This window comes from Leclercia sp. Colony189 (genome assembly GCF_009740165.1).
In the GTDB taxonomy this organism is placed as follows: domain Bacteria; phylum Pseudomonadota; class Gammaproteobacteria; order Enterobacterales; family Enterobacteriaceae; genus Enterobacter.
The window spans coordinates 1091025-1206367 of record NZ_CP046557.1 but is presented as its reverse complement, the minus strand read 5'-3'; the positions used below and the strand labels follow the sequence as shown (position 1 = coordinate 1206367).

105 protein-coding genes, 1 tRNA gene, 1 other RNA gene and 1 other annotated feature (2 of these 108 cut by a window edge) are annotated in these 115343 nt (G+C 56.7%); of the genes, 52 read left to right on the top strand and 55 right to left on the bottom strand.

Translation table 11 applies throughout. The features are described from left to right. From GNG29_RS05670 to GNG29_RS05660, 3 genes are all read right to left on the bottom strand, one after another. Positions 1–129 carry the 5' portion of a helix-turn-helix transcriptional regulator gene (locus GNG29_RS05670; protein WP_103178559.1) on the bottom strand. 159 nt of this gene lie to the left of the window's left edge, so the window shows 129 of its 288 coding nt (coding positions 1–129); it begins with the start codon at positions 127–129; the stop codon falls past the left edge of the window. Continuing rightward, positions 110–439, bottom strand: coding sequence for a type II toxin-antitoxin system RelE/ParE family toxin (locus GNG29_RS05665; RefSeq protein ID WP_114315711.1), 330 nt, complete (start codon positions 437–439; stop codon positions 110–112). Before GNG29_RS05665 ends, GNG29_RS05670 begins: the two co-directional genes overlap by 20 nt. 137 nt (positions 440–576) lie before the next feature. Further along, entirely contained in the window at positions 577–1443 is an 867-nt protein-coding gene (locus tag GNG29_RS05660; protein ID WP_156654029.1) for a helix-turn-helix transcriptional regulator, read from the bottom strand. A 107-nt stretch (positions 1444–1550) separates the two neighbouring features. On the opposite strand from GNG29_RS05660, the gene GNG29_RS05655 reads away from it, so the two are divergent. Then, on the top strand, positions 1551–2987 hold the full coding sequence (locus tag GNG29_RS05655) for an MFS transporter (protein ID WP_156654028.1): 1437 nt from the start codon (positions 1551–1553) through the stop codon (positions 2985–2987). A gap of 66 nt (positions 2988–3053) precedes the next feature. Continuing rightward, positions 3054–4298, top strand: coding sequence for a mechanosensitive ion channel family protein (locus GNG29_RS05650; RefSeq protein WP_156654027.1), 1245 nt, complete (start codon positions 3054–3056; stop codon positions 4296–4298). Here GNG29_RS05650 and GNG29_RS05645 read toward each other — a convergent pair whose 3' ends face one another. The 4 genes from GNG29_RS05645 to GNG29_RS05630 all read right to left on the bottom strand — a co-directional run bounded on the left by GNG29_RS05645 (position 4299) and on the right by GNG29_RS05630 (position 8762). Then, on the bottom strand, positions 4299–5273 hold the full coding sequence (locus GNG29_RS05645) for a LacI family DNA-binding transcriptional regulator (protein ID WP_103178554.1): 975 nt from the start codon (positions 5271–5273) through the stop codon (positions 4299–4301). It abuts the gene before it with no gap. A 75-nt stretch (positions 5274–5348) separates the two neighbouring features. After that, entirely contained in the window at positions 5349–6491 is a 1143-nt protein-coding gene (locus GNG29_RS05640; protein WP_103178553.1) for a Gfo/Idh/MocA family protein, read from the bottom strand. Continuing rightward, complete coding sequence (locus GNG29_RS05635) at positions 6484–7509, bottom strand: sugar phosphate isomerase/epimerase (RefSeq protein WP_156654026.1); 1026 nt, start codon at positions 7507–7509, stop codon at positions 6484–6486. Before GNG29_RS05635 ends, GNG29_RS05640 begins: the two co-directional genes overlap by 8 nt. A 14-nt stretch (positions 7510–7523) precedes the next feature. Next, positions 7524–8762: an MFS transporter gene (locus GNG29_RS05630; protein ID WP_103181038.1), complete on the bottom strand. Its 1239-nt coding sequence runs from the start codon at positions 8760–8762 to the stop codon at positions 7524–7526. A gap of 253 nt (positions 8763–9015) precedes the next feature. On the opposite strand from GNG29_RS05630, the gene GNG29_RS05625 reads away from it, so the two are divergent. Together GNG29_RS05625 and GNG29_RS05620 are read left to right on the top strand one after the other, a co-directional pair. Continuing rightward, on the top strand, positions 9016–9378 hold the full coding sequence (locus GNG29_RS05625) for a type II toxin-antitoxin system RelE/ParE family toxin (RefSeq protein WP_156654025.1): 363 nt from the start codon (positions 9016–9018) through the stop codon (positions 9376–9378). Next, positions 9366–9665 carry a helix-turn-helix domain-containing protein gene (locus GNG29_RS05620; protein WP_103178550.1) on the top strand — a complete coding sequence of 100 codons (300 nt, stop codon included), beginning with the start codon at positions 9366–9368 and terminating at the stop codon, positions 9663–9665. The genes GNG29_RS05625 and GNG29_RS05620 overlap by 13 nt, the downstream gene beginning before the upstream one ends. 44 nt (positions 9666–9709) lie before the next feature. Here the strand turns inward: GNG29_RS05620 and pheP are convergent, their stop codons facing one another. The 7 genes from pheP to GNG29_RS05585 all read right to left on the bottom strand — a co-directional run bounded on the left by pheP (position 9710) and on the right by GNG29_RS05585 (position 18738). Continuing rightward, positions 9710–11098 carry a phenylalanine transporter gene (gene pheP, locus GNG29_RS05615; RefSeq protein ID WP_103178549.1) on the bottom strand — a complete coding sequence of 463 codons (1389 nt, stop codon included), beginning with the start codon at positions 11096–11098 and terminating at the stop codon, positions 9710–9712. Between the two features lie 103 nt (positions 11099–11201). Continuing rightward, positions 11202–13175, bottom strand: a complete 1974-nt coding sequence (locus tag GNG29_RS05610; RefSeq protein WP_156654024.1) for a PhoX family phosphatase — start codon at positions 13173–13175, stop codon at positions 11202–11204. A gap of 119 nt (positions 13176–13294) precedes the next feature. Next, the gene (locus GNG29_RS05605; RefSeq protein ID WP_156654023.1) at positions 13295–15481 is read right to left on the bottom strand and encodes a TonB-dependent siderophore receptor; all 2187 of its coding nucleotides are present in this window, start codon (positions 15479–15481) and stop codon (positions 13295–13297) included. Between the two features lie 440 nt (positions 15482–15921). Further along, positions 15922–16716 (bottom strand): hypothetical protein, encoded by a 795-nt coding sequence (locus GNG29_RS23510; protein ID WP_156654022.1) that lies wholly within the window; start codon positions 16714–16716, stop codon positions 15922–15924. A gap of 120 nt (positions 16717–16836) precedes the next feature. Continuing rightward, a complete protein-coding gene (gene yajD / locus GNG29_RS05595; protein WP_156654021.1) occupies positions 16837–17181 on the bottom strand; it encodes an HNH nuclease YajD in 345 nt (114 codons plus the stop codon). A gap of 67 nt (positions 17182–17248) precedes the next feature. Beyond that, positions 17249–18547, bottom strand: coding sequence for a Fic family protein (locus tag GNG29_RS05590; RefSeq protein ID WP_103178544.1), 1299 nt, complete (start codon positions 18545–18547; stop codon positions 17249–17251). A 114-nt stretch (positions 18548–18661) separates the two neighbouring features. Next, positions 18662–18738, bottom strand: a tRNA-Arg gene (locus GNG29_RS05585). A 220-nt stretch (positions 18739–18958) separates the two neighbouring features. Here GNG29_RS05585 and folD point away from each other — a divergent pair. The 5 genes from folD (at position 18959) to GNG29_RS05560 (ending at position 23506) form a co-directional block, all read left to right on the top strand. Next, positions 18959–19825 (top strand): bifunctional methylenetetrahydrofolate dehydrogenase/methenyltetrahydrofolate cyclohydrolase FolD, encoded by an 867-nt coding sequence (folD, locus tag GNG29_RS05580; protein ID WP_103178543.1) that lies wholly within the window; start codon positions 18959–18961, stop codon positions 19823–19825. A 1-nt stretch (position 19826) separates the two neighbouring features. Next, entirely contained in the window at positions 19827–20039 is a 213-nt protein-coding gene (gene ybcJ / locus GNG29_RS05575; RefSeq protein WP_023334767.1) for a ribosome-associated protein YbcJ, read from the top strand. A gap of 282 nt (positions 20040–20321) precedes the next feature. Continuing rightward, positions 20322–21821 (top strand): PTS transporter subunit EIIC, encoded by a 1500-nt coding sequence (locus GNG29_RS05570; protein WP_103178542.1) that lies wholly within the window; start codon positions 20322–20324, stop codon positions 21819–21821. A gap of 74 nt (positions 21822–21895) precedes the next feature. Next, the gene (malI, locus tag GNG29_RS05565; protein ID WP_103178541.1) at positions 21896–22912 is read left to right on the top strand and encodes a Mal regulon transcriptional regulator MalI; all 1017 of its coding nucleotides are present in this window, start codon (positions 21896–21898) and stop codon (positions 22910–22912) included. Positions 22913–22984: 72 nt separating this feature from the next. Then, a complete protein-coding gene (locus GNG29_RS05560; RefSeq protein ID WP_156654020.1) occupies positions 22985–23506 on the top strand; it encodes a metal-dependent hydrolase in 522 nt (173 codons plus the stop codon). Positions 23507–23587: 81 nt separating this feature from the next. Here GNG29_RS05560 and cysS read toward each other — a convergent pair whose 3' ends face one another. Further along, complete coding sequence (cysS, locus tag GNG29_RS05555; protein ID WP_103178539.1) at positions 23588–24973, bottom strand: cysteine--tRNA ligase; 1386 nt, start codon at positions 24971–24973, stop codon at positions 23588–23590. 172 nt (positions 24974–25145) lie between these two features. On the opposite strand from cysS, the gene ppiB reads away from it, so the two are divergent. The 7 genes from ppiB to mnmH all read left to right on the top strand — a co-directional run bounded on the left by ppiB (position 25146) and on the right by mnmH (position 29869). Then, entirely contained in the window at positions 25146–25640 is a 495-nt protein-coding gene (ppiB, locus tag GNG29_RS05550; RefSeq protein ID WP_020685026.1) for a peptidylprolyl isomerase B, read from the top strand. A gap of 3 nt (positions 25641–25643) precedes the next feature. Next, positions 25644–26366, top strand: coding sequence for a UDP-2,3-diacylglucosamine diphosphatase (lpxH, locus tag GNG29_RS05545; RefSeq protein WP_103178538.1), 723 nt, complete (start codon positions 25644–25646; stop codon positions 26364–26366). A 144-nt stretch (positions 26367–26510) separates the two neighbouring features. Further along, positions 26511–26720 carry a YdgH/BhsA/McbA-like domain containing protein gene (locus tag GNG29_RS05540; RefSeq protein ID WP_103178537.1) on the top strand — a complete coding sequence of 70 codons (210 nt, stop codon included), beginning with the start codon at positions 26511–26513 and terminating at the stop codon, positions 26718–26720. Positions 26721–26790: 70 nt separating this feature from the next. Then, entirely contained in the window at positions 26791–26979 is a 189-nt protein-coding gene (locus tag GNG29_RS05535; protein ID WP_156654019.1) for a hypothetical protein, read from the top strand. A 171-nt stretch (positions 26980–27150) separates the two neighbouring features. After that, positions 27151–27660 carry a 5-(carboxyamino)imidazole ribonucleotide mutase gene (purE, locus tag GNG29_RS05530; RefSeq protein ID WP_032616904.1) on the top strand — a complete coding sequence of 170 codons (510 nt, stop codon included), beginning with the start codon at positions 27151–27153 and terminating at the stop codon, positions 27658–27660. Beyond that, a complete protein-coding gene (gene purK, locus GNG29_RS05525) occupies positions 27657–28724 on the top strand; it encodes a 5-(carboxyamino)imidazole ribonucleotide synthase (protein ID WP_156654018.1) in 1068 nt (355 codons plus the stop codon). Before purE ends, purK begins: the two co-directional genes overlap by 4 nt. A 74-nt stretch (positions 28725–28798) precedes the next feature. Beyond that, positions 28799–29869, top strand: coding sequence for a tRNA 2-selenouridine(34) synthase MnmH (gene mnmH / locus GNG29_RS05520; protein ID WP_103178534.1), 1071 nt, complete (start codon positions 28799–28801; stop codon positions 29867–29869). Positions 29870–30084: 215 nt separating this feature from the next. On the opposite strand, the gene GNG29_RS05515 is transcribed toward mnmH, so the two are convergent. The 3 genes from GNG29_RS05515 to ybbA form a co-directional block, all read right to left on the bottom strand. After that, complete coding sequence (locus GNG29_RS05515) at positions 30085–31230, bottom strand: porin (protein WP_156654017.1); 1146 nt, start codon at positions 31228–31230, stop codon at positions 30085–30087. Between the two features lie 182 nt (positions 31231–31412). After that, a complete protein-coding gene (gene ybbP / locus GNG29_RS05510; protein ID WP_156654016.1) occupies positions 31413–33827 on the bottom strand; it encodes a putative ABC transporter permease subunit YbbP in 2415 nt (804 codons plus the stop codon). Beyond that, on the bottom strand, positions 33824–34510 hold the full coding sequence (gene ybbA, locus GNG29_RS05505) for a putative ABC transporter ATP-binding protein YbbA (RefSeq protein ID WP_103178531.1): 687 nt from the start codon (positions 34508–34510) through the stop codon (positions 33824–33826). The genes ybbP and ybbA overlap by 4 nt, the downstream gene beginning before the upstream one ends. Here ybbA and tesA point away from each other — a divergent pair. The 8 genes from tesA to GNG29_RS05465 all read left to right on the top strand — a co-directional run bounded on the left by tesA (position 34481) and on the right by GNG29_RS05465 (position 42387). After that, entirely contained in the window at positions 34481–35104 is a 624-nt protein-coding gene (tesA, locus tag GNG29_RS05500) for a multifunctional acyl-CoA thioesterase I/protease I/lysophospholipase L1 (protein WP_197431844.1), read from the top strand. The genes ybbA and tesA overlap by 30 nt on opposite strands. After that, positions 35094–35903, top strand: coding sequence for an SDR family oxidoreductase (locus tag GNG29_RS05495; protein ID WP_103178529.1), 810 nt, complete (start codon positions 35094–35096; stop codon positions 35901–35903). Before tesA ends, GNG29_RS05495 begins: the two co-directional genes overlap by 11 nt. 57 nt (positions 35904–35960) lie before the next feature. After that, positions 35961–36815 (top strand): co-chaperone YbbN, encoded by an 855-nt coding sequence (locus GNG29_RS05490; protein WP_156654014.1) that lies wholly within the window; start codon positions 35961–35963, stop codon positions 36813–36815. Positions 36816–37138: 323 nt separating this feature from the next. Next, positions 37139–37993 carry a hypothetical protein gene (locus tag GNG29_RS05485; RefSeq protein ID WP_156654013.1) on the top strand — a complete coding sequence of 285 codons (855 nt, stop codon included), beginning with the start codon at positions 37139–37141 and terminating at the stop codon, positions 37991–37993. A 177-nt stretch (positions 37994–38170) separates the two neighbouring features. After that, positions 38171–39082: an SPFH domain-containing protein gene (locus GNG29_RS05480; protein ID WP_103178526.1), complete on the top strand. Its 912-nt coding sequence runs from the start codon at positions 38171–38173 to the stop codon at positions 39080–39082. Beyond that, positions 39082–39540, top strand: a complete 459-nt coding sequence (locus GNG29_RS05475; protein ID WP_103181037.1) for an NfeD family protein — start codon at positions 39082–39084, stop codon at positions 39538–39540. Before GNG29_RS05480 ends, GNG29_RS05475 begins: the two co-directional genes overlap by 1 nt. 16 nt (positions 39541–39556) lie before the next feature. Next, entirely contained in the window at positions 39557–41701 is a 2145-nt protein-coding gene (locus GNG29_RS05470; RefSeq protein ID WP_156655436.1) for a hypothetical protein, read from the top strand. Next, entirely contained in the window at positions 41671–42387 is a 717-nt protein-coding gene (locus tag GNG29_RS05465; RefSeq protein ID WP_156654012.1) for a DUF3142 domain-containing protein, read from the top strand. The genes GNG29_RS05470 and GNG29_RS05465 overlap by 31 nt, the downstream gene beginning before the upstream one ends. Here the strand turns inward: GNG29_RS05465 and cueR are convergent. Further along, positions 42384–42794, bottom strand: a complete 411-nt coding sequence (gene cueR, locus GNG29_RS05460; protein ID WP_103824084.1) for a Cu(I)-responsive transcriptional regulator — start codon at positions 42792–42794, stop codon at positions 42384–42386. The two genes, GNG29_RS05465 and cueR, sit on opposite strands and share 4 nt — an antisense overlap. A gap of 106 nt (positions 42795–42900) precedes the next feature. Here cueR and copA point away from each other — a divergent pair, with 106 nt between their 5' ends. The 3 genes from copA (at position 42901) to ybaK (ending at position 46948) form a co-directional block, all read left to right on the top strand. Beyond that, positions 42901–45399 carry a copper-exporting P-type ATPase CopA gene (gene copA / locus GNG29_RS05455; protein ID WP_156654011.1) on the top strand — a complete coding sequence of 833 codons (2499 nt, stop codon included), beginning with the start codon at positions 42901–42903 and terminating at the stop codon, positions 45397–45399. 75 nt (positions 45400–45474) lie between these two features. Then, positions 45475–46269 carry a TraB/GumN family protein gene (locus GNG29_RS05450; RefSeq protein ID WP_103178521.1) on the top strand — a complete coding sequence of 265 codons (795 nt, stop codon included), beginning with the start codon at positions 45475–45477 and terminating at the stop codon, positions 46267–46269. Positions 46270–46468: 199 nt separating this feature from the next. Continuing rightward, a complete protein-coding gene (gene ybaK, locus GNG29_RS05445) occupies positions 46469–46948 on the top strand; it encodes a Cys-tRNA(Pro)/Cys-tRNA(Cys) deacylase YbaK (RefSeq protein WP_103178520.1) in 480 nt (159 codons plus the stop codon). A gap of 120 nt (positions 46949–47068) precedes the next feature. Here ybaK and ushA read toward each other — a convergent pair whose 3' ends face one another. Next, the gene (ushA, locus tag GNG29_RS05440) at positions 47069–48721 is read right to left on the bottom strand and encodes a bifunctional UDP-sugar hydrolase/5'-nucleotidase UshA (RefSeq protein WP_103178519.1); all 1653 of its coding nucleotides are present in this window, start codon (positions 48719–48721) and stop codon (positions 47069–47071) included. Between the two features lie 163 nt (positions 48722–48884). On the opposite strand from ushA, the gene GNG29_RS05435 reads away from it, so the two are divergent. Together GNG29_RS05435 and ybaL are read left to right on the top strand one after the other, a co-directional pair. Next, on the top strand, positions 48885–50090 hold the full coding sequence (locus tag GNG29_RS05435; protein WP_156654010.1) for an MFS transporter: 1206 nt from the start codon (positions 48885–48887) through the stop codon (positions 50088–50090). Between the two features lie 233 nt (positions 50091–50323). Beyond that, a complete protein-coding gene (gene ybaL, locus GNG29_RS05430) occupies positions 50324–51988 on the top strand; it encodes a YbaL family putative K(+) efflux transporter (protein WP_156654009.1) in 1665 nt (554 codons plus the stop codon). Between the two features lie 76 nt (positions 51989–52064). Here the strand turns inward: ybaL and GNG29_RS05425 are convergent, their stop codons facing one another. The 9 genes from GNG29_RS05425 to GNG29_RS05385 form a co-directional block, all read right to left on the bottom strand. Continuing rightward, entirely contained in the window at positions 52065–53369 is a 1305-nt protein-coding gene (locus tag GNG29_RS05425) for an inosine/guanosine kinase (RefSeq protein WP_103178516.1), read from the bottom strand. 62 nt (positions 53370–53431) lie between these two features. Beyond that, positions 53432–54394, bottom strand: coding sequence for a ferrochelatase (gene hemH, locus GNG29_RS05420; protein WP_103178515.1), 963 nt, complete (start codon positions 54392–54394; stop codon positions 53432–53434). A 137-nt stretch (positions 54395–54531) separates the two neighbouring features. Then, on the bottom strand, positions 54532–55176 hold the full coding sequence (gene adk / locus GNG29_RS05415; RefSeq protein ID WP_103178514.1) for an adenylate kinase: 645 nt from the start codon (positions 55174–55176) through the stop codon (positions 54532–54534). Between the two features lie 179 nt (positions 55177–55355). Then, entirely contained in the window at positions 55356–57230 is a 1875-nt protein-coding gene (gene htpG, locus GNG29_RS05410; RefSeq protein WP_103178513.1) for a molecular chaperone HtpG, read from the bottom strand. A 111-nt stretch (positions 57231–57341) separates the two neighbouring features. Continuing rightward, complete coding sequence (gene recR, locus GNG29_RS05405) at positions 57342–57947, bottom strand: recombination mediator RecR (RefSeq protein ID WP_103178512.1); 606 nt, start codon at positions 57945–57947, stop codon at positions 57342–57344. Next, positions 57947–58279 carry a YbaB/EbfC family nucleoid-associated protein gene (locus tag GNG29_RS05400; protein ID WP_014882811.1) on the bottom strand — a complete coding sequence of 111 codons (333 nt, stop codon included), beginning with the start codon at positions 58277–58279 and terminating at the stop codon, positions 57947–57949. The genes recR and GNG29_RS05400 overlap by 1 nt, the downstream gene beginning before the upstream one ends. A 53-nt stretch (positions 58280–58332) precedes the next feature. Beyond that, entirely contained in the window at positions 58333–60261 is a 1929-nt protein-coding gene (gene dnaX, locus GNG29_RS05395) for a DNA polymerase III subunit gamma/tau (RefSeq protein WP_103178511.1), read from the bottom strand. Next, positions 58939–59003: a sequence feature (DnaX frameshifting element), on the bottom strand. Its footprint overlaps the gene before it by 65 nt. Positions 60262–60350: 89 nt before the next feature. Next, a complete protein-coding gene (gene apt, locus GNG29_RS05390) occupies positions 60351–60902 on the bottom strand; it encodes an adenine phosphoribosyltransferase (RefSeq protein WP_010428187.1) in 552 nt (183 codons plus the stop codon). Between the two features lie 152 nt (positions 60903–61054). Then, positions 61055–61423 carry a DUF454 family protein gene (locus tag GNG29_RS05385; protein ID WP_103178510.1) on the bottom strand — a complete coding sequence of 123 codons (369 nt, stop codon included), beginning with the start codon at positions 61421–61423 and terminating at the stop codon, positions 61055–61057. Positions 61424–61473: 50 nt separating this feature from the next. On the opposite strand from GNG29_RS05385, the gene priC reads away from it, so the two are divergent. Both priC and rsmS read left to right on the top strand, forming a co-directional pair. After that, complete coding sequence (gene priC / locus GNG29_RS05380; RefSeq protein ID WP_156654008.1) at positions 61474–62001, top strand: primosomal replication protein N''; 528 nt, start codon at positions 61474–61476, stop codon at positions 61999–62001. A gap of 12 nt (positions 62002–62013) precedes the next feature. Further along, positions 62014–62172, top strand: coding sequence for a pleiotropic regulatory protein RsmS (gene rsmS, locus GNG29_RS05375; protein WP_103178508.1), 159 nt, complete (start codon positions 62014–62016; stop codon positions 62170–62172). 29 nt (positions 62173–62201) lie between these two features. Here rsmS and mscK read toward each other — a convergent pair whose 3' ends face one another. Together mscK and acrR are read right to left on the bottom strand one after the other, a co-directional pair. Then, complete coding sequence (mscK, locus tag GNG29_RS05370) at positions 62202–65549, bottom strand: mechanosensitive channel MscK (protein WP_103178507.1); 3348 nt, start codon at positions 65547–65549, stop codon at positions 62202–62204. A gap of 110 nt (positions 65550–65659) precedes the next feature. Beyond that, positions 65660–66313, bottom strand: coding sequence for a multidrug efflux transporter transcriptional repressor AcrR (acrR, locus tag GNG29_RS05365; RefSeq protein ID WP_103178506.1), 654 nt, complete (start codon positions 66311–66313; stop codon positions 65660–65662). A 142-nt stretch (positions 66314–66455) separates the two neighbouring features. Here acrR and acrA point away from each other — a divergent pair, with 142 nt between their 5' ends. The 5 genes from acrA (at position 66456) to GNG29_RS05340 (ending at position 72649) form a co-directional block, all read left to right on the top strand. After that, positions 66456–67649 carry a multidrug efflux RND transporter periplasmic adaptor subunit AcrA gene (gene acrA, locus GNG29_RS05360; RefSeq protein WP_156654007.1) on the top strand — a complete coding sequence of 398 codons (1194 nt, stop codon included), beginning with the start codon at positions 66456–66458 and terminating at the stop codon, positions 67647–67649. 22 nt (positions 67650–67671) lie between these two features. Continuing rightward, positions 67672–70812: a multidrug efflux RND transporter permease subunit AcrB gene (acrB, locus tag GNG29_RS05355; protein ID WP_103178504.1), complete on the top strand. Its 3141-nt coding sequence runs from the start codon at positions 67672–67674 to the stop codon at positions 70810–70812. 489 nt (positions 70813–71301) lie between these two features. After that, complete coding sequence (tomB, locus tag GNG29_RS05350; protein ID WP_103178503.1) at positions 71302–71694, top strand: Hha toxicity modulator TomB; 393 nt, start codon at positions 71302–71304, stop codon at positions 71692–71694. An 8-nt stretch (positions 71695–71702) separates the two neighbouring features. Beyond that, a complete protein-coding gene (locus tag GNG29_RS05345) occupies positions 71703–71921 on the top strand; it encodes an HHA domain-containing protein (RefSeq protein ID WP_032616864.1) in 219 nt (72 codons plus the stop codon). A 263-nt stretch (positions 71922–72184) separates the two neighbouring features. After that, a complete protein-coding gene (locus GNG29_RS05340; RefSeq protein WP_156654006.1) occupies positions 72185–72649 on the top strand; it encodes a YlaC family protein in 465 nt (154 codons plus the stop codon). Between the two features lie 49 nt (positions 72650–72698). Here the strand turns inward: GNG29_RS05340 and ykgO are convergent, their stop codons facing one another. Further along, complete coding sequence (ykgO, locus tag GNG29_RS05335) at positions 72699–72839, bottom strand: type B 50S ribosomal protein L36 (protein WP_003859006.1); 141 nt, start codon at positions 72837–72839, stop codon at positions 72699–72701. Between the two features lie 257 nt (positions 72840–73096). Between ykgO and GNG29_RS05330 the strand changes: the two genes are divergently transcribed. Next, complete coding sequence (locus tag GNG29_RS05330; RefSeq protein ID WP_103178501.1) at positions 73097–74665, top strand: EAL domain-containing protein; 1569 nt, start codon at positions 73097–73099, stop codon at positions 74663–74665. Positions 74666–74697: 32 nt separating this feature from the next. Here the strand turns inward: GNG29_RS05330 and GNG29_RS05325 are convergent, their stop codons facing one another. From GNG29_RS05325 to GNG29_RS05310, 4 genes are all read right to left on the bottom strand, one after another. Then, the gene (locus GNG29_RS05325; RefSeq protein ID WP_103178500.1) at positions 74698–75051 is read right to left on the bottom strand and encodes a DUF1428 domain-containing protein; all 354 of its coding nucleotides are present in this window, start codon (positions 75049–75051) and stop codon (positions 74698–74700) included. A 59-nt stretch (positions 75052–75110) separates the two neighbouring features. Continuing rightward, complete coding sequence (locus GNG29_RS05320; protein WP_156654005.1) at positions 75111–78197, bottom strand: beta-galactosidase; 3087 nt, start codon at positions 78195–78197, stop codon at positions 75111–75113. Positions 78198–78301: 104 nt separating this feature from the next. Further along, entirely contained in the window at positions 78302–79375 is a 1074-nt protein-coding gene (locus GNG29_RS05315) for a LacI family DNA-binding transcriptional regulator (protein ID WP_103178498.1), read from the bottom strand. 76 nt (positions 79376–79451) lie between these two features. Then, complete coding sequence (locus tag GNG29_RS05310) at positions 79452–80060, bottom strand: YitT family protein (protein ID WP_156654004.1); 609 nt, start codon at positions 80058–80060, stop codon at positions 79452–79454. An 84-nt stretch (positions 80061–80144) separates the two neighbouring features. On the opposite strand from GNG29_RS05310, the gene GNG29_RS05305 reads away from it, so the two are divergent. Next, a complete protein-coding gene (locus tag GNG29_RS05305) occupies positions 80145–81566 on the top strand; it encodes a PLP-dependent aminotransferase family protein (protein WP_156654003.1) in 1422 nt (473 codons plus the stop codon). Positions 81567–81708: 142 nt separating this feature from the next. Here the strand turns inward: GNG29_RS05305 and GNG29_RS05300 are convergent, their stop codons facing one another. From GNG29_RS05300 to ffs, 3 genes are all read right to left on the bottom strand, one after another. Next, positions 81709–81927: a hypothetical protein gene (locus GNG29_RS05300; RefSeq protein ID WP_032616855.1), complete on the bottom strand. Its 219-nt coding sequence runs from the start codon at positions 81925–81927 to the stop codon at positions 81709–81711. Continuing rightward, positions 81924–82175 carry a hypothetical protein gene (locus GNG29_RS05295; protein WP_039032396.1) on the bottom strand — a complete coding sequence of 84 codons (252 nt, stop codon included), beginning with the start codon at positions 82173–82175 and terminating at the stop codon, positions 81924–81926. The genes GNG29_RS05300 and GNG29_RS05295 overlap by 4 nt, the downstream gene beginning before the upstream one ends. Before the next feature lie 270 nt (positions 82176–82445). Then, positions 82446–82542, bottom strand: an RNA gene (gene ffs, locus GNG29_RS05290) — signal recognition particle sRNA small type. A gap of 154 nt (positions 82543–82696) precedes the next feature. Here ffs and GNG29_RS05285 point away from each other — a divergent pair. Beyond that, on the top strand, positions 82697–83032 hold the full coding sequence (locus GNG29_RS05285) for an MGMT family protein (protein ID WP_168194659.1): 336 nt from the start codon (positions 82697–82699) through the stop codon (positions 83030–83032). Positions 83033–83065: 33 nt separating this feature from the next. On the opposite strand, the gene GNG29_RS05280 is transcribed toward GNG29_RS05285, so the two are convergent. Next, complete coding sequence (locus tag GNG29_RS05280) at positions 83066–83635, bottom strand: YbaY family lipoprotein (RefSeq protein ID WP_103178495.1); 570 nt, start codon at positions 83633–83635, stop codon at positions 83066–83068. Between the two features lie 208 nt (positions 83636–83843). Here GNG29_RS05280 and tesB point away from each other — a divergent pair, with 208 nt between their 5' ends. Further along, complete coding sequence (tesB, locus tag GNG29_RS05275; protein ID WP_103178494.1) at positions 83844–84704, top strand: acyl-CoA thioesterase II; 861 nt, start codon at positions 83844–83846, stop codon at positions 84702–84704. Positions 84705–84800: 96 nt separating this feature from the next. Here tesB and amtB read toward each other — a convergent pair whose 3' ends face one another. From amtB to GNG29_RS05250, 5 genes are all read right to left on the bottom strand, one after another. After that, a complete protein-coding gene (amtB, locus tag GNG29_RS05270; RefSeq protein WP_032616850.1) occupies positions 84801–86087 on the bottom strand; it encodes an ammonium transporter AmtB in 1287 nt (428 codons plus the stop codon). A 33-nt stretch (positions 86088–86120) separates the two neighbouring features. Continuing rightward, a complete protein-coding gene (glnK, locus tag GNG29_RS05265) occupies positions 86121–86459 on the bottom strand; it encodes a P-II family nitrogen regulator (RefSeq protein ID WP_103178493.1) in 339 nt (112 codons plus the stop codon). Positions 86460–86656: 197 nt separating this feature from the next. Further along, positions 86657–88435 (bottom strand): SmdB family multidrug efflux ABC transporter permease/ATP-binding protein, encoded by a 1779-nt coding sequence (locus GNG29_RS05260; RefSeq protein ID WP_103178492.1) that lies wholly within the window; start codon positions 88433–88435, stop codon positions 86657–86659. Continuing rightward, on the bottom strand, positions 88428–90200 hold the full coding sequence (locus GNG29_RS05255) for a SmdA family multidrug ABC transporter permease/ATP-binding protein (protein ID WP_103178491.1): 1773 nt from the start codon (positions 90198–90200) through the stop codon (positions 88428–88430). The genes GNG29_RS05260 and GNG29_RS05255 overlap by 8 nt, the downstream gene beginning before the upstream one ends. Before the next feature lie 30 nt (positions 90201–90230). Next, entirely contained in the window at positions 90231–90689 is a 459-nt protein-coding gene (locus GNG29_RS05250; protein ID WP_168192003.1) for an Lrp/AsnC family transcriptional regulator, read from the bottom strand. Positions 90690–90804: 115 nt separating this feature from the next. Between GNG29_RS05250 and GNG29_RS05245 the strand changes: the two genes are divergently transcribed. Further along, a complete protein-coding gene (locus GNG29_RS05245; RefSeq protein WP_103178490.1) occupies positions 90805–91851 on the top strand; it encodes a PLP-dependent cysteine synthase family protein in 1047 nt (348 codons plus the stop codon). Between the two features lie 40 nt (positions 91852–91891). On the opposite strand, the gene cof is transcribed toward GNG29_RS05245, so the two are convergent. Then, positions 91892–92710 carry an HMP-PP phosphatase gene (gene cof, locus GNG29_RS05240; protein ID WP_156654002.1) on the bottom strand — a complete coding sequence of 273 codons (819 nt, stop codon included), beginning with the start codon at positions 92708–92710 and terminating at the stop codon, positions 91892–91894. A gap of 100 nt (positions 92711–92810) precedes the next feature. Between cof and GNG29_RS05235 the strand changes: the two genes are divergently transcribed. Further along, positions 92811–94511 carry an SgrR family transcriptional regulator gene (locus GNG29_RS05235; protein WP_156654001.1) on the top strand — a complete coding sequence of 567 codons (1701 nt, stop codon included), beginning with the start codon at positions 92811–92813 and terminating at the stop codon, positions 94509–94511. A 66-nt stretch (positions 94512–94577) separates the two neighbouring features. Further along, complete coding sequence (gene queC, locus GNG29_RS05230; protein ID WP_103178487.1) at positions 94578–95273, top strand: 7-cyano-7-deazaguanine synthase QueC; 696 nt, start codon at positions 94578–94580, stop codon at positions 95271–95273. A gap of 52 nt (positions 95274–95325) precedes the next feature. On the opposite strand, the gene fadM is transcribed toward queC, so the two are convergent. From fadM to bolA, 9 genes are all read right to left on the bottom strand, one after another. Then, positions 95326–95724: a long-chain acyl-CoA thioesterase FadM gene (gene fadM, locus GNG29_RS05225; RefSeq protein ID WP_103178486.1), complete on the bottom strand. Its 399-nt coding sequence runs from the start codon at positions 95722–95724 to the stop codon at positions 95326–95328. A 96-nt stretch (positions 95725–95820) separates the two neighbouring features. Continuing rightward, positions 95821–96207: a helix-hairpin-helix domain-containing protein gene (locus GNG29_RS05220; RefSeq protein ID WP_103178485.1), complete on the bottom strand. Its 387-nt coding sequence runs from the start codon at positions 96205–96207 to the stop codon at positions 95821–95823. A gap of 148 nt (positions 96208–96355) precedes the next feature. Further along, complete coding sequence (gene ppiD, locus GNG29_RS05215; protein WP_156654000.1) at positions 96356–98227, bottom strand: peptidylprolyl isomerase; 1872 nt, start codon at positions 98225–98227, stop codon at positions 96356–96358. 210 nt (positions 98228–98437) lie between these two features. Then, a complete protein-coding gene (hupB, locus tag GNG29_RS05210; RefSeq protein WP_002444653.1) occupies positions 98438–98710 on the bottom strand; it encodes a nucleoid-associated protein HU-beta in 273 nt (90 codons plus the stop codon). A gap of 210 nt (positions 98711–98920) precedes the next feature. Next, positions 98921–101275, bottom strand: a complete 2355-nt coding sequence (gene lon, locus GNG29_RS05205) for an endopeptidase La (RefSeq protein WP_103178483.1) — start codon at positions 101273–101275, stop codon at positions 98921–98923. Between the two features lie 184 nt (positions 101276–101459). Next, positions 101460–102734: an ATP-dependent protease ATP-binding subunit ClpX gene (gene clpX, locus GNG29_RS05200; RefSeq protein ID WP_103178482.1), complete on the bottom strand. Its 1275-nt coding sequence runs from the start codon at positions 102732–102734 to the stop codon at positions 101460–101462. 127 nt (positions 102735–102861) lie between these two features. Beyond that, on the bottom strand, positions 102862–103485 hold the full coding sequence (clpP, locus tag GNG29_RS05195; protein WP_032616835.1) for an ATP-dependent Clp endopeptidase proteolytic subunit ClpP: 624 nt from the start codon (positions 103483–103485) through the stop codon (positions 102862–102864). A gap of 260 nt (positions 103486–103745) precedes the next feature. After that, positions 103746–105044: a trigger factor gene (gene tig / locus GNG29_RS05190; RefSeq protein ID WP_103178481.1), complete on the bottom strand. Its 1299-nt coding sequence runs from the start codon at positions 105042–105044 to the stop codon at positions 103746–103748. Between the two features lie 331 nt (positions 105045–105375). Then, the gene (gene bolA / locus GNG29_RS05185) at positions 105376–105693 is read right to left on the bottom strand and encodes a transcriptional regulator BolA (RefSeq protein ID WP_039032378.1); all 318 of its coding nucleotides are present in this window, start codon (positions 105691–105693) and stop codon (positions 105376–105378) included. A 304-nt stretch (positions 105694–105997) separates the two neighbouring features. Between bolA and GNG29_RS05180 the strand changes: the two genes are divergently transcribed. The 9 genes from GNG29_RS05180 to GNG29_RS05140 form a co-directional block, all read left to right on the top strand. Further along, positions 105998–106576 (top strand): lipoprotein, encoded by a 579-nt coding sequence (locus GNG29_RS05180; protein WP_103178480.1) that lies wholly within the window; start codon positions 105998–106000, stop codon positions 106574–106576. Positions 106577–106619: 43 nt separating this feature from the next. Next, positions 106620–108095, top strand: a complete 1476-nt coding sequence (gene ampG, locus GNG29_RS05175) for a muropeptide MFS transporter AmpG (RefSeq protein ID WP_156653999.1) — start codon at positions 106620–106622, stop codon at positions 108093–108095. 477 nt (positions 108096–108572) lie between these two features. After that, positions 108573–109520: a cytochrome o ubiquinol oxidase subunit II gene (cyoA, locus tag GNG29_RS05170; RefSeq protein WP_103178478.1), complete on the top strand. Its 948-nt coding sequence runs from the start codon at positions 108573–108575 to the stop codon at positions 109518–109520. A 16-nt stretch (positions 109521–109536) separates the two neighbouring features. Then, positions 109537–111528: a cytochrome o ubiquinol oxidase subunit I gene (cyoB, locus tag GNG29_RS05165; protein ID WP_156653998.1), complete on the top strand. Its 1992-nt coding sequence runs from the start codon at positions 109537–109539 to the stop codon at positions 111526–111528. Beyond that, on the top strand, positions 111518–112132 hold the full coding sequence (locus GNG29_RS05160; RefSeq protein ID WP_103178476.1) for a cytochrome o ubiquinol oxidase subunit III: 615 nt from the start codon (positions 111518–111520) through the stop codon (positions 112130–112132). The genes cyoB and GNG29_RS05160 overlap by 11 nt, the downstream gene beginning before the upstream one ends. Then, positions 112132–112458 (top strand): cytochrome o ubiquinol oxidase subunit IV, encoded by a 327-nt coding sequence (locus GNG29_RS05155; protein WP_103178475.1) that lies wholly within the window; start codon positions 112132–112134, stop codon positions 112456–112458. The genes GNG29_RS05160 and GNG29_RS05155 overlap by 1 nt, the downstream gene beginning before the upstream one ends. An 11-nt stretch (positions 112459–112469) precedes the next feature. Further along, positions 112470–113357, top strand: a complete 888-nt coding sequence (gene cyoE / locus GNG29_RS05150) for a heme o synthase (RefSeq protein ID WP_103178474.1) — start codon at positions 112470–112472, stop codon at positions 113355–113357. Between the two features lie 241 nt (positions 113358–113598). Next, positions 113599–113931, top strand: a complete 333-nt coding sequence (locus tag GNG29_RS05145) for a hypothetical protein (protein WP_156653997.1) — start codon at positions 113599–113601, stop codon at positions 113929–113931. A 226-nt stretch (positions 113932–114157) separates the two neighbouring features. Continuing rightward, positions 114158–115343 carry the 5' portion of an MFS transporter gene (locus GNG29_RS05140; protein ID WP_103178472.1) on the top strand. The gene runs 176 nt beyond the window's last position, so only the first 1186 of its 1362 coding nucleotides appear in the window; its start codon is at positions 114158–114160; its stop codon lies beyond the right edge, outside the window.

The window sequence follows — 115343 nt, the reverse complement described above, 5'->3', positions numbered from 1 at the left end:
TTTGCGCCACTGTGCCAGCATCTCCTGCAGCCGCGCCTTACGCTCTTCGGCGTCAAAGGCAGCCTGCACATCTGAATCGCTTAACAGCTCCGCTCTTAACGTATCCCAGTCAATGATCTTCTTGCTCATCCAACATCTCCTGTTGTCTTTTCAGTGCCAGACGGATTTCAGCAGAAGGCGTTTTCTTCGTCTTCTTGATAAATACACGCAACAGATAAATTGTTTTTTCCCGCTGATACACATAGATCCCGCGACTATGAATCAGACCGACGGTTCTTATTTCAAACAAACCATGGGGTAATGGCTTGCTGTCGGGCTCCCGAAGTGCCGTTGGGTTAGCACGCAATTTATCAAGCTGACGAATCAGCTTCGCCTGTACGCCTGCAGGCAACGAGAGGATCTCTTCTCTGACTGCCTGATGAACGATAAGTCTGAACACGATTTTTCATCCCTGAAGATATTAGCATGTAAGGCAATTTGCATTAAAGGCTAATTTTGCCTTTCGTGATTTACCTTACCCCCTTTATCCAGGTCAGACCGGAGTGACTTCTATTCCCTGAAAGCCCCTCGCAGAAATTATTTCTGTGCAGCCAGCCACGCCATTGCCCTCTCTCCCGCCTCATCCACCGGCAGATAGACCAGCAGCCGCGAGCCGTTGCGCGGAGCAGAGTACCAGTACATCTGCTGGAGATGAAAATCGCCCAGTGCGGGATGGGTAAAGAGCTTGAGCTGGTTTTCCACGCCGCGCACGTCGTTGCGCTGGTGCCACAGGGTTTCAAACTCTTCAGATACTGCAAAGAAGCGTGCCAGTTTGGCCTCCCACTGCGGGTCGCCCCGGTGCTCGGCCATCGCTGCGCGAAAATAGGAGACAAAAATGGGCAACACGTCATCACGCTTGCCCAGCCGGGCGCGCCACGCGGGATGGGTGAGGAAGAGATAGATACAGTTGCGATCTTCCGGCGGAATGGCGTTAAAGTCGACGCCCATCAGGTGGCCGAAGCTGTCATTCCACGCCACGATATCGAAATTCGGTTTCTGGATGCTGGCGGGTTTTGGCATCAGGGTATCGAGCAGACGGCGGGTGCCTTCGCTGATCCCCTCACAGCAGACCGCCTGCGGCGCTTCGCCCGGCGGCAGGCCGGCCAGCAGAAAGAGGTGGCGGGCTTCGGTCGGGGTACATTGCAGCGCTTTCGCCACCGCCGCCATCACCGCGCTGGACGGGTTCACATTCCTGCCCTGCTCGAGCCAGGTGTACCAGGTGACGCCCACATCCGCCAGCATGGCCACCTCTTCACGCCGCAGGCCCGGCGTGCGGCGGCGACCGCTGCGCGGCAGGCCAAGACGCTGCGGATCGAGGCTTTCGCGTCGGGCGCGTAGAAAAGCCCCCAACTGTTTTCGGGTGTCATCCTGCAGTGCGGTGACCGGTTCAGACATCAGCGCCATAGTGCCCCCTGCGTGGTAGTGCCAGTACCAGTATAAGCAAGAACTGGTACCCGTTTATCAGATGGTTGATGCTACGACGCTACGCTGTTTGACGCAATGGAGTCACCATGAATAGGTCAGTTGTTTCACCGGGCCGGGCAGGCCTGATATTGCTGTTAACCGGCCAGATGCTGCCGCTGATCGATACCTCGATCACCAACGTGGCGCTGGATTCCATCACCCACTCGCTGCATGCCACCGCCACCGAGCTGGAGCTGATTGTGGCGCTCTACGGGGTGGCCTTCGCCGTCTGTCTGGCGCTCGGGAGCAAGCTGGGGGATAACCTCGGGCGCCGCCGTCTGTTTATGTGGGGCGTGGCGAGCTTCGGCCTGGCCTCATTGCTGTGCGGGATGGCGGGCAATATCGAGCAACTGCTGGCCGCGCGCATCGTGCAGGGCGCGGGCGCAGCGCTGATCGTGCCGCAAATTCTTGCCACCCTTCACGTGACCCTGAAAGGCACCGCCCACGCCAGAGCCATCAGCCTGTTTGGCGGCATCGGCGGGATCGCCTTTATTGTCGGGCAGATGGGCGGCGGCTGGCTGGTGTCGGCGGATATCGCCGGGCTGGGCTGGCGCAACGCCTTCTTTATCAACGTGCCGATCTGCCTGCTGGTGCTGGCCCTGAGCCGTCACTACGTGCCGGAAACCCGCCGCGACACGCCGTCGCGCATTGACTGGCCGGGCACCGCGCTGCTGGCGGCGATCCTCTGTTGCCTGCTGTTCCCGATGGCGCTCGGCCCGCAGTGGCACTGGTCCTGGCCGCTGAAGGCGATGCTGGTCGTTATTGTCCCTCTGGCCTGGCTGATGGCGCTGAACGCGCGTAAAAAAGAGCGCGAAGGGGCCCACCCGCTGATCCCGCCACGCTTAATGCAGCTCGGCAGCATCCGCTTTGGCGTGCTGATTGCGCTGCTCTTTTTCAGCGTCTGGTCCGGGTTTATGTTCTGCATGGCGCTGACCATGCAGACCGGTCTGGGGATGGCGCCGTGGCAGTCCGGCAACAGCTTTATCGCCCTGGGCGTGACCTATTTTGTCTCGGCGTGGTTTGCCCCGCGCCTGATTGCCCGCTACAGCACCAGCACCCTTCTGCTTACCGGCCTGGCAATCCAGATAACCGGCCTGCTGGCGCTGATCGCCACCTTCCGCATCTGGGGACTGGAGAACACCGCCCTGACCCTCGCCCCGGCCACCGGGCTGGTGGGCTACGGCCAGGCACTGATTGTGAACAGTTTCTACCGCATCGGCATGCGCGATATTCAGCCCGATGACGCCGGGGCCGCCAGCGCCATTCTCAGCACCCTGCAACAGGCGGCGCTCGGCCTGGGGCCTGCAATATTTGGCGCGATTTTGCTCCACGCCCTGCAAAACCATCACGGGGATTACGCGGAGGCGATTAACCTCTTCCTGGCGGTAGAAACGGGCATGATGGTGGTGCTGGCGCTGGCGACCCTGCGGCTGCGCCATCGCCTTAGCCTGCCGGTCACGAAAGCCTGCCACGCGTCCCGATAAACCCCTGGGTTTGCATAATCGATCCGCAGCCGCCATTATGGCGGCTGCTTTAATACAGGAGATGTTATGCAGGAGTTTATTTCCCTGGTCGAAGAGTCAGGAATTGAAATTAATCACACCACTTCCCTCGTGATTATCTTTGGAATTATTTTTCTTACTTCGCTGATTATTCACTTTATTCTGCACAAAGTGGTATTGCGGGCCTTCGAGAAACGGGCCCGGGCCAGCAGCCATTTATGGCTGCAAATCATTACCGAGAATAAGTTATTTCACCGCCTGGCCTTTACCCTGCAGGGGATCATCGTCAACGTTCAGGCGGTATTGTGGCTGCAAAAAGGCAGCGACGCGGCAGAGATATTAACCACCTGCGCGAAGCTGTGGGTGATGGTATATGCCCTGCTGGCGTTCTTCTCGCTGCTGGACGTGATATTCAACCTGTCGCAAAAAATGGCGACCGCCTCCCAGCTGCCGCTGAAAGGCATCTTCCAGGGGATCAAGCTGGTGAGCGCCATTCTGGTGGGGATCCTGATTATCTCTCTGCTGATCGGTCAGTCTCCCGCCATTCTGATTAGCGGCCTGGGCGCGATGGCAGCCGTATTAATGCTGGTGTTTAAAGATCCCATTCTCGGGCTGGTGGCGGGTATTCAGCTCTCGGCCAACGATATGCTCAAGCTCGGCGACTGGCTGGAGATGCCGAAATATGGCGCGAACGGCACGGTGACCGATATCGGCCTGACCACCGTCAAGGTGCGCAATTTTGATAACACGATTACGACCATCCCGACCTGGGCGCTGGTCTCCGACGCTTTTATCAACTGGAGCGGCATGTCAGCCTCCGGCGGACGACGGATTAAGCGCAGCCTGAATATTGATACCACCAGCATTCATTTTCTCGACGAACAGGAACAGCAGCGGCTGATTCAGGCGAAGCTGCTCAAGCCCTATATGGCCACGCGCCATGAGGAAATCACCCTGTGGAATCAGCAAAACGGGGAAGGCGAATCGGTGCTGAACCTGCGTAAGATGACCAATATTGGTACCTTCCGCGCCTATCTGAATGAATATCTGCGCAACCATCCGCGTATTCGCCAGGATATGACCCTGATGGTGCGCCAGTTAGCCCCCGACGCCAACGGCCTGCCGATTGAAATCTATGCCTTCACCAACACCGTCATCTGGGCGGAATATGAGGCGATTCAGGCCGATATTTTCGACCATATTTTTGCGGTGATCGATGAATTTGGCCTGCGTATTCACCAGTCGCCCACCGGGAACGATATTCGCTCCCTGGCCGGCGTGCTGGCGAAATAATCAGGTACTGGCGCGGGAAATAAAGCGCCAGTTCATCATCACCCGCTCCGTGGGCGCATCGGGGTTGTCGATTTTGTTCAGCAGCAGATCGACCGCCTTGCGCCCGATATCCCGCGATGGCTGTTCAATGGTGGTCAGCGAGACCATCTCCGACAGCTCGGTGCCATCGAAACCCACCACCGCGATATCTTCCGGCACGCGCAGCCCGGCCTTTTCGATAGCGCGTAACGCTCCCGCGGCCAGGGTATCGGAGACCGCAAATACCGCATCCGGGCGCGGCTCTGTTGCCAGCAGTTTGCTCATCGCCGTCATCCCGGCCGCCGCGCTCAGATCGCTCGCATACTCTACCGCCTGATACGCCAGATCGCGCAGATGCAGCACGCTTTTATAGCCCCGCTCGCGCAGGCGGGCATATTTGTAGCTCAGATCGTGGTTGATAAGCGCAATCCGCTGTCGCCCGCCGTCGGCCAGACGGCTGACCACATGCTGGGAGGCGTCGACATCGTTGATCCCCACACAGGAGACCGCACCCGCATCGGCGTATTCGGCGCACTGTACCCAGGGGGCATCGCCGATGAGTGCCGCCAGTTCGGGGAGGCGGGTGAAGGCATCCATCGTGATAATGCCGTCGACCATTTTGCCGGAGAGCAGGCTGAGCCCCGAGCGGGAGCGTTCAATATCGGAGCCGGAGTTGCACAGCAGAATGCGGTAGCCGTTTTTCTCCGCCTGCTCCTCAATGCCCTTCACCACCTCGGCGCAGAACGGGTTGGCAATGTTGGAAACCATCACCAGCACCATATAGCTGCGCGCCGTGCGCAGCTGGCGGGCCAGAAGATTGGGCTGATAGTTCGCCTCTTTAATCGCCTGCAAGACGCGATCGCGGTTTTTGGCTTTGACGGTATCGCTGTTATTCAGCACGCGCGATACCGTCGCCACCGAGACGCCCGCCAGTTGGGCGATTTTCTGAATTGACATAGCGACGAGTGATCCTGCGGTTTGCGTTTGCAGCAGGCTACCATAAATGGGCTGCCCGGCGCACCGGGCAACGTGTTACTGCGCGACTGCGACCCAGCGCTGCTGCTGATGGCTTTTGACTATCGCATCAATGATATACATGACGCTCGCTCCGTCATGGAAGGTGGCGAACACCGGCTTCTCCGGCATCCTGCCCGTCTGTACTGCCTGATAAAAGTGCGCCATCATATTTTTAAAGGCGTCCGGCCAGCCTTCGATATGGCCGCCCGGGAAGTGGGCGCTGTCGGCCACGTCGCGGTTCATCAGACCCGGATCGTCCGTCAGTACCTGATTGGCCCGGGCGCGATGCCCTACCCATAGCTGCTGGGGCACCTCCTGATCCCAGGCCACGGAGCCCTCGCTGCCGTTCACCTCCAGGCTGAGGCGATTTTTACGTCCGGCACTCACCTGCGAGACGGTAAAGCTGCCCTTACTGCCATCGTCGAAGCGGAACAGCACCGAGCCGAAATCCTCGGTGGTGACGGGTTTGTCTTCATATACCGCCTCGCCCGCCTGGCTGAAGGTCTGATTCCCGGCCAGATTCGCCTTGCGGGTCGGCCAGACGATGGAGAGGTCGGCCATCACGTCGGTGATGCGCCGTCCGGTCAGAAACTGAATGGTGTCGCACCAGTGAGAACCGATATCGGCCACCGCCCGCGATGCGCCCCCGAGCGCCGCATCAACTCGCCAGTTGTAATCGGTTTCCAGCAGCATCCAGTCCTGCAGATAGCTGCCGTGGGCGGCAAAGAGCCGTCCGAGGGAGCCCTGCGCCACCATGCTCGCCGCCTGGCGCACCATCGCAAACTGACGGTAGACAAAGCTCACGCCGTGTATCACCCCCGCCTGTTCCGCCAGCGTGACCAGCTCCCGCGCCTCGTCTGGGGTCATGCACAGCGGCTTTTCGGAGAAAACATGTTTACCGGCACGCAGGATCTGGCGGTTGATCGCCGCATGCAGATGGTTAGGGGTGCAGTTGTGCACCACGTGCAGCTCCGGGTGCGCCAGCAGTGCATCCACGCTGCCGTAGGCGTGAGGAATGTTCAGCGCCCGGGCTTTCTCTTGCGCCTGTTCCAGCGAGCCATCGCAGAGGGCGACCACCTGCACATACCCCAGGCGGCGCAGGGCTTCGATATGCGCCGGGCCGATAAAGCCGCTGCCGATAATGCCGACGTTAATCATGAAGTTCTCCTGCGGCGAAATCGTCGAACGCCCGATCGGATACCGGGATAATGTGGCGGGAGATAAACTCGCGCCCTTCCCGCGCCCCGGTTTCGCCCTCCTTCAGGCAGCACTCCCACTCCAGCACCGCCCAGCCGTCGTAGTCGTACTGGGTCAGCTTGCTGAAGATGCCCTTAAAGTCGATCTGCCCGTCCCCCGGCGACCGGAAGCGTCCGGCGCGGTTGATCCAGCTCTGATAGCCGCCATACACCCCGCTGCGCCCGTTGGGACGGAATTCGGCATCCTTAACGTGAAACGCCTTGATGCGGGTGTGGTAGTGATCGATCCAGGTCAGATAATCGATCTGCTGCAACAGCAGGTGGCTTGGGTCGTAAAGCATGTTGCAGCGCGGATGGTTGTCTACCAGCGCCAGAAAACGCTCGAAGGTGACGCCGTCGTGCAGATCTTCTCCGGGATGAATTTCATAGCAGACGTTAACCCCCTGCTCATCGAACGCATCCAGAATGGGTCGCCAGCGGCGGGCCAGCTCGTTGAACGCCTCCGCAAAACGCGTCTCGTTATGTGGCGGCCAGGGATAGATAAACGGCCAGGCCAGCGATCCTGAGAAGGTGGCGTGGGCGGTTAAACCGAGCCGTGCCGAGGCGACCGCCGCCTTTTTCACGATATCGGTCGCCCAGGCCTGGCGGGCGCTGGCGTTACCGCGCACCGCCGGAGGAGCGAAGTTATCGAACGCCTCGTCGTAGACCGGATTGACCGCAATAAGCTGCCCCTCCAGATGAGTGGAGAGCTCGCTGATGACCAGCCCCTTCTCCGCCAGCCTGCCGCCTATCTCGTCGCAGTAGGTCTGGCTCTCTGCCGCCTGCTCGACGTCAAAAATCGCTTTATGGTTGCAGGGCATTTGCAGCGCTTTGTAGCCCTTTTCCGCCGCCCAACCGGCCAGCCCGTCGAGGGTGTTGAACGGGGGTTGTGCCCCGATAAACTGCGACAGAAAAATACCCGGGCCTTTAATCGTCCTCATACCACCTCCAGAAATTACGCCTTGTCATCGTCATATTTGAACGAGACAAGGAAAACGAGTGCAATCACAGCAGCAGCCACCGCCGGGATCCACCAGAATGTTACCCACGCCTGTGGCACGGCCTGCCCCGCCACCAGGCGGTTGTAGAGCGCGCCGGAAATCTGCGAGCCCAGCAGCATCCCGATACCATAAGTGAACATCACGATCATGCTCTGCGCCTGGCCTTTGACCTTTTCGCCCGCCACGCGGTCGGTATAGATAAAGCCCACCACAAAGAAGAAGTCATAGCAGACGCCATGCAGCAGGATGCCGAGATAGAGCAGGATGCGCCCCTCTTCACTTACCCCCAGAGCAAACATCGCGTAGCGGACAAACCACGCCAGCATGCCGATCAGCAGCATGTATTTAACGCCCAGACGGCGGAACAGCAGCGGGATCACCAGCATAAAGAAGATTTCGGACATCTGGCCGAAGGACATGGCGGTACTGACATCCGCGATCCCGGCATCCGCCAGGTAAGAGGCGGTATAAGCGTAGTAGGTGCCGAGCGGGACGGAGATCAGCATCGCGCACAGGCAGAAGATAAAGAAGTGACGGGTTTTCAGCAGGGCGAAGGCGTCGGCGCAGAAGAGATCGCGCACCTTCACCGGCATCCCTTTGGCCGGGGCAGGCGTGTGCGGCAGCGTCAGGCTGTAGAGCGCCAGCAGGACGGAGCTGGCCGCCGCCACGTGGAAGATGGTGATGCTTGCGGCCACGCCGGTAACGCCGATAAAGATCCCCGCGACAATCCAGCCGATGGTGCCAAATACGCGGACCACCGGGAAGGTTTTGTCGACGTTCGCCAGGCTGTGGAAAGCGATATTATTGGTCAGCGCCAGGGTCGGCATATAGCAAAGCGTGTAGCCAAACAGCAAGCCGATCAGCAGCGCGCCGTTCTCCGCGATCAGCGCCCCCGGCACGAACCACAGGATAGCCGCCCCGGCCAGGTGCATCACCGCCATCACCTTCTGCGAGGCGAAGAAGCGGTCCACCAGCATTCCGAGCACAAACGGCGATAAAATAGAGGCGATCGGCCCGGCGGAGAAAGCGTCGCCAATCAGCAATGACATGTTGTGCTGGGTCATCACCAGACCGAGCGTTACCGACCAACTACCCCAGATAAAAAATTGCAGGAACATCATCAGGGAGAGGCGCGGTACCAGCAGCCGGTACTCCCCTGTCACCTTTCCACTACTTTCAGTTGTCGACACCATGATAAGCCCCACCCGTAAAAAGTAATCGATTACAAATCGAATCAAGTGAAAAGTAATCGATTACAAAACAAAGATCCTGGAGATCGGTTAAGAAGTGCGAGAGGGGTCACGATAAAGGTGAAGTGGGGCGTGCGGGGGTGCCGGGTGGCGGCTTCGCCTTACCCGGCCTACGGTTTTTATGGAGGCTGGGCAGTTGCAGGTATAGCCTTTTGGCTATACTATTTTATAGCCAGAAGGCTATAAGGAAATCACTATGTGGGAAGTCGAAACAACGGATATGTTTGACGAATGGTTTCACCATCAGAAACAAGACCTGAAAGAAGATGTCCTGGCAGCGTTGCATATTCTTTCTGAGTATGGCCCTCAACTGGGGCGACCATGGGTTGATACCGTTAAGGCATCGCAATACACCAATATGAAAGAGCTACGCATTCAGCATGCAGGCGATCCGATTCGCGCTTTTTTTGCCTTTGATCCCGGGCGTCAGGCCATTACTTTATGCGCTGGCAACAAGACAGTCGCGGGTGATAAGCGTTTCTATAAACGTATGATTAACATAGCTGACGCTGAGTTCAGCAAATATCTGGCGAGTAAGGAGGCCAAATGGCAACGTTAAAAGAACTGATGGCCCAGCAGAGTGAAGAAAGCCAGGAGCGGATAGCCGCTAAGGTTGAAGAATTACGCATTATTGTTGCGCTCAACCAACTGCGTGAAGAGCTCAATATGTCGCAAACAGAGCTTGCCGCCGCGATGGGCGTTAAACAACCTACTGTTGCGAAAATAGAGCAGCCGGATAATGATCCACGCCTTTCTACCCTGAAACGCTACGTTACAGCTTTAGGTGGCGAAGTGAGTATTGATGTCATATTGCCTACCGGCAAGCGGGTCGCATTCCACATTTGATTATTTCTGCCCGGCAAGCGCAGCGCCGCCGGGCAGAAACCGCACTACTTTTTGCGGGAGAGTTTAAACGCCGCAAACAGGAAGACAATCCACACCGGGAGCAGGATCGCCGAGGTGCGCATGCCGTCCATAGTGCACATCAGCACCAGGATCATCGCCAGGAAAGCGATACAGAGGTAGTTACCCGCCGGGTAGAGCAGCGCTTTGAACTGCGTCTCGCGCCCTTTGCGGCGCATCGCCGCGCGAAAACGCAGGTGGGCAAGACAGATCATAATCCAGTTCAGCAGCAGCGTTGCCACCACCAGCGCCATCAGCAGGCCAAAGGCTTCGTGCGGCAGCAGATAGTTGATCAGCACCACCAGGGAGGTAATGCCCCCGGAGAGCAGCAGCGAGTTAACCGGCACGCCGCGACGGCTGACGCGGGTTAAAAATTTCGGGGCGTTGCCCTGCACGGAGAGGCCAAACAGCATCCGGCTGTTGGAGTAAACGCCGCTGTTATAGACCGACAGCGAGGCCACCAGAATCACGAAGTTAAGTGCCGATGCCACCAGGTTGCTGTTCAGATCGTGGAAAATCATCACGAACGGGCTGCTGTCCGACTTCACCTCCACCCACGGGTAGAGCGCCAGCAGGACGACCAGCGAGCCAATATAGAACAGCAGAATACGGTAGACCACCTGGTTGACCGCTTTCGGGATGCTCTTGTGCGGATCGCGGGCTTCGGCGGCGGTAATGCCGATAAGCTCCAGTCCGCCAAAGGAGAACATGATCACCGCCAGGGACAGTATCAGTCCTTTCCAGCCGGTGGCGAGGAAGCCGCCGTGCTGCCACAGGTTGTCGATAGTCGCCCGCTCGCCGCCGTGCCCGGAGAAGAGCATCCACAGACCAAAGCCGATCATGCCGATAATCGCCAGCACCTTGATCAGGGCAAACCAGAACTCCGTCTCACCGTACAGGCGCACGTTCACGAGGTTGACGGCGTTAATGATGATGAAGAACGCCGCGGCCCAGACCCAGGTGGGTATGTCCGGGAGCCAGTACTGCATATAGATGCCCGCGGCGGTCAGCTCCGCCATGCCCACCAGCACAAACATCACCCAGTAGTTCCAGCCCGACAGGAAGCCCGCAAAAGGGCCCCAGTATTTGTAGGCGAAATGGGCAAAGGAGCCGGAGACCGGCTCTTCAACCACCATCTCACCGAGCTGGCGCATGATCAGAAAGGCGATCATGCCCGCAATGGCATAGCCCAGCAGCACGGCGGGGCCGGCCATCTGAATCGCGGGCCCGATACCGAGGAACAGTCCGGTGCCGATAGCGCCACCGAGAGCGATAAGTTGAATATGTCGATTTTGTAAACCACGATGGAGCGTCGGTGTCTGTTCCGACGCGGCTTCAGCAGCACTTTTGTCTGAAGCGGATGAGGCGTTTCTCACGGCCTGGCCCTGTCTCTTTTTGAGGAAGGGGCACCTTTTAACACTTCAGGCAGACGGGAGCAAGTTAAACGCCGGGCAACGGTTGCTGCCCGGCGGGAGAGGATCACGAACCGATCAGGCCGCCGTCCGCTTTGGTGATGACGACCGTTGACGCCCGGGGACGTCCGTTCGGGTTGTTGTCCGGCCAGTTGGAGACGGCGCGCGGGTTTGCCGGGTCGGTAATGTCGTCCCCGCCCTCACCCGGATGCTGAATATTGATAAACAGCGTGCGGTTATCCGGCGTAAAGGCGATGCCGGTAATTTCGCAGCCGCGCGGGCCCGTCAGGAAGCGGCGATACTCGTTGGTGCCCGGAATGGTCGCCACCATCTGGTTATTGCCCATCCCCTCGTAGGCTTTCTTGTTAATGGTGCTGGAGGAGACGTCGGTCTGGATCCAGAGCACGCCCTGATGGTCAAACGACAGGCCGTCCGGGCTGCCGAATTCGGCCCCCTTCATGCTGCCCTTCGCCTTTTCATCCGTCGTCTCCGTGCGTCCGGCCAGCACCAGAATATCCCATTTGAAACGCAGGGCCGCGGGATCGCTCCCCTCTTCGAGCCAGTGCATGATGTGACCGAAGGTGTTATTGGCCCGCGGGTTGGCCGCGTCCACCGGCGCTTTGCCCTCTTTACCGCGATCGCTGTTATTGGTCAGGGTGCAGTAGACGCTGCCGCTGCTGTGGGGATCGACTGCGATCCACTCCGGCCTGTCCATTTTGGTCGCGCCCACCGCGTCGGCCGCCAGACGGGTTTTGATCAGCAGATCGCCCTGGCTTTCGAAGCCTTTGCTCTTATCCAGCCCGTTCTGGCCGAAGACCAGCGGCAGCCATTCGCCGGAGCCGTCGTCGTTGAAGCGGGCGACGTAGAGCGTGCCGGTGGTGAGCAGTTGCATGTTGGCGTCGCGATCCGCCGGGTTATATTTATTGTCGGAGACAAATTTGTAGATGTACTCAAACTTCTGGTCGTCGCCCATGTAGGTGACCACGCGCTTATCTGCGGCCAGGGTGACAGCGGCGCCTTCATGTTTGAAGCGCCCCAGGGCGGTGTGCTTGCGCGGCGTCGAGTCCGGGTTGTAGGGGTCGATCTCGACTACCCAGCCAAAGCGGTTCGGCTCGTTAGGGGTTTTATCCACGTTGAAGCGGTCGTCCACTTCGCTCCAGCGGTAGGACTCATCGCTGTCGCTGATGCCGTAGCGCTTCTCCAGCGCGTTCCGCTCGCCTTTCTTAACAAAAATATCTGACCAGTTCTCTTCGCAGGTGAGATAAGTTCCCCACGGCGTGTGGCCGTTGGCGCAGTTCTGCATGGTGCCGAGTACCCGCTCGCCCTGCGGATCGGCGGCGGTTTTCATTAACTCCTGCTGACGCGCCGGGCCGGTGATCTGCATCGGGGTGTTGACCGTGATGCGGCGGGCGAAGCTGGAAGGGCGCACCACTTCCCAGTCATTGCCGTTCTTTTTCACTTCGATAACCGACACGCCCATCGCGTTCTGGCCTTTACGCGCTTTGTCCAGGCTCCAGTTGGCGGTGCCGTCGGTAAAGAGCATGCCGTTGTCGATATACTCATGGTTCATCGCCAGCAGGCCGTGGCCGGGGTTCTCCTCCCCCTGCGGCAGGCTAAACCACGCCATACCGTCATGGTGCATGCCCGCCTGGGCCGCCTGCTCGTCGGTGGTGTTACTGGCGTCAAATTTGAACGCCGGCATGGCGCCCTTGATGCCGGTGGCGTCGCCCCAGCGGTAGAAAGGCCGGGCGATGTAGCCCTCGGGCACCCTCACCGTGTCGTCGGTGGAGACCGGAATGCTGGTAAAGCCGAGCGAAACCGCCTTGCTCAGAGCGGAAGGCTGTGAAACCGCCGCAAGGGCGCTTTCAGGCTTGAGCAGGAACGGGAAAGAGGCGGCGGCACCGGCTACGGCGCCCATCTGCAAGAAGCGACGGCGGGAGAGGAACATCTCCGCCACGCTGGAAAATACCGGGTTAGCGCTGGGATTGCTGACATCGTCACGATGTTCTTTTTTGAATACGGACTTAAGAGGTTTACCCACGATGGCTTCCTTTCTTTTGGCTAAGAAACGATAAAGTGGGAACACTATAAGAACAATTGATTACATTTTTATAACAGTCGGACAGTGGGGCATCCCTGCCCCACTAATAAAAAACGAACTCAGAATTCGTAGCCGACAGAGACCTTAAAGGTGCGCGGCTCACCCTGGAAGAGGTAGGTGCCGCTGTCATCCACGCTTGCCCAGTAGTTCTCATCGGTGACGTTTTCGATCCCGGCGCGAACGGTCATCTGGTTCTGGTCATTGTTCACCGCGAAGCGGTAACGCACACCCAGATCCAGCGTGGTGTAGCTATCCAGCTTCTTGCTGTTGGCGAGATCCGCATACTGCGAACCGGAGTGGTTCACCCGGGCGGTGGCGGTCAGGCCATCGACGGGTTTGATGTCATACTCGGCCCCCAGCACGCCGTAGAAGTTCGGCACGCCAATCGCGTCGTTGCCCTGGTTTACGCCGTTGTTGGTTTTGGTCAGCTCCGCCTGCAGCCAGGTGGCGCTGGCGTTCAGACGCAGGCCCAGCATCGGCTCGCCAAAGATGTTCAGCTCCACACCGCGGTTACGCTGTTCGGCATCCAGACCGTAGTATTTGGTCTGGCTGTCGAGAATGGCGGACGGCATTTTGATCTCAAACAACGCCAGCGAGCCGCCAACGCGACCGAAATCGGCCTTCACACCCACTTCGTTCTGTTTCGAGTGGACGATACCGGTGCTCTGACCGTAGTTGATGGCGGTGTTTGGCGCGGTTTTACCCGGCTGCAGCGCCTCGGTGTGGTTGGCATAGAGCGAGACCGTCTCCCACGGCTTATAGACCACGCCGTAGGTAGGCATCCAGCGGTCGCCATCGAAGCTGTCAGCCGCATTTTCCATCCCGGTGATTTTGTTATAGCCGCGGATCACCACCTTCTGATGACGGGCCCCGACGGTAAACAGCAGTTTATCGTCCAGCACGCCGAGGGTGTCGCTCAGCAGCCAGCCCTGAGTGCGGGTGCGGCCGCTGGTCAGCGGATCGCTGTATTTGCCGCCTGAGCCGTTGAAGTTGGTGCTCGGCGGCGCATCCACGCCGGTGTTGTGGTAGATGTTGGTGACCGGGTTATCTTTCGCGGCGGACATCTTCCAGGCGATTTTTTCATTTTTGGTCATCGCCGAGTAGCCGACGTTCACCTTGTGCGACACAAAGCCGGTATCGAAGTTACCGCGAATGCCCGCCATGCCGCTCACGCTGTCGCTGAGGCGGTTGGTATCCAGGCGGGTTGCGGTGGCTTTGCCGCTCCTGTCCACCAGCTTCGCACCGCTGTAAAGCCCCTCTTCATGGGCGTGCTGTGCCCCCAGACCGGTATAGGCGGTCCAGTTATCGGTGATGTCATACTCGCTGCGCCACATGCCGAATTCGTTTTCGATATTGCTGTAGGCCCACTTCTGGGAGTAGTTACGATCGTTTTTCGGCGGCTCCGGCACGAAATCCACGCCGGAGACGTTGACCCCGGTCTCCGAGCCGTGGAAGGTTTTTTTCTGATAACCCAGATCCACGGAACTGCGGAAGTTATCGCCCGCATAGTCGAGGCCGGTGGAGAGCAGCGTGGTGCGGCGGCGGTCGTTGGCGACCGGGGCTTCCCCTTCCCGGTGGACCACGTTGACGCGGGCACCAAACTGGTCGTTGTCACCGAAGCGACGTCCGGCATCCAGGGTAGTACCAATCTGAGAATCGGAGGTGTAGTCCACGCCCACTTTCGCCTGCGGCGTGGCGCCTGCATGTTTCGGCTCAAGGTTGATCATCCCGCCCACGCCGGAGCTGGCCGCACCGTTCATCAGGGAGTTGGCCCCTTTAAAGATCTCTATCCGCTCTACCATCTGCGCGTCCACCACCTGACGCGGCAGCACGCCGGAGAGTCCGCCGAAGGTCATATCATCCCCGTCGAACTTCAGGCCGCGAATGCGGTAGCTCTCCGCGCTGTTGCCGTAGCCCTGCACGGACTGGACGCCCGCATCGTTAGCCACCACGTCGGCTATGGTGCGCGCCTGCTGATCTTCCACCAGCTTCGAGGTGTAGCTGATGATGTTAAACGGTACGTCCATGGCATTTTGCTGCCCGAGCATCCCCATGCGCCCGCCGTTTGCCACCTGCCCGTCAAGGAAGGCCGGCACCAGCTGGTCGCCGCCGGGTTTAAAATCGCTGGGTGCGGCCTGCACCACGAGGGTCTCTTCTTTTTTGCTCTCCGCCGCGACGGCGGAATGGGCGATGGCGCCGATGGCGAGAGCCAGCAGCGTTTTGTTCATTTTTCTGGTGTTGTTCATGATTAACTCTTTCAACGTGCGCGCAAAATGACCCGTCGCCGGGCCTTCGTTGTTATAAAAAGACTATTTCAGAGCGATACGGGCCACGCTGTCGGGCTCGTTAGCCAGACAGCGTTTGACGACGCTGGTCTGCGTGGGGGCTAAAGCAGGTGTTGGGGCGGACAATTTTTGGCTCATCAGGAACATCCTTTACCGTGCAAAAGTATGAAGAGGACGCCTGCATCGCATCGGTTTGCGATTTGGATTTTGGTGTCAGGCCGTCAGGCCAGGGCAGCGTCTCCCGTTAACGCTCAGTGTTCCGTGTGAGAGATGCCTCACTGTTGCTGCGGGAAGGTCCATACGTGCCCACAAACACTAAAGAGAATGAGAACTATACTCATTATCTTTATATGATCAAGTGTAAACAGGAGCAACAAAGTAAAAAGGGAGATGAGCGCGGGTTACTCTTTGCGGGCTTGCAACACAAAGGGGGAGTCAACCGGCATTGTTTTCAACACCGCAGGCTGGGCACCAGACAGCTCCGCCATCCCCAGCGCCGAAAAGACGCCGCTGTTGATGACCTCATCCGAAAACGGCACATTGCCGTTTTCCTGACGAATAATCGCCTTACTGAGGGCGCGTAATATCTCAGGCGAGGTTACATCCAGCCGGGTGGTGGGCGAGACGCCGAGCGCCTGGCTGACATTCTGGATATAGGCGGTGGTATCGTTATTATCCTGCGGTGGCGCCCAGCGGGAGATAATTTTGCTGATGGTATCCAGCCCGCGTCGCTGGTAGGAGAGCAGGTTGACCCCCAGCGCGCGTATCCCGTGTTCGGGGGTGGCAAAGGTGGCGAAACGCCCGTCAGTGCCATTCTGCCCCAGCCAGCTAAATGCCCAGCTGGCTTCCAGATTGCCGGGGTTGTTATTGCGAATCCCGCGAACACCTGCGCCTGGCGCCCGCCAGGCGGGACCGGAGCGGCTGTTTTTGTACGCTGACAGGCGATTCATCAACGCGATTTGCTTCTCACTCCAGCCCTGGATACGGGCGTACTGATCCAGCTGACCAAACGAGGCGGGCGTCGCGGCAACGGCGGTCTGGCGGGTATCAGCGGAATTGAGCGTCGGGATAGCGGGCTGCGAAACGATCGGTTGCGATGCGTGGGATACCTGCTGAAAAGAGGCCGGGACGCTGGTCTGCGACGCCCCTGAAGAGGCGGTCTGAGCCGATAGCGTCGCCACTTGCTGCGTGTTCATGCTCTGCTGCTGGACATAGTAATGCGCAATACCGGACATCATTCCCTCTGAAGACTCACCCGTTATCTGTTCGGGCGTTGCCGGGGTCGCGTCGCTTGCCCGGCCTGGAAAACTCAATGATTATTTTTTGTTGAGCATCGATTTCAGATCGGCAAAGGGGTTGTAGGTGGCTGCCCCCACATCCTTTTGCGCATCATCGCCCGCCACCACGGTAGTTCCGTACATGTCGGCTTCGGTGTACTTCGAATGCTCGTGGTCATGGCAGAACAGGCACAGCAGCTCCCAGTTACTGCCATCCTCCGGGTTATTGGTGTGGTCATGATCGATATGGTGAACCGTCAGTTCACGCAGGTTTGAATAGACAAACTCCCGCGAGCAGCGTCCGCATACCCAGGGATAGATTTTGAGGGCTTTCTCACGGTAGCCGCTTTCCAGCCGCGCGTAGTTTTTGGGGATCAGAGCCATTGCCGGTGTTACCTGTCAGAAGGTGAGACGAGAATGCCCCTACTATATCGCAGAATGGAACCGAAGGTTAAACGAGGTTTCGCGCGATTTTGTAAACCGTTTTCTGGTCATTCGCCGCGGTTTCTTCAGCCAGCCCCTCGCGTACCAGCGCACGTAGATCCTTACGGGCAGTGTTATCGGAAATCCCGAGAGCCTCACTCACGTCAGCGGCGGTATAATCTGTTGTCGACGTTGCCAGCATGATATTCAGCAGCGTGACCTGGCGGGAGGTGAGGCGCGATAATGCACGCGACTCGAACAGGACCCGCTCAATGTTTGCCGCTCTGGTGACCAAATCGTCAACATGCCGCAATAGCTGGTCCAGGGCGCGGCGGATGATGCCGGACTGGTATTCCAGAAAATAGGTCAGGTCCATGCCGTCCGTTTCCGTGTACTGATAGCTTTGCGCATATTTCACCGGAGCGGCATAAAGCAGGCTGCTGATAGAGATGTATTTAAAGGCCTCGTACCCCGATTTCAGCATAAACCAGTAGAACAGCGCCCGGCTGGTGCGCCCGTTCCCGTCCCGGAAGGGATGCTCATGGGCAATCATAAAATGCAAAATGCACGCCTTTACCAGCGGATGAACATATTCCGCGGTACTGTTCACCCAGTCACAAATTCCCTGCAGGCGGGCAGGAAGGCGATCTGCCGCGGGCGGCTGGTGAATCACATTGCCGTCGTAGTCGGCGATCACGATATCGTTTGTCGTACGGAACTCGCCCGGCTGATATTTCGCGTTATTAATCCCTTCCATACCTGTCGCATGAAAACGGCGGATAAGATCGGGTGTCAGCGGTTCATTCAGCAGGTCGGGGATCTCTGCCATCAGCCGCGCATTTCCGGCGATCATATGCTCACCTTCGGTTCGCGGTGCCCGACCGGAACCCAACATCTTCCTGGCCACCAGCGTGGTGGTATTAGCCCCTTCCAGCTGCGAGCTGGTGATCGGTTCATCGAGTTGAAGCTGGATCAGAGCCGCTCCCGCGCCACGTAACCGGTATATCAGGTTATCCAGCGCCAGACGGGTGGCGTGTTTATCCACCCGTTCACAGGTGGCGGAGATGGCAGAAGTCAGCATGAATCCGGCCTGCTCTCCAGCCTCGTTACGGTAAGCGATCCGCTGTAGCGCAGCATCCCTGGCGCGGCGGGTCAATGTCCAGGCAAGCGCGACGTTATCGCGATAGGATAAACGGTGTCTGAATTCATCGAAGGGCAGATAGCGGCCTTTGTCGTCCGTAGTACGCGCGTAGTGCTGGTGGGCAACAATATCTGCGCCCGTCAGGGATTCTAACGGTATCAGTCTGGGAGGACGTTTTATGGACATACTTAAACTATCTCAAAATATCTCATATTTGAGCTAGTTTAACGTAGTTGCGTGAAAAAGCGTGCGCGGAGAGATCAATAAAAAGAGACGTTGGGGAACTAAAAGGTGCTTGAATGGCACGCCCTAAAGGATTCGAACCTTTGACCTACGGCTTAGAAGGCCGTTGCTCTATCCAACTGAGCTAAGGGCGCACAGAGAAGAAACTTCGCAGTGGTGAAGCGCGTGGAATTATACGGTCAACGCCGGTTGAGTCAATTGATTTTAGTACAATCCTCTTTCAGTTCATACCCCTGCCCCTCCTCAGCGCCGCTTAACAGGAAAATCCGCAAAGTGTGACTGACAGCAGCGCGCGCTTCTGACAAAATATGCTCATCCCCCCTTTCACTCCTTACAGACGGAATCTTCTCTCTGATGGCAGCAAAGATTATTGACGGTAAAACGATTGCGCAGCAGGTGCGCTCTGAGGTTGCGGAAAAAGTGGCAGCACGTCTGGCCGCGGGAAAACGCGCCCCCGGGCTGGCGGTTGTGCTGGTCGGCAGCAACCCGGCTTCACAAATTTATGTCGGCAGCAAACGTAAAGCGTGCGAGGAGGTTGGCTTTCTCTCCCGCTCTTATGATCTGCCGGAAACCACCACGGAAGCAGAGCTGCTTGAGCTGATCGATACCCTGAACGCCGATAAAGCGATCGACGGCATTCTGGTTCAGCTGCCGCTGCCTGCGGGCATCGACAATGTGAAAGTGCTGGAACGTATCGCGCCAGACAAAGATGTGGACGGCTTCCACCCGTACAACGTGGGCCGCCTGTGCCAGCGCGCGCCTCGCCTGCGTCCCTGTACGCCGCGCGGCATTGTGACCCTGCTGGAGCGCTATAACATCGACACCTACGGCCTGAACGCCGTGGTGATTGGTGCGTCCAATATCGTCGGTCGCCCGATGAGCATGGAGCTGCTGCTGGCCGGCTGCACCACCACCGTCACCCACCGCTTTACTAAAAATCTGCGCCAGCACGTCGAAAATGCTGACCTGCTGATCGTGGCGGTCGGCAAGCCGGGCTTTATCCCGGGCGAGTGGATCAAGGAAGGCGCCATTGTGGTGGACGTGGGGATTAACCGTCTGGAGAGCGGCAAAGTGGTCGGCGATGTGGTGTTTGACGATGCCGCCGCCCGTGCCTCTTATATCACCCCGGTTCCGGGCGGCGTAGGCCCGATGACCGTTGCAACACTGATTCAGAATACTTTACAAGCATGCGTTGAGTATCACGACGTAGAGGAAGCGTAAGATGGCGACATTTTCATTAGGTAAACACCCGCATGTTGAGCTGTGCGATCTGCTGAAGCTCGAAGGCTGGAGCGAGAGCGGCGCCCAGGCGAAGATCGTTATTGCTGACGGTCTGGTCAAAGTTGATGGCGTGGTAGAAACCCGCAAGCGCTGCAAGATCGTAGCCGGACAGACTGTGAGTTTTGAAGGCCAGAGCGTCACCGTAACGGCCTGAGCCGTCTGATGCCCGGCGGCGCTGCGCTTGTCGGGCCTACATACGGGCTCTGTCTGTAGGCCGGGTAAGGCGCCAGCCGCCACCCGGCAATTCTCTTCACGATTCCCCCACGACCATCACGGTTAATTATCGATCAACTTCAAATAATCACTATTTCATCTGTTAAAAGGTGAGAATTCAGTTGCGCGGATTTCAGCCTTTCATCACGATAAGTAGAACGTTCTACTAAAACGTTCTACTCACTATAACAGCGCTCACAGAGCGCACTCGGGGGAAATCAGCATGAGTCTGATATCAGGGTTTGTTAAATCGCTGTCAAAATTGTCGATGATTGGTCGCGCATTAATGCTGCCGATCTCGCTGCTTCCCGCTGCGGGCCTGCTGCTGGCTTTCGGCGATAAATTCCACCTGCCGTTGATGATGAACGCGGGCGGCGTCATTTTTGATAACCTGCCGATGCTGTTTGCCATCGGCTCTGCCGTCGGCCTGGCGTCAGAATCGGGTATCGCCGCGCTGTCGGCAGCGGTGGCGGTATTTGTCACCAACATCACCATTGGCACCGTGCTCGGCATTACGCCGGAGATGGCCTCCCAGGGCGGGAAATACGCCATGGTGGTGGGCATCCCGACCCTGCAGATGGGCGTCTTTGGCGGCCTGCTGTGCGGGATCCTCGCCGCGTGGTGTTATAACCGCTTCCACACCATGCAGCTGCCGGAGTTCCTCGGCTTCTTCTCCGGAAAGCGTTTTGTGGCGATCGCCACGGCGTTCCTCTCATTCGTGATGGGGCTGCTGCTGCCGTACGTCTGGCAGCATATCCAGGCCGGTATCGACGCGCTGTCGGTGATCGTTAACGGTGATAACCAGGCGGCCTCGACCTTTATCTTTGGTCTGGTGGAGCGTGCGCTGATCCCGCTGGGTCTGCACCATATCTGGTATCCGTCGTTCTGGTACTCGTTCGGGGATTACACTACCCAGGCGGGCCAGGTGATCCACGGCGACCAGACCATCTGGTTCAAGATGCTGGAAGAAGGGGTGAAATCCTTCAGCAGCGATACCTACCAGAACGCCGGTAAATTCATGCAGGGCGAGTTCCCGCTGATGCTGTTCGCGCTGCCTGCGGCCTGTCTGGCGATGTACCACGAAGCGCACACCAAAAACAAAAAGATTGCCGCCGGTATTCTCTTCTCTGCGGCACTGACCTGCTTCCTGACCGGGATTACCGAGCCGGTGGAGTTCACCTTTATCTTTGTGGCGCCGATCCTCTACGTCTTTAACGCCATCATGGCGGGCCTGGCCTACATGACCATGTACCTGCTGCATGCGCATATCGCCAAGTCCTTCTCCGCAGGCTTTATCGACTACCTGTCGTTCGGGATCCTGCCGTCGTTCAACGGGTACCAGACCAACTTCCTCAACGCCATTATCATCGGTGTCCCGATGGCGCTGATTTACTACTTCACCTTCCGCTTCGTGATCCGTCGTTTCGACGTGAAAACGCCGGGCCGCACTGAAGTGACAGCCAATGCGGACGATAAAACCGATACCGAAATCGCCAACGAAATCATCGGCCTGCTCGGTGGCGCGCAGAACATCAACTCTGTCGGCTCCTGCATCACCCGCCTGCGTCTGGAAGTGGCGAAGAGCGATGTGGTGGACAAAGACGGTCTGAACGGCCTCGGTGCACGCGGCGTGGTCTTCGTCGGTGATTCCGGCATACAGGTTATCTTTGGCGCCCGGGCGCAGTTTATCGCCCAGACGATGTCCACCCTAATCGGTAAATAATAAGCTGCCTGTCCGACACGTCTCCTGTACTCTTACGGGAGGCGTTGTCTTATCAGGCATTTCAGGGAGAAGATGTGAAGAAGGTCAGCATCATTGATGTCGCCAGAGAGGCAGGGGTTTCGGTCTCTACCGTCTCGCTGGTTCTGCGTCAGAAAGGAAAGATCTCAGAGGCGACGATCGAAAAAGTCCACGCCGCCATCACCGCCCTGGGCTACGTGCATAACGTAGCCGCCGCCAATCTTCGCGCCAACACCTCCAACCTTATCGGCCTGATCCTGCGTGATTTCAGCGACAGCTTTTCCATTAAGGTAATGGCAAGCATCGTCCAGGAGCTGGAAAAGCAGGGATATATGGTCTTTCTCGGCCAGCCGCTGAACGACGGTGAGCATCTTGAGCGCTGCCTGCTCTCCTTTAAGCAGCAGGGCGTGGCCGGGGTGATCTATCTGGCTTCCGATACGCGCCATGCTACCTTACCTGACATGATCCGTGAGTGTCCGCTGCCGCTGGTGGCGGTCTCCCAGTCGCTGCTCAACGAAACCTGTAATCTGGTGATGCGCGATAACCGCCAGGCGGCGCATCTGGCGACCCGCTATCTGATTGAGCGGGGCCATCGCAATATCGCCTATATCGGCGGCCAGGAAGGCGACCTCATCCGCGAGCAGCGGCTGCTCGGTTTTCGCAGCGCGATGACACAAAACGGGCTGGTGTTCCGCGACGAATCCGCCCCCGCCTGCAGCGACGATACCCAGGCGGTTAGCTTCGCCACCCGTCAGCTGCTGGAGAAGAACAACACTATCACCGCCCTGCTCTGCCACTCCCCGGATGCGATGATCGGCTCTATCTCCGGGATCCATCACGTTGGCCGCACCGTGGGGAAAGATGTCTTCCTCACCCAGCAGGTGGCGCTGGTGGGGTTTGAAGATATGCTGCACGTCAACCTCACCTCCCCGTCGTTTACCTATGTCTCCTCCGCCAGCGAAGAGACGGGGCGTCAGGCGGCGGGGTTAATGATCCGCCAGCTAAAAGAGCCTGAGCTGCAAACCCAGCGCATTACTCTCTCCGGGCAACTCGTCGCCCGGGAATCGGCATAATTCAGATTTACGCCCGGCTCTGCGTTAAGCCGCGCTCTGCTATATTTCCATGATTTGCCATGGATAATCCTTATGCCAACCATTATTACCCACGCTGCTGTGCCGGTTTGCCTCGGCTTAGGGCTGGGCAGCCGGGTGATCCCCCCTCCCCTGCTGTTCGCCGGGATCGTTCTCGCCATGCTGCCGGATGCCGACGTACTCGCGTTTAAGTTTGGCGTCGCCTACGGCAATATTTTTGGTCATCGCGGGTTTACCCACTCGCTGCTGTTTGCCTTTGTGGTGCCATTACTCTGCTTACTGGTCGGGCGACGAGGGTTCCGGGCGGGGCTGGTGCGCTGCTGGCTGTTTTTAACCGTGTCGCTGCTGTCGCACAGCCTGCTGGATTCGGTGACGACGGGCGGGAAAGGGGTCGGCTGGCTGTGGCCGTGGTCGGATGAACGTTTCTTTGCGCCGTGGCAGGTGATTAAGGTCGCGCCTTTTGCGCTCTCTCGCTACACCACGCCGTACGGGCATCAGGTGATTATCTCGGAACTGCTGTGGGTGTGGCTGCCGGGGGTTATCGTGATGGGTTTGTTGTGGTGGAAGCGGCGTTAAAAAAGCCGGGTGGCGGCTGCGCCTTACCCGGCCTACATAATCCCATGCCCGGCAAGCGATGCGCCGCCGGGCCTGATGGACTTACTTACGGCGCCAGGTGGTGCCCTGCGGACCATCTTCCAGGATGATGCCCATCTCGGTGAGACGGTTACGCGCGGCATCGGCCGCGGCCCAGTCTTTCGCCTGACGCGCTTCCAGACGCGCCTTGATTAACGCTTCAATCTCCGCCACTTCGCCGTCATCCGTCTGCGCACCGCTCTGCAGGAACGCTTCCGGCGCCTGCTCCAGCAGACCCAGTACGCCAGACAGTTTACGCATATGAGAGGCCAGCGCATTAGCCGCATGCACATCTTCACCTTTCAGACGGTTCACTTCACGGGCCATATCGAACAGCACAGAGTAGGCTTCCGGGGTGTTGAAGTCGTCGTTCATCGCCTCAACAAAACGGGCTTCAAACGCCTCGCCGCCCGCAGCCGCCACGGAGGTGTCGGTCCCGCGCAGGGCGGTGTAGAGACGCTCGAGAGCAGAACGCGCCTGCTTGAGGTTCTCTTCGCTGTAGTTAAGCTGGCTGCGATAGTGGCCGGACATCAGGAAGTAACGGATGGTTTCAGCATCGTAATACTTCAGCACGTCACGCACGGTAAAGAAGTTGCCCAGCGATTTGGACATCTTCTCCCGGTCAATCATCACCATCCCGGAGTGCATCCAGTAGTTCACATATTCGCCGTCATGGGCGCAGGTTGACTGGGCAATTTCGTTTTCATGGTGCGGGAACATCAGGTCTGAACCGCCGCCGTGAATATCGAAATGGTTACCCAGCTGTTTGCAGTTCATGGCCGAACACTCAATGTGCCAGCCCGGACGGCCCGCGCCCCACGGGGATGGCCAGCTTGGCTCACCCTCTTTCGACATCTTCCACAGCACGAAGTCCATCGGGTTGCGTTTAACCTCAACCACATCCACACGCGCCCCGGCCTGGAGCTGATCCAGATCCTGGCGGGAGAGCTGACCGTAATGCGGATCGGTCGGCACGTCGAACATCACGTCGCCATTGTCCGCCACGTAGGCGTGACCTTTGGCAATCAGCTGTTCGGTGATCTCAATGATCTCAGGAATATGGTGCGTCGCACGCGGCTCCATGTCCGGGCGCAGAATATTCAGGGCGTCGAAATCCTTGTGCATTTCGCCAATCATACGATCGACTAAATCGACAAAGTTTTCCCCATTTTCGTTCGCGCGTTTGATAATTTTGTCGTCGATATCGGTGATATTGCGTACATACTTAAGGTTGTACCCAAGGAAGCGCAGATAGCGCGACACCACGTCGAAGGCAACAAAAGTACGGCCATGGCCGATATGACAGAGATCGTAAACAGTAATACCACACACGTACATGCCGACTTCCCCGGCATGAATAGGTTTGAATTCCTCTTTTTGGCGCGTCAGTGTGTTGAAGATTTTTAACATCGAAGATTCCATGTGAGACGTGTGTGGGTGAAAACAGCATATTCTAATGGTAATTCAAACCCGAAGCAGCACGCAATGCAAGGTGATCGCGTCGTGAGGTTATGCTATAACAAGCGCTTATTGTGGCCCCTGGCGGGGTCGAAGCACCACTATAACGGAACAGGATGCAAAAATGGTTACTTTCCACACTAATCATGGCGATATCGTAATCAAAACCTTTGATGACAAAGCGCCTGAAACAGTTAAAAACTTCCTGGACTACTGCCGCGAAGGTTTCTACAACAACACCATTTTCCACCGTGTCATTAACGGCTTTATGATCCAGGGCGGCGGTTTTGAACCTGGCATGAAACAGAAAGAGACCAAAGAGGCTATCAAAAACGAAGCTAATAACGGTCTGAAAAACACCCGCGGTACCCTGGCAATGGCCCGTACTCAGGCGCCACACTCTGCCACCGCGCAGTTCTTCATTAACGTAGCAGACAACGACTTCCTGAACTTCTCTGGCGAAAGCCTGCAGGGTTGGGGCTACTGCGTGTTTGCAGAAGTGGTTGAAGGTATGGACGTGGTTGACAAGATCAAAGCCGTTTCTACTGGCCGCAGCGGCATGCACCAGGACGTTCCAAAAGAAGACGTTGTAATCACAAGCGTGACCGTCAGCGAATAATTCGTGGCGACACTCTTTATTGCAGATCTGCATCTGCAAACAGAAGAACCGGCGATCACCGCCGGTTTTCTGCGTTTTTTACAGGGTGAAGCCCGCCACGCCGATGCGCTTTACATCCTGGGGGATCTGTTCGAAGCCTGGATTGGCGACGACGATCCGAACCCGCTGCACCGCGAGATAGCGAGTGCGCTTAAAGCGCTGGTCGACTCTGGCGTCCCCTGCTTCTTTATCCACGGCAACCGCGACTTTCTGCTGGGCAAACGCTTCGCCCGTGAAAGCGGCATGATCCTGCTGGCGGAAGAGACCGTCCTCGACCTGTATGGCCGCCGCGTGCTGATAATGCATGGCGACACGCTCTGCACCGACGATACCGGCTATCTGGCGTTTCGTGCCAAAGTGCATACCCCCTGGATCCAGACGCTCTTTCTCGCCCTGCCGCTGTTTATTCGCAGCCGTATCGCCGCGAAAATGCGCGCCGGCAGTAAAGCCGCCAACAGCAGCAAATCGATGACCATCATGGACGTGAACCCGCAGGCGGTGGTCAGCGTGATGGAAAAACACCAGGTCCAGTGGCTGATCCACGGCCATACCCATCGCCCGGCCATGCATGACCTGACCGCCAACGGAGAGCAAGCCCACCGCGTGGTGTTAGGCGCCTGGCATAGCGAAGGATCGATGATTAAGGTCACGCCCGAAGGCGTGGAGCTGATCGCTTTCCCTTTCTGAAATCCCCCGACTGAAAATCATTCAATTTTTTTGAATTCTTCCCGCAAATTGTTTTGATTTTAATCACACTCTGGTCGGCCTATGATTACTCACATCAGGGCAACAACGCCCTACTCCAGACAAATCAGCTTAAGGAATACGACCATGAAATCCATCAAAACTTTCGTTGCAGTTGCCGCACTTTCTCTGATCTCTTTCGGTTCTTTTGCCCAGAGCGTGAGCGCCACCGCCTCTACCATTGACCGCGCCGAAGCCAAAATCGCCGCGCAGGCCGCTAAAGAGGGTGCAGCCTACAAAATCACCAGCGCCCAGTTCGACAACCGCGTGTATATGACCGCTGAACTGACTAAATAATTTAACGCATTGCCGTGCCGCCAGATAAGAGACAAGCGACAGCGACAACAGGATGAAGAAGGAAAAAAGAATGAAAAATATCACTATCGTCAGCGCCCTGCTGCTGGCCGCTTCCCTCACCTCTGGCGCGATGGCCGCCGAGAACGCCTTCTCCACCCCGGAGGCGGGTTCGAATATCGACACAGCAGTACATCAAAATCATATTGATGTGAGCCATGCCTTTGATAAAGAGAGCCTGACCGCAGGTAATCTCCTGTAAAATGTCAAAGCAACCTGTGAAAAGACCGCCTTTCGGCGGTTTTTTTGTGGCAGAAAGCGCGGGATTTTGCCGGAAGTTTTAGCCGCGCAACCGTTTTCCTTGCCTGTGTATCGTGCTATTCTCTGTGGCCTCAAAAGCCGAGAGTTGTGCACCACAGGAGTTTTAAGACGCATGTCTTCCAGCAATAATCCGGCGCGTGTCGCCATCGTGATGGGGTCCAAAAGCGACTGGGCTACCATGCAGTTCGCCGCCGAAATCTTTGACATCCTGAACGTTCCTCACCACGTTGAAGTGGTCTCCGCGCACCGCACTCCCGATAAGCTGTTCAGCTTCGCCGAAGGCGCGGAAGAGAATGGCTATCAGGTGATTATTGCCGGTGCAGGTGGCGCCGCGCATCTGCCCGGTATGATTGCCGCCAAAACCCTGGTGCCGGTGCTCGGCGTCCCGGTTCAGAGCGCAGCCCTGAGCGGTGTCGACAGCCTCTACTCCATCGTGCAGATGCCGCGCGGCATTCCGGTAGGGACGCTGGCGATTGGCAAAGCAGGCGCAGCTAACGCCGCGCTGCTGGCCGCTCAGATCCTGGCCACTCATGATAAAGAACTGCATCAGCGCCTGGTCGCGTGGCGTACCGCCCAGACCGACGAGGTCCTGGAGAACCCGGACCCGCGAGGTGCGGCATGAAGCAGGTTTGCGTCCTTGGTAACGGCCAGTTAGGCCGTATGCTGCGCCAGGCTGGTGAACCGCTGGGGATCGCCGTCTGGCCGGTCGGGCTGGACGATGAGCCTGAAGCCGTGCCGTTTCAGCAGAGCGTCATCACCGCAGAAATCGAACGCTGGCCGGAAACGCCGTTAACCCGCGAGCTGGCTCGTCACAACGCCTTCGTTAACCGCGACGTCTTCCCGATCATTGCTGACCGTCTTACGCAAAAGCAGCTGTTCGACGATCTGCATCTCGCTACCGCGCCGTGGCAGCTGCTGAGTGAAAAAAGCCAGTGGCCGGGTGTGTTTGACGCGCTGGGTGAACTGGCGATCGTCAAGCGTCGCGTGGGCGGCTACGATGGCCGCGGCCAGTGGCGTCTGCGCGCCGGGGAAACCGACCAGCTGCCGGACGAGTGCTACGGCGAATGCATCGTTGAGCAGGGCATTAATTTCAGCGGTGAAGTGTCGCTGGTGGGTGCCCGCGCCCACGACGGCAGCACGGTCTTTTATCCCCTGACCCATAACCTGCATCAGGACGGGATCCTGCGCACCAGCGTGGTCTTCCCGCAGGCCAACGCAGCGCAACAAGCGCAGGCAGAAAGCATGCTCTCTGCCATCATGCAGGCGCTGGGCTACGTGGGCGTAATGGCGATGGAGTGCTTCGTCACGCCAGAAGGTCTGCTGATCAACGAGCTGGCGCCCCGCGTCCACAACAGCGGCCACTGGACGCAAAACGGCGCCTCCATTAGCCAGTTTGAGCTGCATCTGCGCGCCATTACCCGGTTGCCGATGCCGCAGCCGGTGGTCAATAGCCCGTCGGTGATGATCAACCTGATCGGTACCGATCTGAACGATGACTGGCTGAAGCTGCCGCTGGTGCATCTGCACTGGTACGACAAAGAGGTGCGCCCGGGTCGTAAGGTCGGCCATCTCAACCTGAATGACAGCGATATCCCTCGCCTTTGCGCAACGCTTGAAGCAATTGTCCCTCTGCTGCCGCCGGAGTACGCCAGCGGGATTGCCTGGGCGCAGTCAACGCTCAGCTAAGCCTCACCGCCGGGGAGTTGACCTTCCCCTTCCCCGGCGTAAAATCCTGCCCATTGTTGTTTTGAGGGATCCTTATGAACGATGGGACGGACTACCGCGCCATACTTGCTACCGACACGCCATTAATTGACGTGCGTGCCCCCGTGGAATTTGCTCAGGGTGCCATGCCTGCGGCACACAACCTGCCTCTAATGAACGACGACGAACGCGCCGCCGTGGGCACCTGCTATAAACGCCAGGGTCCGGAGGCGGCACTGGCGCTCGGCCACCGTCTGGTAAGCGGTGAGACGCGTGAAGAGCGACTGGAGGCCTGGCGCGCCGCCTGCCTTGCTCACCCGCAGGGCTATCTCTGCTGCGCCCGGGGCGGACAGCGCTCGCATATCGCGCAGGCGTGGCTGAAAGAAGCCGGGGTGGATTACCCGCTGATCGTCGGCGGCTACAAGGCGCTACGCCAGGCGGCTATCCAGGCGACCGTTGAGCAGGCGCAAAAACCCAGCGTGCTGATTGGCGGCTGCACCGGGAGCGGCAAAACGCTGCTGGTGAAGGCGCATCCTGAGGGCGTCGATCTCGAAGGACTGGCGCACCACCGCGGCTCCTCCTTTGGCCGCACGCTGGCCCCGCAGCTTTCCCAGGCCAGTTTTGAAAACCATCTCGCCGTCGAGTTGCTGAAAAAAAACGCTGCGCGCTGGGTGCTGGAAGATGAGGGGCGGATGATTGGCTCCAACCACCTGCCAGAGTGCCTGCGCGACCGCATGGCGCAGTCGCCCATTGTGGTGGTTGAGGACCCGTTTGAGGTGCGCCTTGAGCGCCTGCGCGAAGAGTATTTCGAGCAGATGTGGCAGGCCTTTCACGAAGCGCGGGGGGAAGAGGCGGGCTGGCTGGAGTATCGCGATTACCTGTACCACGGCCTGTTTGCCATTCGCCGCCGCCTGGGGTTACAGCGTTATGCCGAATTGACCGCCCTGCTGGACAGCGCTCTGGATGAACAGCAGCGTACCGGCAGTACCGAGGCGCATCTCAGCTGGCTGGCGCCGCTGCTCAATGACTATTACGACCCGATGTATCGCTATCAGCTGGAGAAGAAGGCGGAGAAGATTGTCTATCGCGGGACGTATGGGGACGTGGCGGAGTGGCTGAGCCGCTGACAGAACGCCGGGTGGCGCTGCGCTTACCCGGCCTACACCGTTCCAGTACGCGCAGTGCCACCGGAAACAAACCGCACCACACGTAGCCCCGGTAAGCGCAGCGCCACCGGAAACAAACCGCACCACACGTAGCCCCGGTAAGCGCAGCGCTACCGGGGAACAAACCGCACCGCACGTAGCCCCGGATCGCTGCGCGCTACCGGGGAACAGACGACTCAGAAGTCGTAACGCAAACGTACCAGGTTCATATCGCCCAGATCGTCGGTGCTGGAGGTGAACACGTGCTCGTAATCGACGCGGAAGCCGTAGTCCAGCTGGAAGCTGACACCCACGCCGTTGTCGATGCGCTGGTAGTTGCGGCCATTCATGGTCTCAATACGGTCACCCATGAAGTAAGGCTGGATCGATTTCACCGCATACTGACCAATCGGGAATTTATAGCCGGCGAAGTACTCAATACCCCACGCATCACCCGCGAAGTAGTCATTTACCGACACTTTTTTGCTGGTCATAAAGTTCTGATACCAGCCGCCGCCTGCGGAGAAGGTCCAGTTGTCCGGCGTCCAGCTCAGCGCGGTACCGAGGATGTTCTGATCCCAGGTTTTACTGTCGCCATTATCCGGGTTACGCATGTCGGCGCGGGTGTAGTTCCAGGCCGCGCCCCAGGTCAGATCGGTGGTCAGACGATAATCCAGACCCAGTGAACCGCCGCCTTTACGCTTGTAACGGAGGCCGTTGCCCGGCAGATATTCGCTATCTTCGAACAGGTAAGAGGCGTAGAGATCGGCATCGCCGAGGGTTTTCTTGTATTTCAGCATCTGGCGTGAACGGTAAGAGCCGTCGTAGTCACCGTTGATGCCATTACCCGGCGCCTGGCCGATCATGTCGTAGTCCCAGATATCGGTTTTCGCGCCGACCACATCGTAATAGACGCTGTTCTGCTGACCAAAGGTCAGGGTGCCCCAGGTGTCGCTCTTCAGGCCGGTGTAGAGCATGCGGCGGGAGGTGTCGTGCGCGCCGTCGGCGTGGTGGTTGTCCCAGTTAAACTGCGCCGGAATGTTCACCCCCAGCTCGTAGTAGCTGACCCAGCTGATGTCATCAAACAGGTAGTAATCCGCCGCGAAACGGAAGCGGGTACCGCCGTCAAAGCCATTACGCTTATAGCTGTTTTTGCCGTCGTCGCCGGTCATGTTCTGGAACTGAGGACGAATACTGCCGCCAACGGTGAAGTTCAGACGGCTCAGCGGGTTGCCCGCCTGCGGATCTTGTTTAAGAACGGTGATTTCAGCCTGGGATGCAAAAGAGGTCAATGCCACTGCTGCGCCAATAGCCACTGCCAGCGCTTTTTTATTTATAGTCACTGTTTTTCCTTGTTAAACACACTGCCATTTATTTAGCAGGTGAATATTAACCAGGATTTATCTGTCCGTGTTGCCCGGTTTTTAATGTTTTGTGCCGCTAAAATTCAATGATTTATCTTTTTATGCTACTTAGTCATCACGTGCCAGTATAAAAACTGGCACGTGATAGTTCAGGAAAGGAATTAACCGGAGAACTGGCGGAACAGGGCTTTGCCTTTCAGTAAACGCGCCCCCAGCCAGCCGCCGCACAGCGAAAGCAGCACCGCACCGCTCAGGGGCAGGATCGCCCACAGCCGCCAGTCTGGCTCCCACGGGAAGTCAAATACCCGGGTTTGCAGCACCGCCAGCGCAGTTTCGGCACCAATGGCCGCCACCAGGCCAGCCACCAGCCCCAGCAGGGCGAACTCGCTCCACAGCGTGGTGCGCAGCAGCTTTTTACCTGCCCCCAGAGTACGGTAGACCACCAGCTCCTGATGACGCTGGCGCATCCCGACCTGCACCTGAGCCAGCAGCAGCAGCACGCCGCAGATGGTCACCAGCACCACCATCACCTCCAGCGCCCGGCTCACCTGCTCCAGCACCTGCCCGACCTGTTTGAGGATCGCGCCGATATCCAGCAGGCTGATGGTGGGGAACTCGCGGTTAAGCTGGGTGAGCATGCCGTTGCCATTCTCCCAGCGGAAGCTGGTCAGCCAGCTCTGGGGCTGCCCGTCCAGCGCCCCGGGGGGGAAGATAAAGAAGAAGTTAGGCCGCAGACTCTCCCAGTCGACCTTGCGCAGGCTGGTCACTTTCGCGCTGAAATCCTGGGTATCGCCGGTAAAGGTCACCGTATCGCCCAGCGCGACGTTGAGGCGTTTCGCCAGCCCCTCCTCCATCGATACCTCCCCCGCTTTCGGCGGCCAGCTGCCGGCGGTGATCGGATTATGATCCGGGCGCTTATCCTGCCAGGTGAGGTTCAGCTCCCGGTTGAGGGATTCATCTTTATTGCCCTCGGTGGACTGCCCGTTAATCTGGGTCAGGCGCGCCCGCACAATGGGGTAGTAAGACTCCGGGATAATCTGGTGTTCAGCGAGAAACGCTTTCAGGGGCGTTACCTGCTCCGGGGCAATGTTGATCAAAAAGTAGTTCGGGCTTTCTGGTGGAAGCTGCTGTTGCCAGCGATCCAGCAGATCGCCGCGCAGCACCAGCAACAATGCCAGCAGCATGAACGAGAGCGAAAATGCCGACAGCTGGCTGAGGGTCGACCACGGCTGGCGCAGCAGGCGATTCACCGCCAGACGCACCGGCAGCGATTTTACCGTGAGCCCTTTCAGCACACTGAGCAGCATCCAGCCCAGCACACCGCAGAGCAACGCCAGCACGACGGCGCCAGCCAGCACGGCCCACAGCAGCATGCTCCCGCCCATCAGCCAGGCGAGGAGCATCACCACCACCGCCACGATAGCCGGAATGTAATATTTCAGCGGCCAGACGCTGGCCACCACGTCGCGACGCAGAACGCGCAGGGGCTGTGTCGCGAGCAGCAGGCGGTAAGGACGCAGCCCCACCAGCAGCGAAATGACGGTCATCGCCCCGATCGCCCAGAGCCACGGCCAGAGGCTGGCAGGGGGCAGCGCGACGGGCAGCACCGGCTTGAGGAGTACCATCAGCACTTTTTCAAACAGTAGCCCCATCATCCCGCCGGTGACAGCCGAGAGCGTCAGCACCATCAGCCACTGACCGATAATCAGTTTGCGCAGCTGCGCCCTGCCCGCCCCCAACGTTTTGAGGATCGCCACCAGATCGTAGCGGCTGCGGCAGTAGTGGCCCATGGCGACTGCCACCGCCGCCACCGCCAGCAGCAGCGTGAGCAGCGCCGAGAGCAGCAGGAATTGCTGGGAACGCTCCAGCGATTTGCCGAGTGCGCCCTCCTCCTGCTCCATCCCGGACCAGCGGTGCTCCGGCTTCAGCTGCGGCAGGAGCCATTTTTCGTAACGTTCCAGTTGCGCGGGCGTGCCGCCAAACTTAAAGCGCCAGGTGACGCGGCTGCCGGGCTGTACCGCCGCGGTTTTGGCGACATCTGCGGTGTTCATCAGCAGACGCGGCGCCATCTGAAACGGATTGAATCCGGCGTCCGGCTCCTGCATCACCTCCCCGGCGATTTTCAGGGTGGCATCGCCGACATCAATGCTGTCGCCGGTTTTTAAATTCAGCAGCGCCATCAGACGCGACGCCAGCAGCACCGTGCCCGGCGCAGGCTTCAGCCCCGGCGGGTTGGTCTGAAGCTCGCCGTAGAGCGGATAGATATCATCGACCGCCTTCACGCTCGCCAGCTGCGGCGTCCCGGCGGCAAAGGTCATGGTCTGGAAACCGATCTGCTCGCTGACCTTCAGCCCCTGCTTTCTCGCCTCCTCAATCCACGCCTGCGGCACTTCGCGGGAGCTGCGCAGCGTCCGGTCGCCGGCCATAAACTCACGGCTTTGCTGGCTGAGTCCCTTTTCCATCCGATCGCTGACGCTGCCGAGCGCCAGTACGCAGGCCACCGCCAGGCTTAGCGCCAGCCAGACAATCAGCAGCGAAGGGGAGCGCCATTCGCGCCAGAACCAGCGGGCAATCATGCTTCCTCCTGCAGTTCGCCATTGACCAGGCGCAGGCGGCGATCGCAGCGGGCGGCCAGCTGCGGATCGTGGGTGACGAGGATCAGCGTCGTGCCGTGTTCACGGTTCAGCGAAAAGAGCAGATCGGCAATTTTGTCTCCGGTCTGGCGATCGAGGTTACCGGTGGGTTCGTCGGCAAACAGCACATCCGGGCGACCGTTAAACGCCCTGGCCAGCGCTACGCGCTGCTGCTCGCCGCCGGAGAGCTGCGCCGGAAGGTGATCGAGGCGTTTCCCCAGCCCCAGCTGTTGCAGCAGCGCGCTGGCGCTCTCCCGGCTCTGGGTGGTGTTCTCACCGCGCAGCAGCCCCGGCAGCTCGACGTTCTCCAGCGCGTTAAGGGTTGGAATCAACATAAATGACTGGAACACAAAGCCAATGTGCTTTGCCCGCAGGGCGGCGCGCGCCTCTTCATCGAGCTTATGCAAGGGTTGCCCGACCAGGTTGACCTCACCGCTGCTGCCGTCATCCAGACCGGCGAGGATCGCCAGCAGCGTGGATTTGCCGGAGCCCGATTCTCCAATCAGGGCGATGCTCTGCCCGCGTTTGACAATGAGTTCAACTCCGGTGAGGATGGAAAGCTCGTGCTCACCCTGACCCACGGACTTCTTAAGATGATGAACTTCAACAATGTTTTCCGCTGGCATTTGCCCTTCCTGTTTTTGATGCTGTTCTCATTTCGCGCCGCGGCTACGGACACGCTATTAATTCTGGGTGACAGTCTGAGCGCTGGCTACCGGATGGCGGCCAGTGCCGCCTGGCCTGCGCTGCTGAATGATAAATGGCAGAGCAAAACGTCGGTTGTTAACGGCAGCATTAGCGGGGACACCTCCCAGCAAGGTCTCTCCCGTCTGCCGGCCCTGCTGAAACAGCACCAGCCGCGCTGGGTGCTGGTGGAGCTTGGCGGCAATGACGGCCTGCGCGGTTTCCAGCCACAGCAGACCGAGCAAACCCTGCGCAAAATTCTGCAGGATATCCGCGCCGCGAACGCCCAGCCGTTGCTGATGCAAATTCGACTGCCTGCCAACTATGGTCGTCGGTATAATGAAGCCTTTAGCGCGATATATCCGAAGCTTGCTAAAGAGTTCGATATTCCGCTGCTGCCCTTTTTTATGGAAGAGGTTTACCTGAAACCGCAGTGGATGCAGGACGACGGTATTCACCCCAATCGGGACGCCCAACCGTTTATCGCCGACTGGATGGCAACCCGGTTGGCTCCATTAGTTAAACATGACTCGTAATTCAACGGAGATCCTGACAGGTAAAGTTATGCAAAAATCGGTCTTAATTACAGGATGTTCCAGTGGCATTGGCCTGGAAAGCGCCCTTGAGCTGAAGCGTCAGGGGTTCTGGGTGCTGGCCGCCTGCCGTAAACCGGAAGATGTTGAACGGATGAACGGCATGGGCTTAACCGGCGTACAGCTGGATCTGGATTGTACCGACAGCATTGAGCGCGCCGCCGATGAGGTGATCGCCCTGACCGGCAATCGTCTGTATGGCCTGTTTAATAATGCCGGTTTCGGCGTTTACGGCCCGCTGCAGAGCGTTACCCGCCAGCAGCTTGAAGCGCAATTCTCCGCCAACTTTTTTGGCGTTCATCAGCTGACCATGCGCCTGCTGCCGGCCATGCTGCCACACGGCGAAGGCCGGATTGTGATGACCTCCTCGGTGATGGGACTTATCTCTACTCCGGGCCGCGGGGCTTACGCCGCCAGCAAATATGCGCTGGAAGCCTGGTCTGATGCCCTGCGCATGGAGCTTCGCCACAGCGGCATTAAGGTGAGCCTGATTGAACCGGGCCCTATCCGCACCCGCTTTACCGACAATGTCAATCAAACCCAGGCCGACAAGCCGGTGGAAAACCCCGGTATCGCCGCCCGTTTTACCCTGGGGCCGGAGGCGGTGGTCGCCAAAGTGCGCCATGCTTTTGAGAGCAAAAACCCCAAGCTGCGTTATCCGGTCACGCTGGTGACCCATGCCGTCGGCCTGCTGAAGCGCCTGCTGCCTGGCCGGATGATGGACAAATTTTTACAGGGTTGAGTTGAAGCCTCGCGCCACGCCCCCATGTAAACAGAAACTCATAATTGGGATAGCCGCATGTCCGTACAGAATATTGTCAACATTACCGAAGCCAACCTGCACCAGACCCTTGAACAGTCGATGACCAAACCGGTGCTGTTCTACTTCTGGTCTGAACGTAGTCAGCACTGTCTGGAGCTGACGCCGGTGCTCGAGAAGCTGGCAGCCCAGTACAACGGTCAGTTTATCCTGGCGAAGCTGGACTGCGACGCCGAGCAGATGATTGCCTCCCAGTTTGGCCTGCGCGCCATTCCTACGGTTTATCTGTTCCAGAACGGTCAGCCGGTGGATGGCTTCCAGGGCCCGCAGCCGGAAGAGGCGATCCGCGCCCTGCTGGATAAAGTGCTGCCGCGCGAAGAGGAGCTGAAAGCGCAGCAGGCGGCAGCGTTGATGGCCGAAGGCAAACATGACGAAGCCCTGCCGCTGTTGAAAGAGGCGTGGCAGCTCTCCGGTCAAAATAGTGAAATCGGCCTGCTGCTGGCGGAAACGCAAATTATCTTAAAGCGTTCTGAAGAGGCCGAAGTGGTGCTCAAAACGATCCCATTGCAGGATCAGGATACCCGCTACCAGGGGCTGGTGGCGCAAATTGAACTGCTGAAGCAGGCGGCGGATACGCCGGAAATCCAGCAGCTGCAACAGCAGGTTGCCGACAACCCTGACGACGCGGTACTGGCGAGCCAGCTGGCGCTGCAGCTGCATCAGGTAGGTCGTAACGAAGAGGCGCTGGAACTGCTGTTCAGCCATCTTAAAAAGGATCTGGCTGCGGCAGACGGCCAGGCGCGCAAAATGTTCCAGGAAATTCTGGCCGCCCTCGGGACGGGTGATTCACTGGCTTCGACCTATCGCCGTAAACTTTACGCTCTGCTGTACTGATTCTGCCAGCTGGCCGGTCAGTGCCGCCACGAACACTCTGTCAGCCGCCGTTATGGCGGCTTTTTTATCTCTGCCGATAGCGTTTGTTTAGTCTTCCTGATGTTTAATTTTGAGAAAATGTTAACCAGACTTTAACGATGTAAAATATAGCCTTCCCTATGTCCACGTTTCTGAACGAATAGCCCGTCTGGAGTAACGTTTATCTTCCATTTGTGATCGTGGCAAAACGCCCACACACGCTGCCATTAGCCAGCTTTATCAGGATGATGTTAAACTTTTTCGTTATGAAAAGGGCACGCTAATAACTATAGGAAGTATGCGGCATGGCACATATCTTTTATGAGTTCACCTCTCTCAAGCCGGGTGTTCCTGATGTAGAAACATTAATGCAAGTCATCCACTCATCGGCAGAGACCAGCTTCGTTATTGGACCGGAAGTCGTTGATTTCGTCAAAAAAGCGCTGATCGTCAACACCACCATCGTCAGCTTTAAAAACTGCAAATTTGCTTTCGACAACGGCACGCATTTCATTGAATTTGATGGCAAAGGTAAGTCGAAGCGTTACAACGAGGTTCCGCACTGGTTTGTCTCCCCGGCCGATTTCTCTCGCTCGCAGTGGCTGATCAACCATAAGCTGTCGGATGTGATGGCGACGACGTTTATCGATGTGCTGATGTCTTACCCGCTGAAAGAGCGCCGTGCCCACTGCAATCTGCTGTTTGGTTTAGACTTGCATAAGACAGGTATCGTGCCGTCCAGCACGCCTGCGGCAAGCAAAATCGGCAATAAAAACGGTAAAACCACAAAACCGAAAATTATCGAACTGGGCTCCTTTGAACTGTTCAGCCAGTTCTTTGACCGCCTGAAAAGCGCCGTGGCGGAAGATCGCTTCCCGACCCTGCAGGTGCTGACGGGGATCGACGATCTGTCGAAAGCGCCAAATAACCTTAAACAGGGTATCCGCACCTGGTTTAAAGCGATCACCGGCGATCTGCCACCGAATAATAAGCGCGTCGAAGCGGGTAACGCCGGTCTGTTCTGTGCCCCGGTGCGCGAGCAGCTGCAGCAGATAGAAGCGATGGGCCTGGAAAAATATTATGCGGGACTGTCGCGGGCGATCGTTGACGCGGGCGAACAGTATATCGCTGACTTCTTTTACACTCCCTCCAGCGCCTGATCTTCTCTGATAACGGAAAACACGCGTTGCCCTGCTATTTTTAGCGGGGCTTTTTTCTGTCTGAATCCAGCCCGGCTCGTTGATTTGGCGGGAATTTACCCCTGTTTGCCGGTATACTTATGCGCAACAAACGAACAGTTTTAATCGCAACATGGAATACAAAACAGGAGGTTTTACATGTTCATCGTCATCCCTATTTTAATCTTCGTGGCGCTGGTGATCGTCGCCGCCGGCGTCAAAATCGTTCCGCAGGGCTACCAGTGGACGGTGGAACGTTTTGGTCGATATACCACGACGCTGCAGCCGGGCTTAAGCCTGGTCGTGCCGTTTATGGACCGCATTGGCCGCAAAATCAATATGATGGAGCAGGTCCTCGATATTCCGTCTCAGGAGGTTATCTCCCGGGATAACGCCAATGTCACCATCGATGCGGTCTGCTTTATTCAGGTGATTGACGCGCCGAAAGCGGCTTACGAGGTCAGCAACCTTGAGTTAGCCATCATAAACCTCACGATGACGAATATTCGAACCGTGCTGGGTTCAATGGAGCTGGACGAAATGCTCTCCCAGCGCGACAGCATCAATACCCGCCTGCTGCACATCGTCGATGAAGCCACCAACCCCTGGGGTATTAAAGTTACGCGTATTGAGATCCGCGACGTGCGCCCGCCAGCAGAGTTGATCACCTCCATGAACGCCCAGATGAAGGCCGAGCGAACCAAGCGCGCCTACATTCTGGAGGCCGAGGGGGTACGTCAGGCGGAGATCCTGAAGGCTGAAGGGGAAAAACAGTCGCAGATCCTGAAAGCTGAAGGCGAACGCCAGTCGGCCTTCTTACAGGCTGAAGCCCGTGAACGTTCGGCGGAAGCTGAAGCCCGCGCCACGAAAATGGTTTCGGAAGCTATCGCAGCCGGGGATATCCAGGCGGTTAACTACTTTGTGGCGCAGAAGTACACCGAGGCGCTGCAGGCTATAGGCTCGGCGGATAACAGCAAGGTGGTGATGATGCCGCTGGATGCCAGCAGCCTGATGGGTTCGATCGGCGGGATCGCGGAACTGATTAAAAACAGCGGCAACGAGCGCAAATGATGATCGAGATGATTGCTGCACATCCGCACGTTTTCTGGCTTAGCCTCGGCGGCCTGCTGCTGGCGGCAGAGATGCTCGGCGGCAACGGCTATCTGCTGTGGAGCGGCGTGGCGGCCGTTATCACCGGGCTGCTGGTGTGGATCTTACCGTTCGACTGGGCATGGCAGGGGGTGCTGTTTGCCCTGCTGACCCTGATTGCCGCCTGGCTCTGGTGGCGCTGGCTCTCAAGGCAGGTGCGCGCCCAGAAGCCCGCCGATGCCCGGCTCAACCAGCGAGGAAAACAGCTGGTGGGGATGCAGTTTACCCTGGACACCGCCCTGGTTAACGGGCGCGGTCATATGCGTGTCGGCGACAGTTCGTGGCCAGTTGTGGCCGACGAGGATTTAAGCGTCGGCACCAAAGTTGAGGTGGTGGCCGTAGAGGGTATTACCCTTCGCGTCCGGGCCCTTTCCCGATAAGAACAGGAATAGCATGATGGTCAGGAAGACAACGCTGGCACTCAGCGTTAGCGCCTTACTGGCAAGCGCCGCTCCAGCATTTGCCTCATTTGATATGGAAGACTGCAACTGGAGCGATGAGCATTGTCTGCTGAAAGGCGACCCGGTGCTGACGCCCGGTAACGACTCCCGCGATAACCTGCTGCGCCTGCTGAGCGAAGCCAAATCCTTTGCCCTGCCCGTGCAGTCGATGCCTGTGGATATCACCCGCTCCCGGGATTTCTATTTTGCTTACCACCCGGAGTGGGATGACCCGGAAGATCCGGTCACCCCAGCCGCGGACAAACCCGCTGAAGAGAGCCTTCTCAATCAGCAGCTGGCCGCATTGCAGCTCGGGGCCGTCGACACCCGGCAGGACAGCGAGCAGGAAAACCGCTTCGTCTCGAACAGTGCCGAGAGCCTCAGCCAGTTTTTTGCCGCGCTGCTGGCCGACGACGCGCTGACGGCGGAACAGCGCCATGTCCTGGGGCAGGCGCGTCTGGGGCTTTACTCCGGCGCAACCGATGAGCAGATCTCCGCCTCCCTGACGACCCTTCCTGCCCACTCTTCTGCCCTGCTGTATCAAACTTATCTGACCGGGGCAGCCCGTTTTTATGCCGGAGATTACGAGGAGGCGGAACGGGCGTTTACCTCGCTTGTCGACAGCGATCGTCCGTGGCTGGCAGAGACCGCGGGCTATATGCTGATGCGCACGGCGCTGAACAAAAGCAGCCAGAACAGCACCGGAGAGTATGGCGATTTTGATATCGACCGCATCGACCGTCCGGCCGCTGAACAGGCGCAGAAAGCGGCCCAGGCTTACCTCCAGCGCTGGCCGGAGGGGCGTTACGCCGATTCGGCGCGCGGTATGCTGCGCCGCATCAACTGGTATCTGCAGGCGTGGCCGCAGCTGGCAGGGCTATACGAGCAGCGGTTCCAGCAGGCTGAGAATGCTGAGGCGCTGCGCGGCCTGGTGACCGAATACGATAATGTCTACGGCATGCAGTTCTACGGTCGTGCCGTGCGGGAAGCCTTCCCCGACGCGCCGCAGGTCAGCTATATCGAACTGCTGCGCGCCCTTCGCCTGAACAGCGACGAGAAACCGACCCTGACGCAGGACGATCTCAACAGCAGCAAACCGGCGTTTGAACAGAGCGGCAAGCTGGCGCTGTGGCGCAATTTACAGTTGAACCTGTGGCAGGCGACGAATAACCCTGCCGCCATCCTTCAGGCCGTTAAACCGGCAGAAAGACTCCCGGCGCACGACATTGTCGCCTTCAGCGAGCAGGTACTGTACGGCGACGCGCTGATGGCGCAAATGCAGTGGCCTGAGGCGCGTGATTTCTGGCTTAAGCTGCTGAAACTCAGCCAGGATGCTGAACAGCAGCAGTACGTGCAGTCCAGACTGGCGGCCACCCTGGTCTATAGCGGTAATCCAGAGGCGATCTTTGCCGCGGATAGCGCCATCACCAGCCTGCGTTATCGCTCCCGGGTGCTGAAAGCGGTAGCCTCGCCTGAGCGGTTACGTCAGCAGGCCAGTCAGGGACCCAACAATGAAGAGCGGACCATTGCGCTGCATACCCTGCTGGTGCGCGATTTAACGGAGAACCGCTTTAGCGACTGGTTAAATGACAGAAAGCTCGCCAGCGCGATAACCTCGCCAGTCATTGGCAAAGCGTTTGACGATGTTAACCTGAGCGTATTTGACTGGAACGGCGATGCCGCCGAAGCCGGTTACGTCTGTCGAAGCCTGGACCAAACGGTGCAGGTGCTCAGCCAGAACGCCGCAGATGCCCATGCCCTGAACTGTCTGGGCGAGTTTTTCCGCACAACCAATACCCATGTCGATCTGTGGAAAGAGAGTGCGGGCAACGGTCTGCTGGAGGCGGCCATCCACCGCAAAGAACCCTACGGGCAGTTCGACAGACAGGCTTACTACCAGCAGGTCATCACCTCACCAAAGGCAGAACATGAAGATAAGAGCTATGCGCTCTATCGGGCCATCATGTGCTACGCCCCGTCCGGCTATAACGAATGTGGCGGAACCGATGTGGACAAAGCCCAGCGCAAAGGCTGGTTCTCGCAGTTAAAAACGCAGTATCCGGGCAGTCCGTGGGCGCAAAAACTCAAATACTACTGGTAGCCGCGCTGCTGGCCGGAGAGGCGCAGGCGGCAGAAATCGTTACCGCCCACGAGCATCCGGCCTTCTGGCTCTGGTCAGGGGTGAAGGCCAGCGACGCACTGAAAGAGGCGCAAACGGTCTATCTCCATCAGGGCGAAGTGCTGGCCCAGCCCGATGAGGTGGTGTTTCAGCGCCTCGGCCTGCCGGTCAGTCGCCTGGCCTTTCCCTCCATCTGGCTGACCGTGCGCTTTACCACCCTGGAGGTGCCGCCGACCATCGTGCCGAGAATTGTCCGCCTGATGCAGCGCTGGCAGGCCGCAGGGAATCAGGTCGTGGGGTTACAGATCGATTTTGATGCCGCTACCCACCAGCTGGCAGACTACGCGCGCTTTTTGCGTACACTTCGCCAGCAGCTGCCGCCGGAGTTTGCGCTGGGGGTGACCGGGCTACTGGACTGGGCGAAAACCGGCGATGTCGCCACGCTGAATAGCCTGGCAGTGGATGAGCTGGTGATCCAGAGCTATCAGGGCCGCCACACGGTAGACAATTATCAGGCCTATCTACCCGCGCTTGCCCGGTTAAGCATTCCCTTCAAGCTCGGGCTGGTACAAAACGGCCAGCGGGATGTGCAGGCCGAAGCGCAACTGCAAAAATCTCCCTGGTATCGCGGGACGGTGGTGTTTATGCTCAACCCGGCCCGGCGTTAAGCCTTCACCTTACGGTGACAGCAGCCGGAGAGATTATCGATGATCGGGCAGTCGGCGCTCTCATCCCCCGGGCAGCTCTCGGCCAGGGCCAGCAGCCGATCGCGCATCGCCTGTAGCTCTACAATATGCCGCTCAATTTCAGCCACCTTATCCAGCGTCCGGCTTTTTACATCGGCGCTGTGGCGGGCAGGATCGTTAAACAGCGTCACCAGATCCCCGCACTCATCCAGATTGAACCCTACCTGACGCGCCTGGCGCAGCAGCGTGAGTTCATCAAGGTGCTTTTGCGTATAGCTCCGGTAGCCGTTCTCACTGCGCAGCGGCGGTGTCACCAGCCCTTTCTCTTCGTAAAAACGAATCGCTTTGCTGGTTAAGCCAGTTTTTTTGGCAACATCACTGATATTCACGTTTCCCCCTTGACCTTCCCCTTGATGGAAGGTTTAACCTTGATAACAGTTAGATGAAAGTGTCTCTCCGGTCAATATCTGGCTGGAGATTTATAAGGAGCTAATTATGTCTCAAACCATCGATCTGACACTGGACGGCCTCTCCTGCGGCCACTGTGTCAAACGCGTTAAAGAGAGTCTGGAGCAACGCCCGGACGTTGAGCATGCAGAAGTGACCATTGAGCACGCGGTCGTTACCGGCAGCGCCAGCGCCGATGCCCTGATCGACACCATCAAACAGGCCGGGTACGGTGCGGCGTTAAGCCACCCAAAGGCTGATCCGCTGACAGCGTCAACAACTCCGTCGGAAGCACTGACAGCGGACCCCTCTGAGCTTCCGGCAGCTCACGACAGTGATGACAGCCAACAGCTGTTGATCAACGGCATGAGCTGCGCCAGCTGCGTCACCCGGGTGCAGGATGCCCTGCAGGCGGTTCCGGGTGTGGCACAGGCACGGGTCAATCTGGCGGAACGCACTGCGCTGGTGATGGGCAGTGCTTCCGCCGCTGATTTAGTGCAGGCCGTTGAGAAAGCGGGCTACGGCGCCGAAGCGATTGAGGATGACATCGAACGGCGGGCGCGCCAGCAGGAGACGGCCATCGCCACCATGAAACGTTTTCGCTGGCAGGCGATTGTCGCCCTGCTGGTAGGTATCCCGGTGATGGGCTGGGGTATGCTCGGCGACAACATGATGGTCACCGACGATAACCGCACGCTGTGGCTGGCGATCGGCGTGCTCACCCTCGGGGTGATGATCGTCGCCGGCGGCCACTTTTATACCAGCGCCTGGAAGAGCCTGAAAAACCGCACCGCCACCATGGACACGCTGGTGGCGCTGGGTACCGGCGCGGCGTGGCTCTACTCGATGAGCGTAAACCTCTGGCCACAGTGGTTCCCGATGGAAGCGCGCCATCTCTACTATGAAGCCAGCGCCATGATCATCGGCCTGATCAACTTAGGCCATATGCTGGAGGCGCGGGCCCGGCAGCGTTCGTCGAAAGCGCTGGAAAGATTACTCGATTTAACACCGCCCACCGCCCGGGTGGTAACGGAGAGCGGCGAACAAAGCGTGCCGCTGGCAGAGGTTGAAGCAGGCATGATCCTGCGCCTGACCACCGGGGATCGCGTCCCGGTGGACGGGGAGATCACCCAGGGCGAAGCCTGGTTTGACGAGGCGATGCTCACCGGCGAGCCGGTACCGCAGCAGAAAAGCGACGGGGAGAGCATTCATGCCGGTACTGTCGTGCAGGATGGCAGCGTGCTGTTCCGCGCCAGCGCCGTCGGCAGTCACACCACGCTGTCGCGCATTATTCGGATGGTGCGCCAGGCCCAGAGCAGCAAACCGGAGATCGGCAAGCTGGCGGATAAAATCTCTGCCATTTTCGTGCCGGTGGTGGTGGGTACCGCCCTGTTCAGCGCCGCTATCTGGTACTTTTTTGGCCCCGCGCCGCAGATTGTTTACACCCTGGTGATCGCCACCACGGTGCTGATTATCGCCTGCCCTTGCGCCCTGGGGCTGGCGACGCCGATGTCGATTATCTCCGGCGTCGGACGTGCCGCGGAGTCGGGCGTGCTGGTGCGCGACGCCGACGCCCTGCAACGCGCCAGCACTCTGGATACGCTGGTCTTTGATAAAACCGGCACCCTGACCGAAGGTAAACCGCAGGTGGTTGCCGTCCATACCCTGGGTGGGATCGACGAAGCTGCCGCCCTCAATCTGGCAGGCGCACTTGAGCAGGGCTCCAGCCACCCGCTGGCGCGGGCGATTCTGGATAAAGCGGAGCGCGCGCTCGCCCAGGTAGATAACTTCCGCACCCTGCGTGGCCTTGGCGTCAGCGGCGAGGTGGACAACCGCACCCTGCTGCTCGGTAATCAGGCGCTGCTTGCGGAAAATGGCATTGATACCAGCGCGCTGGATGAACATCTGCACACCTGGGCCACCAGGGGCGCAACGCCGGTGTTGCTGGCGATTGACGGGCGGGCCGCGGCGCTGTTTGCCATCCGCGATCCGCTGCGCGCAGACAGCGTGACCGCACTGCAACGCCTGCACCGGGAGGGTTATCGTCTGGTGATGTTGACCGGCGATAACGCCACTACCGCACAGGCTATCGCCAGGGAAGCTGGCATTGATGAGGTGATTGCGGGCGTCCTGCCGGATGGCAAGGCGGAGGCGATTATCAAACTGCAGAAGCAGGGGCGCCGGGTGGCGATGGTTGGCGACGGCATCAACGATGCCCCGGCGCTGGCACAGGCCGATGTCGGAATTGCCATGGGCGGCGGCAGCGATGTCGCTATCGAAACGGCGGCGATAACCCTGATGCGCCACAGTCTGACCGGCGTGGCCGACGCGCTCGCCATCTCGAAAGCGACGCTGCGCAACATGAAGCAGAATTTGCTGGGGGCCTTTATCTACAACGCCTTCGGTATTCCTGTCGCCGCCGGGATCTTATGGCCGCTGACCGGCACGCTGCTCAATCCGGTGGTGGCGGGTGCCGCCATGGCCCTCTCCTCTATTACCGTGGTCAGCAACGCCAACCGCCTGTTGCGCTTTAAACCTAAAGCCTGAGGTGGTCGCAGGACAAGGACGTCTTGCGCCACTCCTCCCCACGCGCTAGCATGAATTTTTCATCAGGGAGCGCGTATGGGTCTGTTTCAACGTCTGAAAGCATCGTTTCGCGCCCTCTTCCCCCGCCGCTATCGCTGGCCTGGTCTTGATATCACCCTTCCCGGCGGACAGCATCTGCATCTGGTCGGCAGTATCCATATGGGTACGCGGGATATGTCTCCCCTGCCCGATGGCCTGGTTACCCGCTTGCATCATGCCGACGCGCTGATCGTCGAAGCGGATATCTCCGGGGATGAGTCGCCCTTCGCAGGACTTGCGATCCCGCCTCCGCTGGCGGAGCGTATCAGCCCGACCCAGCTTACGGAACTGCAACGGGTCGCCGGGGAGCTTGGATTATCGCTTAATCAGCTTGAGAGCCAGCCGCTGTGGCAGATCGCTATGGTGTTGCAGGCTACCCAGGCGCAGCGGTTAGGGCTGCGGGGAGATTACGGCATCGATTACCAATTGCTGAATGCCGCGCGCACGCAGAACCTACCGGTCATTGAGCTGGAAGGGGCGGCCAGCCAGATCGCCCTGCTGCGCCAGATGCCAGACGACGGTTTGCTGCTGCTGGAAGATACCCTGACTCACTGGCACACCAATGCCCGCCTGCTGCAAACCATGGTGAGCTGGTGGCTGGATTCCCCCCCTGTCGTCGACAAGCTGGCGCTTCCGGCGACCTTCAGCGAGTCGCTGTATGATGTGCTGATGCATGAGCGTAATCAGGCGTGGTGCGAAAAGCTGCACGCGTTGCCGGCTGGGCGGTATGTGGTGGCGGTGGGGGCGTTGCATCTGTACGGCGAGGGGAATTTGCCGTCGCTGCTGAGATAAAAAAGTGGCCAATATTTCTATTGGCCCGTCAAAGAGGAATTTCATCATTGTTATTATGCCGGAGGAGACCTCCGGTTCAGCAGATTGTCGCTCAAAGTGACCATCACTGCCAACACTATTGCGCAAGATGGTGCTATTTTTTAGCCGCTTTTGAGGCGTATTCTTAAGGCGTTTATTGTCCGGGCTAAGAAGGATTGCTATGACTCCCGCCGTTAAATTACTCGAAAAAAACAAGATTCCGTTTCGGATCCACAGCTATGACCACGATCCGGCTGAAACCAATTTTGGTGATGAAGTGGTGCGTAAACTGGGTCTGAATGCGGATCAGGTCTATAAAACGTTGCTGGTCGCGGTGAATGGCGATATGAAACACCTCGCCGTGGCGGTGACGCCGGTTGCCAGTCAGCTGGATCTGAAGAAAGTGGCCAAAGCGCTGGGCGCCAAAAAGGTGGATATGGCCGACCCGATGGTGGCGCAACGCACCACGGGGTATCTGGTGGGGGGAATTAGCCCGCTGGGGCAGAAGAAGCGCCTGCCGACGCTGATTGATGCACCTTCACAGGCGTTTGAGACGATCTATATTTCCGGCGGCAAGCGCGGGATGGATATTGAACTGGCGGCGAGCGATCTGGCGAAAATGCTGGATGCGCAGTTTGCGGATATCGCGCGTCGGGATTAAAAAAACGCCGGGTGGCGCTGCGCTTACCCGGCCTACAAAACCAAAAAACCGTTAAAACCGTTAAAACCGTTCGAACCGTAGGCCGGGTAAGGCGAAGCCGCCACCCGGCACTGACGGCGCTTACTGCCAGCTCACTTCACCCTGCGGTTCATACGCATTCACATCCAGCGGTGAGTTCTGCTGGATATACTGCTTCAGCACCTCGGCATCAATAAAGCCGGTATTCACATAGCCTGGTTTGTCGTCGATATGCGGATAACCATCGCCGCCGGTGGCGTTAAAGCTCAGGGTCGCCATACGGTAGGTTTTCGCCGGATCAACCGGTTCACCCTTGATCTTCAGGTCGTTGAGCACCCCACCTTTCGCCACAAAGCTCACGTTGGCAAACTGCGGATAGGCACCGGAGTCCGGTTTCATCTGCGCCACCGCGGTGAGATAGTCGGTAACCTCTTTACCGCTCATATCGACATAGACCAGCACGTTGCCGAACGGCTGCACCTTGAGGACATCTTTATAGGTGATATCGCCGCCCTCAATGGAGTCGCGGATGCCGCCGCCGCTCATCACCGCAAAATCGGCATTGGTGCGCGCCATCTGGGCGGCCAGGATCAGATGGCCCATATTGGTCTGCACGAAGCGCACCTTGCTGCGATCGCCTTCCAGTCTGCCATTGAGCGTACCGATCTTCACATCCAGCTGCGCTTTACCTTTATTCTGGAACGGCGTCAGCAGGGAGAGCATCTGTGGGTTTTCCGCAATTTCTGGCGTATAGAGAACGCGCTCGCTCTGGCCATTATCGTAGGTCACCTTCTTCTTCAGGTTGACCGGGATGAGCTGGTAGTGAACCAGCTTCATCTCGCCGTTACGGAATTCGAAATCGGCCCGGCCCACATATTTGCCCCACTCGTGCGCCTGCACAATCCAGATCCCGTTCTGCTTATCGGGCGCGCACGGCGTGCCTGGCACATAGTCCACCTGCTTTTTATTTTCCGAGGCCATGCAGACCGGATCCTGGGAGTGACCCCCCACGATCATCGCCAGGGAGCCCGCCGGCAGGCTACGCGCCATCTCGACATCCCCTGGCGCGTTCGAGCCGTGCTCGCCATTATCGTAATGACCCATATGGGTAGTGGCGATAATCACGTCCGGCTTTTCGTTCTGCTGCAACTCCTGGATCACCAGCTTCGCTTCGTCAGCCGGCTTACGGAATTCGATATCAGTAAAATATTCCGGGTTGCCAATTTTCGCCGTGTCGTCGGTGGTCAGCCCCACCACCGCAATTTTAATATCCTGGCGTTTGAAAATGGCCCAGGGTTTAAATAAGCGCTCGCCGGTGCTTTTCTGATAAATATTGGCGGAGAGGAACGGGAATTTGGCCCACTTCTCCTGCTGGCGTAATACTTCGATGGGATTATCAAACTCATGGTTGCCCACGGCCATCGCATCGTAGCCAATCAAATTCATGCCGCGGAAATCGGGTTCAGCGTCCTGTAAATCTGATTCCGGCACGCCGGTATTAATGTCGCCGCCGGAGAGGAGCAGCACGCTGCCGCCTTTTGCCGCCACCTCTTTACGGATCCCATCCACCAGCGTTTTCTGTGCCGAAAGGCCATATTCGCCATATTCGCTGCGCCAGAAGTGGCCGTGGTGATCGTTGGTATGCAGGATGGTAATGTTATAGGTTTTATCTTTTTCCCAGGCTTGGGCCGGCAGGCTGATCAGCCCACACGCCGCAATGATTGCCAGCGCGACGCCTCGCTTCATTAACTTCATTTCTTCACTCCCTGATGCATAGACAAACGCAAAAATTACAATGAGTAATCAGAATAGACAAATATGTTTTCAGAATTGCGACTTTCCTCAAATGTCGGGGAAAGGTATGTTAGGCGGATAATAATTACATCCTGCACTTCCTATAACAATCGACGTGGTATTTATGGCAATCAGTGAATCTACTCCACCGGTGTCGGCTGCTAAAGCTCGCACCTCATTTGGTATTCTTGGCGCAATCAGTCTTTCGCATCTGCTGAACGATATGATCCAGTCGCTTATTCTGGCGATCTATCCCTTATTGCAGTCCGAGTTCTCTCTTACCTTCGTGCAGATCGGCATGATCACCCTCACCTTCCAGCTGGCGTCGTCGCTGCTACAACCGGTGGTGGGCTACTGGACGGACAAATACCCGATGCCGTGGTCGCTGCCCATTGGTATGTGCTTTACCCTGAGCGGCCTGATCCTGCTGGCGATGGCCGGGAGCTTTGAAGGGGTACTGGTGGCCGCCGCGCTGGTGGGCACCGGCTCGTCGGTATTTCACCCGGAGTCGTCCCGCGTGGCGCGTATGGCCTCCGGTGGCCGTCACGGGCTGGCGCAGTCGCTGTTCCAGGTGGGCGGTAACTTTGGTAGCTCCCTCGGCCCGCTGTTGGCCGCGGTAATTATTGCCCCCTATGGCAAAGGAAACGTGGCCTGGTTCGTGCTGGCTGCGCTGCTGGCGATTGTGGTGCTGGCGCAAATCAGCCGCTGGTACGCCGCCCAGCACCGGGTTAATAAGGGCAAACCAAAAGCGCCGGTTATCAATCCCCTTCCCCGTAACAAGGTTATTCTGGCGGTCGGCATTCTGCTGATGCTGATTTTCTCCAAATATTTCTATATGGCGAGCATCAGCAGCTATTACACCTTTTACCTGATGGAAAAATTCGGATTATCGGTACAAAACGCTCAGTTTCATCTCTTCGCCTTCCTGTTCGCCGTTGCCGCCGGGACCGTAATTGGTGGGCCACTGGGTGACAAAATCGGGCGTAAATATGTGATTTGGGGCTCTATCCTTGGCGTTGCGCCCTTCACGCTTATTTTGCCCTACGCAACCCTGTGGTGGACGGGTGTTTTAACCGTGATCATTGGTTTTATTCTTGCCTCTGCGTTTTCTGCCATTCTGGTCTATGCCCAGGAGCTGCTTCCGGGCCGTATCGGCATGGTTTCCGGGCTGTTTTTTGGTTTTGCTTTTGGCATGGGTGGCCTTGGTGCAGCGGTATTAGGCCTGATTGCAGACCATACCAGCATCTTCCTGGTCTACAAAATCTGCGCTTTCCTGCCGCTTCTCGGGATGTTGACTATATTCCTGCCTGATAACCGGCATAACGCCTGATTTATTGGCGGTCAAACTTCCGGTTTGGCCGCGCCCTCTCCTTATACCATCAGCCTTTCTTTACTTTCCTTCTGAAAATTCCCCGCCCAGGCTTCCGTTTCTCCATTATTGCTGTTTTTACCAAAATCCAATGATTATTCATAAACGTAATCATTAATTTTGTCATAAACTATTACACAGCTTTTTGGTTTCCCGACCAAAAATGGCGTCATACAGCAACGAAAGGAGACGGAATGCACCACGCCACACCGCTTATCACCACCATTGTTGGTGGACTTGTACTCGCTTTTATTCTCGGCATGATTGCCAACAAACTGCGTATTTCCCCTCTGGTGGGCTATTTATTGGCGGGCGTGTTAGCCGGACCTTTTACCCCAGGTTTTGTTGCTGATACGAAACTCGCCCCGGAGCTGGCAGAGCTTGGCGTGATCCTGCTGATGTTCGGTGTGGGTTTGCATTTCTCCCTGAAGGATTTGATGGCGGTAAAGTCCATCGCCATTCCCGGCGCGATCGCCCAGATAGCCGTGGCGACGTTGTTGGGTATGGCGCTTTCCGCGGTGCTGGGCTGGCCGCTGATGACCGGCATCGTGTTTGGGCTCTGTCTTTCTACCGCCAGTACCGTGGTACTGCTGCGCGCGCTTGAAGAGAGACAGCTGATTGACAGCCAGCGGGGGCAGATCGCCATCGGCTGGCTGATTGTTGAAGATCTGGTGATGGTCTTGACCCTGGTGCTGCTGCCTGCGGTCGCCGGCATGCTGGAAAAAGAGAACGTCGGTTTAGCCTCGCTGGCGCTGGATATGAGTATTACCATCGGTAAGGTAGTGGCGTTTATCGCCATTATGATGCTGGTGGGCCGCCGCCTGGTACCGTGGATCCTCGCCCGTAGCGCAGCGACCGGCTCGCGTGAACTGTTCACCCTCTCGGTGCTGGCCCTGGCGCTGGGCATCGCCTTTGGCGCCGTGGAGCTGTTCGATGTCTCCTTCGCGCTGGGGGCCTTCTTTGCCGGGATGGTGCTGAACGAATCGGAGCTGAGCCACCGTGCCGCCCACGATACCCTGCCCCTGCGCGACGCCTTTGCGGTGCTGTTCTTCGTCTCGGTAGGGATGCTGTTCAATCCGATGATCCTCATTGAACAGCCGCTGGCGGTGCTCGGCACGCTGGCCATCATTATCTTCGGTAAGTCACTCGCCGCTTTCTTCCTGGTGCGCATGTTCGGCCACTCGCCGCGTACCGCGCTGACTATTGCCGCCAGTCTCGCCCAGATTGGTGAATTTGCCTTTATTCTCGCCGGGCTGGGCATGGCGCTGGATCTGCTGCCGCAGGCCGGGCAAAACCTGGTGCTGGCGGGGGCGATCCTCTCAATTATGCTGAACCCGATACTGTTCGCGCTGCTGGAAAAATACCTCGATAAAACCGAAATCCTGGACGATCAGACGCTGGAAGAGGCCATTGAGGATGAGAAGCAGATCCCGGTGGATATCTGTAACCACGCCCTGCTGGTGGGTTTTGGCCGCGTCGGCAGCCTGCTGGGTGAGAAGCTGATGGCCCAGGGCATTCCGCTGGTGGTGATTGAAAACTCCCGTACCCGCGTGGATGAGTTGCGCGCACGCGGGATCCGGGCGGTGCTGGGGAATGCGGCGAACGAAGAGATCATGAATCTGGCGCATCTGGACTGCGCGCGCTGGCTGCTGCTGACCATTCCCAACGGCTATGAAGCGGGTGAGATTGTCGCCTCGGCGCGCGAAAAGTGTCCGGATATTGAAATTATTGCCCGCGCCCATTACGACGACGAGGTGGATTACATCACCGAGCGTGGCGCGAATCAGGTGGTGATGGGTGAGCGTGAAATTGCCAATACGATGCTGGCGCTGCTGGATAAGGCGCCGGTGATGGGGTAAAAAAAAAGCCTGCTGGCGCTTCGCTTAGCAGGCCTGGACGTCGCCCCGGCAAGCGCAGCGCTGCCGGGGAATGGACTTATCTGTCCCAGTAGGACTCTTCCAGACTGTCTTCCCGCTCCGGCAGGCCGCGCGTTAAGCGCGGTGAGTGCTGGTTCAACACCTGATAACTCACGCGGTTTGCGTACTTACATACCTGCGCCAGCGACGAATAGGTCAGCCAGTTAAACTTGTGTTTGCTGGAGTTCGGCACGTTGGTACGGTGGAACGCGTTGGCAGTGATATCGTGCAGCAGCGCCGCCAGCGCGCCGTCGCCTGCGCCGTTGGTGTTCATGATCTTCTCCGGGCCACCCATGTACGGGGCGATATGCGAGAAGATACGCAGCGGATTTACGCAGTCCTTATGGCGCATGGCGCGGCTGAATTCAAACTGGTTGAACTCGGCAATCGCCCCCGGCAACAGCGGATGCTGGGTCTTGCGTTTTGCCTCTTCTTCGGTGAAGCCAGCCATATACAATCCTACCGGCCCGGCGGTGCAGAGCACCAGATCGACCCAGTCCAGCGCTTTATCGGATGCCAGCAGCGGATCGCTCTCCCCGGTCAGGGCTTCGGCCTCTTCTTCGTTCATCGCCAGAATCGAGACGTGCTCCTTCAGGAACGCCTGCCACCACTCCGGGTTATCGGCGATGACAAATTTGGTGCCCAGGGTAAGGACCACCGGCACGTTGTATTTCTTCGCGTATTCCACGGCCTTCATGGTCGCTTCCGGCATCGGCTCACCGGGCTTGCAGCGCACCAGATAGGAGGTCAGCACCAGTGCCGATGCCCCGGCGATCACCTCTTCAGGAATGCTGTCGGCGCGCAGCTGGTTCATATGGCCAGGGCTGATGGCGAAGGTCCGCTCGCCGGATTCACCGATCAGCGTAAAACAGCGGCCAATCGCCCCGTCCACCCCTTGCAGGTAGTTCAGATCGGTCCGGCTGGAGGTGTTGCAGAGATAACGGTAGGCGTAACTGCCGATTTCGACATTGCTGCACATCACGCCCAGCAGTACGGAGCGGTCGTCCGCCAGCACGGAGTAGTTGTGCATGGTATTGCCGATGGTCCCCCCGGCAAACTGATGGGTGATCAGGTTATCCCGCACCAGCTCCTGATAGAGCGCTTCCGCTACGTCGTCTTCAATCACCAGAGAGTGCCCGGCGCTCAGGCCGTAACGTTCGACAAACGCATCGTCCACTTTAGCTTCAATATCTACCAGCGTCTGGTCGATACCCACCACCCAGGCAGCACTGGACTCATTTTCCGGCTGAATTTGCTGCAGCAGCGGATCGCGGGCGTTAACGGGAAAGTAGTGTTTGGATTTACGTTTACCGGGAAATTTCATGTTCTGAGCTATGAGTGACGGATGGGCCGGGAATGGTAGCACAAACCCGGCGCAGAGTGCGATCAGCGGCTGCGGGTCACCAGTGATGCCATCATCTCGATGTGCTCAGGATTGTCGTTAAGGGCCGGAATATACTCGTACTTCGTCCCGCCCGCTTCGAGGAAGAACTCCCGGTTTTGCACCGCGATCTCTTCCAGGGTTTCCAGACAGTCTGACGCAAAGCCCGGCGACATCACCTGGATATGCTTCACCCCCTTCTCACCCAGCATTTTGAGGGTCTCATCGGTATAAGGGGTCAGCCACGGCTCGCGGCCAAAGCGCGACTGGAAGGTCATCATCACCTTCTCGGGCGGCAGGCCGAGGGCGGATACCAGCTCACGGGTGGTATCGCGGCAGCGCTGCGGATAGTCGTCCCCTTCGTTGGCGAATCGCTGCGGGATGCCGTGATAGGAGAGCAGCAGCAGATCCGGCTCGCCGTGTTTCTCAAACGACGCGCGGGCGCTGCTGGCAAGGGCGTTGATATAGAGCTCGTTATCCGCGTAGTCGCGAATAAAGGTCACGCCGGGTATGCGACGACGGGTTGCCAGAATGCGCGCCAGCTCATCCCAGACGGCTGCCACAGTGGAGCAGGAATACTGCGGATAGAGCGTCAGCACCACAATGTGCTCAACGCCCTGCGCCAGCAGTTCATCGACGGCGCTTTTCAAGGAAGGTTTGCCGTAGCTCATGCCCAGCGCCACCGGCATATCCGGCAGACGGGCGGCCAGCGCCTTCTCCTGACGACGGCTGTAGACCATCAGCGGTGAGCCCTCTTCCATCCAGACGGACTGATAGAGCTTTGCCACGCGCGGCGAACGGATCGGCAGAATCACGCCGCGCAGCAAAGGCCACCACAGCAGGCGTGGGGTATCCACAACGCGCGTATCGCTTAAAAATTGTCGCAGGTAGCGTTTTACCGCCGCTGGAGTAGGTGCTTCGGGGGTTCCCAGATTGGCAAGCAGGATGCCGGTTTTCGCCTGACTCATTCACGCCTCATAACCTTTTAACAGGCTGATAAGTGTATCTGAAAAGTGCGTAAACGGAACCAATTGCAGCAAAAGGTAAAATGAGAATTTTTCTCACCCGGGGTCCCGGGTGAGAACCACGTTAAGTGGTGGTGCGATTAGCCGAGGATCTTTTCCAGCTCTGCACGAACGTCAGCGACAGGCTTAGTACCGTCGACTTTTGCGTATTTGGTGTTACCCGCCTGCGCTTCTTTAGAGTAGTAGCCGATCAGCGGCGCGGTCATCTGATGGTATTCCACCAGGCGCTTACGCACGGTCTCTTCCTGATCGTCTTTACGAGTGGTCAGCTCTTCGCCGGTCACGTCGTCTTTGCCTTCCACCTGCGGCGGATTGAACTTAACGTGGTAAACGCGGCCGGAAGCGGCGTGTACGCGACGACCGATGATACGGTCAACGATCAGTTCGTCCGGTACGTCGAACTCCAGCACGTAGTCTACGTTGATGCCCGCGTCTTTCATGGCATCCGCCTGCGGAATGGTACGTGGGAAGCCGTCCAGCAGGAAACCGTTACGGCAATCTTCCTGAGAAATGCGTTCTTTAACCAGAGCGATAACCAGCTCGTCGGTCACCAGTTTGCCGGCGTCCATAATGTCTTTCGCCTGTTTACCCAGCTCGGAGCCAGATTTAACAGCGGCACGCAGCATGTCACCCGTAGAGATTTGCGGAATACCGTATTTCTCCATGATGAACTGAGCCTGAGTTCCTTTACCCGCGCCCGGAGCGCCAAGCAGAATAATACGCATTGCGAAAATCCCCTCAAAAGTCGATTCAATTTTTCAAAAAGCGCTAAACAATACCACCAGAACGGGTATCGCTCAAGAAAGGCGGGCAGGCTGAAACGGTTAATGAGGGGAATTTATTAGTGGGTGCAGGCAGATAACCTGCACCCTTATCCTCTCTTCAGCGAAGAGAGGGAAGTGATTTACGCCAGCAGCAACGCATTCACGCGTTTGATGAACTGGTTTGGATCTTCCAGCGTGCCGCGTTCAGCCAGCAGGGACTGATCCAGCAGCAGTTCAACCCACTCGGCGAAGCGGGCTTCATCCTGGGTCTCGGCTGCACGTTTCACCAGCGCGTGGTCCGGGTTCAGTTCAAAGATGTATTTCACCTCCGGCACTGCCTGACCCGCAGCGGCGAACAGCTTCGCCATCTGGGTGCTCATCTCGTCAGCATCAGTGGTGACGATGGCAGGGGTATCGGTCAGACGGTGGGTGAAACGCACCTCTTTCACGCGATCGCCCAGATGGGTTTTCACGCGCTCAACAAACGGCTCCAGCGCTTTTTCCGCCTCTTTCGCGGTATCGTCCACTTCATCTGCCAGCTTGTCGATGGACTCATCGGCTTTGGCAACGGACTGGAACGCTTTGCCGCTGAACTCGGTCAGGTAGTTCATCATCCACTCATCGATGCGATCGGAAAGCAGCAGCACTTCGATGCCTTTCTTACGCAGCAGCTCCAGGTGCGGGCTGCTCTTCGCCGCGGCATAGCTGTCGGCGGTGATGTAGTAGATCTTCTCCTGCCCTTCTTTCATGCGGGAGATGTACTCTTCCAGCGACACATTCTGCTCGGAAGAGTCGTTGTGTGTGGAGGCGAAGCGCAGCAGTTTGGCAATGGCTTCAACGTTAGACGGATCTTCCGCCGGGCCCTCTTTCAGCACCAGGCCGAACTGTTTCCAGAAAGTCTGGTATTTTTCGGCGTCGTCTTTCGCCAGCTTATCCAGCATCTGCAGCGCACGCTTGCTCAGCGCGGTGCGCAGATTACGGGTGACGGTGCTGTCCTGCAGGATCTCACGGGAGACGTTCAGCGGCAGATCGTTGGAGTCAATCAGGCCGCGCACAAAGCGCAGGTAGTTCGGCATGAACTGTTCAGCTTCATCCATGATGAACACGCGCTGCACGTACAGCTTCAGGCCGTGCTTGTGATCGCGGTTCCACATATCCCACGGTGCCTGCGCCGGGATGTAGAGCAGGCTGGTGTACTCCTGCTTCCCTTCCACGCGGTTGTGGCTCCAGGTCAGCGGATCGGTAAAGTCGTGGGCGATGTGCTTGTAGAATTCGTTGTATTCGTCGTCTTTGATTTCAGACTTGTTACGCGTCCACAGCGCCTGCGCTTTGTTGATCTTCTCCCAGGAGATGACGGTTTCGCCATCTTTCTCTTCCTGTTTTTCGATCTCTACCGGCAGGGCGATATGGTCAGAATATTTGCTGATGATGGAGCGTACGCGCCAGTCGTTGAGGAAATCGTCCTCCCCTTCGCGCAGGTGCAGGGTGATCTCGGTGCCGCGATCGGCTTTGGTGATGTCGGCAACGGTGTATTCACCTTCGCCGTGGGATTCCCAGAATACGCCGCTTTCAGCGCTTTCGCCTGCCGCACGCGTGCGCACGGTAACTTTATCCGCCACGATGAAGGCGGAATAGAAGCCCACACCGAACTGGCCGATCAGCTGGCTGTCTTTGGCCTGATCGGAACCCATCGACTGCAGGAACGCTTTGGTGCCGGATTTGGCGATGGTGCCGAGATGGTCAATGGCTTCATCACGGGTCATACCGATGCCGTTGTCGGCGATGGTCAGGGTGCGGTTCTCTTTATCAAATGAGACGCGCACGCGCAGTTCGCCGTCACCTTCATACAGCTCTGGCTTCGAGAGCGCACGAAAACGCAGCTTGTCTGCCGCATCAGAGGCGTTAGAGATAAGCTCGCGCAGGAAAATTTCTTTATTGGAATAAAGAGAATGGATCATCAGGTGCAGAAGCTGTTTTACCTCTGACTGGAAACCACGGGTTTCTTGTCCTTTCATACTAAGTCGACCTCAACAATGCCATTTAATGGGGTTTAAAAGCGTTGAGGGAGAGATGGGGCCAGGGGAGAATTTTTTCAAGCGGAGGCCACGACTGCAGCCTCCGTTTGGTCAGAAATTAATCTTGTGACGACCTGCCAGAGAGTGGGACAGCGTGGTGCCATCGACCATTTCCAGCTCGCCGCCAACCGGCACGCCGTGGGCAATTCGACTGGCATCAACGCCCGACTCCGCACACAGCTCGGCGATATAGTTGGCTGTCGCCTCCCCTTCCACCGTTGGGTTGGTGGCGAGGATCACCTCGTTGATCGTTTCCGATTTCAGGCGCTGTTCAAGACGGTCCAGGCCGATATCATCCGGACCAATGCCGTCCAGCGGCGAGAGATGCCCCATCAGCACAAAATAGCGGCCGGAAAACTGCCCGGTCTGCTCGATGGCATAGATGTCCGCAGGACTCTCCACCACGCAGATCTGACCATTTTCCTGACGACGCGGATTGGCGCAGATGTTACACACCTCCTGCTCGGTAAAGGTGCGGCAGTCGGCACAGTGGCCAATTTCTGACATGGCGCGGGTCAGGGCCTGCGCCAGACGCATGCCGCCGCTACGATCGCGTTGCAGCAGGGTAAACGCCATGCGCTGCGCCGACTTCGGGCCTACGCCCGGCAGGCAGCGTAGCGCTTCCATTAACTGCGTAAGCAGCGGACTGGTTTGCATCAGAATGGCATCTTAAAGCCCGGTGGCAGCTGCATTCCGGAGGATACAGAGGCCATTTTTTCTTTCTGAGTTTCGTCGATACGGCGCGCAGCATCGTTAAACGCAGCGGCGACCAGATCTTCCAGCATCTCTTTGTCGTCTTCGAGCAGGCTTGGGTCGATCTCCACGCGACGGCAGTTGTGTGCGCCGTTGATGGTCACTTTGACCAGACCTGCGCCCGATTCGCCAGTGACTTCCATCTGTGCGATCTCTTCCTGCATCTTCTGCATTTTTTCCTGCATCTGCTGGGCCTGCTTCATCAGACCACCCAGACCGCCTTTACCACCAAACATAGGCTTCTCTCTTCTTTCACGTTAAAGATAACAACCGTAAGTCAGACTCACGATCAAATGGGTCGAATACTCTCTTCATCCAGTTCTGCATCGAAGTAACGCTGCAGGGTCTGAATGTTATTATCCGCGATAATCGCCTCACGCGCCTGCGCGAGCTTCTCTTCATAAATGGCCTGACGCCACTCCAGCGGGGTACGGACCGCCGGATTATCATCTTCAATGATAGTCAATTCAACCGGCGCGCCCTGTAATGTGGAGAGCGCCTCACTCAGCACCTGCTGCGCGCTCGCCGAGTTCAGGTGACGCTGGCCCGGACGCAGATGCAGGCAGATGCGGTTGCCCTCCTGCTCACGCCAGGCGTTGAGCGCGACCTGCTCCACCAGCTTCGGCAGCTTCAGTTTACTGACCTCTGCTGCCCAGGCATCGCGCACAAGCGACTCTTCCGCAAGCTTCGCGGAGAGCTCCGGCGTTTTCTCATGCTCCAGCGCCTTTTTCAGCGCCTTCGGCGTGGCAATCTCCACCTTCACCTCTTCGGTGACGGTGGTGGCTTTCCAGCGATAGGCTTCTTGCTTAACCGGCGCCTTAGGCTCAGAAGTGACCGATGCCGAACGCGACTGGACACGATCCGTGACCGAAGCCAGACGTTCAAGCGCGGCGTTATTTACCGGCCGCGCTCTTGCAGGCGCTGCCGGTTCACTCTTTTTTGGTCTGGGTGCTCCCTGCGCGCGCTGTAGCTGGCTGCGGGCAGCAAGCACCGAACTGGTGGCGTCCGACAGCGGCACATTTTGCGGCGATGGCGCTGCCGGCTGTACAGGCACCTGCTGCGGTGACATAACCGCCGTCGGCGCGGCCGGTGCGAAAGACTGTGGCTGCACCTCGGGTTCCGGCAACGGCATGCGCGGATGGAACGCCAGCGCGCGCAGCAGGGTCATCTCAACCCCCATACGTCTGTCGGGCGCGAACGGCAGTTCCTTACGACCAATTAACAGGGTTTGGTAGTAAAGCTGTACATCCGTTGGCGGAATGGTGCGGGCCAGCTCGCGCATCCGCTGTTCAATGGCCGCCATATCCGGGCCCAGCGCCGCCGGGGAGAGCTGCACCATCGCGATCCGGTGCAGCAGGCTGAGCATCTCTACCAGCAGGGCTTCCCACTCCACGCCGCGTGAGGCTGAGGCGTTGACCAGCTCCATCACCCGCTCGCCGTTGGCCTCGACAACCGCTTCAATCAGCGACAGCGCCTGATCGTCATCCAGCGTGCCGAGCATGGTGCTCACCGCCTGGGTCGTCAGCTTGCCTTCGCCGCTGGCAATCGCCTGATCGGTGAGGCTGAGCGCATCGCGCAGGCTGCCATCTGCGGCACGCGCCAGCAGCTGCAGCGCCCGCGGTTCATGGGCAACCTGCTCTTCGTTCAGGATGTATTCGAGCCGATCGCGGATCTGCGTGACGTCCAGCGCCTTCAGATGGAACTGCAGACAGCGGGACAAGATAGTGACCGGCAGCTTTTGCGGATCGGTGGTCGCCAGCAGGAATTTAACGTGTGCAGGCGGTTCTTCCAGCGTTTTCAGCAGGGCGTTAAAGCTGTGGCGCGACAGCATGTGCACTTCATCGATCAGATAGACCTTGAAGCGGCCACGCGCCGGGGCGTACTGGACGTTATCCAGCAGATCGCGGGTATCTTCGACTTTGGTGCGCGATGCGGCATCGATCTCAATCAGATCGACAAAGCGCCCCTGCTCGATTTCACGGCAGTTATCACACACGCCGCACGGCGTGGCGGTGATCCCGGTTTCGCAGTTAAGGCCTTTCGCCAGCAAACGGGCAATAGAGGTTTTACCGACGCCACGGGTGCCGGAAAAAAGCCAGGCGTGGTGGATACGTCCTAGCGATAAGCTGTTCGCCAGGGCGGTCAGCACATGTTCCTGGCCGACAACGTCAGCAAAGGTTTGGGGTCGCCATTTACGGGCTAACACCTGATAACTCATGGGCAGGCTCTGCAACGCTGGAAGGTGGATATTCAGGGGGGTAATGCTAACACAACCTCACCCGTTGGGCGAGGTTGCGGGCGGGAGGATTAATGTCCCGGGAATGGCACGAGGCTGTAGCTGGTGATGCCCTGTTTTTCGAGGCGCTGTTCACCGCCCAGATCGAACAGGTTGATGATAAAGGCCGCATCGGTCACTTCGCCACCCAGGCGACGGATCAGCTTCACGGTCGCTTCAATGGTGCCGCCGGTGGCCAGCAGATCGTCAACCACCAGCACTTTGTCGCCTGGCTTTATCGCATCAACGTGGATCTCAAGCTGGTCGGTGCCGTACTCCAGTTCGTAGCTCTCGGCGATGGTTTCGCGAGGCAGTTTACGCGGTTTACGCACCGGTACAAAACCCACGCCCATTGCCAGCGCAACCGGGGCGCCAAAGAGGAAACCACGGGCCTCGGTGCCTACAACTTTGGTGATCCCAGCGTTCTTATAACGCTCAACCAGCAGTTCAATGCTGAGCGCGTACGCTTTTGGGTCTTCCAGCAAGCTGGTGACATCACGGAAAAGAATGCCAGGCTTTGGATAATCCTGGATGCTTTTGATGCTGTTTTTAAGAAATTCAAGCTGCTGCGCAGTTGCGGTCATAAATGGATGCCTGATGAAAACGGTGTTACTCACGGAGCGGATAAAGGGTTGGTCAAAGTAACAATTGTTTAACCTTTAACCAGGCCCGCCCGTGCTCGAAAACGGTCGAATTTACTGGCTGCGCACAAGAAATGCAACAGCCAGTCTGATGATTATTGCTTTTCATCAACAACGGGGATCCGCCACATGAAAATGAGCAGGCAGGTGAGGATCGCCAGCAGCAGGATCCGTACCCACATCATTTTGACCAGCCATAATGAAATGGCGAAGGTCACCAGGATCAGCGCAATGGCCCGCGGCTTAGCCCCGGGCGGCATTGCACGGTACTGTTGCCAGTGACGCAGATAGCCGCCAAACCATGAGCGGTAGAGCAGCCAGTGGTGAAAACGCGGCGAGGAGCGGGCGAAGCACCACGCCGCCAGCAATATAAAAGGGGTAGTCGGCAGCAGGGGTAAAACGACACCCAGCGTGCCGAGCACTACCGCAAGCCAGCCAATGATGATTAGAATAGTACGCTGCATAATGCGAATCGGTATCAAACTGAACGGCTACTGTACCACTGGAGTGCGGATTGAAAACAGCCTTGCTTTTACAAACGTTGCAAAATCAGCTGTCGGCCCTGCGCATGCAGGCCGCACCGCTGATGCAGCACGCCACGCTGAAGCCGCGCTTTGACCGGCAACTGTTTCGCACCCGCAGCACGGTGATGAATGCCTATCTGGATGAAGCCCAGCACAACCTGGATGAGCTGCGTCACTCCGTGGAAAAGGGGCAATCTGAGCAGGTGGCCTGGCTCGCCGGTCATCTGGCGGAACAGATTGCCGCCCTGCATCGGGAGATTGCCGCCTGGCCGCTACGCGTCTGGGACAGTTCCTCTGCCGGCACCACAAAATGGCAGCGCAAGCGTCTGGAACACCAGGAGTTTGAACGTCGGCTATGTGAAATGAAAAAGGCGCGCGCGGCGCGGCTGAATCAGGCCGAAACGCTGGAAGAACAGCAGATGCTGATGCGCGAAATCACCGCCCTGGAAGGACGGCTTGAACGCTGTCGTAAGGCACTGGATGATATTGAACGCGTTATCGCGCGTCTGACCCGTTAACAGGAGTAGTGTGTGTCACTGGAAAATGCCCCCGACGAAGTCAAGCTGGCCGTCGACCTGATCATGTTGCTGGAGAACCATGGCATCCCCACTGAAACAGTGCTGAAAGCGCTGGAGATTGTGAAGCGGGATTTTGAAGGGAAATTGCCCTCCCCCCTGCCCTCTCCCTGAAAGGGAGAAGGCGAGAGCGAGGGGGCACATCACGCCGGGGTTGGATCGTCACCCTTAATGTCACGTTTCACTTCAGTGTGCTCGTCGCCCTTTTCATTGCGCAGATGCACTTCCAGCTGGTTAAAGGCGATATTGATGTTGTTCTCGCGGCACATACGTTCGATGGTGCGGTTCAGTTCATCCACCGTATAGCTGCGATCGCGCAGTTCACGCACGTACAGACGCAGCTCATGATCTAACGTGCTCGGCCCGAAGGTCGTAAAGAAGACGGCTGGCTCCGGATCGTGCATCACTTTTGGATGATCCATCGCCGCTTTCAGCAGGACGTTTTTCACCATCTCCAGATCGGAACCGTAGGCCACGCCAATGCGGATCACCACGCGGGTGATGGTGTCCGACAGCGACCAGTTGATCAACCGCTCGGTGACGAACGCTTTGTTCGGGATGATCACCTCTTTGCGATCGAAATCAGTGATGGTGGTCGCGCGGATACGGATCTTGCTGACGGTGCCCGAGAAGGTACCGATGGTGACGGTATCGCCGATACGCACCGGACGTTCGAACAGAATAATCAGGCCGGAGACGAAGTTACCGAAGATCTCCTGCAAACCGAAACCAAGGCCCACCGACAACGCCGCCGCCAGCCACTGCAGTTTGTCCCACGACACCCCGAGCGAACCGAAGACGGTCATGGCGCCCACCACCAGAATCACATAGTTCAGGATGGTGGTAATGGCGTAGGAGGCCCCCTGACGCATATTCAGGCGCGAGAGGATCAGTACCTCCAGCAGGCCGGGTAAGTTGCGGATCAAGGCCCATGCCACCACCGACGAGACCAGTGCAAACAGCAGGCTGCCCATAGTGACATTTTTCATCACCGCCGCACCCGCTTCGGTGCCGCTGTAGTGCCACAGCGTAATGCTGTCGAGATAGGCAAAGACGGTGATTAAATCAGACCAGATCGCCCAGAACATCACGCCGAACAGGGCTATCATCACCAGCATGGTGATACGCAGCGTTTGCTGGTTAACCTGCTCCAGGGCAATGGTCGGCTCTTCCTGCGGTTCAGCGCCTTCGGCCCCCTCCTTCACCATATTCTGCCGACGCGCCAGCGCGCGGCGATAGGCAATACGGCGGGCGGCAACGCTCAGCCCGCGCAGCACGGTCTGATAGAGCAGGTTCCAGAAGATCACCAGATAGACGGTTTCAATCCAGCGACCTGACAGACGCAGGGTGGTATAGAAATAGCCGGTGGCCGTCAGCACCATCAGGGCGATAGGAATAATAGAGAGTACGGTGACCGTCACCAGACGAATGGTATGCGACTCTTTGTCACGCCAGCTGTCACGGAATATCGGCCACATCAGGACGCTGATCAGCAGCAGATTAAGCAGGATAACGAACTGCCCCAGCACATCATCCATCAGATGGAGCGGAGAGAGCTCCGCCACCACCGACCAGAAGTGCAGCGGCAACAGCGCCAGGCTGATGCGCACAATCTGGCGGCGCCAGTGGCTGGTCAGTTGCGCAGGCATATTAAAGTGGCTCACCGCCACGCCATCCTTCTCCAGCACTTTCCAGCACAGGCCAAAGACCAGCCAGAACAGCGCCAGCTTTTTGCTGAAGGCCCACAGCAGATCGCTGATATTGAGCTGCATCGTGAACAGGATCAGGCCGGCGGCGAGGATCAGCAGACAGACCGGCAGGGCGCGGATCAGATCGATAAGAATCGCTTTTGGGGTATGAAGCTGGCTGTCATTACGCAACTGCCCCACTTCCTGCGCCAGCTTCGCCTGATACTTTTTCAGCCAGCCAAGACGCCAGCGAATGAGGCCGGCAATCAACAACAGCGGCAGACCCGCCAGGAAAGCAAACGCCACCGCAGGGCCTGCTTTTTCCCAGTTAACAGAGATTTTCATCCCCTTAATCTGATCTTTCAGCATGCCCGGGAAGGATTTGATCCAGTCCCAGTCCATCGGTTTATTGCTGTTCACCCAGAAGATTTGCTGGGTGAGGATCTCCTGCAGACTTTTGGATACGCTCACCAGTTGCTGCTGGTTGATCTGCAGGTTAATGGCCATCATGAGCTGATTACCCAGCTGTTTATTCATCTGGTCAAGCAGTTCGCGGCGCATATCCACCACCTGCAACAGCGCATCGTGAACCTCTCCATTGACCTCGCTCTTGTGCCCCTCTTCCAGCTTCGCCACGAAGGCATCGCTCTGGAACAGGGCATCGCGCTGTTGGTTGACCTCAAACTGCTCCAGGCGCAGATCCGCAATGCGGTTGGTCATGTCCTCCAGCTCATCGGCAGAAGGTAAAGTCTGCTGCTGCTGATAAAGGATACGCGACAGCAGCAGGCTGCCTTTCAGGACGGCAATCTGCTCTTTAATATTGCGTTCGGACTGTAGGGCGCGATCCAGCCAGTTTTTCACTTTAATGTTCTGCTGAACCAGGGTGTTGCCGTTTTCAGTAGCTTTAATCAGGCGCTGGCTGAGCTGGTGGTTAACGTCCAGCTCTTGCTTCACCAGCGGATTTTCCTGGATACGCGCGGTTTCATCCGGGTTTACCGCTTCCTGAGCCGTTTTCTCCGTCAGGGTCAGTCGCTTGCTGTTGACCGCCTCCTGCAGCAGCTGCAGCTGGTGCTCCAGACGGTTGATGTTCGCGGTGACGTAGTCGCGCTGTTTTTGCAGGGTATCCTGCAGGACGGTATTGCCTTCCAGGCTCTTGCGCTGCTGTTCGATCTGGGCATTCAGCAGAAGCTGCTGCGTCATGAGCAACGTTTGCTGCGTGGGGCGTAACGCCGCCTCGCCCACCGTGGTGCCGTTCAGGCGATTGCGGATCTGCTGCAGCTCCTGAGAGGCGGCATACATTGCATTCTGTACGCGCTCCGGCTGAGTTTGCAGGGAAACCAGCTGGCTGTTGTAGGTTGAGAGATCGCTCTGGGCGGTTTGTAGGTCGTCGAGCAACTGCGATACGCGCAGTTCCAGCTGGCGTAATGAGAGCGTGGCCAGCGTTTTGCGGGTTTCTTCATCATTGTCCACATCACTTAGCGCATTCAGGCTTTCGGTCGCCTTACGCATCGCTTCCGGCGCCTGGGCCACTTTCTGGCGTAACTGTGTGGTTTCGGCCTTGATCCGCTCAAGCTTATCAATAGTCTCGAGGGTTTCCGTCAGGTCTTTTTGTACCAGCTTGTCCTGCGGAGTGAGCTCTTTTTGTTTGTTCAGGACATCAAGCTGGCTCTGAATATCTGCCCGGGTTGGCGTATCACTGGTGTTATCACCACGTGCAAACGCAACCGGGGAAGCCAGTAAGGCAAAAAAGAGAAGCAAAATAAAGGCAAAAACAGGATGCGATTGGCGTGTGTAGTGCGACATAGTAGTGTGTAATTTGTGTGATGAATGACCGGGATGACCGGCGTGAAGAATATCACGGCCGTCGAAAGCAAAATAGCGTGAACTGATGGCTCCCGGATAATTCCTGGGCGTCAGGCCAGGAGCGGCTCAGGCTGCGCCCGTAGCGTGGGACAGAGCTGGTACATCTCCAGCAGGATCGCGACATAATCACGGGCTTCACGTTGCAGATCAAAAGACTGGGGAGCAAACAGCCAGTTTTCCATAATGCCGGAAATATAACTGCGCATCAGAATGGCGGCGCGACGGGTCAGCAGATTAGCCGGGAGCATGTTGGCTTTAATACAGTGCGTCAGGGTTTGTTCGATTCGGTCGTAACTGGCCAGACAGAGGCTGCGCTGCGCCTGCTGCACCACCGCCATCTCCCCAACAAATTCACATTTATGGAAGATGATCTCCATCATCAGACGGCGTCGCTCTTCTATAACCGTCGCCTCAAGGATATAGACCAGAATCTCTCTTAAAACTGAGAGTGGATCGCCAGGGAATTTTGCCCGATACTCAGTCTCAAGATCCCCAATACTGGATTCTGACAGCTCCCAAATTTCGCCAAATAAATCTGACTTATTTTTGAAATGCCAGTAAATCGCTCCCCGGGTAACCCCAGCCGCCTGAGCAATCTGAGCCAGAGAGGTGGAGGAGACCCCCTGTTGCGAAAACAAGCGTAAAGCGACATCAAGGATGTGTTGGCGTGTTGCAAGTGCTTGTTGTTTGGTTTTTCGTGCCATGCGCAGGTGAATTTACAGGAGCCAGATTTACATACATTTATGAATGTATGTACCATAGCACGACGATAATATAAACGCAGCAATGGGTTTGTGGACGCTTGATCCATTGATCAATTTGAAATCGGAAACTCGAGGTTTACATATGAACAAAAACAGAGGGTTAACGCCTCTGGCGATCGTTCTGATGCTCTCAGGCAGCTTAGCGCTTACAGGATGTGACGAAAAACAGGCTCAACAAGGAGCGCAGCAGGTGCCAGAAGTTGGTGTCGTGACGCTCAAAACCGAACCTCTCCAGATGACAACAGAATTACCCGGCCGAACCAGCGCTTACCGTATTGCTGAAGTGCGTCCACAGGTGAGTGGCATCATTCTGAAACGTAATTTTACTGAAGGCGGTGATGTTAAAGCGGGCGAGTCTCTGTATCAGATTGATCCTGCAACCTATCAGGCGAACTACGAAAGCGCGAAAGGCGATCTGGCCAAAGCGCAGGCTGCTGCAAAAATTGCCCAGCTGACCGTCAACCGTTATCAGAAACTGTTGGGTACGCAGTACATCAGCCAACAGGAATATGACAGTGCGCAGGCGGATGCCCAGCAGGCTAACGCTGCGGTCGTCGCTGCGAAGGCTGCCGTTGAAACCGCGCGTATCAACCTGGCCTATACTAAAGTGACCTCCCCTATCAGCGGCCGTATTGGTAAATCCGCGGTGACCGAGGGTGCGCTGGTACAGAACGGCCAGACCACTGCGCTGGCAACCGTGCAGCAACTGGACCCGATCTATGTCGATGTCACCCAGTCGAGCAACGATTTCCTGCGTCTGAAACAGGAGCTGGAAAACGGCACCCTGAAGCAGGAAAACGGCAAAGCGAAAGTTGAGCTGGTCACCAGCGACGGCATCAAATTCCCGGAGACCGGCAGCCTGGAGTTCTCAGACGTAACGGTCGATCAGACCACCGGTTCGATTACCCTGCGCGCCATCTTCCCGAACCCGAACCATACGCTGTTACCGGGTATGTTCGTTCGCGCCAGCCTGGAAGAAGGGACCAACCCAACCGCACTGCTGGTGCCACAGCAGGGCGTGACCCGTACTCCGCGCGGCGATGCCAGTGCGATGGTGATTGGCGCTGAAGACAAAGTCGAAGTTCGTCAGATCAAGGCAACCCAGGCGATTGGTGACAAATGGTTGGTGACTGACGGTCTGAAAGATGGCGATCGCGTCATCATTACCGGATTACAAAAAGTTCGCCCAGGCGCCAAGGTAAAAGCGCAAGAGGTCACGTCTGACAATCAACAGCAAGCCTCAGCAGGCGGTCAGTCAGAACAACCTAAGTCTTAACTTAAACAGGAGCCGTTAAGACATGCCTAATTTCTTTATCGATCGCCCCATTTTCGCGTGGGTGATCGCCATCATCATCATGCTAGCCGGGGGACTTGCGATCCTGAAGCTGCCTGTCGCGCAATATCCAACCATTGCGCCGCCAGCAATTTCAATCGCCGCAACCTACCCAGGGGCTGATGCAAAAACGGTGCAGGACACCGTCACGCAGGTTATCGAACAGAACATGAACGGTATCGATAACCTGATGTACATGTCCTCCAACAGTGACTCAACCGGTACTGTTCAGATCACCCTGACCTTCGAGTCGGGTACGGATGCGGACATTGCCCAGGTTCAGGTACAGAACAAACTGCAGCTGGCGATGCCGCTGCTGCCGCAGGAAGTACAACAGCAGGGTGTGAGCGTGGAGAAATCCTCCAGTAGCTTCCTGATGGTTGTCGGCGTTATCAACACCAACGGCACCATGACGCAGGAGGATATTTCCGACTACGTGGGCGCCAACATGAAGGACGCTATTAGCCGTACTTCTGGTGTCGGTGACGTTCAGCTCTTCGGTTCTCAGTACGCGATGCGTATCTGGATGGATCCGAACAAACTGAACAACTTCCAGCTGACGCCGGTAGACGTGATTAACGCCATTAAAGCGCAGAACGCCCAGGTTGCAGCCGGTCAGTTAGGCGGTACGCCGCCGGTTAAAGGCCAGCAGCTGAACGCCTCGATCATCGCCCAGACCCGTCTGACCTCTGCGGATGAGTTCAGTAAGATCCTGTTGAAGGTGAATCCGGACGGTTCCCAGGTTCGCCTGCGCGACGTGGCAAAGGTGGAACTGGGTGGTGAAAACTATGACGTGATCGCGAAGTTTAACGGCCAGCCGGCATCCGGTCTGGGGATTAAACTGGCGACTGGCGCCAACGCCCTGGATACCGCGACGGCGATCCGTGCCGAACTGAAGAAAATGGAACCGTTCTTCCCGTCAGGCCTGAAAATCGTTTACCCGTATGACACAACGCCGTTCGTGAAAATCTCCATCCACGAAGTGGTGAAAACGCTGGTAGAAGCGATCATCCTGGTCTTCCTGGTGATGTATCTGTTCCTGCAAAACTTCCGTGCGACGCTGATTCCAACCATCGCCGTACCGGTGGTTCTGCTCGGGACCTTTGCGATCCTGGCGGCCTTTGGTTTCTCGATAAACACCCTGACGATGTTCGGGATGGTGCTGGCGATCGGCCTGCTCGTGGATGACGCCATCGTGGTGGTCGAAAACGTCGAGCGTGTGATGTCCGAAGAGGGACTCCCGCCGAAAGAGGCGACCCGTAAATCCATGGGCCAGATCCAGGGCGCCCTGGTCGGTATCGCCATGGTGCTGTCGGCGGTATTTATCCCGATGGCCTTCTTTGGTGGTTCTACCGGTGCGATCTATCGTCAGTTCTCGATCACTATCGTTTCCGCGATGGCCCTGTCGGTTCTGGTGGCACTGATCCTGACGCCGGCTCTGTGCGCCACCATGCTGAAACCGGTGGCAAAAGGCGATCACGGCGAGAACAAAAAAGGCTTCTTCGGCTGGTTTAACCGTATGTTCGATAAGAGCACGCACCACTACACCGACAGCGTGGGCAACATCCTGCGCAGCACCGGTCGTTATCTGCTGCTCTATATCATCATCGTGGTCGGCATGGCTTACCTGTTCGTTCGTCTGCCAAGCTCGTTCCTGCCGGATGAAGACCAGGGCGTATTCCTGACCATGGCTCAGCTGCCTGCAGGTGCTTCCCAGGAACGTACCCAGAAAGTGCTGGATGAGGTCACGGATTACTACCTGAACAAAGAGAAAGCCAACGTTGAATCGGTGTTTGCGGTTAACGGCTTTGGCTTTGCGGGTCGTGGCCAGAACACCGGTATCGCCTTCGTCTCTCTGAAAGACTGGGCTGAGCGTCCAGGCGACGAGAACAAAGTTGAGGCCATTACGGGTCGTGCGATGGGCACTTTCTCGCAGATTAAAGATGCGATGGTCTTCGCCTTTAACCTGCCAGCGATTGTTGAACTGGGTACGGCAACCGGCTTTGACTTCCAGCTTATCGACCAGGGTGGTCTGGGCCATGAGAAACTGACTCAGGCGCGTAACCAGCTGTTTGGCGAAGTTGCGAAGCACCCTGACCTGCTGGTTGGCGTTCGTCCGAACGGCCTGGAAGATACACCGCAGTTCAAAGTGGATATCGATCAGGAAAAAGCACAGGCGCTGGGCGTCTCTATCAGTGACATCAATACCACGCTGGGCGCAGCCTGGGGCGGTAGCTACGTCAACGACTTCATCGACCGCGGTCGCGTGAAGAAGGTCTACGTGATGTCTGAAGCGCAGTACCGTATGTTGCCGAGCGATATCAATAACTGGTATGTGCGCGGCAGCAACGGACAGATGGTGCCATTCTCAGCCTTCTCCACTTCACGCTGGGAATACGGCTCGCCGCGTCTGGAACGTTACAACGGTCTGCCATCCATGGAGATCCTGGGTCAGGCGGCACCGGGCAGAAGTACCGGTGAGGCCATGAACCTGATGGAAGAACTGGCAGGTAAACTGCCAGCGGGCATCGGCTACGACTGGACGGGGATGTCCTACCAGGAACGGCTCTCCGGCAACCAGGCCCCTGCCCTGTATGCTATCTCGCTGATTGTGGTCTTCCTGTGTCTGGCGGCGCTGTATGAGAGCTGGTCGATTCCGTTCTCGGTTATGCTGGTCGTTCCGCTCGGCGTTATCGGCGCCCTGCTGGCCGCCACGTTCCGTAGCCTGAATAACGACGTTTACTTCCAGGTGGGCCTGCTGACAACCATTGGCTTGTCGGCGAAGAACGCGATATTAATCGTCGAATTCGCCAAGGATCTGATGGATAAAGAAGGGAAAGGCCTGATTGAAGCGACGCTGGAGGCGGTACGTATGCGTCTGCGTCCTATTCTGATGACCTCGCTGGCCTTTATCCTCGGCGTTATGCCGCTGGTTATTAGCTCGGGTGCAGGCTCCGGTGCACAGAACGCCGTAGGTACCGGTGTAATGGGCGGGATGGTGACCGCAACCATCCTGGCAATCTTCTTCGTGCCGGTGTTCTTCGTGGTCGTACGTCGCCGTTTCAGCCGTAAGAACGACGAAACCGAACACAATCATCCGGTGTGATGACCCCCATTCGGGTTTAACCGTTAAAAAGGCCGCATATGCGGCCTTTTTTTCAACAATTAAAAATCATAAAATTAGCTTATTGAGGGTTTATATATTTAATGTCACCCTTAAACGGCTTATCCTATTTAACCTGGTTCTATTACAGAAATTCCCAAATTTTTGCGTCACGTCTTAGGTATTAAGAGTATTCCTGGTGTTTTTTGATTTCACCCGCGCTTACCAATGATTTTTAGACTGGTTAAGAAATCACACAGGGTGATAAGTAAAGAGCTGTATCAGGATAAAACAATATATAACATAGTGGCCGCCAGAGACGGTAAAATGCTGCGTAATTGTAATTTTTCGTAATAGCGCGGTGAAATCCTGATTAGAGTAGATTATAGTTAAAGCAAGAGGCATAACAGTAGTCATTGACGCTGAGTCAGTTGTACCCTTCCCGACAACGATGTTCGGTGAGTAAAAAATCACTCAAAAAGGGGATACGCTATGGACGAATACTCGCCTAAAAGGCAAGATATTGCACAGTTGAAATTTCTTTGTGAATCCCTGTACCATGACTGCCTGACCAATCTCGATGAAAGCAATCATGGCTGGGTAAATGACCCGACTTCTGCCATTAACTTGCAGTTAAACGAGTTGATTGAACATATTGCTACCTTCGCGCTTAATTATAAAATTAAGTATAACGAAGATAATAAGTTGATTGAGCAAATTGACGAATACCTGGATGACACTTTTATGTTATTCAGCAGCTACGGCATTAACGCACAGGATTTACAAAAATGGCGTAAATCGGGCAATCGGCTTTTTCGTTGTTTTGTCAATGCAAGCAGAGCTAACCCGTTAGCTTCTCCGATTAAAATTATTACAAACAATTAGGTGAATTTATGTCTGATAAACCATTAACCAAGACTGATTATTTGATGCGTTTACGACGCTGTCAGTCCATTGACACCCTGGAACGCGTCATTGAAAAAAATAAATACGAGCTTTCTGATAATGAGCTTGCGGTATTCTATTCAGCAGCCGATCATCGTCTGGCTGAACTTACGATGAATAAGCTGTACGATAAAATCCCGACCGCTGTATGGAAGTTTGTACGCTGATTATGTCTAACTACTCTCAGAGATAAAGATTCTACGTTCAGATGTTTCATCCTTTGCGTGACAGGCAGTTCTCCATTGCTGGGCTAGCGCTATCGCCAGGGGAAAGATTGCGTTGTACTGAACAGCCAGCCATCTCATCCCACCCGCCCTTTTCTGGTAACTGTTATGATGTTTCTTAGCATAACTGTTACTGTCCACACACATTGTGGTCACTTAAAATATACGGATCCTTCGTATTGAGTCGAATTCAGAAAGGGCAGAAGATGACCGAGATACAACGCCTGCTTACCGAAACCATTGATGATCTCAATGTTCGCGAAAAGCGTGACAACAAGCCGCGCTTCAGCATCAGCTTTATTCGCAAACATCCTGGTCTGTTTGTCGCCATGTATGCGGCGTGGCTTGCTACGCTGGTAGTGATGCTGCAATCCGAAACGCTGATTGGTTCCGTCTGGTTGCTGGTTGTCCTGTTCATCGTCTTTAACGCCTTCTTCTTCTTTGACGTCAATCCGCGTTATCGCTATGAAGATATTGATGTGCTTGATTTCCGGGTCTGCTACAACGGTGAGTGGTACAACACGCGCTTTGTGCCTCCTCAGCTGATCGAAAACATTCTGCATTCCCCTAACGTCGAGTCCCAGCAAAAAGAGAAACTGCAGAAGATGATCGCCACGAAAGGCGAGCTCTCTTTCTACGATGTTTTCACCCTCTCCCGCGTGACCGCCTGAACCTCTCCTGGCCTGCCGCCAATATCGGCGGCAGGCATCTTTATCCCGCTTAACGTCTCTTCTTACGCCCCTGCACCGCCTTAAAGCGCGGATTGGATTTACAAATCACGTATAACCGCCCTTTACGCTTCACAATCTGACAATCTGGATGGCGTTGTTTAGCGCTGCGCAATGAATTCAGAACCTGCATACCTACCTCATTATGATTTGTTATAACATAACAATTAGCATATCTGAGTAGCGAGGCAAAAACAACCTGCGCCTGTAGCGTTCGTCAGGTTTTCGCTCTGTGAAAAAGTCACTTAAAATGGTATTTAATTCAGTGTCTCAATTGCTAAATGAACTCACTATCAACTGCGTGCTATAACACTACATGTCAACGGCGTTTTCGTTTTAATGTCATCGGCTTGGGCGCCCAACAACGGCGTTATAAAAGGAAACAGGAGCATGACAACCCGACACCTGGTCAGTGTGGTTACCTGTGTACTCATCATTGCTGTCCTTGTTCCTGTCTGCCTGAGTGTCTGGCTGGCGCACCGCAATGCAGAAGATAAGTTTGTCGATGATCTGAACAGCTACTCTTCGCGCGTACAGATACGTACCGACAGAGTCATTAGCCAGGCGGAATCCGCCCTGAAGGAGATGCACGCTTTTAATGGAACCCCATGCAGTTACGAACATGCGATGGCGATGCGCCGCGCCTCCTTTTCCTGGCGCTACATTCAGGAAGTTCTTTACGTTGAGGATCTGAAACCGCGCTGCTCCTCGCTGGAACAAGTGAGCCATGCCGCCCCGTTTCCGCCAGCAATGCGCATCACCTCCGATGGCTACCGGGCCTGGGTCACCTCGCATAACGATCTGGGCCTCGACCGCTATATGGCCGCGATTGGTACAGAGCACTACATTGTCATGATCGATCCGGCCTCGCTGATCGATGTGATCCCCTTTGGCTCATGGCCGATCGATGTCGCCCTGGTGGGGCTTCGCCGCAATATCGTTTTTGCCAGCAGCAACAAGCTGGATATGCAGGTCTTTCAGGAAATGCAGCGCAATGGCCGCGCGAATTTTCAGCATAACGGCGTGATGTACAACCGGCACGATGTATCTGACCTGGGCTTCACTATTGTGGCGTGGTCCTCTCTGACCCCTTTGCAAAAGAGCTGGCACCACCAGCTTATTTTCTGGCTGCCTTTTGGTGTCCTGATCAGTCTGCTGACAGCCTGGTTTATATTGCGCGTGTTACGCCGTTTGCAATCGCCCCGGTATCGTTTAATGGATGCGATTAATGCCAGGGAATTCCAGGTTCATTTCCAGCCGATTGTGAATCTGAACAGCGGCAGACTCACCGGTGCGGAAGCCCTCGCACGCTGGCCGCAGCCGGACGGCAGCTATCTGTCACCCGATATTTTTGTCTCCCTGGCGGAACAGACGGGCCTGACCAACCCGCTGACGACACTTATCATCGAAAAAGTGTTTGAGGAGATGGGCGAATGGTTACGCCAGCATCCGGGCCACCATATCTCGATAAACCTGGCGCCGGCGGATTTGATCTCGGGCACCGTGCTTCCGCTGCTGAGCCGCCTGCTGAATCAGTGGCAACTGCACCCTTCGCAGATTGCACTGGAGCTCACCGAGCGCGGGTTCGCCGATCCTGCGGTCAGCGCCCCGGCCATTGCCGCATTCCGACGTGCCGGGCACTCTGTCTATATTGATGATTTCGGAACGGGTTACTCCAGCCTCAGCTACCTTCAGGATCTGGATGTCGATACGCTGAAAATTGATAAATCGTTTGTGGATGCGCTGGAATATAAAAATGTCACCTCGCACATCATAGAGATGGCCAGGTCGCTCGATCTGGACATGGTAGCAGAAGGTATTGAAACCGAAGGCCAGCTGGCATGGCTTCGTCGCCACGGTGTGCAGTACGGCCAGGGCTGGTTTTACAGCAAGGCGCTGCCGAAAGAGGCGTTTATCCAGTGGGCGGAAACGAATCTCGATCCCGAGAGCCACGCTTAACGCCCGGCGGGAAGCGCCGCCGGGCGTCACGCTTATTCGTCCAGAAGCGGCGAGAAGCCGCCATAAATCATGCGCTTACCATCAAAAGGCATGGCTTCGCCAAACGCTTTCATTCTGGGATCGTTCATCATCTTCTGATTCGCCTCGTCGCGAACCGCCTTTGAAGGATATTCGATCCAGCTGAAAACCACCTCTTCGTTCTCTTCCGCCTTCACCGCCATGCGAAAGTCCGTTAATTTGCCGTCGGGTACGTCATCTGCCCAACACTCAACAATACGCAGCGCGCCAAACTCTTTAAACAGCGGCGCGGCTTTCGCCGCCAGCTCGCGATAAGCCTCCTTATTATCTGCGGGCACGGCAACCACAAAACCGTCGACATACTTCATCAGATAAACCTCCGAAGTGAACGTGCGGCCACGCGGTGTGGCCGCATCAGCGATTAAGTTTAGTTCTGTTGCCAGCTAAAGGCGTAACGCACCTTTTTCACCTGCAGGATAAACTCCGGAGAGACGCTTGGGCTCCAGGAATCATCGCCCCCAACGCCCATATGGAACGCGTCAAGGTTCAGCCAGCAGCCGGGCTCCTCACGTAACAGATGGTGATGCGAGGTCTCGCGCAGCTGCGTCTGGCTGTAGCGGCTTACCGAGAAGTGAAAATCACCCTCCAGCTGATGCTGCCCTACATTCAGTTGACGCGTATCGCAGCGCAGGCCGTTGTCGGTCGGGAAAATGTAGGGAGTGTGCAGCTCAGCAAGCGGCAGTTCCCAGCGTCCCTGACGGGCAGCGAGCTTGCGATCCGGGTAGTTCTCATGCGGCCCGAGCCCCTGCCAGCTTACGGTCTGCGGCGTCTGCGCCAGCTGACAGCTCAGCCCGATTCGGGCGGGCTCTGGCATATCACTCGCCACCTGCACCTCAACGTCGCCGTGCAGCACGCCCTGGCTATCGATGCGCCAGCATTTACGGCTCAGGAACAGCACCTGATTGTTGTGCTCCCAGGCCTGGAGCGTGGCGATCGTTACTCCCTGCGCCAGCTGCTCCCCCTCGCACTGCAGCAAACGCGGCGTCAGGCTGTACATCCCTGCCGCCTTCCAGCGTTCCACCCAGGCATTCGGATCGATGCGGGTCGCTTCGCTGACGCCGATATCGTTATCCAGCGGGGCGCGGGTAAAGTTATCGGTCAGCGGCGAAAGCAATGTCGGCACGCCGTCGCGCCACCATTGCGTCAGGTTGCCGCTGGTGCGATCAAACTGCCAGCGCTGCTGCTGATGGGTTATGACCAGCGCGTCATCCTCATGGATCAGCTGTGGAATGGTTCCGGCAGCCTTTGGCGTCGCGATGCATAACGGCGCTGGCAAGGGCCATTGTTCCCAGGCGCAAAGGTGGTTTTCAGCGGACCACGGCGTGGCGGCAGGCTGAATAACCTCAACGTTCAGCCACAGTTCACCCGGTGCAGATGCCCACTGCGGCAGAGCGAGCTCCAGCCGTTGCGTCCCTTGTGGCGGAATGTCCAGCGCCACAACGTCGGTGGCCAGCACCTCGCCACTCCGCATTACCGACCAGCGTAACTGCTCGTTGTCCGTGGTGCGGAAGAGATAATCGCTCTGCACCTCCACCACCAGCGGGGAGTGGCTTTGCAGGGTAAAGGTGAAGAACTGCTGCGCGCGCTGGGCCTCATAGAGGGCCGGATGCGGCGTGCGATCGGGGAAGACCAGCCCGTTCAGACAAAACTGTCTGTCATTCGGTTTATCACCAAAATCGCCACCGTAGGCCCAGAAAGGATTGCCCTGTTCGTCATGCTTCGTCAGCGCCTGGTCGACCCAGTCCCAGACGAAACCGCCCTGCAGACGAGGATGTTTGCGGAAGGCTTCCCAGTATTTAGCGAACCCGCCAAAGCTGTTGCCCATCGCGTGCGCGTATTCGCAGAGGATCAGCGGACGCGTCTCATCCGGCATACCGATCCACTTTTTAAGGGACCATTTTGGTACTGCCGGGAAGGGTTGGTCCTGATCGACGCGGGCATACATCGGACAGACGATGTCGGTCGCCGCCGTATTCGCCCCACCGCCCTCATACTGCACCGGACGGCCAGGATCGGTCGTTTTCACCCAGCGGTAAAGGGCGTCATGGTTGGCGCCATGACCAGACTCGTTGCCCAGAGACCAGATGATGATCGACGGGTGGTTACGATCGCGCTGCACCATGCGGGTGACGCGTTCGCTCATGGCGGGTAGCCAGCGCGGATCGTCAGCCAGACGGCTCATCGGCACCATGCCGTGAGTTTCGATGTTGGCCTCATCCACCACATAGAGCCCATAGCGATCGCACAGGCGATACCAGAGCGGGTGGTTAGGGTAATGCGAGCAGCGCACGGCGTTAAAGTTGTGCTGCTTCATCAGCTCAATGTCGCGGCGCATGGTGGCTTCGTCCATCACCTGTCCGCTCTCAGGGTGATGCTCGTGACGGTTTACGCCACGGATCAGCAGCGGCTTGCCGTTGAGCTTCAACAGCCCGTTTGCGATCTCGACACGACGGAATCCCACATCGCAGGCTTCTACGTCCAGGATCTGGCCCTGCGCGTCATGCAACACCAGAGTCAGCCGGTAAAGGGCGGGGATTTCCGCACTCCACAGCGCCGGGTGTTCCACCTTCAGTGCAACATTTACCCTCTGCTGCCAGCTTCCGCGCTCATCGACAACCGCAGAGCCCGGTGTGCCGATGGCGCTGGCGATACGCTCTCCGTCCCGCCACAGGTTTACGCTCACCTCACAGCCTGCGTAGTCGTTCCCGCCAAGGGTCAGCCCCAGCTGAAGCTGTGCGCGGTCATAATCGGCGTTCAGCTCCGTCACAACGTGATAGTCGGCGATATGGGTATCTGGCTTATGCAGCAGGGTCACGTCGCGGAAGATACCGCTCATCCGCCACATATCCTGGTCTTCAAGATAGCTGCCGTCACACCAGCGCAGCACCATTACCGCCAGCCGGTTGCTGCCTGCCCGCAGGAACGCAGACACGTCAAACTCCGCAGGCAGACGGCTATCCTGGGAGTAGCCCACCCACTGCCCGTTGCACCAGAGGTGAAAGGCGGAATTGACGCCGTCAAAGACCAGTCGCGTCTGACCGCTTTCCAGCCAGCTGGCGTCCATATCGAATGTGAGCGAGTAACAACCGGTCGGGTTCTCAGCCGGGACAAAGGGCGGATCCACCGCAATAGGATAGGTGACGTTGGTGTAGATCGGCGTATCAAAGCCCTGCATCTGCCAGTTGGAGGGAACGGGCATCACCACCGCATCCGCACAATCCTCCTGCGTCCAGCTGTCGGGAACCTGCTCAGGTGCAGGAAAGAAGCTGAACTGCCAGTCACCGTTCAGCGAGCGGATGGCCGGGGTTGGCTCCTCATCCCGCGCGGCGTGCTCATCACGCCAGCCGCTTAGCGGGACGTGGGCAGGAAGTCGGTTCCATTGGGTGACGCCGGGATTCTCCCAGTCACGACGGGCAAGTAGTGTGCTGAGGGTCAGCGAAGCAGGATGGGACATAGTTACCTCTTTGCGAAGCGCTCACAATTTATAGCTACAATGCCCTGTCAGGTTGCCAGGGTAAAGGGGGAGAGCATCATGAAGCGATGGCGATCACAAAAGCGTTAACGACGCGCCAGCTGTTCGGCCAGCAGCGCCAGCGATTTAAGCTGGCGGGCCAGATCCTCACTTCCCTGCGGGATCCCTTCCCGGGCGGTGGAGTGGCGCTCGACAAGCGTCACCGGCAGCCGGGTTTGTGCCGGGGCTGCTTCACTCGTCCCCTGCTGCGCCAGTAGCCACTCCACGCTGCGCAGTCCCGCCTCACGGAACGCCTGACGAACCGTGGTCAGCGGCGGGGTAAACCACGCGCTGTCGGTGGTATCATCAAACCCGACCACCGAGATCTGGCCCGGCACAGCAATACCTTTTTCGGCACAGGCGCGCATCACGCCAAGGGCCATCTGATCGTTCGCCACCAGGATCCCCTGCGGGAGGGTCGCCCCCGCCAGCAGCTGATGGCCTTTTTCATAACCTGAAGCCGCGCTCCAGTCCCCCTCCGCAACCGCACACGGTTCCAGACCCGCCTCGCCTAAGGCAGACAACCAGCCGGCAAGACGCGCCCGGGCAGAGACGGAACTTTGTGGCCCGCCAAGCAGGGCGATCCGCTGATGGCCCAGCGCCAGCAGATGTTGCGCCCCCAGAGTGGCCCCCTGTCCGGCATCAAACACCAGGCTGTGTACCCGGGCGTCAGGGGAGACATCAAGAAACAGTACCGGCACCGGAAGGGCCTGCGCCTGCAGGCTTTCTGCCTGGGCCTCTTCGAGCGGCACGTTAACCAGCAGCCCTTCCACGCGCTGGGCCAGCAGCTCCTGCAGCGCCGCCATGCATTGCTGGGGATTTTCCACCATCGAGATCAGCACGCTCGCCCCGCGCTCGCCTGCGCGGGTCTTCACCGCTGAGGCAATCTGCGAGGGGGCATGCAGGGCCAGATCTGTAGTAATCAACCCCAGGGTGCGGGTGCGTTTACCGGCCAGCTGCTGGGCACCGCGATTGGGAACATAGTGCAGCTCGGCCATCGCCTGCAGCACTTTCTCCCGGGTCCGGGCCGAGACGTGGGCCGCATCATTAATGACCCGTGAGACGGTTTGATAAGAGACGCCCGCGAGGCGGGCAACATCATAGAGCGTTATGGCTTTCATGCGCTTCGCGTTGCAGTGACAGAGGTACCTATTCTGTCATAACGCCTGGCGTAAAGCATGTGAGCGCTTCGCAAAATCAGACAACGCGCTCAGGCTGCGGGACTAGCGGGCGCGGTCTCTGACGAAACCATGGCAGACAGATCTGGATCAGCGGGCCGATGCTTAACGCATAGAGCACGGTACCGACACCAAAAGTGCCCCCCAGCAGGCAGCCAGTCAGCAAAACTGAAATCTCAATCGCCGTGCGCACGCTGCGAACCGACCAGCCGGTGCGGGCGTTGATACCAGTCATCAGGCCATCGCGCGGCCCGGCGCCAAATCCGGCCCCGATGTACATGCCGGTCGCCAGCGCATTTACGATAACCGCGCTGACCAGCAATACGCAGCGGGCCATCAGCGAATCGATAGCCGGAATAAACGCCAGCGCGACATCGGCCGCCAGACCGATGGCAATCACGTTGCTGATGGTGCCGAGCCCCAGGCGCTGGCGCAGTGGGATCCACAGCAGCAGCACCAGCACACCGGTCAGAATGATAACGGTGCCAATATCCATTCCCAGCAGTTTTGCCACCCCCAGGTGGAAGACATTCCACGGATCGGCCCCCAGATCCGCGCGCACAAACATCGCCGTTGACAGGCCATAGAGGCTTAATCCGACGTAAAGCTGAAGTAATCGACGTAACATGATCGCTCTCCGATGGTTTCTGCTTTTATCATTGCCTGAAATGGCCCTATGATTAATGACCAGTTTTCAAAAAGTGGACTGCCTGTGTCATCACGTCGATTTGGAAGTCAGTCATTAGTGCGTCTGCTGGGTCACTGGCAGGAGAGCCCCTCCCGTACCCCGCTGTGGCGACAGCTGGCCGATGCCCTGCGCCTGCTGATCCTGGACGGCAGGCTGGCGCTGGATACACGCCTGCCGGGAGAGCGGGAGCTGGCTTTAACGCTGGAAGTCAGCCGGACCACCGTCAGCAGCGCCCTTGCCCATCTGCGGGATGAGGGCTACCTCGAAAGCCGACACGGTAGCGGCTCGCGGGTGATCCTGCCCAACAGCCGCACGCCCCCTACCCGCGCCAACGCCAGTGCGGCGCTGGATCTCTCTACCGCCGCGCTGGGAGCCGGGCCGGAGATCCATCAGGCCTATACCCATGCCCTGACCGCCATGACGCCGCATCTGACGCAAACCGGCTATGACCAACTGGGACTGCTGGCCCTGCGCGAAGCCATTGCCGCACGCTATACGGCGCGCGGCCTGCCGACCCGGGCAGAAGAGGTGATGGTGGTTAACGGTGCCGTCAGCGGGCTGGCGCTGGTACTGCGCATGTTCACCGGGCCAGGCGATCGGGTAGTGGTGGATCACCCCACTTACCCGCTGGCTATTGCCGCCATCCAGGGCGCCTCCTGCCGACCGGTAGGTGTCTCGCTGCCGCAGACCGGCTGGGATATTGACGGATTTGCCGCCACCCTCGCCCAGACCGCGCCGCGCCTGGCTTATCTGATGCCGGATTTCCACAATCCCACGGGCCGCTGCATGGATGCGACGAGCCGGCAAGCTATCGCCGCCGTGGCTGCCCGGGCCCGCACTCTGCTGGTCGTCGATGAAACCATGGTGGATCTCTGGTTCGATGCACCTCCCCCAGCGCCGCTGGCTGCCTTCTGCCCGAACGGCAATGTCATTACCCTCGGCTCGGCGGGAAAAAGTTTCTGGGGCGGCCTGCGTCTGGGCTGGGTTCGCGCCCCGGCGCGCACCATCGCCACGCTGGCGCAAACGCGCGATACGCTCGATCTCGGCTCGCCGCTGCTGGAACAGCTGGCGACCCTGTGGTTGATTGAGCAGGGCGAAACCTTTTTACCTGCCCGACGGCAGATGCTGCGTGAGCGGCGAGATGGCTGCGCCGCGCTACTGCGGGAACATTTTCCCGACTGGCGTTTCCAGGTGCCGGAAGGGGGCTTATCCTACTGGGTGGAACTGCCGGATATGTTGGCCACTCAGCTCGCCACCCGCGCCGAAGCGGCGGGTATTCATCTGGGGACCGGGACGCGGTTCGGGCTTTCCGGGGCGTTTGACCGCTACCTGCGCATGCCCTTCTCTCTGGAGCCAATGGCGCTGGAAAACGCCCTGGTGCGGATCAAGCCGCTGTGGCTGGCGCTGATTAACGGTGGGCAAAACGTAAAACGTACCCTGGTGTAATCGCCTTTTCGCCGTGGGCGACTGCAACGTTGATATTAATTACGGGAAAAAAGTGAGCGGGCGCACAAATAATCGCGCATAACGGGCAATTTAAAAATGTCTGACTGTAATTGTTACAGTCAGACATTTTCAGCATGGGAGGTCAGTGCTGAGCAGGAATAGGAAAACCTTTCAGGGAAATAACAAAACTATCGCCTTCTTTCTTTATTTTTGCGCCGGTATCACACCAGTCAGACGCAATTCGAAAGAACTCATCACTGCCAACGTCCCAGCCCAGGCGGACATGTTTGACATAGCCAGAGCGCAGAAGCGTGCAGGCTTCGGAGTAGCTGCTGGCGGTGGATTGTTGATGTTGTTTCATTTTTTCTTCTTCAGAATTTTTCTTAGTGCCTTGATTTCTTTAGGAGTAAATGGAGCTACACTCTCTTCTTCCGTATGCTGATTGTCGATATCCTCCTCCGTCACTCCCGCCTCATCTGCTACAGCAAATGCCATCTGCAGCAGCTTCTCAGTGGTAACGCTGAGATTCTCATTATTCACTTCGGCATAATGACGAAGTTTCTCTTTCAGCGCTTCGTCAATTTTTACATTCAGGACTGCAGTCGTCATCGTTTTTACATCCCTGGCTATTTTTTCTTAAATTAATACACGAAGTTAACATTATTATCCAGATATATATTCTCTGCTTATACATCATAAAAATGTCACACTTACCCTGCAGAAAATTTATGACAGAATAATGACAACCATGTTTCAGTATGATGACAATTTGCGAAATATACAGGTCGGTTTAAAAATATATAATACGCGCACTATTGTTGGGGATAATGGCGATAATGGATATGAAGCGATGCTGAGAAGAGCAGAAATGGGTGGGGGCCCTGCCAGCTACATCCCGGCACACACGTCGTCTGCCCTGGCTGCTTCCTTCCGGACCTGACCTGGTGAACAGAGTAGCGTTGCGGGAGAACCAACAGAGCCCCCATTGAGAGCGTTGTTAACCAACGCGCTGGCGCATTATCACTGTACGGGATAGCAATTGCAAGTTAACCGCGTCCGGGTGATGTTTTATTGCGCAAAGCGTTTACAGAGTGGGCACTTTCTTCCTGTCTTGTCCGTAAATCTTTATCATGCCCTTAACACAGGAGCATAAAATGGACGAGCACGACTCTTTTCCCCAGCGGGTATGGCAGATAGTGGCCTCGATTCCCGAAGGCACGGTCACCACCTATGGCGAGGTGGCGCAGCTGGCGGGTTCTCCCCGTGCAGCGCGACAGGTAGGCGGTGTGCTGAGAAGGCTGCCTGAAGGTAGCACCCTGCCCTGGCATCGGGTGGTCAACCGCCACGGAGCAATCTCCTTAACCGGGCCAGATTTACAGCGCCAGCGTCAGGCCTTACTCAGCGAAGGTGTGCAGGTGTCGGGAAGTGGGCAAATTGATATGCAGCGTTATCGCTGGCGGTATTGAATAGCCCCTCTCAGACGAGAGGGGCATGAAGCATTAAAGCTGGGTTGGCGCCGGCGTAGCCGTAGATGGGCTAACCTGGGTTGGTGACGTTGACGGCACAGTTGTCGGCGCACCGCCGCCAGGCTGCAGCGGCAGCGAGGTCTGCTGTACCGGCACCAGCACCAGATCGGCTTTGGTACCGCCCTGATTGATCACCGGTTTAACGATATCGGTCATCAGGACAACCTTATCGTCAATGGTAATGGCTGCGCTCAGCAGGATGCGGGCGTTAGGCTGAACATCCGCCGGGTTAAACGGCAGTTCAAATTTAAATGGCGCCTGTTTACCCTCGGTACGCGTCGCCCGCTGCGCCAGAACCTTCGATGGCGAATCCGCCAGCGAGGCATCAGACAGAGTAACGGTTAACACTGCATCCGGCGGTAAAGCCACCTTCTGGCGGATCCAGATTGTACCTGAGACATTTGGCTGCTGAATGGTCGGCTGCGTCGCTACGCCAGCAGTGTTAGGGTTCGGCGCCGGCGTCTGAATGTCTGCGCTTTTATCCGCGCAGGCAGAGAGAGCAACCGCTACCGCTAAACCACTTAACATGTGCACGAGTTTCATTGAGTTCTCCTTATCATCAATGCACCAGCGGGATCGATACCGCCAGATGAGTGGTTAACATAAAGATAACGAGACTAAGTGTGGCACAGATCAATTATTTATGCCTGGAATCCCCCTGTTATTCAGATTATTGCACCCATCGGACCACTTGCATTTCTGCGTTATACTCTGCGTATCTTTCGCCACGGCGTATTAATTGAGGACGACTATGAGTCAGGCATTAAGCAATCTGCTGACATTATTAAACCTGGAAAAAATTGAAGAAGGACTCTTTCGGGGACAAAGCGAAGATCTGGGATTACGCCAGGTTTTCGGCGGCCAGGTTGTGGGACAAGCCCTCTACGCTGCAAAAGAGACCGTACCCCAGGAGCGCTTTGTGCACTCCTTTCATAGCTATTTTCTGCGCCCTGGCGACAGCCAGAAGCCCATCGTGTATGACGTTGAAGTCCTGCGCGACGGCACCAGTTTCAGCGCCCGCCGCGTGGCGGCGGTGCAAAACGGCAAGCCAATCTTTTACATGACCGCCTCATTCCAGGCGCCGGAGCCGGGCTATGAGCATCAGAAAGCGATGCCCCCTGCCCCCGCACCCGACGCGTTGCGTTCCGAGACGGACATTGCCCGTGCGCTGGCGCATCTGCTGCCTCCGCAGGTTAAAGAGAAGTTTCTTTGCGATAAACCACTGGAGATCCGCCCGGTTGAGTTCCACAACCCAATGAAGGGCCATATTGCGGAGCCGGCTCGTCAGGTCTGGATCCGCGCGAACGGCGCGATGCCGGAAGATTTCCGCGTGCATCAATATCTGCTGGGTTATGCCTCCGACTTCAACTTCCTGCCGGTTGCCCTGCAGCCACATGGTGTGGGCTTCCTTGAGAAAGGGATGCAGGTTGCCACCATCGACCATTCGATGTGGTTCCACCGTCCGTTTAATATGAATGAGTGGCTGCTGTACAGCGTGGAGAGTACCTCGGCATCCAGCGCTCGCGGCTTTGTTCGTGGTGAGTTTTATACCCAGGATGGCGTGCTGGTGGCCTCCACCGTGCAGGAAGGGGTGATGCGTAACCGCGGATGATATGAAAAAGCCGGGCGGCGTCTTTGCCTTACCCGGCCTACAAAAGCACAATCCGTAGGCCCGGTAAGCGTAGCGCCACCGGGCAATACTTTAACTTTACGCGTTGTATGCGTTCTCGCCGTGGCTGTTGACGTCCAGACCTTCGCGCTCCTGCTCTTCCGGTACGCGCAGCCCCACCGTCATGTCTGCCAGCTTGTAGCCGATAAAGGCCACCACACCCGACCAGACCACCGTGATGGCGATACTTTCCAGCTGAACCAGAACCTGGTGACCCATGGTCACGCCTTCCGCATAACCCACGCCGCCAAGGGACGTTGAGGCGAAGAAACCGGTCATGATACAGCCGATGATGCCGCACACGCCGTGCACACCAAAGACATCACACGGGTCGTCCACACGCAGAACACGTTTCAGCGCCGTTACGCCCCACAGACCGGCCAGACCTGCCACGATACCAATGATCAGCGCGCCACCGACACCGACGAAGCCACAGGCCGGGGTGATGCCTACCAGACCGGCAATGGCACCGGAACAGGCACCCAGCAGCGAAGGCTTGCCGCGTACCGCCCACTCGCCAAAGATCCAGGAGAGGATTGCGCCCGCTGTCGCCACAACGGTATTCACGAAGGCCAGCGCCGCGATTTCGTTTGCTGCGCTTGCTGAGCCTGCGTTAAAGCCAAACCAGCCGAAGTAGAGGATAGCCGTGCCGGTAAAGACCATCGGCAGGTTGTGCGGTTTGAAGGCCTCTTTGCCAAAACCGACGCGTTTGCCGATCAGGTATGCTCCCACCAGCCCCGCTACCGCGGCGTTGATATGCACAACGGTACCGCCCGCAAAGTCCAGCGCGCCATGAGAGGCCAGCAGGCCGCCGCCCCACACCATATGCGCCACCGGCACGTAGGAGAGCGTGAGCCACACCACCACGAAGATCAGCACGGCGGAGAAGCGGATACGTTCCGCCAGCGCCCCAACAATCAGCCCGACGGTGATACAGGCGAACGAGCCCTGGAACGCCACGTGGATGTACTGATAGAAGCTGCCCATTACCGCGGTTAGCTCGATATTTTTCAGCATCGCCCAGTTAAAGCTGCCGAAGAAGGCGTTGCCCTCCCCGAAGGCCAGCGAGTAGCCGTAAACCACCCACAGCACACAAACCAGCGCGAAGGTCACCGTCACCTGGGTGAGCATGGAGAGGACGTTTTTGCCGCGGATCAGGCCGCCGTAGAAGAGCGCGATCCCCGGAATGGTCATAAACAGCACCAGCGCGGTGCAAATCATCATAAAGGCGTTATCGGCTTTGTCTGCTACCGCGGGTGCAGCCATTGCCAGCCCCGGCAACAGCGCCAGAGACCCCAGACCTGCTTTAAGTGTTGTTGTGTTCATTTTCTCGATCCCTATCACTGTGTGCCTGCTGTTTTACAGTGCCGCTTCGTCGGCTTCGCCTGTACGAATGCGAATAACGCGTTGCAGCTCAGCAACGAAAATTTTGCCGTCGCCAATTTTGCCGGTGTAGGCTGCTTTGCTAATCACGTCGATGACTTCTTCCAGCTGATCGTCGGCGATCGCCACGTCAATCTTCACCTTTGGCAGAAAGTTGACGCTATATTCCGCGCCACGGTAGAGCTCTGCATGCCCCTTCTGTCGACCAAAGCCTTTCACCTCGGTGACGGTCAGCCCCTGAATACCCATTGAAGAGAGCGCTTCACGCACGTCTTCGAGCTTGAATGGTTTGATTACCACGGTAACCAGCTTCATATATCCCCTCCAGTCAGAATTCGGTTTTGGCGAGCTAACGAAGGTGGTATTGCAAGGGGTGTGCCAAAAGTGAAAAGGGCGTGAATACGAGGCATCGCGATAAGATGGCGAAAAAAAACGCACCATGACAGTGCAGGGTGCGTTTCATTTTTGCACCAACCGATTCAGCGGCTGGCAGGTTGCTTAATTTTAGTGCATCAGGCGCTGAGGGACTCCTCCCGCGCGCTGGCGGCCAGCTCTTCGCCAGCGAGCTGCAGTTGATACATTTGCCAGTAACGCCCTTTCGCCTCAAGCAGTTGCTTATGGGTACCGCGCTCAACCGCCTGGCCGCGATGAAGCACCAGAATGGTATCTGCCTCAACAATGGTCGACAGGCGGTGAGCAATCACGACCAGGGTGGTCTGTTCGCGTACCGCCGCCAGCGCCTGCTGGATCGCCTGCTCGGTGCCGGAATCGATGCTGGCGGTGGCTTCATCGAGGATGAGCACCTGCGGCGTATCGATCAACACCCGGGCCAGCGCTAATAGCTGCTTTTGCCCGACTGACAGATTGTTACCCTGCTCGCCCAGCCGGGTATGGATACCGTCGTGCAGGCCGCGGGCCAGATCCGCCAGCTGCACCTTTTCCAGCACGTCCCACACCTGCTCTTCGCTAAACGGCCGCCCCAGCGTCACGTTGGCATAGAAGGTGTCGGCCAGAACCACCGGATCCTGCTGCACCATCGCCACCCCTTTACGCAACACGGCGTGGCTCAGGGTCGACAGCGGGCGCCCATCCAGACGAATTTCACCTTCGGTGAGCGGGTAGTAGCCCATCAGCAGGCTGGCGAGGGTACTTTTACCGCTGCCGGTATGCCCCACCAGCGCGACAAAGCTTCGGGACGGTACCGTCAGGTTGATATCCTGCAATACCAGGCGATCGTCGCGATAGGCAAAGGAGACATGATCAAATTCAATCTCGCCGCTTTGCAGTTCGCGCTCGTCATCCCCATAGGCCTGGCGCGGGCGATCCATCAGCTCAAAAACGCGCTCACCGGCGACCACCGCCTGCTGCAACATCGACTGCTGGGTGGTGAGTTCAATCAGCGGCTCATTAAGACGGCCCAGATAGCTGATAAAGGCATACAGCACCCCCACTTCGATGGTGCCACGGGCGGCAAAGCCAAACTGCATCAGCAACCCGCACAGCACCAGCGCCGAAAAGAGGCTTAACAGCGGGCGCAGCAGGAAACCGTCCAGACGCAGGGTCTGCATGCGGGCCATGTAGTGTGAGCGGCTGGCCTCGCCCATCCGTTCGCCAAAGCGCGCCTGCTGACGGAACTGCTGAATCACGCTCATGCCATTGATGACCTCGTTAAAGCCATCGTTGATATCCGCCAGATAGGTTCGCACCCGGCGCACAATCGGTGTGCTGTAGCGCTGGTAGATGATCATCACAATCATCACCGCCGGGAAAATCGCCATCGCCACCAGCGCCATGCGCCACTCCAGGCTGAACATCGCCACCAGCATAGCGCCGACCAGCGCGGCGCTGCGCAGCACCGTCGCCACCACCGTAACATAGAGATCGCGGATCACTTCCGTATCGTTAGTCACGCGGGAGATAATCTGCCCGACAGGCTGGGTATCGAACGCGCTCAGCGGCTGGCGCAGCGCGGCGTCCATCACGTCGGTGCGCAACTGCTGCACCACCCCCACGGCGGCCTGGTTAAAGAGCAGCGACTGGGCGTAGTGCAGCCCCGCCGCCAGCAACTGTAGCCCGACATAGGCCACCGCCAGCCCGGTGACTAAACCGAGCGGCAGATAGTTTTTCGCCACCATGTTGTCGATGAAATAGCTGATCAGCAGCGGGCCGGTCACTTCGGCTATCGCCGCAATCCACAGCAATACCACCGCCAGCGACAGCGGTTTGCGCCACGGCGAGCCATAGGCCAGCAGGCGCTTCAGGGTAGGCCACAGCTGGGAAAAACTACGCATCGGCGGCCTCCTCGTCCGTCTCCGGCACCTCATCCAGCGCCGCTTCCAGTTGTTGATAACGGTACATATCGCGATACCAGCCCGGCTGTTCCGCCAGCTGCTCATGCTGCCCGCGCTGGGCAATGTGCCCGTGCTGCATCACCAGAATTTCGCTCGCCTCGGTCAGGGCCGAGAGACGATGGGCGCTGATGATCACCGTGCGCCCCTCCCCCCACTGTCGCAGGTTATGCAGGATCTGATGTTCAGTACGGCCATCGACGGCGGAAAGGGCATCGTCGAGGATCAGGATTTCGGCATTCAGCAGCAGCGCACGGGCGATGGAAATACGTTGCTTCTGCCCGCCCGACAGCATCACGCCGCGCTCGCCCACTTCGGTTTCATAGCCCTGGGGCAGGCGCAGGATATCGTCATGGACGCTGGCGAGACGCGCAACGTGCTCGATCTCCTCGCGTGTGGCGTGCGGACAACCCAGCGCAATATTATTCGCGACGGTATCGGAGAAGAGGAACGGCGTCTGGCTCACCACCGCAAGGCGGCTGCGCCAGCTATCCAGCCGCAGCTGCGGCAGTGGAATATCGTGGAAGCGGATCTCACCCTGAGGGATATCGAAGTGGCGCTGGATTAGAGACAGAATGGTGCTCTTGCCGGCGCCTGTTGGGCCGCAGATGCCCAGCATCTGCCCCGGTTGCAGCGTAAAGTGGACGTTTTCAAGCGTGACCTGTTCCGTCTGCGGATAGCTAAAGGCGCGGACGGCGACATTCAGCTCGCCGCGTCCGTTCGGTACCGTCTCGCTACCGTCGTTGACCACCGGCGCTTCGGCGAGCATGGCGCGGATCCGGCTGTAGGCCGCGCTGCCGCGCTCGACAATGTTAAACATCCAGGCCAGGGCCAGCATCGGCCAGATCATCAGCCCCAGATACATGGCAAAGCTGGTCAGCTGTCCGAGCGTCAGCGAGCCGTTAATCACCATCCAGCTTCCGCCGCCAATGGCCAGCAGGTTAGCGGTGCCGATGGCGATATAAATCGTGGGATCAAAACGGGCGTCAATCCGGGCGACGCGCAGGTTTTTGGCCCCGGTATCCGCCGCGTCGGCGGCAAACAGCGCCGACTGACGATCCTCCAGGCCAAAGGCTTTGATCATCCTGATACTGGTCAGGCTCTCCTGGGTACGGTCGTTAAGAGTGGAGAACGCCGCCTGCGCCAGCTTGAAGCGCTGGTGAAGCTGATCGCCGTAGCGTTTGATCGCCAGGGCCATCAGAGGCATTGGCAGGAGCGCCAGCAGGGTTAACTGCCAGCTGATTTGGGTCGACATGACGATCAGCACCGCGCAGCCCATCACCAGCGAGTCCACCAGGGTTAATACCCCTTCCCCGGCGGCAAAGACTACGCGATCCACGTCATTGGTGGCGCGGGCAATCAGGTCGCCGGTGCGATGGCGCAGATAAAATTCCGGATGCTGGCGGCTGAGCTGGCGGTAAAAATCTTCCCGCAGCTCGACGGCAAGCTGGTATGACGCACCGAACAACAGCACGCGCCAGACATAGCGCAGCAGGTAGACCACCACCGCCGTCAGGACCAGCATGCCGATCCACATCATCACCCGTGCGGTGGTGTAATGCTGTTCCGTAACGCCATCCACAACGTAGCCCACCACTTTTGGTGGGATGAGCTGCAGAATGGCAATAATAATAAGCAGGGCGACTGCACCGAGGTAGCGTTGCCACTCCCGGCGAAAGTACCAGCTTAACTGAGCAAATAATCGCACGCGGTCTTTTCCTGAGGATTGTATTCCGGGTTATTCAATGGGTAAGGCGGTGGTGTATTTTATCTGTTCCATCGCAAAGCTGGAGGTGACATTCGTCAGACCCGGCACGCTGTTGACCAGCCGTTTATAGAAGTCATCATAGCGCTTCATGTCAGCTACCTGTACGCGCATCAGGTAGTCATATTCGCCCGCCATGCGCCAGAAGCCCAGCACTTCCGGCATCTGTGAAACCACGCTAACGAATCCGCAGTACCATTCGCTGCTGTGGTGCTGCGTTTTTATCAGCACAAACGCGGTCAGGCCAAGCCCCAGTTTTTCGGGATCGAGCAGCGCCACACGCCCCAGCAATATGCCTTCGTCTTCCAGTCGTTTCAGGCGTTTCCAGCAGGGCGTGGTGGTCAGATTAACGGCATCCGCCAGCGCCTGCAAAGAGAGGGTGCAGTCACTTTGCAGTAAGGAGAGCAGCTTACGGTCAATTTTATCTAGCATAACCACCCCGCAGAGAAAATTTTTCTCTTCACATTCTATTTTAAAGGTCAGATAGCAACAATTTTTTCTGTGCTTTTCGCTATGCTGGGCACAAAATGACAAATGGATAACTTCGATGAATAGCACCTGGGTTAAAAATGCCATCAGTGAAATTAACGCCGATTATCAGCGGTCGGCGGATACACACCTTATTCGCCTTGCCCTGCCCGGTTTTCCGGGTATCCAGCTCTATCTGAAAGACGAAAGTACCCACCCCACCGGCAGCCTGAAGCACCGTCTGGCGCGCTCGCTGTTCCTGTATGGGCTGTGTAATGGCTGGATCAATGAAGGCACCACCATTATTGAATCCTCCTCCGGTTCCACCGCCGTCTCTGAGGCCTATTTTGCCCGCCTGCTCGGCCTGCCGTTTATCGCCGTTATGCCATCCTGTACGGCGAAACGTAAAATCGAACAGATCGAATTTTACGGTGGTCGCTGTCACTTTGTGGAAAGCGCCTGTGAAATTTATGCCGCCTCAGAGATGCTGGCCCGGGAGCTGAACGGCCACTATATGGACCAGTTTACCTTCGCGGAGCGGGCCACCGACTGGCGCGGCAATAACAACATTGCCGACAGTATCTTCCGCCAGATGCAGAATGAGCCTAACCCGGTACCGGCCCATATCGTGATGAGCGCTGGCACCGGCGGCACCTCGGCCACCATTGGCCGCTATATTCGCTGCCAGGGATACGATACCCGTCTTATGGTGGTGGATCCGCAGAACTCCGTATTCCTGGATTACTGGCAGCAGCGCGATCCTGCCCTGCGCAGCCCGGTCGGGAGCAAAATAGAAGGGATTGGCCGCCCGCGCGTCGAACCATCGTTTATTCCGGATGTGGTGGACGAGATGCTCCGCGTGCCGGATGCCGCGAGCGTCGCCACCGCCCTCTGGCTGGAAACGCAGCTGGGCCGCAAGGTGGGGGCCTCAACCGGCACCAATATGTGGGGCGCGTTACAGCTGGCCGCGCGGATGCGTGAGGCAGGGCAAACCGGCTCTGTCGTGACGCTGCTGTGCGACAGCGGTGAGCGTTATCTGGAGACCTATTACAACGCCGAATGGGTAAAAGCGAATATTGGCGATGTGGCGCCGTGGCTTGCGGAAATCACCCGGCTGGTAAAATAAAAAAAGCCAGACGTTTGTCTGGCTTGCTGGAAGGGTCTCACTATTCGGGGGAATAAGGAAGATCAGGTGTATCCAGCCAATGGGTTAAGAAATGGGACACGGCCTCGTTGCGGCAGTGTCCAATAACCGGTAAATGCGCCAGCTCGGCGATCAGCTGCGGCATCGCATTGCCCATAATCAGGCCGCGCCCCACGCTGCCCAGCATCTCGCGATCGTTCATCGCATCGCCAAACGCCATACACTCCTGCAGGTTCAGGCCCAGATGTTCGCTCAGCACCGCCAGCGCGGAGCCTTTGTTGCACCCTACCGGCAGCACCTCCAGACAATCGATGGCCGAGAAGGTGAGATGCGCGCGGCCGCCCAGCGCCTCGTTGAGCTGAATGCGCAGGCGGCACAGATCGTCATGATCGCCGCAGAAACAGATTTTCGTCACCGCATGGGCCGGAATACGGCGCAGATCGGTCACCTGATACTGGAAGCCGCTATAGACGTGCGCTTCGAGCAGCGCCGGGATTTCCTTGCCTGTCAGCCAGCCGGTATCGTTAAAAACGTGGATGCTGGCCTGCGTATCCCATGTGCTGTGCAGCACCTGTTCTGCCACATCCGGGGCGAGATCCTGGCGATAAAGCACATCCCCTTCCAGAGAGTGAATGCGCGTGCCGTTGCCGGTAATCAAAAAGGCGTCGAGGGAGAGCACCCCCATTAAGTGGTGCATCTCCAGCACATGACGACCCGTGGCGAAGGTGAGCGTGATATCACGCTCACGCAGCCGCTTAAGCACGCTCAGCGTCCTATCGCCTAAACGGTGATCCGGCATTAACAAGGTGCCGTCCATATCAAATGCCGCCAGCCGCGCCATGAGAACTCCAAAAATGTGAAGAGGTAACTTGTGCAACAGTATTGCCTGGTATATACGGAAGTAATACTGAATAGATGGACATTATTGTTCCGGGTTTACGATGCGCCAGCTTAATCGACTTAATCAGTACCAGCGACTGTGGCAGCCCTCTGCCGGTGCGCCACAGCAGGTCAGCGTGGCAGAGCTGGCGAGCCGCTGTTTTTGCAGTGAACGGCATGTCCGCACCCTGCTGCGTCAGGCCCAGGAGGCGGGCTGGCTCAGCTGGCATGCGCAGTCCGGACGCGGAAAGCGCGGTGAGCTACGCTTTTACGTCACGCCGGAATCGTTACGTAACGCGATGATGGAAGAGGCGCTGAAAAGCGGGCATCAGCAGAACGCCCTGGCGCTGGCACAGCTGGCCCCCCAGGCGCTGCGCGCGCTGCTGCATCCTTTTCTGGGCGGGCAGTGGCAGAATGATACGCCGACGCTGCGCATTCCCTATTACCGTCCACTCGATCCGCTCCAGCCTGGTTTTCTGCCGGGCCGCGCTGAACAGCATCTCGTGGGACAGATCTTTTCCGGACTGACCCGGTTCGACGATACCCGCAGCGAACCTGTGGGCGATCTGGCGCATCACTGGGATATCTCGACCGACGGGCTGCGCTGGCATTTCTACATTCGCTCCACGCTGCACTGGCACAACGGGGATAAAGTCGAGGCAACCCAGCTCCAGAGCCAGCTGGCGAAGCTGCTTACCCTGCCCGCGCTGCGCAAGCTGTTTAACAGCGTGAGGCAAATTGAGGTCACCCATCCTCAGTGCCTGACTTTTGTATTACACCATCCCGACTACTGGCTGGCGCACCGGCTGGCAAGCTATTGCAGCCACCTTGCCCATCCTGAACAGCCCCTGACCGGGAGCGGGCCGTTTCGCCTGGCAATCTTCGATCCTGACCTGGTCCGGCTGGAAAGCCACGAGCAGTACCACCTCGGGCATCCGCTGCTGAAAGCGATCGAATACTGGATCACGCCTCAACTTTTTGACCAGGATTTAGGTACCAGCTGTCGTCATCCGGTGCAGATTGCCATCGGTGAGCCGGAGGAGCTTGCCAGCCTGCGGCTGGTCAGTAACAGCATCAGCCTCGGTTTTTGCTACCTCACGCTGAAACAGAGCGATCGCCTAAGCGAAGCGCAGGCCCGACGGATGATCGAGATCATCCATCACTCGTCGCTGCTGCATACGCTGCCGCTGGACGAGAATCTCATCACGCCGACCCAGGAGTTGCTGCCGGGCTGGTCAATCCCGCAGTGGACGCGGGAACAGGAGACCGTTCTGCCGGAAACGCTCACTCTGCTTTATCACCTGCCGGTGGAGTTGCATACCATGGCGGAACAGTTGAAACGCTATCTGGCGCAGGAAGGGTGTCAGCTCAGAGTGATGTTTCATGACGCCAAAACCTGGGACGGCTGCACCGCCCTGGCGGAGGCGGATATCATGATGGGGGACAGGTTAATTGGCGAGGCGCCAGAATACACCCTGGAGCAGTGGCTGCGCTGTGATGCCCTGTGGCCTTATCTGCTCAGCGCACCGGAGTTCGCGCACCTGATGGCGACCCTGGATGCCGTTCAGACCCAACCCGACGGTTCTGCCCGCCATCTGGCGCTGAAAGAGGTTTACTCCCGCCTGATGAAGCGTGCCGTGCTGACGCCGCTGTTCAACTATCAATATCAAATCAGCGCCCCGCCGGGGGTAAATGGTATCCGGCTGAATCCGCGCGGCTGGTTTGACTTTACCGAGGCCTGGCTGCCAGCGCCGAAAACGTGAAGAAGCTGGTCGCCGCCACGGGCAGACGCTACCATAGGTCTTTAACCGTCAAAGTTGGGAAGATTAATGAAACGTGCCGTTGTCGTCTTCAGTGGAGGTCAGGACTCCACGACCTGTCTGGTTCAGGCTCTGCAGCAATATGATGAAGTCCATTGTGTGACTTTTGACTATGGCCAGCGCCATAGCGAAGAGATTGAGGTCGCGCAAAAACTGGCGGTGAAACTCGGCGCACGGGCGCATAAGGTGCTGGATGTCACTCTGCTCAACGAACTGGCGGTGAGCAGCCTCACTCGGGACAGCATTCCGGTACCGGACTACGAACCGGATGCCGAGGGGATCCCGAATACCTTCGTACCGGGGCGTAATATCCTCTTCCTGACCCTGACGGCCATCTATGCTTACCAGGTAAAAGCCGAGGCAATCATCACCGGCGTGTGCGAAACCGACTTCTCGGGCTATCCGGACTGCCGCGATGAGTTTGTTAAAGCCCTTAACCACGCTGTGAACCTCGGCATGGCCAAAGATATCCGTTTCGAAACGCCGCTAATGTGGCTCGATAAAGCCGAAACCTGGGCGCTGGCCGACTACTGGGGCAAGCTGGATCTGGTGCGTAACGAAACGCTCACCTGCTACAACGGCATCAAAGGCGATGGCTGCGGCCAGTGTGCGGCGTGTAATCTGCGCGCTAATGGCCTGAATCACTATCTGGCGGATAAAGCCGGGGTGATGGCGGCTCTGAAGAAAAAAACCGGTCTTAACTGACCGGAGCGGTCTGCCGGGTGAAAAGATGCTTCGCCCGGCATCAGAAGCGGGGTTATTTGATTAACAGCTCCAGCTTCTCACGTAACTCCCCCTCCAGCGGCAGCGCTTTCTGCGTTTTCAGATCGATGCAGACAAAGGTAATCAATGCATCTGCCACCACCTGTCCTTCCGGCTCCAGGGTGATCACCTGGCTCAATACCCCACTTTTCCCGTTCAACTGCTGTAGCTGGCTGGTCACGGTGAGTAGATCGCTGAGCACTGCGGGCCGGCGATAGTTGATATTGATGTTCACCACCACAAAAGCGATACGGTGCGCGGTCATCCATTGAAAACTGTCGCTGTTTTCCAGTCCATCCCAGCGCGCCTCTTCGAGGAACTCCAGATAACGGGCGTTATTAACGTGTTGGTAAACATCAAGGTGGTAACCGCGAACTTTGATTTGGGTCTGCATAGCGCAATAGCCTTCAGGGTAGTTAATTATAAGATTCAGAGGTCATAACTGGTACGACCTCTTTATCCTGGCAAATTTTTACCACTGTGCAAGTTATTACAGCATCAGGTGCGCAAGATTACGTTCCACCAGCGCCCCACCCATACCCGGAACCTGCCGGAGATCGTCCAGAGTTTTAAACGGACCGTACTCTTCGCGGTAACTGACGATCGCCTGGGCTTTTTTTATCCCCACGCCATTCATCACCTTTGCCAGCTCCTCTGCCGATGCAGAATTAATGCTGACCCGCACCCCTTCCTCTTCGCCGTTTTTGCTGCTCGCGGCGGCTTTCGACTGCGGTGATGATGTGACGGAGACCGACGGCTCAGATTTGCTTTGCGTGACCGGCGTTTTCGCGACCGAGGGTGCCGCCAGCGCGCTGTGGCTCAACCCCGCCGTTACGATGGCAAGCGTGATGAAAAGGGCTTTGATTCCATGTTTCATGCTGTTTTCTCCTTGTTTGTTGACAGCCCCCTTACCTTATTCGGGCCGCTTTTCAGGCACAAACAGCAGATTGCAGAAATGGAAAAGGCCGCGAAAGCGGCCTTTTGGTATTGCAGTATGTTGCTTAAGTTTGCGACCAGCGCCGTAATTACTGCTGAGTAATGATATCGCCCAGCTTAATTTTGGCTTCTTTACGCAGATTACTCATCAACGCTTCGAAAGCGATTTGGGCGTTGTTCTGGGTGATACCCTGAACCATCGCTTTCTTCTGCGCTTCCGGCATGGTGCCCGCTTTGACTTCATCCAGCGCCACAATCACTACGTTGCCCTGCATATCGTTGGCGATACCAAAGCTCGGTTTGTCTTTCGCAGGCTGGCTCAGGGTAAATGCCGCCTGGCTGATCGGATCCTGACCGGTACGGCTCAGGGTCTTCGCCTCGCCAAAGCTCAGGCCAGCCGCTTTCAGCGCCTCATCACCTTTACCGGCTTTCAGCTCAGCCAGCAGCTTTTCAGCATCCAGCTTCGCCTGCTGCACGGCTTTGTTATGTTTCACCAGCGCAGCGATCTGATCTTTCACCTCGTCCAGCGGCTTAACAGCCTCCGGCTTGTGTTCACTCACACGCAGGACAAAGGCGCGGTCGCCGTCCACGGTGATGATGTCGGAGTTGCTGCCCGGGGTGCCGTTTTCGCCCACCAGACCACCGCTAAAGATAGCATCCGCCACTGGCTTGAAGTTCAGCTCCTCCGGCAGGTTGTCACGATCAAACCAACCGGTGGTGACAGCTTTCGCGCCCGCAGCCTGCTCAGCGCCCGCCAGGGATTCGTTGTCGTTGCTGGCCGCATCGCTCACTTTCTGCTGCAACGCATAGAAGCCATCCAGCGCTTTCTCCTGCTTCACTTTCGCCGCAATCTCATCATGGACGTCCGCCAGCGGTTTGGTTGTCGCAGGGGTAATATCATCCAGACGTGCCACCAGGAAACCGACGGAAGATTTAATCACGCCAGAAAGTTGACCTTTCTCTTTCAGGCCGGCATTTTTCAGCTCGTCCGGGGTGGTGGCCTCTTCCAGCCAACCCATGTCACCGCCGTTTTTCGCAGAGATGATATCGGTGGACTTCTCTTTTGCGACCGTCGCGAAGTCGGTGCCTTTGTTCAGCTCATCCAGCGCCGCTTTAGCGTCGGCTTCCGTTTTGGTCTGAATCACGCTGTAACGGTTACGCTGTGGCTGAGTGAACTGATCCTGATGCTGATCGTAGTAAGACTGGATCTCCGCATCGGTGGCGTTCTCCTGCATCGCAGCCGCATCCAGCTTGATGTAGCTCACGCGGAACTGTTCCGGGGCGGTGAAGTTGTTTTTGTTCTGCTCGTAGTAGCTTTTCACCTCTTCGTCGCTCGCCTGCTGTTTAGCCGCCAGGGCGTTAACGTCGAAAGTGGCTTCGCGCACGACGCGCTGCTGAGCAACCAGCGTCGCCAGCTCGTCCGCTTCGCCCTTAAGCATGAAGTCGGTGCCTACAACAGCGTTAATAAGCTGCTGAGTGGTGAGCTGATTGCGCAGTGCCTGAGCGTATTGATCCGGCGTCATCCCCATCTGATTAACGATGGCGGTATAACGGGTGTTATCAAATTTGCCGTTATTCTGGAAAGCAGGGGTAGCGAAAATCGCATTCTTCACCTGATCATCGCTGATGCTCAGACCCAGCTCACGTGCATACTGATCCAGCAGGGCTTCGTCGATAAGACGGTTCAGCGTCTGCTGACGCAGGTTCTTCATGTACCCTTCGTTCGCCGCCAGTTCAGAGAACCGATCGCCTAACTGTTGCTGCATGCGGTTACGTTCACCGGCAAATGCATTCTCAAACTGCCCACGGCTGATTTCCTGGTCGTTCACTTTTGCGGCGTAGTTTGCACTACCGCCAATCAGGTATCCGCTCACGCCGGTCAATATGAACGACACGATAATGATACCGAAAATAATCTTGAGCACGAGACTGTTAGCAGCCGTGCGTAAGCTGTCCATCATGGTGTAACCACACTCCGCTGTAGGTGACTGGTGACCTGACGCTGGCGGAATCCTGACCGCAGCGCGTAAAGACGTATTGTGACAAGAAACCGGGGCTATTGTCAGCCCACAACTCGCATAAACTCACATAAATCAGGCCTGGACAAACAAAAAAGGCACATCAAATGATGCGCCCTTGTACTTTTCAACTTCCCTGAAGTAAGAAAGCGATCAGTTTACCGCGTCTTTCAGCGCTTTGCCGGCACGGAAGCCCGGAACTTTAGCAGCAGCGATGGTGATCTCTTTACCGGTCTGAGGGTTGCGGCCAGTACGGGCAGCACGCTCTTTAACAGCAAAAGTACCAAAACCTACCAGCGCTACGTCGTCCCCAGCCTGCAGAGATTCGGTAACAGAAGCAATCAAAGCATCTAACGCACGTCCAGCCGCAGCTTTGGAGATGTCAGCACCCGCAGCAATTTTGTCAATCAGTTGAGATTTATTCACTCTTCTCTTCCTCTCTTTATAATTTATATCGCGTCTGAATCCTTCACAACGCGACCGCGCAGCAGTTATATCAGGCCTGCCATGACCTTACAACACCCGTTGTTGATGGCTGGCCCAATCAGCAATCTAAATTAGCTATACAAAAAAAGGCTGGCAAGCCCGAAATAGCTTACCAACCTTTTTTTTATTGACGCTCTTTGCGCGAGGTCACTATTTTGCGGTCACAACCTGCATTCCTGAAGGCTCATTCTGCAGCGCAAGTGTCAGAACTTCCTCAATACGTTTCACCGGATGGATATCCAGATCGGCGATAACGTTATCCGGAATCTCTTCCAGATCGCGCTTGTTCTCGTACGGAATGAGAACCGTTTTAATGCCACCACGGTGTGCCGCCAGCAGTTTCTCTTTCAAACCGCCAATCGGCAATACCTGGCCACGCAGGGTGATTTCGCCGGTCATTGCCACATCGGCACGAACCGGGTTACCCGTCAGGCAAGAGACCAGCGCGGTACACATGGCGATACCGGCGCTTGGGCCATCTTTCGGCGTTGCCCCTTCCGGCACGTGAACGTGAATGTCGCGTTTTTCGTAGAAGTCCGGATTAATACCCAGTTTTTCCGCGCGGGCGCGCACCACGGTCAGCGCAGCCTGAATGGACTCCTGCATCACTTCACCCAGCGATCCGGTGTAGGTCAGCTTACCTTTACCCGGTACGCAGGCGGTTTCAATGGTCAGCAGATCGCCGCCTACTTCAGTCCATGCCAGACCCGTAACCTGTCCGACGCGGTTTTCGCTGTCCGCGCGGCCATAGTCGTAGCGCTGAACACCGAGGTATTCGTGCAGGTTGTCGCCAGTGATTTCAATGTGCTTCAACGACTTATCGAGCAGCAACTGTTTAACCGCTTTACGACACAGCTTGGAAATTTCACGCTCCAGGCTACGCACGCCCGCTTCACGGGTGTAGTAACGAATGATGCCGATAATCGCGCTATCATCGACGGTCAGTTCGCTCTCTTTCAGAGCGTTACGTTCAATCTGCTTCGACAGCAGGTGACGACGGGCAATGTTCAGCTTTTCGTCTTCGGTGTAGCCAGAAAGACGGATCACTTCCATACGATCCAGCAGCGGTGCCGGGATGTTCATGGAGTTAGAGGTCGCCACGAACATCACATCGCTCAGATCGTAGTCCACTTCCAGGTAGTGATCGCTAAACGCCACGTTCTGCTCTGGATCCAGCACTTCAAGCAGGGCAGACGCTGGATCGCCGCGCATATCGGACGACATTTTGTCGATCTCATCTAACAGGAACAGCGGGTTTTTAACGCCCACTTTCGCCATCTTCTGGATCAGTTTGCCCGGCATTGAGCCGATATAGGTCCGGCGGTGACCGCGGATTTCCGCCTCGTCACGCACCCCGCCCAGCGCCATACGGATATATTTACGACCGGTGGCTTTGGCGATGGACTGTCCCAGAGAGGTTTTACCCACCCCCGGCGGCCCGACCAGGCAGAGAATTGGCCCCTTGAGCTTATTCACACGGCTCTGAACCGCAAGATACTCAAGGATGCGGTCTTTGACACGCTCAAGACCGTAGTGGTCGGTATCCAGGATCTCCTGGGCCTGGCGCAGGTCTTTTTTGACCTTGCTGCGGGCGTTCCACGGAACCTGAACCATCCACTCGATATAGCCGCGTACAACGGTCGCTTCAGCCGACATCGGAGACATCATTTTCAGCTTCTGCAGTTCTGCTTCCGCTTTCTCTTTGGCCTCTTTCGGCATTTTCGCCGCGTCGATCTTACGTTTCAGCGCTTCGTTTTCATCCGGCGCGTCATCCATCTCGCCGAGCTCTTTCTGAATAGCCTTCATCTGCTCGTTCAGATAGTACTCGCGCTGAGATTTCTCCATCTGCTTCTTCACGCGGTTGCGAATGCGTTTCTCAACCTGCAGCAGATCGATTTCAGACTCCATCATCGCCATCAGATATTCCAGACGCTCGTTAACGTCGGACATCTCCAGCACGGACTGTTTGTCCGCCAGCTTCAGCGGCATGTGTGCAGCGATAGTGTCTGCCAGACGTGCAGGATCGTCGATACTGTTGAGCGACGTCAGCACTTCTGGTGGGATTTTTTTGTTCAGCTTGATGTAGCCTTCAAACTGACTGATCGCGGTGCGAACCAGCACCTCCTGCTCACGCTCGTCCAGCTGAGGCGAGTCGAGGTATTCCGCTTTTGCCGCAAAGTGTTCGCCATCGTCAGATAGCGTGGTAATACGCGCACGCTGTAGCCCCTCAACCAGCACCTTTACGGTGCCGTCAGGCAGCTTCAGCATTTGTAAAATAGAGGCCACGGTCCCGACGGTGAAAAGATCGTTTACACCCGGCTCATCCGTTGATGCTTCTTTCTGCGCAACCAGCATGATTTTTTTATCATGATCCATGGCGGCTTCAAGGCAACGGATAGATTTTTCCCGCCCTACAAATAAGGGTATGACCATGTGCGGATAAACCACCACATCGCGCAACGGCAATACGGGGATTTCAATGCGTTCAGAACGCTCAGGATTCATAGAGCTCTCTCTTAGTTTAGTGTCCGCCAGGTAAGCTGGTCATGAGACTGTGCTTCACATAACCATTAACATGTAATCCAGTATATGGGGATGTTTCCCACACATTCAACGTCATGTTTACGGAAAAATAAAAGGGGGGATTAAATCCCCCCTTTTTGATTAACTGCTTGTATGCTCTGGTGAATTATTCGCCAGATGCCTGCTGCGCTTCCGGCGTACCGTAAATCAGCAGCGGCTTGCTTTGACCGGCAATCACGGACTCGTCGATGACCACTTTCTCGACCTCTTCCAGGGAAGGCAGGTCGTACATGGTATCAAGCAGGGCTGCTTCAACGATGGAACGCAGGCCACGGGCACCGGTTTTACGTGCCATCGCTTTTTTAGCAATCGCATCAAGCGCTTCGTCGCGGAATTCCAGCTCAACACCTTCCAGATTGAACAACGCCTGATACTGCTTGGTCAGGGCATTTTTCGGCTCTTTCAGAATTTGAATAAGCGCATCTTCGCTCAGTTCTGTCAGCGTGGCGACAACCGGCAGACGACCGATGAACTCAGGGATCAGACCAAACTTGATCAGATCTTCTGGCTCAACCTGCATCAGCAGTTCGCCCTCTTTCGCTTTTTCAGACTTCGCTTTTACGGTGGCGCCAAAGCCAATACCCGAGCCGGTTTCAACACGGTTAGCGATGACTTTATCCAGACCGGCAAACGCACCGCCACAGATAAAGAGGATCTTGGAGGTATCAACCTGCAGGAACTCCTGCTGAGGATGCTTACGACCGCCCTGCGGTGGAACCGCGGCAACCGTCCCTTCGATCAGTTTCAGCAATGCCTGCTGCACACCTTCACCGGAAACGTCACGGGTGATCGATGGGTTATCGGATTTACGCGAGATTTTATCGATCTCATCGATATAAACGATACCGCGCTGTGCTTTCTGCACATCGTAATCACATTTCTGCAGCAGTTTCTGAATGATGTTTTCCACATCTTCACCCACATAACCGGCTTCGGTCAGGGTGGTGGCATCGGCCATGGTGAATGGAACATCCAGCAGACGTGCCAGCGTTTCTGCCAGCAGGGTTTTACCGGAACCGGTTGGGCCGATCAGCAAAATGTTACTTTTGCCCAGCTCAACGCCGTTGCTGTTATCCCCGTTACGCAGACGTTTGTAGTGGTTGTACACCGCCACTGCCAGCACTTTTTTCGCCTGTTCCTGGCCGATGACATAGTCGTCAAGATGATGACGAATCTCATGCGGGGTCGGTAACGCGCTGCGCTCGCGGTGTGGTGCGACTTCTTTAATCTCTTCGCGGATGATGTCGTTACATAAGTCGACACATTCGTCGCAGATATACACGGATGGCCCGGCAATCAGTTTGCGCACTTCATGCTGGCTTTTGCCGCAAAAAGAGCAGTAAAGCAGTTTGCCCGATCCATCTTTGCGTTTATCTGTCATGAGTCAAAACCTCTTTTTAAGTTCTTTGTGCCGCACATGACGACGCAAATGCCATTCTCAGACGCAAGCTGCTCGTAAGCAAAGTGCCGCCCTACCATAGTATAGCGGCACACCCGCGTCGTGGGCATCAATTACGATGGGTCAAAATGGAGTCGACTAAGCCGTACTCAACTGCCTCTGGTGCGGACAGGAAGCGATCGCGCTCGGTATCACGCTCGATCTGCTCAAGTGATTGACCCGTGTGGTGAGCCATAAGTTCATTCATACGCCCTTTAACTTTCAGAATTTCACGGGCGTGAATCTCAATGTCTGTCGCCTGGCCCTGGTATCCGCCCAGCGGCTGGTGGATCATAACGCGCGAATTCGGCAGGCAGAAGCGCTTGCCTTTCGCCCCTGCGGTCAGCAGGAATGCGCCCATCGATGCCGCCTGGCCCATACAAATGGTGCTCACATCAGGCTTGATGAACTGCATGGTATCGTAAATGGACATCCCGGCGGTGATAACGCCACCCGGGGAGTTAATGTACAGGTAAATGTCTTTTTCCGGGTTTTCCGCTTCCAGAAACAGCATCTGCGCCACGATCAGGTTCGCCATGTGGTCTTCCACCTGGCCGGTCATGAAGATAACGCGCTCTTTAAGCAGACGGGAGTAGATATCAAAAGAACGTTCACCGCGAGAGGTCTGTTCAATAACCATTGGCACCAGCGCCATATGGGGTGCAAAGTTATCTCGTTCGCCACTGTATGACATTTCCGTCTCCTGGATAAAAAATGAAAATACCTGCTGTACTGATTGTAACCTTGCGGACGGATTATCAGCCAGTCTCTTTGATACTGCTTCCCCACTAATGGGGATGGCTCAGCCCTATTTCAAGCATAACAATCTTTTGTTGTAACGCTAACACTGAAAAGGCGTTTTATCACGCTTCGTGATTTATAACTGTGATAAAAAAAACCCGCCGCCGAAAGGCAACGGGTTTTTTGCTCAAACTTTAAACAAAGCGGGCAGAATTATGCCTGCTGGTTCATCAGTTCGTTGAAAGAAGTGGCTTTTTCGGACACTTTCGCTTTGGCCAGAACCGCTTCAACAGCCTGCTCTTCCAGGGCGACATTGCGCATGTTTTCCATCAGCTCTTTGTTGCTGCCGTAGAAAGCAACAACTTCTGACGGATCTTCGTAGGCAGAAGCCATCTCTTCGATCAGACCTTTAACACGCTCTTCGTCAGCTTTCAGCTCGTGGGTACGAATCACTTCGCCCAGCAGCAGACCAACGACAACGCGGCGTTTAGCCTGCTCTTCGAACAGCTCGCGTGGCAGCTCCAGCGCTTGCTTCTCGTTGCCACCGAAACGCTGTGCAGCCTGACGGCGCAGAACGTCGATTTCGCTGTCGATCAGGGCAGACGGGATCTCGATCTCGTTAGCTTTAACCAGACCTTCGATAGCCTGAGACTTCACGCGGTTACGCACGGCGCCTTTCAGCTCGCGCTCCATGTTTTTACGCACTTCTGCACGCAGACCTTCAACAGAACCATCTTCAACGCCGAAACGTTTGATGAAATCTTCAGTCAGTTCTGGCAGCTCGCGGTCTTCGACTTTCTTCAGGGTAATGGCAAACTTAGCCGCTTTACCTTTCAGGTTTTCAGCGTGGTACTCTTCCGGGAAGGTCACGTCGATGGTGAACTCTTCGCCAGCGCTGTGGCCTTTGATACCGTCTTCGAAGCCTGGGATCATACGACCCTGGCCCATCGCCAGTACGAAGTCAGACGCTTTACCGCCTTCGAACTCTTCGCCGTCTACAGAGCCGGTGAAGTCGATGGTGACACGGTCTTCTGCATCAGCAGCGCCGTCTTTGTCTTTCCAGGTCGCCTGCTGCTTACGCAGGGTGTCCAGCATGCCGTCAACGTCAGCTTCAGTCACTTCAACGACAGGTTTTTCAACTTCAATCGTTTCCAGGCCTTTCAGCTCAACTTCAGGATAGACTTCGAACTCTACTGCGTAGGTGAAGTCTTCGCCCAGTTTGTATTCACCCGGAACATAGGTCGGGGAACCGGCTGGGTTGATTTTTTCTTTGATGATCGCGTCAACAAAGTTGCGGCTCATCAGGTCACCCAGCACGTCCTGGCGAACAGAAGCGCCATAACGCTGAGCAACGACATTCATCGGTACTTTGCCCTTACGGAAGCCGTCAATACGGACTTTCTTCGCTACGTTGACCAGCTCGCTTTTTACAGCGTTTTCGATGCTGTCAGCAGCGATTGTAATCGTTACACGGCGGCCAAGGCCTTGAGTGGTTTCAACTGAAACTTGCATCTTGTTACCTCAAAAAAATCACAGTGCTCGGTCAACTCTGAATTTGCCTCGCAATACCGGGATGCTCTCTTGTAGCAGATTCACATTCCCTGTCGCCAGAATCATCCCGAAGACATTCATTAAGACGCGGCATTATAGCGGCATCACTTTAGTGAGTCGAGAACGGTTGGCGTATGTTGCTGCGGCTTTTTTCACAAATTAAGGCTATTTTTAGCCTTAAAATCGCGCCACCGGCTCAAAACCCGGACAAAACAAAACGGCCCGCAGGCCGCTTTGACGTAATCTTTATGCAACATACTGGAAAAGCTCCTGCTGTTGCAAACAGGATTTATTAGGCGATCGTCCCGGCTCCCCGGCACGGTGGCGATGCGAAAATCGTATCCTGTAACCCTTTCCACTCTTTGATTGTATAAGTGTGGAGCGCCAGCGCATGGACCGTGGTCGAGAGCTCTTCCGTCAAGGTTCCGTAGATCATACGGTGACGGTTGAGAAAACGCTCGCCAGCGAAACGGTCACTGACCAGCACCACCTTAAAGTGGCTCTCAGAGCCTGCCGGTACGTTATGACGATAGCTTTCGTCGACGACTTCAAGGAACACAGGTTCAAACGCCGCCCTTAACTTATCTTCAATCTGTTCACGTATCATCATGAAATTACTCCTCCGACAACGCTGAGATGTCACCCATCCCTTTAAATGTTAGCCGCTTTTACCGCTTGCATAACAACAAGACAACAAAAATTTAGCTTTCGTCTGATTTTCTCATTCAACCGTATGAAGTCCTATAAGGGAAGCGTCGTTTTGTCGTTCGAATAACGGAAAAGCGTTTCAGGTGGTTAGTTTTCAGACAAGGCGATGAATTTACATGCGTTGACCACTTCCCCTTGCCGTTGGCGATGTTATGATGGCGGCAATTTTTATCTCTATATGCTTACGATTCGTTGAGAGCCTGAACATGTTAAAAAAACTCTTTTTCCCTTTAGTCGCCCTGTTTATGCTGGCTGGCTGCGCGACCCCGCCAACCACCATTGATGTTTCGCCAAAGATCACCCTGCCACAACAGGATCCAAGCCTGATGGGCGTGACCGTAAGCATTAACGGCGCAGACCAGCGTCGCGACCAGGCGCTGGCGAAAGTTACCCGTGACAACCAGGTCGTAACCCTGACCGCCTCCCGCGATCTGCGTTTCCTGCTGCAGGAAGTGCTTGAGAAGCAGATGACCGCTCGCGGTTATATGGTCGGCCCAAGCGGTGCGGTGGATCTGCAGATCATCGTGAACAACCTGTACGCCGACGTCTCTCAGGGCAACGTGCGCTATAACATCGCCACCAAAGCCGATATCGCCATCATCGCTACCGCGAAGAACGGCAACAAGATGAACAAAAACTACCGTGCAAGCTACTCTGTTGAAGGTGCGTTCCAGGCCTCTAACCAGAATATTGCTAACGCGGTTAACAGCGTGCTGACCGACACCATCGCCGATATGGCGCAGGACACCAGCATTCACGAATTCATCAAGCAGAACGCACGTTAAGTCTGCCTGCTGACCCGGCCTCCGGTCGGGTCAGTTTTACCTCATGTCCAGTCACTACTTACGCATTTTCCAGCAGCCTAAATCAGCTATCTTGCTGATCCTCGGTTTTGCCTCCGGTTTACCCCTTGCCCTGACATCCGGCACGCTACAGGCGTGGATGACTGTCGAAAATATCGATCTTAAAACCATCGGCTTCTTCTCGCTGGTCGGTCAGGCCTATGTCTTTAAGTTTTTATGGTCACCCATGATGGACCGCTACACGCCGCCTTTCCTCGGCAGACGTCGTGGCTGGTTGCTGATGACCCAGGCGATGCTGCTGCTGGCGATTGCCGCCATGGGCTTTCTTGAGCCTGCGTCACAGCTGCGCTGGATGGCTGCGCTGGCAGTAGTGATCGCGTTTTGCTCTGCGTCGCAGGATATCGTTTTTGATGCCTGGAAAACGGACGTGCTTTCAGCCGAAGAGCGCGGCGCCGGGGCCGCCATCAGCGTGCTGGGTTACCGTCTGGGCATGCTGGTCTCAGGCGGGCTGGCCCTGTGGCTGGCGGACAGATACCTCGGCTGGCAGGGAATGTACTGGCTGATGGCCATCCTGCTTATTCCCTGCATGATCGCCACAATTCTTGCTCCGGAACCGAGCGATGTGATTCCGGTCCCCCGCTCCCTTGAGCAGGCTGTGGCTGAACCGTTGCGCGACTTTTTTGGCCGTAACAACGCCTGGCTCATTCTGCTGTTGATTGTGTTGTACAAACTTGGCGATGCGTTTGCGATGAGCCTGACCACCACCTTCCTGATACGTGGTGTGGGCTTCAATGCTGGTGAAGTGGGGGTCGTTAACAAAACGCTGGGGCTGATTGCCACCATTATCGGCGCGCTCTACGGCGGCGTGCTGATGCAGCGCTTAAGCCTGTTCCGTGCCCTGCTGATTTTCGGCATTCTGCAGGGGGTTTCAAACGCCGGGTACTGGCTGCTCTCCATCACCGATAAGCATATGCTCAGCATGGCGACGGCGGTGTTCTTCGAGAATCTGTGTGGTGGGATGGGGACAGCCGCGTTTGTCGCGCTGCTGATGACCTTGTGCAATAAATCGTTCTCCGCCACGCAGTTCGCCCTGCTCTCGGCCCTCTCTGCGGTGGGTCGGGTCTATGTTGGCCCTATCGCGGGCTGGTTTGTTGAAACGCACGGCTGGGCGGAGTTCTATCTGTTCTCTGTGTTTGCAGCCATTCCTGGGCTGCTCCTGTTATTACTATGCCGCCGTTCGCTGGAATATACCCAGCAAACCGAACACTTTATGGAAAGAACGCTCTACTCGTCCGCCTATCGCTTCGCCTTAAGAATCTTACTTGCGGGATCTCTGATGCTGGCGCTGTGGCTTGTCGCGGCGATCGTGAATGCCACAACCACGCTCGATCTGCCGTTTACCCTGCTGCTGCTTGATGTGGGTGCGCTACTGGCGATGGTCGGGATCGTAACCGGTGCGCTTCTCGATTATCTGGCCATGCGTAAAACCCAAACGGCGTAAAATGATAAAAAACGGTTATTTGCCGTTGTAATCACCTTGTGAAATTATAACGGCGAATAAATCTGTCCCGGTCAAAATAATATTTGTTGTTTCGTGCTTCTTAGAATTCCGGAAATTATTGGAAGCGGTAATAAACCCTATTTTCCTTTAACCGATTCAGCAACCGAAAGATTAATTTTCCGTTTTTTAATTGTCTTTTTATTGAAAATTATTTGTTAATTATTTGTGTCTTTTCCGCAATGGTTATACCAATTACCCCCTTTCCCCTCCCGACAGGACTGGATTCGTTATAAGCCGCGAATGGCGGGACTCCTGTCCAGGATTGGCTATACTTTGCAACATGTGTGACTTATCTGGCAGAACCCGGTAACACGTTACTGACACAGTCCTAATCATGTTTACAGTAATGTAACCTTCCCGTAAAATGCCCCCACACTTTAAACGCCACCAAGGTCCCCGTGGAATTGAGGTCGTTAAATGACACTTAGGAAATACAATAAAGGTTTGGGCTGGTTGTCGTTAATTGCAGGCACTGTATTACTCAGTGGCTGTGATTCTGCGCTTCTGGACCCCAAAGGACAGATTGGACTGGAACAACGTTCCCTGATTCTGACGGCTTTCGGCCTGATGATGATCGTCGTTATTCCTGCCATTTTGATGGCTATTGGTTTTGCCTGGAAGTATCGTGCGAGCAACAAAGATGCGAAGTATAGCCCTAACTGGTCACACTCCAATAAAGTGGAAGCTGTGGTCTGGACGGTGCCTATCCTGATCATCCTGTTCCTTGCCGTGCTGACCTGGAAAACCACTCACTCGCTCGAGCCGAGCAAACCGCTGGTTCACGATGAGAAACCTATCACCATTGAAGTGGTCTCCATGGACTGGAAATGGTTCTTCATCTACCCGGAACAGGGCATTGCTACCGTGAATGAAATCGCCTTCCCGGCGAACACTCCGGTAGAGTTCAAAGTGACCTCTAACTCCGTGATGAACTCCTTCTTTATTCCGCGTCTGGGCAGCCAGATTTACGCGATGGCCGGTATGCAGACTAACCTGCACCTGATTGCCAACGAAGCAGGCACCTATGACGGTATCTCCGCCAGCTACAGTGGTCCGGGCTTCTCTGGTATGAAGTTCAAAGCCATTGCCACACCTGACCGTGCCGCTTTCGACCAGTGGGTCGCTAAAGCGAAACAGTCCCCGAACACCATGTCTGACATGGCTGCGTTCGAAAAAGTGGCAACGCCTAGCGAATACAACAAAGTGGAGTACTTCTCTAACGTGAAACCGAATTTGTTCAAAGATGTCATTGGCAAATTTATGGGACATGGCAAGAGCATGGACGTGACCCAGCCTGAAGGCGAGCACACCTCGCACGAAGGTATGGAAGGCATGGACATGAGCCACGCGGAAACCGCTCACTAAGGGGCCGAGGAAGAAAATGTTCGGAAAATTGACACTGGATGCAGTGCCGTACCATGAACCCATTATCATGGTTACGATTGCTGCAATTATCATTGGTGGCGCGGCCTTAGTTGGCCTGATCACTTACTTCGGTAAGTGGAGCTACCTGTGGAATGAGTGGCTGACTTCGGTTGACCACAAAAAACTCGGCATCATGTACTGCATCGTCGGTATCGTCATGTTAATTCGTGGCTTTGCGGATGCGATCATGATGCGTAGCCAGCAGGCGCTCGCCTCGGCGGGTGAAGCAGGCTTCCTGCCACCGCACCACTACGATCAGATCTTTACCGCCCACGGCGTTATCATGATCTTCTTCGTGGCGATGCCGCTGGTTATCGGTCTGATGAACGTAGTTGTGCCGCTGCAGATCGGTGCGCGCGACGTTGCGTTCCCGTTCCTGAACAACCTGAGCTTCTGGTTCACGGTTGTCGGTGTGATTCTGGTTAACCTCTCTCTGGGCGTCGGTGAGTTCGCGCAGACCGGTTGGCTGGCCTATCCGCCGCTATCGGGAATTGAATATAGTCCTGGCGTAGGTGTTGACTACTGGATTTGGGCGCTGCAGCTCTCCGGTATCGGTACTACCCTGACCGGTATTAACTTCTTCGTGACCATCCTGAAGATGCGTGCCCCAGGCATGACGATGTTCAAGATGCCGGTATTTACCTGGGCATCTCTGTGCGCCAACGTCCTGATTATCGCCTCTTTCCCAATTCTGACCGTCACCATCGCGCTGCTGACCCTGGATCGCTATCTGGGTACCCATTTCTTTACCAACGATATGGGTGGCAACATGATGATGTACATCAACCTGATTTGGGCCTGGGGTCACCCGGAAGTGTACATCCTGGTTCTGCCGGTGTTCGGTGTCTTCTCCGAAATCGCGGCGACCTTCTCGCGTAAACGTCTGTTTGGTTACACCTCGCTGGTGTGGGCAACCGTATGTATTACCGTTCTGTCGTTCATCGTCTGGCTGCACCACTTCTTCACCATGGGTGCGGGCGCGAACGTAAACGCCTTCTTCGGTATTACGACCATGATTATCGCAATCCCTACCGGGGTTAAGATCTTCAACTGGCTGTTCACCATGTACCAGGGCCGTATCCAGTTCCACTCAGCAATGCTGTGGACCATCGGCTTCATCGTGACCTTCTCCGTCGGTGGGATGACCGGTGTACTGCTGGCTGTTCCAGGTGCTGACTTCGTTCTGCACAACAGCCTGTTCCTGATCGCGCACTTCCACAACGTTATCATCGGCGGCGTCGTCTTCGGCTGCTTCGCTGGCGTAACCTACTGGTGGCCAAAAGCGTTCGGCTTCACGCTGAACGAAACCTGGGGTAAACGCGCGTTCTGGTTCTGGATTATCGGCTTCTTCGTGGCGTTTATGCCGCTGTACGTGCTGGGCTTCATGGGTATGACCCGTCGTCTGAGCCAGCAGATCGATCCGCAGTTCCACCCAATGCTGCTGATTGCAGCGGGCGGCGCGGCGCTGATTGCCTGCGGTATCGCATGTCAGCTGATTCAGTACTACGTCTCTATCCGTGACCGTAACCTGAACCGCGACCTGACCGGTGACCCATGGGGTGGCCGTACGCTGGAGTGGGCGACCTCTTCTCCACCGCCGTTCTATAACTTTGCCGTTGTGCCGCACATTCATGAGCGTGACGCATTCTGGGAAATGAAAGAAAAAGGCGAAGCGTACAAGCAACCTACGCATTACGAAGAGATCCACATGCCGAAAAACAGCGGTGCGGGCATTGTCATCGCCGCATTCACTACGGTATTTGGTTTCGCAATGATCTGGCACATCTGGTGGTTGGCGATTGTTGGCTTTGCCGGCGTCGTAATTAGCTGGATTGTGAAGAGCTTTGACGAGGACGTGGACTACTACGTACCAGTCCGTGAAGTCGAAAAACTGGAAAACCAGCATTTCGATGAGATTTCTAAAGCGGGGCTGAAAAATGGCAACTGATACTTTGACGCACTCAACTGCCCACGCGCATGACCACGCGCACCACGATACAGGGCCGACGAAAGTTTTCGGCTTCTGGATCTACCTGATGAGCGACTGCATTCTGTTCTGCTGTCTGTTCGCGACCTATGCCGTTCTGGTGAACGGCACAGCGGGCGGCCCGACCGGTAAGGACATTTTTGAGCTGCCGTTCGTTCTGGTTGAAACTGCCCTGCTGCTGTTCAGCTCCATCACCTACGGCATGGCGGCTATCGCCATGTACAAAAACAACAAGAGCCAGGTTGTCTCCTGGCTGGCGTTGACCTGGTTGTTTGGTGCTGGATTTATCGGGATGGAAATCTATGAATTCCATCACCTGATCATGGAAGGCTTCGGCCCGGATCGCAGTGGCTTCCTGTCAGCGTTCTTCGCGCTGGTCGGTACCCACGGTCTGCACGTGACTTCCGGTCTGATCTGGATGGCAGTGCTGATGTTCCAGATTTCCCGTCGCGGCCTGACCAGCACTAACCGCACCCGTATTATGTGCCTGAGCCTGTTCTGGCACTTCCTGGATGTGGTTTGGATCTGTGTGTTCTCTGTAGTCTATCTGATGGGGGCGATGTAATGAGTCATTCTAACGATCATGGCGCTTCCCACGGCAGCGTAAAGACCTACATGACAGGGTTTATCCTGTCGATCATCCTGACGGTCATTCCGTTCTGGATGGTGATGAGCGGTACTGCTTCTCACGCGGCAATTCTGGGTACCATCCTGGTTACCGCGGTAGTGCAGATTCTGGTGCATCTGGTTTGCTTCCTGCACATGAACACCAAGTCTGATGAAGGCTGGAATATGACAGCATTCATCTTTACCGTGATTATCATCGCAATCCTGGTAGTCGGATCCATCTGGATTATGTGGAACCTCAACTACAACATGATGGTTCACTAAGAGCGGCGAGTATGTTTAAGCAATACCTGCAAGTAACAAAACCAGGCATCATCTTTGGCAACCTGATCTCGGTGATCGGAGGGTTCCTGCTGGCTTCTAAAGGCAGCATCGATTACGCCCTCTTTATCTCCACGCTGATTGGGGTGTCACTGGTGGTTGCGTCCGGTTGTGTATTTAACAACTACATCGACATGGATATCGACAGGAAGATGGAAAGGACGAAAAATCGGGTGCTGGTAAAAGGCCTGATGTCTCCTGCCGTCTCGCTGGTGTACGCCACCTTGCTGGGTATTGCTGGCTTTATGCTGCTGTGGTTCGGTGCCAACCCTCTGGCCTGCTGGCTGGGGGTAATGGGTTTCGTGGTTTATGTGGGCGTCTACAGCCTGTATATGAAGCGTCACTCCGTCTACGGTACGTTGATTGGTTCTCTCTCCGGCGCTGCGCCGCCGGTGATTGGCTACTGCGCAGTCACCAACGAGTTCGACAGCGGTGCGCTCATCCTGCTGGCTATCTTTAGCCTGTGGCAGATGCCGCACTCCTACGCCATTGCGATTTTCCGCTTTAAGGATTATCAGGCAGCGAACATCCCGGTCCTGCCGGTGGTGAAAGGCATCTCTGTCGCCAAGAACCATATCACCCTCTACATCATCGCTTTTGCGGTGGCTACGCTGATGCTTTCACTGGGCGGTTACGCCGGATATAAATATCTGGTGGTGGCTGCAGCGGTCAGCGTCTGGTGGCTCGGCATGGCGCTGCGCGGTTATAAAGTTGAAGATGATAAAGTCTGGGCGCGTAAGCTGTTCGGCTTCTCGATCATCGCTATTACCGCGCTGAGCGTCATGATGTCTGTAGATTTTATGGTCCCGGACTCACATAGCCTGCTGACTTACGTCTGGTAAGCTTGCCTGACAGCGTCACTCAACAGCCCGCCACCGTAATGGTCGCGGGCTGTTTTTTTAATGTCATATCAAAAATTAATTATTTCAGCACGACAGATCACCTTAATATATTAATCAAGCTAAAAAAAGAACATATAACTCCTTTCGCTACATTTTGACTGTCGCATTGTTATTATCTGATGGTACTCTCTCGCCGTGAGTATTTAGCTCACCTTCTTTTTCATTTAATAAGGAAATAAAAGTGAAAGAATTATCACTGAATGAAATGCACTATGTCTCAGGTGGTTTTAATCTGTTCGGTGCTGCGACCGGCTTCACCCAGTTTGTCTGTAACTCCGGGGTCGGCTTTGGCTCTTTCGTTGGCACCGCAGGTGCCGCCTTTGCTGACTTCGTGGTAGACAGCGCTATCGCTTTTGGCTCATTCGTACTGGGAAATTCTAACTGGCAAACTTTTGTTGATACCGGTTCAAATAACTGGAACGGTTTTGTCTCAACAGCAGGAAATAGCTGGTCAACCTTCGTTAATAACGCGGCCAGCGACTGGAATAATTTCCTCGCAAAAGCCAACGCGTAAAATAGGTAACGCTGCAGAAACAGGTTATTCAACCTGTTTCTGGTTCATCATTAATTAACGTAAGTCGCCGAATCCAGCAAACACCCTATCCCCTCCCCTTTCGTTTACCCTGTTTTCTACTTAATAGCACAGATCATTCATGTAATTTATATTTGCTCACCATCGCTCTGTTTACCCGCACGCTCGCTCGCACTACACTGGACGCGCTTTTTAGACAGAGGTGGTAATGAACGATTATAAAATGACGCCAGGCGAGCTACGCGCGACCTGGGGGTTGGGGACAGTTTTTTCACTGCGCATGCTCGGCATGTTCATGGTCCTGCCGGTCCTGACGACATACGGTATGGCGTTACAGGGCGCAAGTGAGGCGCTGATTGGCCTTGCCATCGGCATTTATGGCCTGGCGCAGGCCATATTTCAGATCCCCTTTGGCCTGCTTTCCGATCGCGTCGGCCGTAAACCGTTAATCGTCGGCGGGCTGCTGGTGTTTGTCGCCGGTAGCGTGATTGCCGCCCTCTCCCACTCTATCTGGGGCATTATTCTCGGTCGCGCGTTGCAGGGCTCCGGTGCCATTGCCGCCGCCGTGATGGCGCTGCTTTCCGATCTGACCCGTGAACAGAACCGCACCAAAGCGATGGCCTTTATTGGCGTCAGCTTCGGCGTGACCTTCGCCATCGCCATGGTACTGGGTCCGATTATCACGCATGCACTTGGGTTACACGCCTTGTTCTGGATGATTGCCGTGCTGGCGACGCTGGGTATCGCCCTGACGATATGGGTAGTGCCGGACAGCAAAAATCATGTGCTGAACCGCGAGTCTGGAATGGTGAAAGGCTGCTTCAGCAAAGTACTGGTTGAGCCGCGCCTGCTGAAGCTCAACTTTGGCATTATGTGCCTGCACATTTTGTTGATGTCTACCTTCGTCGCCCTGCCCGGCCAGCTTGCCGCAGCGGGTTTTCCTGCGGCCGAGCACTGGAAAATCTACCTGGTGACCATGCTCATCTCGTTTGTCTCCGTGGTGCCATTTATTATTTATGCCGAAGTGAAGCGCCGGATGAAGCGCGTCTTCATCACCTGCGTCGCTCTGTTGTTGATTGCGGAAATTGTGTTGTGGGGCTCAGGCCCGCACTTCTGGGAGCTGGTTGCCGGGGTGCAGCTGTTCTTCCTTGCGTTCAACCTGATGGAAGCCCTGCTGCCGTCCTTGATCAGTAAAGAGTCGCCGGCAGGCTATAAAGGCACGGCAATGGGGATCTACTCCACCAGCCAGTTTATCGGCGTGGCAATCGGCGGGTCATTGGGCGGCTGGGTTGATGGCCTGTTTGATTCGCAAACCGTTTTCCTCGCGGGTGCGCTGCTGGCAACCCTCTGGCTACTGGTCGCCAGCACCATGAAAGAACCGAAGTATGTCAGTA

Excerpts from the sequence above, each read along its gene's own strand:
- GNG29_RS05245 (WP_103178490.1), top strand. The coding sequence starts at position 90,805 with ATGAATAGCACCTGGGTTAAAAATGCCATCAGTGAAATTAACGCCGAT.
- GNG29_RS05220 (WP_103178485.1), bottom strand. The coding sequence starts at position 96,207 with ATGAAACATGGAATCAAAGCCCTTTTCATCACGCTTGCCATCGTAACG.
- acrA (WP_156654007.1), top strand. The coding sequence starts at position 66,456 with ATGAACAAAAACAGAGGGTTAACGCCTCTGGCGATCGTTCTGATGCTC.
- ppiB (WP_020685026.1), top strand. The coding sequence starts at position 25,146 with ATGGTTACTTTCCACACTAATCATGGCGATATCGTAATCAAAACCTTT.
- GNG29_RS05320 (WP_156654005.1), bottom strand. The coding sequence starts at position 78,197 with ATGTCCCATCCTGCTTCGCTGACCCTCAGCACACTACTTGCCCGTCGT.
- glnK (WP_103178493.1), bottom strand. The coding sequence starts at position 86,459 with ATGAAGCTGGTTACCGTGGTAATCAAACCATTCAAGCTCGAAGACGTG.
- folD (WP_103178543.1), top strand. The coding sequence starts at position 18,959 with ATGGCAGCAAAGATTATTGACGGTAAAACGATTGCGCAGCAGGTGCGC.
- hemH (WP_103178515.1), bottom strand. The coding sequence starts at position 54,394 with ATGAGTCAGGCGAAAACCGGCATCCTGCTTGCCAATCTGGGAACCCCC.
- GNG29_RS05160 (WP_103178476.1), top strand. The coding sequence starts at position 111,518 with ATGGCAACTGATACTTTGACGCACTCAACTGCCCACGCGCATGACCAC.
- apt (WP_010428187.1), bottom strand. The coding sequence starts at position 60,902 with ATGACCGCAACTGCGCAGCAGCTTGAATTTCTTAAAAACAGCATCAAA.
- clpP (WP_032616835.1), bottom strand. The coding sequence starts at position 103,485 with ATGTCATACAGTGGCGAACGAGATAACTTTGCACCCCATATGGCGCTG.
- GNG29_RS05345 (WP_032616864.1), top strand. The coding sequence starts at position 71,703 with ATGTCTGATAAACCATTAACCAAGACTGATTATTTGATGCGTTTACGA.
- GNG29_RS05535 (WP_156654019.1), top strand. The coding sequence starts at position 26,791 with ATGAAAAATATCACTATCGTCAGCGCCCTGCTGCTGGCCGCTTCCCTC.
- GNG29_RS05485 (WP_156654013.1), top strand. The coding sequence starts at position 37,139 with ATGGCACATATCTTTTATGAGTTCACCTCTCTCAAGCCGGGTGTTCCT.
- GNG29_RS05155 (WP_103178475.1), top strand. The coding sequence starts at position 112,132 with ATGAGTCATTCTAACGATCATGGCGCTTCCCACGGCAGCGTAAAGACC.
- tomB (WP_103178503.1), top strand. The coding sequence starts at position 71,302 with ATGGACGAATACTCGCCTAAAAGGCAAGATATTGCACAGTTGAAATTT.
- ykgO (WP_003859006.1), bottom strand. The coding sequence starts at position 72,839 with ATGCAGGTTCTGAATTCATTGCGCAGCGCTAAACAACGCCATCCAGAT.
- GNG29_RS05605 (WP_156654023.1), bottom strand. The coding sequence starts at position 15,481 with ATGAACAACACCAGAAAAATGAACAAAACGCTGCTGGCTCTCGCCATC.
- GNG29_RS05645 (WP_103178554.1), bottom strand. The coding sequence starts at position 5,273 with ATGTCAATTCAGAAAATCGCCCAACTGGCGGGCGTCTCGGTGGCGACG.
- acrB (WP_103178504.1), top strand. The coding sequence starts at position 67,672 with ATGCCTAATTTCTTTATCGATCGCCCCATTTTCGCGTGGGTGATCGCC.
- GNG29_RS05180 (WP_103178480.1), top strand. The coding sequence starts at position 105,998 with ATGTTAAAAAAACTCTTTTTCCCTTTAGTCGCCCTGTTTATGCTGGCT.
- GNG29_RS05635 (WP_156654026.1), bottom strand. The coding sequence starts at position 7,509 with ATGAGGACGATTAAAGGCCCGGGTATTTTTCTGTCGCAGTTTATCGGG.
- ybaL (WP_156654009.1), top strand. The coding sequence starts at position 50,324 with ATGCACCACGCCACACCGCTTATCACCACCATTGTTGGTGGACTTGTA.
- GNG29_RS05650 (WP_156654027.1), top strand. The coding sequence starts at position 3,054 with ATGCAGGAGTTTATTTCCCTGGTCGAAGAGTCAGGAATTGAAATTAAT.
- clpX (WP_103178482.1), bottom strand. The coding sequence starts at position 102,734 with ATGACAGATAAACGCAAAGATGGATCGGGCAAACTGCTTTACTGCTCT.
- mscK (WP_103178507.1), bottom strand. The coding sequence starts at position 65,549 with ATGTCGCACTACACACGCCAATCGCATCCTGTTTTTGCCTTTATTTTG.
- GNG29_RS05475 (WP_103181037.1), top strand. The coding sequence starts at position 39,082 with ATGATCGAGATGATTGCTGCACATCCGCACGTTTTCTGGCTTAGCCTC.
- ybbP (WP_156654016.1), bottom strand. The coding sequence starts at position 33,827 with ATGATTGCCCGCTGGTTCTGGCGCGAATGGCGCTCCCCTTCGCTGCTG.
- GNG29_RS05450 (WP_103178521.1), top strand. The coding sequence starts at position 45,475 with ATGGGTCTGTTTCAACGTCTGAAAGCATCGTTTCGCGCCCTCTTCCCC.
- GNG29_RS23510 (WP_156654022.1), bottom strand. The coding sequence starts at position 16,716 with ATGAACACGCAGCAAGTGGCGACGCTATCGGCTCAGACCGCCTCTTCA.
- GNG29_RS05590 (WP_103178544.1), bottom strand. The coding sequence starts at position 18,547 with ATGTCCATAAAACGTCCTCCCAGACTGATACCGTTAGAATCCCTGACG.
- ybaK (WP_103178520.1), top strand. The coding sequence starts at position 46,469 with ATGACTCCCGCCGTTAAATTACTCGAAAAAAACAAGATTCCGTTTCGG.
- GNG29_RS05660 (WP_156654029.1), bottom strand. The coding sequence starts at position 1,443 with ATGGCGCTGATGTCTGAACCGGTCACCGCACTGCAGGATGACACCCGA.
- GNG29_RS05280 (WP_103178495.1), bottom strand. The coding sequence starts at position 83,635 with ATGAAACTCGTGCACATGTTAAGTGGTTTAGCGGTAGCGGTTGCTCTC.
- cysS (WP_103178539.1), bottom strand. The coding sequence starts at position 24,973 with ATGTTAAAAATCTTCAACACACTGACGCGCCAAAAAGAGGAATTCAAA.
- purE (WP_032616904.1), top strand. The coding sequence starts at position 27,151 with ATGTCTTCCAGCAATAATCCGGCGCGTGTCGCCATCGTGATGGGGTCC.
- GNG29_RS05260 (WP_103178492.1), bottom strand. The coding sequence starts at position 88,435 with ATGCGTAGTTTTTCCCAGCTGTGGCCTACCCTGAAGCGCCTGCTGGCC.
- GNG29_RS05425 (WP_103178516.1), bottom strand. The coding sequence starts at position 53,369 with ATGAAATTTCCCGGTAAACGTAAATCCAAACACTACTTTCCCGTTAAC.
- lon (WP_103178483.1), bottom strand. The coding sequence starts at position 101,275 with ATGAATCCTGAGCGTTCTGAACGCATTGAAATCCCCGTATTGCCGTTG.
- GNG29_RS05630 (WP_103181038.1), bottom strand. The coding sequence starts at position 8,762 with ATGGTGTCGACAACTGAAAGTAGTGGAAAGGTGACAGGGGAGTACCGG.
- GNG29_RS05295 (WP_039032396.1), bottom strand. The coding sequence starts at position 82,175 with ATGACGACTGCAGTCCTGAATGTAAAAATTGACGAAGCGCTGAAAGAG.
- htpG (WP_103178513.1), bottom strand. The coding sequence starts at position 57,230 with ATGAAAGGACAAGAAACCCGTGGTTTCCAGTCAGAGGTAAAACAGCTT.
- GNG29_RS05620 (WP_103178550.1), top strand. The coding sequence starts at position 9,366 with ATGGCAACGTTAAAAGAACTGATGGCCCAGCAGAGTGAAGAAAGCCAG.
- GNG29_RS05250 (WP_168192003.1), bottom strand. The coding sequence starts at position 90,689 with ATGCTAGATAAAATTGACCGTAAGCTGCTCTCCTTACTGCAAAGTGAC.
- copA (WP_156654011.1), top strand. The coding sequence starts at position 42,901 with ATGTCTCAAACCATCGATCTGACACTGGACGGCCTCTCCTGCGGCCAC.
- ppiD (WP_156654000.1), bottom strand. The coding sequence starts at position 98,227 with ATGATGGACAGCTTACGCACGGCTGCTAACAGTCTCGTGCTCAAGATT.
- queC (WP_103178487.1), top strand. The coding sequence starts at position 94,578 with ATGAAACGTGCCGTTGTCGTCTTCAGTGGAGGTCAGGACTCCACGACC.
- GNG29_RS05490 (WP_156654014.1), top strand. The coding sequence starts at position 35,961 with ATGTCCGTACAGAATATTGTCAACATTACCGAAGCCAACCTGCACCAG.
- bolA (WP_039032378.1), bottom strand. The coding sequence starts at position 105,693 with ATGATGATACGTGAACAGATTGAAGATAAGTTAAGGGCGGCGTTTGAA.
- yajD (WP_156654021.1), bottom strand. The coding sequence starts at position 17,181 with ATGGCTCTGATCCCCAAAAACTACGCGCGGCTGGAAAGCGGCTACCGT.
- GNG29_RS05625 (WP_156654025.1), top strand. The coding sequence starts at position 9,016 with ATGTGGGAAGTCGAAACAACGGATATGTTTGACGAATGGTTTCACCAT.
- tesA (WP_197431844.1), top strand. The coding sequence starts at position 34,481 with ATGAACTTCAACAATGTTTTCCGCTGGCATTTGCCCTTCCTGTTTTTG.
- ushA (WP_103178519.1), bottom strand. The coding sequence starts at position 48,721 with ATGAAGTTAATGAAGCGAGGCGTCGCGCTGGCAATCATTGCGGCGTGT.
- recR (WP_103178512.1), bottom strand. The coding sequence starts at position 57,947 with ATGCAAACCAGTCCGCTGCTTACGCAGTTAATGGAAGCGCTACGCTGC.
- GNG29_RS05285 (WP_168194659.1), top strand. The coding sequence starts at position 82,697 with ATGCCCTTAACACAGGAGCATAAAATGGACGAGCACGACTCTTTTCCC.
- GNG29_RS05325 (WP_103178500.1), bottom strand. The coding sequence starts at position 75,051 with ATGAAGTATGTCGACGGTTTTGTGGTTGCCGTGCCCGCAGATAATAAG.
- GNG29_RS05540 (WP_103178537.1), top strand. The coding sequence starts at position 26,511 with ATGAAATCCATCAAAACTTTCGTTGCAGTTGCCGCACTTTCTCTGATC.
- purK (WP_156654018.1), top strand. The coding sequence starts at position 27,657 with ATGAAGCAGGTTTGCGTCCTTGGTAACGGCCAGTTAGGCCGTATGCTG.
- adk (WP_103178514.1), bottom strand. The coding sequence starts at position 55,176 with ATGCGTATTATTCTGCTTGGCGCTCCGGGCGCGGGTAAAGGAACTCAG.
- GNG29_RS05570 (WP_103178542.1), top strand. The coding sequence starts at position 20,322 with ATGAGTCTGATATCAGGGTTTGTTAAATCGCTGTCAAAATTGTCGATG.
- ybbA (WP_103178531.1), bottom strand. The coding sequence starts at position 34,510 with ATGCCAGCGGAAAACATTGTTGAAGTTCATCATCTTAAGAAGTCCGTG.
- GNG29_RS05470 (WP_156655436.1), top strand. The coding sequence starts at position 39,557 with ATGGTCAGGAAGACAACGCTGGCACTCAGCGTTAGCGCCTTACTGGCA.
- GNG29_RS05655 (WP_156654028.1), top strand. The coding sequence starts at position 1,551 with ATGAATAGGTCAGTTGTTTCACCGGGCCGGGCAGGCCTGATATTGCTG.
- tesB (WP_103178494.1), top strand. The coding sequence starts at position 83,844 with ATGAGTCAGGCATTAAGCAATCTGCTGACATTATTAAACCTGGAAAAA.
- cyoA (WP_103178478.1), top strand. The coding sequence starts at position 108,573 with ATGACACTTAGGAAATACAATAAAGGTTTGGGCTGGTTGTCGTTAATT.
- cyoE (WP_103178474.1), top strand. The coding sequence starts at position 112,470 with ATGTTTAAGCAATACCTGCAAGTAACAAAACCAGGCATCATCTTTGGC.
- ampG (WP_156653999.1), top strand. The coding sequence starts at position 106,620 with ATGTCCAGTCACTACTTACGCATTTTCCAGCAGCCTAAATCAGCTATC.
- GNG29_RS05435 (WP_156654010.1), top strand. The coding sequence starts at position 48,885 with ATGGCAATCAGTGAATCTACTCCACCGGTGTCGGCTGCTAAAGCTCGC.
- cof (WP_156654002.1), bottom strand. The coding sequence starts at position 92,710 with ATGGCGCGGCTGGCGGCATTTGATATGGACGGCACCTTGTTAATGCCG.
- acrR (WP_103178506.1), bottom strand. The coding sequence starts at position 66,313 with ATGGCACGAAAAACCAAACAACAAGCACTTGCAACACGCCAACACATC.
- mnmH (WP_103178534.1), top strand. The coding sequence starts at position 28,799 with ATGAACGATGGGACGGACTACCGCGCCATACTTGCTACCGACACGCCA.
- GNG29_RS05330 (WP_103178501.1), top strand. The coding sequence starts at position 73,097 with ATGACAACCCGACACCTGGTCAGTGTGGTTACCTGTGTACTCATCATT.
- dnaX (WP_103178511.1), bottom strand. The coding sequence starts at position 60,261 with ATGAGTTATCAGGTGTTAGCCCGTAAATGGCGACCCCAAACCTTTGCT.
- GNG29_RS05400 (WP_014882811.1), bottom strand. The coding sequence starts at position 58,279 with ATGTTTGGTGGTAAAGGCGGTCTGGGTGGTCTGATGAAGCAGGCCCAG.
- GNG29_RS05340 (WP_156654006.1), top strand. The coding sequence starts at position 72,185 with ATGACCGAGATACAACGCCTGCTTACCGAAACCATTGATGATCTCAAT.
- GNG29_RS05235 (WP_156654001.1), top strand. The coding sequence starts at position 92,811 with ATGCGCCAGCTTAATCGACTTAATCAGTACCAGCGACTGTGGCAGCCC.
- ybcJ (WP_023334767.1), top strand. The coding sequence starts at position 19,827 with ATGGCGACATTTTCATTAGGTAAACACCCGCATGTTGAGCTGTGCGAT.
- GNG29_RS05640 (WP_103178553.1), bottom strand. The coding sequence starts at position 6,491 with ATGATTAACGTCGGCATTATCGGCAGCGGCTTTATCGGCCCGGCGCAT.
- tig (WP_103178481.1), bottom strand. The coding sequence starts at position 105,044 with ATGCAAGTTTCAGTTGAAACCACTCAAGGCCTTGGCCGCCGTGTAACG.
- GNG29_RS05495 (WP_103178529.1), top strand. The coding sequence starts at position 35,094 with ATGACTCGTAATTCAACGGAGATCCTGACAGGTAAAGTTATGCAAAAA.
- GNG29_RS05385 (WP_103178510.1), bottom strand. The coding sequence starts at position 61,423 with ATGCAGCGTACTATTCTAATCATCATTGGCTGGCTTGCGGTAGTGCTC.
- GNG29_RS05300 (WP_032616855.1), bottom strand. The coding sequence starts at position 81,927 with ATGAAACAACATCAACAATCCACCGCCAGCAGCTACTCCGAAGCCTGC.
- GNG29_RS05315 (WP_103178498.1), bottom strand. The coding sequence starts at position 79,375 with ATGAAAGCCATAACGCTCTATGATGTTGCCCGCCTCGCGGGCGTCTCT.
- GNG29_RS05560 (WP_156654020.1), top strand. The coding sequence starts at position 22,985 with ATGCCAACCATTATTACCCACGCTGCTGTGCCGGTTTGCCTCGGCTTA.
- cyoB (WP_156653998.1), top strand. The coding sequence starts at position 109,537 with ATGTTCGGAAAATTGACACTGGATGCAGTGCCGTACCATGAACCCATT.
- amtB (WP_032616850.1), bottom strand. The coding sequence starts at position 86,087 with ATGAACACAACAACACTTAAAGCAGGTCTGGGGTCTCTGGCGCTGTTG.
- GNG29_RS05310 (WP_156654004.1), bottom strand. The coding sequence starts at position 80,060 with ATGTTACGTCGATTACTTCAGCTTTACGTCGGATTAAGCCTCTATGGC.
- GNG29_RS05480 (WP_103178526.1), top strand. The coding sequence starts at position 38,171 with ATGTTCATCGTCATCCCTATTTTAATCTTCGTGGCGCTGGTGATCGTC.
- fadM (WP_103178486.1), bottom strand. The coding sequence starts at position 95,724 with ATGCAGACCCAAATCAAAGTTCGCGGTTACCACCTTGATGTTTACCAA.